General features: G+C 42.5%; 105 protein-coding genes, 1 tRNA gene, 1 pseudogene and 1 other annotated feature (2 of these 108 only partly in view). Of the genes and pseudogenes, 92 read left to right on the plus strand and 15 right to left on the minus strand.

The features are described from left to right. From INP51_RS04160 to INP51_RS04200, 9 genes are all read left to right on the plus strand, one after another. On the plus strand, nucleotides 1–911 hold the 3' portion of the coding sequence (locus INP51_RS04160) for a serine hydrolase domain-containing protein (RefSeq protein WP_193736471.1). 883 nt of this gene lie to the left of the window's left edge; only the last 911 of its 1,794 coding nucleotides appear in the window; its start codon lies off the left edge, out of view; it ends in the stop codon at nucleotides 909–911. Between the two features lie 52 nt (nucleotides 912–963). Beyond that, nucleotides 964–1,037: transfer RNA gene (locus tag INP51_RS04165), tRNA-Met, on the plus strand. 63 nt (nucleotides 1,038–1,100) lie between these two features. Next, on the plus strand, nucleotides 1,101–1,904 hold the full coding sequence (srtB, locus tag INP51_RS04170) for a class B sortase (RefSeq protein WP_193736472.1): 804 nt from the start codon (nucleotides 1,101–1,103) through the stop codon (nucleotides 1,902–1,904). A 24-nt stretch (nucleotides 1,905–1,928) separates the two neighbouring features. Next, entirely contained in the window at nucleotides 1,929–2,129 is a 201-nt protein-coding gene (locus tag INP51_RS04175; RefSeq protein WP_193736473.1) for a DUF951 domain-containing protein, read from the plus strand. A gap of 90 nt (nucleotides 2,130–2,219) precedes the next feature. After that, nucleotides 2,220–2,687 carry a single-stranded DNA-binding protein gene (locus tag INP51_RS04180; protein ID WP_193736474.1) on the plus strand — a complete coding sequence of 156 codons (468 nt, stop codon included), beginning with the start codon at nucleotides 2,220–2,222 and terminating at the stop codon, nucleotides 2,685–2,687. Between the two features lie 185 nt (nucleotides 2,688–2,872). Further along, the gene (locus tag INP51_RS04185) at nucleotides 2,873–4,924 is read left to right on the plus strand and encodes a DHH family phosphoesterase (protein ID WP_193736475.1); all 2,052 of its coding nucleotides are present in this window, start codon (nucleotides 2,873–2,875) and stop codon (nucleotides 4,922–4,924) included. A gap of 1 nt (nucleotide 4,925) precedes the next feature. After that, nucleotides 4,926–5,372 carry a 50S ribosomal protein L9 gene (gene rplI, locus INP51_RS04190; protein ID WP_193736476.1) on the plus strand — a complete coding sequence of 149 codons (447 nt, stop codon included), beginning with the start codon at nucleotides 4,926–4,928 and terminating at the stop codon, nucleotides 5,370–5,372. 15 nt (nucleotides 5,373–5,387) lie between these two features. Continuing rightward, nucleotides 5,388–6,716: a replicative DNA helicase gene (gene dnaB / locus INP51_RS04195; protein WP_193736477.1), complete on the plus strand. Its 1,329-nt coding sequence runs from the start codon at nucleotides 5,388–5,390 to the stop codon at nucleotides 6,714–6,716. 136 nt (nucleotides 6,717–6,852) lie between these two features. Then, the gene (locus INP51_RS04200; protein WP_193736478.1) at nucleotides 6,853–7,341 is read left to right on the plus strand and encodes a MerR family transcriptional regulator; all 489 of its coding nucleotides are present in this window, start codon (nucleotides 6,853–6,855) and stop codon (nucleotides 7,339–7,341) included. Nucleotides 7,342–7,389: 48 nt separating this feature from the next. Here the strand turns inward: INP51_RS04200 and INP51_RS04205 are convergent, their stop codons facing one another. Continuing rightward, nucleotides 7,390–7,563 carry a DUF362 domain-containing protein gene (locus INP51_RS04205; protein ID WP_193736479.1) on the minus strand — a complete coding sequence of 58 codons (174 nt, stop codon included), beginning with the start codon at nucleotides 7,561–7,563 and terminating at the stop codon, nucleotides 7,390–7,392. Nucleotides 7,564–7,794: 231 nt separating this feature from the next. Here INP51_RS04205 and INP51_RS04210 point away from each other — a divergent pair, with 231 nt between their 5' ends. Further along, complete coding sequence (locus tag INP51_RS04210; protein ID WP_193736480.1) at nucleotides 7,795–8,523, plus strand: adaptor protein MecA; 729 nt, start codon at nucleotides 7,795–7,797, stop codon at nucleotides 8,521–8,523. 60 nt (nucleotides 8,524–8,583) lie between these two features. On the opposite strand, the gene INP51_RS04215 is transcribed toward INP51_RS04210, so the two are convergent. Next, entirely contained in the window at nucleotides 8,584–8,796 is a 213-nt protein-coding gene (locus INP51_RS04215; protein WP_193736481.1) for a DUF1858 domain-containing protein, read from the minus strand. A 426-nt stretch (nucleotides 8,797–9,222) separates the two neighbouring features. Between INP51_RS04215 and INP51_RS04220 the strand changes: the two genes are divergently transcribed. The 9 genes from INP51_RS04220 to INP51_RS04260 all read left to right on the plus strand — a co-directional run bounded on the left by INP51_RS04220 (nucleotide 9,223) and on the right by INP51_RS04260 (nucleotide 16,194). After that, nucleotides 9,223–9,483, plus strand: a complete 261-nt coding sequence (locus tag INP51_RS04220) for a hypothetical protein (RefSeq protein ID WP_193736482.1) — start codon at nucleotides 9,223–9,225, stop codon at nucleotides 9,481–9,483. A 230-nt stretch (nucleotides 9,484–9,713) separates the two neighbouring features. Next, nucleotides 9,714–11,378 (plus strand): glycosyl hydrolase family 18 protein, encoded by a 1,665-nt coding sequence (locus INP51_RS04225; protein ID WP_193736483.1) that lies wholly within the window; start codon nucleotides 9,714–9,716, stop codon nucleotides 11,376–11,378. Nucleotides 11,379–11,420: 42 nt separating this feature from the next. Then, nucleotides 11,421–12,107 carry a hypothetical protein gene (locus INP51_RS04230; RefSeq protein WP_193736484.1) on the plus strand — a complete coding sequence of 229 codons (687 nt, stop codon included), beginning with the start codon at nucleotides 11,421–11,423 and terminating at the stop codon, nucleotides 12,105–12,107. Nucleotides 12,108–12,175: 68 nt separating this feature from the next. Beyond that, nucleotides 12,176–12,892: an N-acetylmuramoyl-L-alanine amidase gene (locus INP51_RS04235; protein ID WP_193736485.1), complete on the plus strand. Its 717-nt coding sequence runs from the start codon at nucleotides 12,176–12,178 to the stop codon at nucleotides 12,890–12,892. Between the two features lie 127 nt (nucleotides 12,893–13,019). Beyond that, the gene (locus INP51_RS04240; RefSeq protein ID WP_193736486.1) at nucleotides 13,020–14,069 is read left to right on the plus strand and encodes an L-threonylcarbamoyladenylate synthase; all 1,050 of its coding nucleotides are present in this window, start codon (nucleotides 13,020–13,022) and stop codon (nucleotides 14,067–14,069) included. A 15-nt stretch (nucleotides 14,070–14,084) separates the two neighbouring features. After that, nucleotides 14,085–14,546 (plus strand): arsenate reductase/protein-tyrosine-phosphatase family protein, encoded by a 462-nt coding sequence (locus INP51_RS04245; RefSeq protein ID WP_193736487.1) that lies wholly within the window; start codon nucleotides 14,085–14,087, stop codon nucleotides 14,544–14,546. After that, on the plus strand, nucleotides 14,543–14,974 hold the full coding sequence (rpiB, locus tag INP51_RS04250) for a ribose 5-phosphate isomerase B (RefSeq protein ID WP_193736488.1): 432 nt from the start codon (nucleotides 14,543–14,545) through the stop codon (nucleotides 14,972–14,974). Before INP51_RS04245 ends, rpiB begins: the two co-directional genes overlap by 4 nt. A 40-nt stretch (nucleotides 14,975–15,014) precedes the next feature. Beyond that, complete coding sequence (upp, locus tag INP51_RS04255) at nucleotides 15,015–15,644, plus strand: uracil phosphoribosyltransferase (RefSeq protein WP_193736489.1); 630 nt, start codon at nucleotides 15,015–15,017, stop codon at nucleotides 15,642–15,644. Nucleotides 15,645–15,705: 61 nt separating this feature from the next. Next, nucleotides 15,706–16,194: a deoxycytidylate deaminase gene (locus tag INP51_RS04260; RefSeq protein ID WP_193736490.1), complete on the plus strand. Its 489-nt coding sequence runs from the start codon at nucleotides 15,706–15,708 to the stop codon at nucleotides 16,192–16,194. Between the two features lie 69 nt (nucleotides 16,195–16,263). Here INP51_RS04260 and proS read toward each other — a convergent pair whose 3' ends face one another. After that, complete coding sequence (proS, locus tag INP51_RS04265; RefSeq protein WP_193736491.1) at nucleotides 16,264–17,703, minus strand: proline--tRNA ligase; 1,440 nt, start codon at nucleotides 17,701–17,703, stop codon at nucleotides 16,264–16,266. Nucleotides 17,704–17,765: 62 nt separating this feature from the next. Then, nucleotides 17,766–17,979, minus strand: a binding site (T-box leader). A gap of 145 nt (nucleotides 17,980–18,124) precedes the next feature. Between proS and INP51_RS04270 the strand changes: the two genes are divergently transcribed. From INP51_RS04270 to trpS, 17 genes are all read left to right on the plus strand, one after another. After that, a complete protein-coding gene (locus INP51_RS04270) occupies nucleotides 18,125–18,874 on the plus strand; it encodes a class I SAM-dependent methyltransferase (protein WP_193736492.1) in 750 nt (249 codons plus the stop codon). Between the two features lie 23 nt (nucleotides 18,875–18,897). After that, the gene (locus INP51_RS04275; protein ID WP_193736493.1) at nucleotides 18,898–19,116 is read left to right on the plus strand and encodes a hypothetical protein; all 219 of its coding nucleotides are present in this window, start codon (nucleotides 18,898–18,900) and stop codon (nucleotides 19,114–19,116) included. An 89-nt stretch (nucleotides 19,117–19,205) separates the two neighbouring features. Continuing rightward, nucleotides 19,206–20,093 carry a hypothetical protein gene (locus INP51_RS04280; protein WP_193736494.1) on the plus strand — a complete coding sequence of 296 codons (888 nt, stop codon included), beginning with the start codon at nucleotides 19,206–19,208 and terminating at the stop codon, nucleotides 20,091–20,093. Nucleotides 20,094–20,330: 237 nt separating this feature from the next. Further along, nucleotides 20,331–21,680 (plus strand): CCA tRNA nucleotidyltransferase, encoded by a 1,350-nt coding sequence (locus INP51_RS04285; RefSeq protein ID WP_193736495.1) that lies wholly within the window; start codon nucleotides 20,331–20,333, stop codon nucleotides 21,678–21,680. Nucleotides 21,681–21,763: 83 nt separating this feature from the next. Next, nucleotides 21,764–22,735 (plus strand): CotS family spore coat protein, encoded by a 972-nt coding sequence (locus INP51_RS04290; RefSeq protein WP_193736496.1) that lies wholly within the window; start codon nucleotides 21,764–21,766, stop codon nucleotides 22,733–22,735. A gap of 112 nt (nucleotides 22,736–22,847) precedes the next feature. Then, entirely contained in the window at nucleotides 22,848–24,581 is a 1,734-nt protein-coding gene (locus INP51_RS04295) for a phospho-sugar mutase (protein ID WP_193736497.1), read from the plus strand. A gap of 99 nt (nucleotides 24,582–24,680) precedes the next feature. After that, nucleotides 24,681–24,977, plus strand: a complete 297-nt coding sequence (locus tag INP51_RS04300) for an HU family DNA-binding protein (protein WP_193736498.1) — start codon at nucleotides 24,681–24,683, stop codon at nucleotides 24,975–24,977. Nucleotides 24,978–24,981: 4 nt separating this feature from the next. Beyond that, complete coding sequence (locus tag INP51_RS04305; RefSeq protein ID WP_193736499.1) at nucleotides 24,982–25,221, plus strand: RNA-binding S4 domain-containing protein; 240 nt, start codon at nucleotides 24,982–24,984, stop codon at nucleotides 25,219–25,221. A 64-nt stretch (nucleotides 25,222–25,285) separates the two neighbouring features. Continuing rightward, complete coding sequence (yabP, locus tag INP51_RS04310) at nucleotides 25,286–25,564, plus strand: sporulation protein YabP (protein ID WP_193736500.1); 279 nt, start codon at nucleotides 25,286–25,288, stop codon at nucleotides 25,562–25,564. Between the two features lie 5 nt (nucleotides 25,565–25,569). After that, entirely contained in the window at nucleotides 25,570–26,100 is a 531-nt protein-coding gene (yabQ, locus tag INP51_RS04315) for a spore cortex biosynthesis protein YabQ (protein WP_193736501.1), read from the plus strand. A 34-nt stretch (nucleotides 26,101–26,134) separates the two neighbouring features. Then, entirely contained in the window at nucleotides 26,135–26,365 is a 231-nt protein-coding gene (locus INP51_RS04320; RefSeq protein ID WP_268885825.1) for an FtsB family cell division protein, read from the plus strand. Between the two features lie 132 nt (nucleotides 26,366–26,497). Further along, nucleotides 26,498–27,982, plus strand: a complete 1,485-nt coding sequence (locus tag INP51_RS04325) for a SpoIIE family protein phosphatase (RefSeq protein WP_193736503.1) — start codon at nucleotides 26,498–26,500, stop codon at nucleotides 27,980–27,982. Between the two features lie 15 nt (nucleotides 27,983–27,997). Then, nucleotides 27,998–29,416, plus strand: a complete 1,419-nt coding sequence (gene tilS, locus INP51_RS04330; RefSeq protein WP_193736504.1) for a tRNA lysidine(34) synthetase TilS — start codon at nucleotides 27,998–28,000, stop codon at nucleotides 29,414–29,416. Continuing rightward, entirely contained in the window at nucleotides 29,409–29,936 is a 528-nt protein-coding gene (gene hpt, locus INP51_RS04335) for a hypoxanthine phosphoribosyltransferase (RefSeq protein WP_193736505.1), read from the plus strand. The genes tilS and hpt overlap by 8 nt, the downstream gene beginning before the upstream one ends. A gap of 18 nt (nucleotides 29,937–29,954) precedes the next feature. Beyond that, a complete protein-coding gene (gene ftsH, locus INP51_RS04340; protein ID WP_334298167.1) occupies nucleotides 29,955–31,805 on the plus strand; it encodes an ATP-dependent zinc metalloprotease FtsH in 1,851 nt (616 codons plus the stop codon). 276 nt (nucleotides 31,806–32,081) lie between these two features. Next, nucleotides 32,082–34,187, plus strand: coding sequence for an alpha-glycosidase (locus tag INP51_RS04345; protein ID WP_193736507.1), 2,106 nt, complete (start codon nucleotides 32,082–32,084; stop codon nucleotides 34,185–34,187). 17 nt (nucleotides 34,188–34,204) lie between these two features. Continuing rightward, on the plus strand, nucleotides 34,205–35,275 hold the full coding sequence (trpS, locus tag INP51_RS04350) for a tryptophan--tRNA ligase (protein ID WP_207736894.1): 1,071 nt from the start codon (nucleotides 34,205–34,207) through the stop codon (nucleotides 35,273–35,275). Nucleotides 35,276–35,284: 9 nt separating this feature from the next. Here trpS and INP51_RS04355 read toward each other — a convergent pair whose 3' ends face one another. Further along, nucleotides 35,285–35,665 (minus strand): DUF6483 family protein, encoded by a 381-nt coding sequence (locus tag INP51_RS04355; RefSeq protein ID WP_193736508.1) that lies wholly within the window; start codon nucleotides 35,663–35,665, stop codon nucleotides 35,285–35,287. Between the two features lie 129 nt (nucleotides 35,666–35,794). On the opposite strand from INP51_RS04355, the gene INP51_RS04360 reads away from it, so the two are divergent. The 6 genes from INP51_RS04360 (at nucleotide 35,795) to INP51_RS04385 (ending at nucleotide 42,436) form a co-directional block, all read left to right on the plus strand. Then, nucleotides 35,795–36,412 carry a DUF4867 family protein gene (locus INP51_RS04360; RefSeq protein WP_193737239.1) on the plus strand — a complete coding sequence of 206 codons (618 nt, stop codon included), beginning with the start codon at nucleotides 35,795–35,797 and terminating at the stop codon, nucleotides 36,410–36,412. 106 nt (nucleotides 36,413–36,518) lie between these two features. Next, a complete protein-coding gene (locus tag INP51_RS04365) occupies nucleotides 36,519–38,003 on the plus strand; it encodes an L-fucose/L-arabinose isomerase family protein (RefSeq protein ID WP_193736509.1) in 1,485 nt (494 codons plus the stop codon). Nucleotides 38,004–38,121: 118 nt separating this feature from the next. Then, nucleotides 38,122–39,591 carry a xylulokinase gene (gene xylB, locus INP51_RS04370; protein ID WP_193736510.1) on the plus strand — a complete coding sequence of 490 codons (1,470 nt, stop codon included), beginning with the start codon at nucleotides 38,122–38,124 and terminating at the stop codon, nucleotides 39,589–39,591. Nucleotides 39,592–39,670: 79 nt separating this feature from the next. Next, nucleotides 39,671–40,282 (plus strand): stage II sporulation protein M, encoded by a 612-nt coding sequence (locus INP51_RS04375; protein WP_193736511.1) that lies wholly within the window; start codon nucleotides 39,671–39,673, stop codon nucleotides 40,280–40,282. Between the two features lie 199 nt (nucleotides 40,283–40,481). Further along, nucleotides 40,482–41,366, plus strand: coding sequence for a site-specific tyrosine recombinase XerD (gene xerD / locus INP51_RS04380; protein ID WP_193736512.1), 885 nt, complete (start codon nucleotides 40,482–40,484; stop codon nucleotides 41,364–41,366). A gap of 35 nt (nucleotides 41,367–41,401) precedes the next feature. Then, nucleotides 41,402–42,436 (plus strand): 3-deoxy-7-phosphoheptulonate synthase, encoded by a 1,035-nt coding sequence (locus INP51_RS04385; protein WP_193736513.1) that lies wholly within the window; start codon nucleotides 41,402–41,404, stop codon nucleotides 42,434–42,436. A gap of 168 nt (nucleotides 42,437–42,604) precedes the next feature. On the opposite strand, the pseudogene INP51_RS04390 reads toward INP51_RS04385, so the two are convergent. Together INP51_RS04390 and INP51_RS04395 are read right to left on the minus strand one after the other, a co-directional pair. Further along, nucleotides 42,605–43,030 (minus strand): annotated as a pseudogene (locus tag INP51_RS04390) (glycosyl hydrolase family 18 protein); the annotation flags it as partial. A 4-nt stretch (nucleotides 43,031–43,034) separates the two neighbouring features. Continuing rightward, nucleotides 43,035–44,627 (minus strand): recombinase family protein, encoded by a 1,593-nt coding sequence (locus tag INP51_RS04395; RefSeq protein ID WP_207736895.1) that lies wholly within the window; start codon nucleotides 44,625–44,627, stop codon nucleotides 43,035–43,037. Between the two features lie 253 nt (nucleotides 44,628–44,880). On the opposite strand from INP51_RS04395, the gene INP51_RS04400 reads away from it, so the two are divergent. After that, a complete protein-coding gene (locus tag INP51_RS04400) occupies nucleotides 44,881–45,042 on the plus strand; it encodes a hypothetical protein (RefSeq protein ID WP_193736516.1) in 162 nt (53 codons plus the stop codon). A 112-nt stretch (nucleotides 45,043–45,154) separates the two neighbouring features. Here INP51_RS04400 and INP51_RS04405 read toward each other — a convergent pair whose 3' ends face one another. Together INP51_RS04405 and INP51_RS04410 are read right to left on the minus strand one after the other, a co-directional pair. After that, complete coding sequence (locus INP51_RS04405) at nucleotides 45,155–45,778, minus strand: response regulator (protein WP_193736517.1); 624 nt, start codon at nucleotides 45,776–45,778, stop codon at nucleotides 45,155–45,157. A 4-nt stretch (nucleotides 45,779–45,782) separates the two neighbouring features. Further along, a complete protein-coding gene (locus INP51_RS04410; RefSeq protein ID WP_193736518.1) occupies nucleotides 45,783–46,862 on the minus strand; it encodes a sensor histidine kinase in 1,080 nt (359 codons plus the stop codon). Between the two features lie 199 nt (nucleotides 46,863–47,061). On the opposite strand from INP51_RS04410, the gene INP51_RS04415 reads away from it, so the two are divergent. The 3 genes from INP51_RS04415 to INP51_RS04425 are packed head-to-tail and all read left to right on the plus strand — an operon-like array spanning nucleotide 47,062 to nucleotide 50,266. Then, nucleotides 47,062–47,991, plus strand: a complete 930-nt coding sequence (locus INP51_RS04415; RefSeq protein ID WP_193736519.1) for an ABC transporter ATP-binding protein — start codon at nucleotides 47,062–47,064, stop codon at nucleotides 47,989–47,991. A gap of 9 nt (nucleotides 47,992–48,000) precedes the next feature. Further along, nucleotides 48,001–49,131 carry an ABC transporter permease gene (locus INP51_RS04420; RefSeq protein ID WP_193736520.1) on the plus strand — a complete coding sequence of 377 codons (1,131 nt, stop codon included), beginning with the start codon at nucleotides 48,001–48,003 and terminating at the stop codon, nucleotides 49,129–49,131. Then, entirely contained in the window at nucleotides 49,118–50,266 is a 1,149-nt protein-coding gene (locus tag INP51_RS04425) for an ABC transporter permease (RefSeq protein WP_193736521.1), read from the plus strand. Before INP51_RS04420 ends, INP51_RS04425 begins: the two co-directional genes overlap by 14 nt. Nucleotides 50,267–50,368: 102 nt before the next feature. Here INP51_RS04425 and INP51_RS04430 read toward each other — a convergent pair whose 3' ends face one another. Then, nucleotides 50,369–50,779, minus strand: a complete 411-nt coding sequence (locus tag INP51_RS04430) for a helix-turn-helix domain-containing protein (RefSeq protein ID WP_193736522.1) — start codon at nucleotides 50,777–50,779, stop codon at nucleotides 50,369–50,371. 255 nt (nucleotides 50,780–51,034) lie between these two features. Between INP51_RS04430 and INP51_RS04435 the strand changes: the two genes are divergently transcribed. From INP51_RS04435 to INP51_RS04455, 5 genes are all read left to right on the plus strand, one after another. Continuing rightward, on the plus strand, nucleotides 51,035–52,180 hold the full coding sequence (locus tag INP51_RS04435) for a zinc metalloprotease (protein ID WP_193736523.1): 1,146 nt from the start codon (nucleotides 51,035–51,037) through the stop codon (nucleotides 52,178–52,180). A 113-nt stretch (nucleotides 52,181–52,293) separates the two neighbouring features. Then, nucleotides 52,294–52,983 carry a response regulator transcription factor gene (locus tag INP51_RS04440; protein ID WP_193736524.1) on the plus strand — a complete coding sequence of 230 codons (690 nt, stop codon included), beginning with the start codon at nucleotides 52,294–52,296 and terminating at the stop codon, nucleotides 52,981–52,983. 55 nt (nucleotides 52,984–53,038) lie between these two features. Beyond that, the gene (locus tag INP51_RS04445) at nucleotides 53,039–53,992 is read left to right on the plus strand and encodes an ABC transporter ATP-binding protein (RefSeq protein ID WP_193736525.1); all 954 of its coding nucleotides are present in this window, start codon (nucleotides 53,039–53,041) and stop codon (nucleotides 53,990–53,992) included. Continuing rightward, complete coding sequence (locus tag INP51_RS04450; RefSeq protein WP_193736526.1) at nucleotides 53,985–54,836, plus strand: ABC transporter permease; 852 nt, start codon at nucleotides 53,985–53,987, stop codon at nucleotides 54,834–54,836. Before INP51_RS04445 ends, INP51_RS04450 begins: the two co-directional genes overlap by 8 nt. 1 nt (nucleotide 54,837) lies before the next feature. Further along, nucleotides 54,838–55,743 carry a sensor histidine kinase gene (locus tag INP51_RS04455; RefSeq protein WP_193736527.1) on the plus strand — a complete coding sequence of 302 codons (906 nt, stop codon included), beginning with the start codon at nucleotides 54,838–54,840 and terminating at the stop codon, nucleotides 55,741–55,743. Nucleotides 55,744–55,792: 49 nt separating this feature from the next. Here the strand turns inward: INP51_RS04455 and INP51_RS04460 are convergent, their stop codons facing one another. Further along, complete coding sequence (locus INP51_RS04460; protein ID WP_193736528.1) at nucleotides 55,793–56,653, minus strand: LysM peptidoglycan-binding domain-containing protein; 861 nt, start codon at nucleotides 56,651–56,653, stop codon at nucleotides 55,793–55,795. A 184-nt stretch (nucleotides 56,654–56,837) separates the two neighbouring features. Here INP51_RS04460 and INP51_RS04465 point away from each other — a divergent pair, with 184 nt between their 5' ends. The 20 genes from INP51_RS04465 to murD all read left to right on the plus strand — a co-directional run bounded on the left by INP51_RS04465 (nucleotide 56,838) and on the right by murD (nucleotide 79,976). Beyond that, on the plus strand, nucleotides 56,838–58,304 hold the full coding sequence (locus INP51_RS04465; protein WP_193736529.1) for a UDP-N-acetylmuramoyl-L-alanyl-D-glutamate--2,6-diaminopimelate ligase: 1,467 nt from the start codon (nucleotides 56,838–56,840) through the stop codon (nucleotides 58,302–58,304). Nucleotides 58,305–58,312: 8 nt separating this feature from the next. Further along, nucleotides 58,313–60,532, plus strand: coding sequence for a replication restart helicase PriA (gene priA, locus INP51_RS04470; protein WP_193736530.1), 2,220 nt, complete (start codon nucleotides 58,313–58,315; stop codon nucleotides 60,530–60,532). A 132-nt stretch (nucleotides 60,533–60,664) separates the two neighbouring features. Then, nucleotides 60,665–61,138 (plus strand): peptide deformylase, encoded by a 474-nt coding sequence (def, locus tag INP51_RS04475; protein WP_193736531.1) that lies wholly within the window; start codon nucleotides 60,665–60,667, stop codon nucleotides 61,136–61,138. A gap of 13 nt (nucleotides 61,139–61,151) precedes the next feature. After that, nucleotides 61,152–62,111: a methionyl-tRNA formyltransferase gene (gene fmt / locus INP51_RS04480; protein WP_193736532.1), complete on the plus strand. Its 960-nt coding sequence runs from the start codon at nucleotides 61,152–61,154 to the stop codon at nucleotides 62,109–62,111. 7 nt (nucleotides 62,112–62,118) lie between these two features. Beyond that, a complete protein-coding gene (locus tag INP51_RS04485; protein ID WP_193736533.1) occupies nucleotides 62,119–62,823 on the plus strand; it encodes a zinc metallopeptidase in 705 nt (234 codons plus the stop codon). A gap of 37 nt (nucleotides 62,824–62,860) precedes the next feature. After that, nucleotides 62,861–64,216, plus strand: a complete 1,356-nt coding sequence (rsmB, locus tag INP51_RS04490; protein WP_193736534.1) for a 16S rRNA (cytosine(967)-C(5))-methyltransferase RsmB — start codon at nucleotides 62,861–62,863, stop codon at nucleotides 64,214–64,216. After that, entirely contained in the window at nucleotides 64,213–65,265 is a 1,053-nt protein-coding gene (gene rlmN, locus INP51_RS04495; RefSeq protein ID WP_193736535.1) for a 23S rRNA (adenine(2503)-C(2))-methyltransferase RlmN, read from the plus strand. The genes rsmB and rlmN overlap by 4 nt, the downstream gene beginning before the upstream one ends. Before the next feature lie 11 nt (nucleotides 65,266–65,276). Continuing rightward, nucleotides 65,277–66,014, plus strand: a complete 738-nt coding sequence (locus tag INP51_RS04500) for a Stp1/IreP family PP2C-type Ser/Thr phosphatase (RefSeq protein ID WP_193736536.1) — start codon at nucleotides 65,277–65,279, stop codon at nucleotides 66,012–66,014. Further along, a complete protein-coding gene (gene pknB / locus INP51_RS04505) occupies nucleotides 66,008–68,005 on the plus strand; it encodes a Stk1 family PASTA domain-containing Ser/Thr kinase (protein WP_193736537.1) in 1,998 nt (665 codons plus the stop codon). The genes INP51_RS04500 and pknB overlap by 7 nt, the downstream gene beginning before the upstream one ends. Before the next feature lie 15 nt (nucleotides 68,006–68,020). Next, a complete protein-coding gene (rsgA, locus tag INP51_RS04510; protein ID WP_193736538.1) occupies nucleotides 68,021–68,902 on the plus strand; it encodes a ribosome small subunit-dependent GTPase A in 882 nt (293 codons plus the stop codon). Nucleotides 68,903–68,904: 2 nt separating this feature from the next. Beyond that, nucleotides 68,905–69,585 (plus strand): ribulose-phosphate 3-epimerase, encoded by a 681-nt coding sequence (rpe, locus tag INP51_RS04515; protein ID WP_193736539.1) that lies wholly within the window; start codon nucleotides 68,905–68,907, stop codon nucleotides 69,583–69,585. Between the two features lie 2 nt (nucleotides 69,586–69,587). Beyond that, on the plus strand, nucleotides 69,588–70,232 hold the full coding sequence (locus tag INP51_RS04520) for a thiamine diphosphokinase (RefSeq protein ID WP_193736540.1): 645 nt from the start codon (nucleotides 69,588–69,590) through the stop codon (nucleotides 70,230–70,232). 123 nt (nucleotides 70,233–70,355) lie between these two features. Then, nucleotides 70,356–71,453: a redox-regulated ATPase YchF gene (gene ychF / locus INP51_RS04525; RefSeq protein ID WP_193736541.1), complete on the plus strand. Its 1,098-nt coding sequence runs from the start codon at nucleotides 70,356–70,358 to the stop codon at nucleotides 71,451–71,453. Between the two features lie 320 nt (nucleotides 71,454–71,773). Then, the gene (gene mraZ, locus INP51_RS04530; RefSeq protein WP_193736542.1) at nucleotides 71,774–72,205 is read left to right on the plus strand and encodes a division/cell wall cluster transcriptional repressor MraZ; all 432 of its coding nucleotides are present in this window, start codon (nucleotides 71,774–71,776) and stop codon (nucleotides 72,203–72,205) included. A gap of 15 nt (nucleotides 72,206–72,220) precedes the next feature. Beyond that, nucleotides 72,221–73,159: a 16S rRNA (cytosine(1402)-N(4))-methyltransferase RsmH gene (gene rsmH, locus INP51_RS04535; protein ID WP_193736543.1), complete on the plus strand. Its 939-nt coding sequence runs from the start codon at nucleotides 72,221–72,223 to the stop codon at nucleotides 73,157–73,159. Between the two features lie 24 nt (nucleotides 73,160–73,183). Beyond that, a complete protein-coding gene (locus tag INP51_RS04540) occupies nucleotides 73,184–73,684 on the plus strand; it encodes a hypothetical protein (RefSeq protein ID WP_193736544.1) in 501 nt (166 codons plus the stop codon). Nucleotides 73,685–73,697: 13 nt separating this feature from the next. Continuing rightward, complete coding sequence (locus tag INP51_RS04545) at nucleotides 73,698–75,779, plus strand: peptidoglycan D,D-transpeptidase FtsI family protein (protein WP_230406878.1); 2,082 nt, start codon at nucleotides 73,698–73,700, stop codon at nucleotides 75,777–75,779. A gap of 62 nt (nucleotides 75,780–75,841) precedes the next feature. Then, nucleotides 75,842–77,599, plus strand: a complete 1,758-nt coding sequence (locus tag INP51_RS04550) for a peptidoglycan D,D-transpeptidase FtsI family protein (protein WP_193736545.1) — start codon at nucleotides 75,842–75,844, stop codon at nucleotides 77,597–77,599. Between the two features lie 64 nt (nucleotides 77,600–77,663). Then, nucleotides 77,664–78,623, plus strand: a complete 960-nt coding sequence (gene mraY / locus INP51_RS04555; RefSeq protein WP_193736546.1) for a phospho-N-acetylmuramoyl-pentapeptide-transferase — start codon at nucleotides 77,664–77,666, stop codon at nucleotides 78,621–78,623. A gap of 21 nt (nucleotides 78,624–78,644) precedes the next feature. Then, nucleotides 78,645–79,976, plus strand: coding sequence for a UDP-N-acetylmuramoyl-L-alanine--D-glutamate ligase (murD, locus tag INP51_RS04560; protein WP_193736547.1), 1,332 nt, complete (start codon nucleotides 78,645–78,647; stop codon nucleotides 79,974–79,976). Here the strand turns inward: murD and INP51_RS04565 are convergent. Beyond that, a complete protein-coding gene (locus INP51_RS04565; protein ID WP_193736548.1) occupies nucleotides 79,971–81,047 on the minus strand; it encodes an FtsW/RodA/SpoVE family cell cycle protein in 1,077 nt (358 codons plus the stop codon). The genes murD and INP51_RS04565 overlap by 6 nt on opposite strands. A 156-nt stretch (nucleotides 81,048–81,203) precedes the next feature. Here INP51_RS04565 and murA point away from each other — a divergent pair, with 156 nt between their 5' ends. The 9 genes from murA (at nucleotide 81,204) to feoB (ending at nucleotide 91,781) form a co-directional block, all read left to right on the plus strand. Next, nucleotides 81,204–82,457 carry a UDP-N-acetylglucosamine 1-carboxyvinyltransferase gene (murA, locus tag INP51_RS04570; RefSeq protein WP_193736549.1) on the plus strand — a complete coding sequence of 418 codons (1,254 nt, stop codon included), beginning with the start codon at nucleotides 81,204–81,206 and terminating at the stop codon, nucleotides 82,455–82,457. A gap of 23 nt (nucleotides 82,458–82,480) precedes the next feature. Beyond that, a complete protein-coding gene (locus INP51_RS04575; RefSeq protein ID WP_193736550.1) occupies nucleotides 82,481–83,254 on the plus strand; it encodes a cell division protein FtsQ/DivIB in 774 nt (257 codons plus the stop codon). A gap of 311 nt (nucleotides 83,255–83,565) precedes the next feature. After that, complete coding sequence (gene ftsZ / locus INP51_RS04580; protein WP_193737241.1) at nucleotides 83,566–84,714, plus strand: cell division protein FtsZ; 1,149 nt, start codon at nucleotides 83,566–83,568, stop codon at nucleotides 84,712–84,714. 74 nt (nucleotides 84,715–84,788) lie between these two features. Continuing rightward, nucleotides 84,789–85,655, plus strand: a complete 867-nt coding sequence (locus INP51_RS04585; RefSeq protein ID WP_193736551.1) for a shikimate dehydrogenase — start codon at nucleotides 84,789–84,791, stop codon at nucleotides 85,653–85,655. A gap of 1 nt (nucleotide 85,656) precedes the next feature. Continuing rightward, the gene (gene aroD / locus INP51_RS04590; RefSeq protein ID WP_193736552.1) at nucleotides 85,657–86,421 is read left to right on the plus strand and encodes a type I 3-dehydroquinate dehydratase; all 765 of its coding nucleotides are present in this window, start codon (nucleotides 85,657–85,659) and stop codon (nucleotides 86,419–86,421) included. A 265-nt stretch (nucleotides 86,422–86,686) separates the two neighbouring features. Next, nucleotides 86,687–87,541 (plus strand): sigma-E processing peptidase SpoIIGA, encoded by an 855-nt coding sequence (locus INP51_RS04595; protein WP_193736553.1) that lies wholly within the window; start codon nucleotides 86,687–86,689, stop codon nucleotides 87,539–87,541. 13 nt (nucleotides 87,542–87,554) lie between these two features. After that, complete coding sequence (sigE, locus tag INP51_RS04600) at nucleotides 87,555–88,301, plus strand: RNA polymerase sporulation sigma factor SigE (RefSeq protein WP_193736554.1); 747 nt, start codon at nucleotides 87,555–87,557, stop codon at nucleotides 88,299–88,301. Nucleotides 88,302–88,523: 222 nt separating this feature from the next. Next, nucleotides 88,524–89,300 carry an RNA polymerase sporulation sigma factor SigG gene (gene sigG / locus INP51_RS04605; protein ID WP_193736555.1) on the plus strand — a complete coding sequence of 259 codons (777 nt, stop codon included), beginning with the start codon at nucleotides 88,524–88,526 and terminating at the stop codon, nucleotides 89,298–89,300. 114 nt (nucleotides 89,301–89,414) lie between these two features. Next, a complete protein-coding gene (feoB, locus tag INP51_RS04610) occupies nucleotides 89,415–91,781 on the plus strand; it encodes a ferrous iron transport protein B (protein ID WP_193736556.1) in 2,367 nt (788 codons plus the stop codon). A gap of 129 nt (nucleotides 91,782–91,910) precedes the next feature. Here the strand turns inward: feoB and uxaC are convergent, their stop codons facing one another. Further along, nucleotides 91,911–93,326 (minus strand): glucuronate isomerase, encoded by a 1,416-nt coding sequence (uxaC, locus tag INP51_RS04615; RefSeq protein WP_193736557.1) that lies wholly within the window; start codon nucleotides 93,324–93,326, stop codon nucleotides 91,911–91,913. 3 nt (nucleotides 93,327–93,329) lie between these two features. Beyond that, a complete protein-coding gene (locus tag INP51_RS04620) occupies nucleotides 93,330–94,346 on the minus strand; it encodes a LacI family DNA-binding transcriptional regulator (protein WP_193736558.1) in 1,017 nt (338 codons plus the stop codon). 299 nt (nucleotides 94,347–94,645) lie between these two features. Between INP51_RS04620 and INP51_RS04625 the strand changes: the two genes are divergently transcribed. From INP51_RS04625 to INP51_RS04645, 5 genes are all read left to right on the plus strand, one after another. Then, nucleotides 94,646–96,139, plus strand: coding sequence for a UxaA family hydrolase (locus INP51_RS04625; protein ID WP_230406879.1), 1,494 nt, complete (start codon nucleotides 94,646–94,648; stop codon nucleotides 96,137–96,139). A gap of 134 nt (nucleotides 96,140–96,273) precedes the next feature. Next, on the plus strand, nucleotides 96,274–97,758 hold the full coding sequence (locus INP51_RS04630) for a tagaturonate reductase (protein WP_193736559.1): 1,485 nt from the start codon (nucleotides 96,274–96,276) through the stop codon (nucleotides 97,756–97,758). A 142-nt stretch (nucleotides 97,759–97,900) separates the two neighbouring features. Further along, complete coding sequence (locus tag INP51_RS04635; RefSeq protein ID WP_193736560.1) at nucleotides 97,901–98,824, plus strand: nucleoside hydrolase; 924 nt, start codon at nucleotides 97,901–97,903, stop codon at nucleotides 98,822–98,824. Continuing rightward, complete coding sequence (locus INP51_RS04640; protein ID WP_193736561.1) at nucleotides 98,814–99,662, plus strand: AraC family transcriptional regulator; 849 nt, start codon at nucleotides 98,814–98,816, stop codon at nucleotides 99,660–99,662. The genes INP51_RS04635 and INP51_RS04640 overlap by 11 nt, the downstream gene beginning before the upstream one ends. Nucleotides 99,663–99,760: 98 nt before the next feature. Then, the gene (locus tag INP51_RS04645; RefSeq protein WP_193736562.1) at nucleotides 99,761–100,873 is read left to right on the plus strand and encodes a trimethylamine corrinoid protein 2; all 1,113 of its coding nucleotides are present in this window, start codon (nucleotides 99,761–99,763) and stop codon (nucleotides 100,871–100,873) included. Between the two features lie 75 nt (nucleotides 100,874–100,948). On the opposite strand, the gene INP51_RS04650 is transcribed toward INP51_RS04645, so the two are convergent. Next, nucleotides 100,949–102,466, minus strand: coding sequence for a response regulator (locus INP51_RS04650; protein WP_193736563.1), 1,518 nt, complete (start codon nucleotides 102,464–102,466; stop codon nucleotides 100,949–100,951). Nucleotides 102,467–102,873: 407 nt separating this feature from the next. Between INP51_RS04650 and INP51_RS04655 the strand changes: the two genes are divergently transcribed. From INP51_RS04655 to INP51_RS04665, 3 genes are all read left to right on the plus strand, one after another. Then, on the plus strand, nucleotides 102,874–103,815 hold the full coding sequence (locus tag INP51_RS04655) for an ABC transporter permease (protein WP_193736564.1): 942 nt from the start codon (nucleotides 102,874–102,876) through the stop codon (nucleotides 103,813–103,815). A 28-nt stretch (nucleotides 103,816–103,843) separates the two neighbouring features. Then, nucleotides 103,844–104,767, plus strand: a complete 924-nt coding sequence (locus tag INP51_RS04660; protein ID WP_193736565.1) for a carbohydrate ABC transporter permease — start codon at nucleotides 103,844–103,846, stop codon at nucleotides 104,765–104,767. Between the two features lie 84 nt (nucleotides 104,768–104,851). Then, nucleotides 104,852–106,522 (plus strand): extracellular solute-binding protein, encoded by a 1,671-nt coding sequence (locus INP51_RS04665; RefSeq protein WP_193736566.1) that lies wholly within the window; start codon nucleotides 104,852–104,854, stop codon nucleotides 106,520–106,522. Here the strand turns inward: INP51_RS04665 and INP51_RS04670 are convergent, their stop codons facing one another. Beyond that, nucleotides 106,523–108,298, minus strand: a complete 1,776-nt coding sequence (locus INP51_RS04670; RefSeq protein WP_193736567.1) for a sensor histidine kinase — start codon at nucleotides 108,296–108,298, stop codon at nucleotides 106,523–106,525. Nucleotides 108,299–108,402: 104 nt separating this feature from the next. On the opposite strand from INP51_RS04670, the gene INP51_RS04675 reads away from it, so the two are divergent. The 4 genes in view from INP51_RS04675 to INP51_RS04690 are tightly spaced (at most 60 nt apart) and all read left to right on the plus strand, a layout consistent with a single transcriptional unit that may run on beyond the window. Then, complete coding sequence (locus INP51_RS04675) at nucleotides 108,403–110,136, plus strand: ABC transporter substrate-binding protein (protein ID WP_193736568.1); 1,734 nt, start codon at nucleotides 108,403–108,405, stop codon at nucleotides 110,134–110,136. Between the two features lie 60 nt (nucleotides 110,137–110,196). Then, complete coding sequence (locus INP51_RS04680; protein ID WP_207736896.1) at nucleotides 110,197–112,908, plus strand: hypothetical protein; 2,712 nt, start codon at nucleotides 110,197–110,199, stop codon at nucleotides 112,906–112,908. Between the two features lie 25 nt (nucleotides 112,909–112,933). After that, complete coding sequence (locus INP51_RS04685) at nucleotides 112,934–114,280, plus strand: alpha-L-fucosidase (RefSeq protein WP_193736569.1); 1,347 nt, start codon at nucleotides 112,934–112,936, stop codon at nucleotides 114,278–114,280. A gap of 13 nt (nucleotides 114,281–114,293) precedes the next feature. Then, nucleotides 114,294–115,343 carry the 5' portion of a beta-galactosidase gene (locus tag INP51_RS04690; RefSeq protein WP_193736570.1) on the plus strand. 972 nt of this gene lie beyond the right edge of the window, so the window shows 1,050 of its 2,022 coding nt (coding positions 1–1,050); it begins with the start codon at nucleotides 114,294–114,296; its stop codon lies off the right edge, out of view.

Raw genomic sequence — 115,343 nt, forward strand, 5'->3', positions numbered from 1 at the left:
GTTATCAGATCTGGCTGGAAAGCAGACCGGGAAGTTTTGAATTCAATGGAATGCTGGGACAGAATGTGATTGTCTACCCGGATATGGATATGGTTTTGGTTACCTGTGCAGGGAGCAATGAATTATTTCAGAACTGTATTCTGCTCGACATCATAAGAAAATATTTTCCAAATGACTATCATCCGGATGAACGCTTTCTGGATGCGCGTATGCCTGGAGATGGCAGCGGATGGTACTTTTTAAACCGCGAGGTTCGAAGATTAAATGCCCGGGAAAGTGAGGGTGCCGGTATGCGACTCAGACGGGGAGGATGGCGGCAAAGCTATCGGTACAGACATAAATATTTGGACACATCTGAATTTCTAAACAGGATCGATGGACACTGTTACTCGATGGATCCGCAGTCGATCGGCATTCTCCCTCTTATTATGCAGGTAATGCATAATAATCTGACAGAAGGAATGAGAAAGGTTGCATTTCGATATGATTTGGGTGTGTTCTGGTTTTTGTTTTTAGAAGGGGATAACTGGTATCAGATAAAGGCAGGATTTCAAAAGGCAGAGGAAACATGGATTCGGATACATGAGGAGAGTTATCTTGTTGGGACAAAGGCTGAACTCACATATAACGAAGATCAAACGCTGGTTTTAAAGCTGGATATTGCTTTTTTAGAAGAAGCAGTCCGGCGGAGGATTAAGATTTTTTTTCGGAAAGAGGAGATAGAGATGAGATTCTTTGAAACTCCCGGAAAGGATCTGATCATGGAAGGACTTTCTTCGGTCATGAATGAGATGAATAACAATCTGATGTTTGGAAGACTAAAGGGAAAGAAGAGCGAAGAACTGATCCGTGTACTTCTGGAGAGGACGATTGAGCCTCAGGCAAAAGGAATATTCGAACGAATTATGTAAATCGCCGAGGGGTTGACATGATTCCTTTTGTGGTGTATGATGATACTGTTGCCGCGGGGTGGAGCAGTCTGGAGGCTCGTCGGGCTCATAACCCGGAGGTCGCAGGTTCAAATCCTGCCCCCGCAACTACCATAGCGTCCTCGGAAGAATTGAGGACGCTATATTTCTATCATTTAGAGGAACGACAATATGAGAAAAGATAAAAAGAAAGGCGGCCTGCTGAATACACTTCTCACACTTGGAATTCTTGTGTGTATTGGAGTGTTTGTATTTTCCGGATACAAGCTTTTTATGATTTATCAGGATTATAAGGCCGGGGAGGATGAATATAAGGCAGTCGAGGCAGTTGCTTACGGGCGGTCAGATCAGAAGCAATCAAATGTGGGAACAGTGTCCGTAAAAGCTGCACCCGGACAACCCGATGATATGCCGCCGGATGTGGATTTCGCGTCTCTTCAGAGTATGAATCCAGACATTGTCGGATGGCTGGTTGTGGAGGCTCTTGATATTAATTATCCGATTGTTCAGGGGAAGGATAATGATCAGTACCTGCACACAACATTTGAGAAAAAGAAGAATTTTGCCGGCTCTATCTTTATGGATTATATGAATAAACCGGATTTCAGTGATCCTCATACCATTATCTATGGGCATAATATGAAAAACAAGTCTATGTTTGGAAAACTGAAATTTATAAAAGAACAAGAAAAATATAAGGACAGCCGTTATTTCTGGATTTTAACACCACAGCATAAATACCGCTATGAGATCTTTAGTGCCCACGTGACACCGGTAAGCGGAGATACCTATACGTTATTTGATATCCCCGATCAGCAGTTCGTCGAATACCTGAATAAGATGGTGCAGGAAACCCAGATTCCAGGAATAGATCATGCATTTACCACGGAGGATCAGGCTGTGACACTTACAACCTGTACAGGGAGTGATACGAGTCGCTTTGTAGTTCAGGGATTTCTGGAGTCCACATGGTAGTGAAAGGAAAGGCAGGTGTGTTTGATGGAACGATTAGATTATCAGGTTGGGGATATTGTGACCCTGAAAAAACCACATCCTTGTGGAAGCAGAGACTGGGAAATCTTAAGAGTCGGTGCTGATTTCCGGCTCAGGTGTACTGGATGCGGCCATCAGATTATGATTTCCAGAAAACTGGTCGAAAAGAACACCAGAAAACTGCAGTCGAAATCCATGGATGATTGACGATAAGTATGATTTATGCTATGATGAAGTTCCATGATATATAAAGAACGTAACTGATTAAGACATATGAAAAAGTAGAGGTAAGTGCAGATGAACAAAGTTATATTAATGGGAAGATTGACGAGAGATCCTGATATTCGCTATTCAGCCGGAGAGAATTCCACCGCAGTGGCGAGATATACATTAGCTGTCGACAGAAGATTCAAAAGAGACGGGGATCAGACTGCGGATTTTATCAATTGTGTTGCTTTCGGAAGAAGTGCTGAGTTTGCTGAAAAGTATCTTCGTCAGGGTATCCGTATGGTGGTTTCCGGAAGAATCCAAACTGGAAGTTATACGAACCGCGATGGTGTGAAAGTCTATACGACAGATGTAGTTGTCGAAGAACAGGAATTTGCCGAGAGCAAGAAAGCAAGCGAAGAACATAGAAGCCAGTCATCCGGGCTTGATGGATTTGACAATGAAAATTCCGGGCAGTCACAATCACAGGCACCTGCGTCAGCGGATGGATTTATGAACATTCCGGATGGAATCGATGAGGAATTGCCATTTAATTAAAATTCAATCTTATACAACAAGAGCTGTCCTGTCTGGATGAATCTTAGGATTTTATAACGGACAGAACAGCTTTTTATTTGGTTCTTTCCTTATTCGCAAAATGATGTTATACTATTCAAAAGTATTCGAATGAGCGCAAAACGACAGCGTATATAGGCTGCCGGATAAATATAACGGGAGAGATTATGAGAAATAAAAACAAGTTTAAGATAGACGGAAGATTAAGTTTTTATTTAAAATGGCCTTTTCTTCTTTCAGTTTTGCTGATAGCCATGAATATCACAATCTATATGATAAATAAGCGCGCAGGGGTAGTGATGACTCTTTTTGTGGCTGTCTATATTCTGATTGCAATCGAACTGTTTTATCGCAGCAGGCCGGTTATTCTGGGTGATCTCATCACGTTTGCGGCACAGTATGGTCAGGTTCAGAATAAACTGATCAAGAATCTGGCTGTTCCTTATGCCATTTTGGATGCACAGGGCCGCCTTTTGTGGGGAAATTACAAATTTCTTGAACTCACCGGAAAAGAAAAAAAATATCGTAAATCTATCACCAGCATATTTCCCCAGATCACACAAGATAAGCTTCCTGATAATGGAGGGGAAAGTGGTGTTCTGATTGTCTATAATCAGCGCAATTACAGGGTAAATCTAAAAAGTGTTGTGATTGATGATCTGATCGACAAGACGGATGTACTTAAGGTCAGCGGACGGGATAATCATCTGGTGGCGCTGTTTTTGTTCGATGAGACCGAACTCAACAGATATATTAAAAAATATAAAGAAGAGACGATGGTGCCGGGTTATCTCTATCTGGATAATTATGATGAGGCACTGGAAAGTGTTGAAGAAGTTAGGCGTTCTCTGCTGACTGCTCTGGTCGACAGAAAGATTAATAAGTATTTTCATGATATAGACGGAATTGTCAAGAAGACAGAGAAAGACAAGTATTTTTTTGTAATTCGGCAGAAATCCCTTGATAAAATGAAAGAGGATCGTTTTTCCATCCTGGAGGAAGTCAAAAAGGTAAACATCGGCAACAAGATGGCGGTTACTTTAAGCATCGGAATCGGTGCAAATACCGGAACATATGCCAAAGATGCCGAATATGCTCATATTGGAATTGACCTTGCTCTTGGAAGAGGCGGTGATCAGGCCGTGGTGAAGGAAGGAGACAAGACTTCCTATTTCGGTGGAAAAACGCAGGCTGTTGAGAAGAATACGAGAGTTAAGGCAAGAGTGAAAGCTCATGCTTTAAAAGAATTGATGAGCAGCAAGGAAAATGTTGTGATTATGGGGCACAAGATGATCGATGTCGATGCATTCGGCTCAGCGATCGGAATTTATCGGGCGGCCAGAACTCTGGATAAAAAAGCCTACATCGTGATTGATACGCCGACATCTTCGATTAGACCGCTGATGAAAGGATATCTGGATGATAATGAATACGAAGATGATATGTTTATTTCTACTCATGATGCAGAAGAAATCACGAATGAAGATACCATGGTTGTCGTAGTTGATGTCAATAAACCCAGTTATACAGAATGTGAGGCACTGCTCAGTCTGACGAAGACAATTGTCGTTCTGGATCATCACCGCCAGGGAAATGAAGTGATTCAGAATTCCTCGCTGTCTTATATTGAGCCTTACGCTTCTTCAGCCTGCGAGATGGTAGCAGAGATTTTGCAGTATTTTGCCGATGGCGTACGGATACGCAATATAGAGGCCGACAGCATCTATGCAGGAATTATGGTGGATACTGATAACTTTATGCAGAAGACGGGGGTGCGCACCTTTGAGGCAGCTGCTTTCTTAAGACGCTGTGGGGCGGATGTCTCCCGGGTTCGAAAGCTTTTCCGTGAAGACATGGAAGACTACAGGGCAAAAGGTGAGACAATTATGAATGCCGAACTGTATCTGGATTCATTCGCAATCTCTGTCTGCCCGTCAGGTTATGTGGAAAGTCCCACGATTGTGGGTGCTCAGGCGGCAAATGAATTGTTGAATATTGTCGATGTTAAAGCATCTTTTGTTCTCACAGAGTATGATAATCAAATCTACGTGAGTGCACGTGCGATCGATGAGGTCAACGTCCAGATTATCATGGAGCGACTTGGTGGCGGCGGGCATCTCAATATAGCCGGATGTCAGTTTGAGGGAATCGATTTACAGGAAGCAATTAAAATATTGAAAGATATGCTAAAAGAAATGCTGGATGGAGGAGAAATATAAGATGAAAGTTATATTACTTGAAGATGTAAAATCACTGGGAAAGAAAGGCGATATGGTAAAGGTAAGTGACGGATACGCCAGAAATATGCTCTTGCCTAAGAAACTGGCAGTAGAGGCCAACTCAAAGAATAAAAATGAATTCAAGCTAAAAAAAGAGAATGAAGATAGAATTGCACAGCAAAATTATGAGGATGCTCTTGCCTTCAAAAAAAAGATAGAGGCACTACAGGTGACTTTACAGATCAAAATCGGAGAGGGAGGCCGTGCGTTCGGAAGTGTCTCTACAAAGGAAATTGCAGATGCAGTAAAAAAGCAGTTGGGGTTCGATCTCGATAAAAAGAAAATGCAGCTTTCCAGTCCGATTAAGGAACTTGGAACGACGATGGTTCCGGTGAAATTACACAAGGATGTCACGGCTGAACTTAAAGTTGTCATAAATGAAGCTTAAGGGGGAAGCGCATCAATGGAAGAAGCGCTCATAAAGAGAATACTGCCACATTCTGTAGAGGCAGAGCAATCTGTAATTGGTTCAATGCTGATGGGGCGGGAGGCCATCAGCATTGCCTGTGAAATACTGACCGGTGATGATTTCTATCAGCATCAGTATGGAATTGTCTTTGAGTCGATCGTGGAGTTATTTAACGAGGGAAAGCCTGCCGATCTGATTACTTTACAGAATCGCTTAAAGGAAAAAGATGTGCCGCCGGAGATTAGCAGTATGGAATTCGTGAGGGATCTGCTCTCGGCGGTCCCTACTTCTGCTAATATCAGGTATTATGCGTCGATTGTCAGTGAAAAATCTGTTCTTCGCAGACTGATTAAGCTCACCGATGAGATTTCTAATGAATGTTATCTGAATAGGGAGCCGGTTGAGACGATTCTTGAGGATACAGAAAAGAAGATGTTTCAGCTGCTTGGCGAGCGAAATTCCGAAGATTTTGTGCCCATCCGTCAGGTGGTTATGAATAGTCTGGAGAATATCGAGAAAGCTTCCAAGGTGAAGGGAAATGTCACAGGGCTTGCTACTGGTTTTACGGATCTTGACTATAAAACCTCGGGATTTCAGCCGTCAGATCTGATTCTGGTAGCAGCTCGCCCCTCTATGGGGAAGACAGCACTGGTCCTTAACATGGCCCAATATATAGCCTTCAAACAGAATAAATCTGTGGCGGTATTCTCACTTGAGATGTCCAAAGAACAGTTGATGAATCGTCTGCTCTCCATGGAATCAAAAGTTGATTCACAAAGCATGAGAAACGGAAACTTGAAGGATGAAGACTGGGCAAAGCTAATCGAAAGTGCAGGGGTGATTGGAGATTCGAATCTGATTATCGATGATACGCCCGGCATTACCGTTCGTGAACTCAGATCGAAGTGCAGAAAATATAAGCTGGAGCATGGCCTAGATATCGTTATGATCGATTATCTGCAGCTTATGAACGGGAGCGGGCATGGGGAATCCAGACAGCAGGAAATTTCCGAGATTTCACGTTCATTGAAAGCACTTGCCAGAGAATTAGATGTACCGGTTATAGCATTGTCTCAGTTATCACGAGCTGTGGAGTCACGTCCGGATCATCGTCCGATGCTTTCGGATCTGCGAGAATCCGGTGCAATTGAACAGGATGCGGATGTTGTTATGTTTATCTACCGGGATGACTACTATAATAAGGATTCTGAAAATAAAGGAATTGCCGAGATTATTATTGCAAAACAAAGAAATGGTCCGATCGGGACTGTGAACCTTGTCTGGCTTCCGGACTACACAAAATTCGCAAATCTGCAGAAGTAAGCAAAAGTTGTCGAACGGTTTTTGTTGTATTTCCTTTCTGTAATGTTATAATGTGATACAAGGGTCAAAAGATTATGCATCTCATGCAATCGACGCTATCATCGGGATTAAAATTATGGAAAAGGGGTTTTAGGTTATGTCGAGGGACATCTATACGATGACGGAGACCTCTAATCTGGTAGAAGAACGTGCCTCGGTACTTAGGTACTGGGAGGACGAGCTTTGCTTACATATTGCCAGGAATGAGAGAGGCCATCGTTTGTTTACTTCAAAAGATATCCGGATATTATTTGGCATCAAAGAACTCAAGAAAAAAGGGCTGCAGCTCAAAGAAATTAAAGAAGTTGTGCCTATGATGTACGGTGATGTTTTTTCAGAGGAAGACGAAGAGAGAAAAACAGAATTTTATCGCATATTAGAAAAACTGATGCGAGAAATTAAGAAGACGAAACGACAAGAAGAAAGGTATAAGCGTGTGGATGAGGCTATCCGACAGCATCAGATTGCCCGCAGACAAGTGGCCGCAACACAAGAAAATGAGAAAAATGAAAAAACAAACAGATTAGGCAGACTGAAATCAACGAAAGCGAAAGCAGTGCACAAAAAAGAAAAAAAAGAACAATAATAAAAGCCGGTTCAAGTGGATATATTTCCAGATGAACCGGCTCTTTTATTATTCAGCTTCTTTAATTGCGCCTGTCGGACATACTTCTTCACATGCACCACAGTCTATACAAGTATCAGCATCAATTTCGTACTTGTCATCTCCAGCGGAAATTGCCTCAACCGGACATTCGCTTTCACATGTACCACAAGCAACACATTCATCCGTAATCATACGTGCCATTGTTTCTTCCTCCTTATATGTAAGATGAGTCTGTTTCAAACTCTATGAAACATTCTAATATATTAGGTCGGAGATTTCAAGTGTAAACTGTAAAAGAAATATTAAAAAAGTCATAAGCTCTTTACATATTTGAGCCACTTGGTATATACTATATGTAACGATAGGATAAATATCGTTGCAGCAAAGCAGCCATGTAAAGTTCGCTGTCGCGATCAAAAAGGATGTGATTATATGAAGATTGAGAAGATTAATGACAATCAGATTCGTTGTACGCTTACCAGCGATGATTTGGCAAATCGAGAGATTAAACTAAGTGAATTGGCTTATGGGACAGATAAAGCTAAGAATCTGTTTCAGGATATGATGCAGCAGGCACAAAGTGAGCTGGGATTCGATTCCGATAATTCACCGCTTATGGTGGAGGCAATACCGGTATCACCAGACAGCATCATGCTGATCATCACCAAAGTCGAAGATCCGGAGGAATTAGATACTCGTTTTTCCAAATTTGCACCGGATGCGGATGATAGTTTCAGCGCGAGTCTTCCGCAAATGACCGGAGCCGATGATATCATTGATATTTTTCATAAGCTGACTGAGGCAAAAAAGAATATTCAGGAGAAACAGGATGAGGAAGGTAAACAATCCGGGAAGGATACAAATGTTGACCTGATTCGTGCATTCCGTTTTCTGAGCTTGGATGAAGTGATAGATGCAGCACATGGGATTAACGGATATTTTGCCGGGGAGAACTCTTTGTATAGAGATACAAATCAGGATACTTTCCAGCTGATACTTCATCAAGGTGACAGCACACCGGAAGATTTTAACCGTGTGTGCAATATATTGTCAGAATATGGAACAGTTACAAAAGTTTCTGCTATATCGGAGGCATACTTAAGAGAACATGACAACCAGATTATCAGAAGAAATGCACTTCAACAGCTGATGAAATTATAATGGCAAAGCAAAAAGCAAAAAACAGCCGCATCATATGCGGCTGTTTTTTGCTGAAAATATTTAATTTGCGGCTGTTTCGGCCAGATAATCGTTGATCTGATCTTGAAGGTCATTCGCATCGATTCCGTGAACCATAGCTGCTTCTTCCAGTGTTTCTCCAAGAGAAGCAGGACAGCCTATACAATGCATCCCTGATCTCATCAGGATTGCAGGGATATTCTCATCTAATGTGATTAATTCACCAATGGTCATATCTTTAGAGACTTTAGCCATAATAAGATTCCTCCTTGTAATTGTTTGGGTGGACAAGTGCATTCGCATGTCCGAATGCATCTATCGTTATTATAATCCATCTGATATGATTACGCAAGTGATATTCACAAAAACTATACTGAAAAAGACCAGAATAAAATTTATAAAAAACACTTGAAAAAAACAAATATATGATTATAATAGACTATAAGAACAGAAAATAATGGGTACATGGTAAGAGAGGAAGTGAAGCCCCTTAACCAGTAGTCCAATTTTTTTATACATATCAAATTTATTAGGCGATTCGCCATTTCAGTTTTTCTGACAGGATATCGAAAATAACATCTATTTTTTCCAGAAAAGATTAGGTTTTTAAACAGACCATGTATCCATTACCTTCGTTCTTAAAATCTACCGCAGGAATGGCGCATGTGTGTAATTCTTTATATGTCATGGGACATGTGCCAGACTAGAGAGAAGGTGTTGGAAAGGGTGAACTATAAGTCTGAAGCAGTTGATTTGAAGACAGAACTTAGAAAACTGCAGCACGATGAGATATCACTTCGCCTTATGGGGAGCGAAAGCAGTCCGGAAGAGATTGCATGTGCATGTGTGGCCGAAGAGAAAGGTACGTATATGCGAGATTACATAATAGAAGAAGGAGGACAGATCAGACAAATTGATTTTATCTTTGTAAAAGAATCCTAATGGAAACCGACAGTGGAGTTGAACGTGTGGATCCCTTCAGCACAACACCACTGTCGGTTTTTGTCGTCTTGTACAAATTGCCACTTGCTCAAAATCAGTGGTTCTTGTATACTGGATATGATACCAGCAGCGAAAGCACGAGATGCAAGGCAATCCCTGGTGTCATAAGAATACCAGATTTACGAAAGCGGTTTATCCAAATAACTGCAGCGTGAGAGAGGAAGTAGTTCATGAAAAAAAGAGTAATGCCGGTCTTGATCGTAATCGGTTTGATTCTGGCAGTGTTAATTGTGGGCGTGGCAAGTCTTATTATCAGGCGCTATACTCCCACCAGCAAATCAGCAGATCTTGCCGCCTATTACGGCCTTGAAGACGAGACACAGGCAGCTTTGATTATTAATGATGAAGTCAAAAAATCTGCCGGTCTTTTCCGAAACGGAGAAGTATATATGAGCTACAGTGATGTTGAAAGTTTTCTGGATACAAATTTTTATCTGGATGAGATAAACCAACAGATGCTGCTTTCAGATCCCTCCGGTATCCGGGCACTTTCGGATTCGGATGTAACTGAAAAAGGTGCACCGGCACTTATTAGAGAAAACGATACATATTATCTGGCTGTCAATTACATCAAAAGTTATACAGATATGGTTGTCAATGTATATGAGAAACCTGCAAGAGCTGTGATCCGTACCAGATGGTCGGGCCTGAACCAGGTGACGGTCACAAAAGATGCTGCCGTAAGAGTAAGAGGCGGGATTAGAAGTGATATTCTTGAGAATGTGAAAAAAGGTGAAAAACTGGTTTTCCTGGAGAAACTTGATCACTGGACGAAGGTGAGCACACAAAAAGGGTCAATCGGATATGTTGAGAATAAGTCGATTTCTGAGCAAAAAAAGGCTGAGGATCATATTGCAGACACAGGCTTGGAATTTCCCTCCATTACGAAAGATTATAAACTAAACCTGGGCTTCCATCAGGTGACATCTCAGGAGGCCAATCAGGCACTGCAGGAAGTTATTTCCCGTACATCAGGACTCAATACGGTTTCTCCGACCTGGTTTTCGATTCTGGACAATGGGGGAACGATTTCCTCCCTCGCAAGCAGAGACTATGTAGATCAGGCACATCAGATGGGACTGGAGGTCTGGGGTCTGATTGATAACTTCAATGAGAACGTGTCTGTAACCGAAGCACTAAAAAACTCACAGACGAGAGGCAGAATCATTGCCCAGCTGATGGACCAGGCCAGTGCATGTGGTATGGACGGGATCAATGTTGATTTTGAGCAGCTTCCAAAAGACAGCATTCCACATTTCCTACAGTTTTTAAGAGAGCTTACGATTCAGGCACATCAAAGAAATCTTGTGGTTTCGGTTGATAATCCGGTTCCACAGAATTATAATAGGTATTATAAGCGTGGGGCGCAGGGGAAAATTGTGGACTACGTGATTATCATGGGGTATGATGAACATTTTTCAGGAGGTGATAAAGCCGGATCTGTATCATCACTTCTGTTTGTCGAAAACGGAATCAAACAGACACTTTCTGAGGTTCCGAAAGAAAAAGTGGTTAATGCGATACCATTTTATACCCGGGTCTGGACAGAAGCTTTCGGACAGGAACTTCCGACTAGTGAAGTGCTTGGCATGGACGGCACAGACCGATATATGCAGGAACATCAGATGACTAAGAAATGGGATGAAAAGATAGGACAGAATATCGCAATTTCAGAAGATGATTCGGCAAGATATACCATCTGGGTAGAAGATGAGCAGTCCATAGAAGAGAAAATGAAGGTAATTCAAAAGTATGGACTTGCCGGTGTCGCTGAATGGAGACTTGGCATGGAGCGAAATACTGTATGGGATATCATTAATCGATATAACACATGAATCAGTGCTGGAACACAAAAGACGTTAGGAGGAGTATAACATATGGATACAAACGGAGATTTGTTTAAAACCACATTAATGGGGGGATATGATAAAGAAGACGTTGCAGAAGGAATCACGAAGATAAAGGATGAGGCTTACACTGAGAAAACACGGCTTATGGCTACCATCAAAGAGAAAGAGAAAACAATAAAGGAACTGACTTCTAAACTGAACGAGTCGAAACAGGAGAATGAAGTTTTACAGCGTGACATTAAAGAAAAATATCAGTCCTATATCGATAATTATGATACCATAGGAAAGCTCGTCTACGATGCACAGATCAGAGCTCAGGACATCATAAAAGATGCCGAAGAAAAGAGCAGTCAGATGCTCGAGCAATCTCACGAAAAGGCAAACCAATATCTGGAAGGTTTTCAGAAAGAAGTGGATGAAAAAGTTGCAGAAGGTGAGAAACGTTATCAGGCTGTGCAGGAAGAACTGGGAGAGATGGTTGGACTTGTGAACCAGGTGCAAAGGCGATTTATGGAGGCATGTAAGGCTGTCAATCGTATTGTCAGTACACAGTCTGAGCCTGCCGCGGATTTAAAGAGCAAGGCTTTCGAATTAGAATCCGATGATATTGATGATATCTTTGATGATGATGACGGTGAGCTGAGCGAATCTGATCATGACATTGACACATCGGATAAAAACATAGATAATACAAGGAAAGAAAATAAAGTTTGATCAATTCTACTTAAAAGAACTCTCCTGGCATAGATTATTAGAAAGATGTCAGGGGAGATTTTTATGTCATGAAGAAAGCATGGATGGAACTTGTCATGGCGATTCTGCTGTTAGCAGGTGTCTGGCAGATTTCAAAAGAAGGTGCCCGCTTTGTCAGCCAGCGAAGAGCCGGTCAGGCTGTAGTGATTCTGGATGCAGGGCATGGCGGTTCCGATCCGGGAAAAATCGGAGTGCATGGCGAAAAAGAAAAGGAACTTAATTTGCAGATCACCCTGCTCCTCAAGAAAAAGCTCGAAAAAAAGGACGTTTTTGTCATTCTTACCAGAGACTCTGATGAAGGGCTGTATGAATCCGGGAGTAAAAATAAAAAAGTACAGGACCTGCAAAACCGCGTCGAACTGATTCATGAGAAAAAGCCAGACTGCGTGGTGAGCATTCACCAGAACAGCTATACATCGCCAGAAGTGAAAGGAGCACAGGTTTTTTATTTCACACACTCCGCGGAAGGGAAAAAACTGGCGGAGGATCTTCAAACCTCTCTTGTAGAAGGGGTGGATCCGGCGAATCACCGGATGGCAAAGGGAAATACCAGTTATTACTTGCTGAAAAAGACGGATGCTCCTGCTGCAATCGTGGAATGTGGTTTCTTAAGTAATCCACAGGAGGCAGAACTTCTGAAGTCAAAAGATTATCAGCAAAAGCTTGCAGATTCAATCTGTAAAGGAATTCTTGAATATATAAAGCCAGACAAAAAATCGGAGAAAACAGGAAAAACGATCACCTGAATGGGTTAATTGTTGCATTTGCCGAAACTCTGTGTAAGAGCACACTAGGTCTTTTCATTTACATATGAACATGGTATAATGTCTAAAGAAAAAATTGACTCAAAGCCAGAAAGAAGAAAAAGTACTGATGAAAGCCCAAATAGCTAAGATGACTGAAGATCAGCTGGATATACCGGCACTTGATAAAGCAGGATCGATTCTTAAAGCGGGCGGCCTGGTTGCATTTCCTACGGAGACCGTATATGGTCTGGGTGGGAATGCACTGGATCCGGCTGCTTCTAAAAAGATTTATGCGGCAAAAGGAAGACCTTCAGATAATCCTTTGATCGTCCATATTGCGGATATGGAACATCTGGATAAAATTGTCAGGAAAGTTCCTCAAAAGGCAAGACTTTTGGCCAAACAGTATTGGCCCGGTCCTCTTACGATGATATTCAGCAAGGCGGACTGCGTACCTTTTGAGACTACGGGAGGGTTAGATAGTGTTGCGGTCAGAATGCCTGTTAATAAGATTGCAGGAGAGCTGATCAGACGCTCCGGCGGGTATATCGCTGCGCCCAGTGCAAACACTTCCGGACGGCCAAGCCCGACCCTGGCAAGCCATGTGATTGACGATCTGTCAGATACGATTGATATGATCATAGACGGCGGAATGACAGATATTGGTCTGGAATCCACGATTGTAGATTTTACAGTTGGGGTTCCGACAATTCTGCGCCCCGGTTACATTAATCGAAAGATGCTTGTGGATGTATTAGGTGAGGTTTTGGTGGATCCGGGAATTCTGTCACCCAACAGCAGAGTAAGACCAAAAGCTCCGGGGATGAGATACAAACACTATGCTCCGAAAGGGGATCTTACCATTATTAAAGGATCGGAAGGTAAAGTTGCAGACAAGATTAATATGCTTGCTGCAAGATGTCTTGAAGACGGAAAAAAAGTCGGTGTGATCTGTACAGAGGAGACAAAGAAGAGATATCAGGTCGGTGACATCAAGTGTATCGGAACCCTCGCAAGTGAAGATACGATTGCCATGCATCTGTATCAGATTCTAAGAGAGTTTGACGATGACTGTGTGGAATATATTTATTCCGAGGCTTTTGATACGCCCAGAATGGGACAGGCCATTATGAATCGTCTTCTTAAGGCAGCCGGCCACAAAATGATTGAGGTGTAGTTGAGGTGACGTTGATTGAAACAATATGACAAATTAATATTTGTGGATTCCGACGATACCACACGCGCTCCCATGGCCAAGGCTATTATGAAGAGCAAGGTTATGATGGGAAAGCTTGAGATTCTGTCTAGAGGGCTTGTGGTCCTCTTTCCGGAACCCATAAACCAAAAAGCAGAGGCCGTGCTTATCAGCAATGGCTATAATACGAAAGATCACTCGGCAATTCCGTTTACGCAGGAAGATATCGATGACAGAACACTGATACTCACGATGGAAGATGATCAAAAAGATAAGATCTGGGCAAGTTTCGAGCATGCCATGAATGTCTGGACGATTGCGGAGTTCGCTGGGCAGAGCGGGGATGTCAGAACTCTCTATGGAGAACCGCTGGCTGCCTATGGAAAATGTTATGAAAATCTCGAAAATCTGATTTCCGAGATAGTGATACAACTGAACGAGGAGGAATTACGAAAATGATAGCACTTGGATGTGATCACGGTGGTTATGACCTGATGCAGGAAGTGAAGAATTATCTTGATGAGGGGAAGCTGGAATATAAAGATTTCGGCTGTTATGGTACCGAATCTGTTGATTATCCGGATTATGCGAAAAAAGTGTCGCAGGCGATTGTCAGCGGCGAATGTGACAAGGGAATATTGATCTGTGGAACCGGTATTGGAGTATCCATTACGGCCAACAGGATTCCGGGGATCCGTGCGGCACTCTGCACGGATTGTTACTGCGCGGAAATGACAAGGTTACACAACGATGCCAATGTACTCGCCATGGGCGGCCGTGTGGTCGGTCCGGGCCTTGCGGTCAAGATTGTAGAAACATTCCTGAATACGGCGTTTTCAGATGAAGACCGCCATAAGAGAAGAATACAGAAGATAGAGAACTGCTAAGAACGAGCAATAAAAACATACGTTAAAAGGAGAAAAGAAAATGGCAAAAATCGTAGTAATGGATCACCCTTTAATTCAGCACAAGATCGGAATCATCCGGAGAACGGAGACCAGCTCGAAAGAGTTCCGGGAGATGATCAGTGAGATAGCAATGCTGATGTCGTTTGAGGCGACCAGAGAATTACCATTAGTCGATATTGATATTGAAACTCCTATTGGAAAAACCACAGCAAAAGAGCTGGCAGGAAAGAAAATGGCAGTTGTTCCGATCCTGCGGGCTGGTCTTGGCATGGTAGAAGGCATGTTGGCTATGATACCGGCAGCGAAAGTAGGACATATTGGTTTATATCGTGATCCCGAAACTCTAGAGCCGGTTGAATACTACTGTAAGCTTCCTTCTGATATTGCCAGCCGTGAAGTATTCGTAATTGATCCGATGCTTGCGACAGGTGGTTCAGCCTCAGCGGCAATTACGATGCTGAAGGAGAAAGGTGCAAAGAAGATTCACTTTATGTGCATCATCGCGGCACCGGAAGGTGTCAAAAGAATGCAAAAAGAGCATTCGGATGTGGATATCTACATCGGTGCCCTTGATGAGAAATTGAATGACCATGGATATATTGTACCTGGTCTTGGAGACGCAGGCGATCGTATCTTCGGGACCAAATAAAAATACGTGCATGTGTGAGCACGAAGTGTAACAAAGTGGCAGTATGCCATGGGAGATTTTTATGAGCGAAAAAAGAAATGATTATATATCATGGGATGAATATTTTATGGCAGTCGCAAAGCTTGCGGGTATGCGTTCGAAGGATCCACACTCGCAGGTAGGAGCCTGTATAGTAAGTCCTGATAACAAGATCCTCTCCATGGGTTATAATGGACTGCCGACCGGCTGTTCGGATGACGAATTCCCGTGGGGAAGGGATGGTGAAGATCCGCTTAGAAGTAAGTATTACTATGTAACTCACAGTGAATTGAACGCAATCTTGAATTACCGTGGAGGAAGCCTGGAAGGGGCGAAGATGTATGTATCCCTTTTTCCCTGCAATGAATGCGCCAAGGCAATTATTCAGTCTGGGATTAAGACTGTGATCTATGACTGCGACAAGTACGACAAGACTCCCGAAGTCATCGCTTCCAAGATGATGTTCCAGGCTGCGAGAGTGAGTTTCCAAAAATATGAGCCTACACACAGAGAGATTACAATTACGGTGTAGACGAATCTGTTATAAGAAAGCACCATCAGAGAAATAAATCTTCTGATGGTGCTTTTAGAATTCTCTGCTTTAATAAGCACGTCCCCAGTATACCATTTTCTTCGCCGGTTTTCCACAGCAGATACAAGTTTTGCCGATAGGTTCTTGGTCAAAGGGGATGCAGCGGCTGGTAGCTCCGGTATCTTCTCTGATCTTGTCTTCACACGCCGCATCTCCGCACCACATTGCACGGACAAAGCCCGGTTTGCGTTCAATGGTGGCCTGGAATTCCGGATAGCTCTTTGCCTCATAGGTGTGAGAGTTGAGATGCTCTAATGCACGGGTATACATATCACTTTGAATCGTATCCAAAAGTTCCCCTGTCTTTTCGGGAAGTTCATCGAGGGAAACAATCATTTTTTCTCTGGTGTCACGGCGCACCAGGACAGCCTGATTTTTTTCGATATCCTTCGGTCCGAGTTCGATGCGAAGTGGAACACCTCTCATTTCCTGTTCGGAAAACTTCCATCCCGGGCTCTTGTCGGAATCATCAACTTTTACACGAATCGCTGCTTCTTTGAGGGATTTTTCCACTTCATGGGATTTCTCCATCACACCGTGGGCATCCTGGCGGATCGGAACAACCATAACCTGGGTTGGAGCGATTTTCGGCGGAAGTTTTAAGCCGCTGTTATCACCGTGCACCATAATGATGGCACCAATGATACGGGTGGACAGTCCGAATGATGTCTGATATACATATTGCAGCTTGTTGTCTTTGTCGGTATATTGAATATCATAGGCACGTGCGAAACCATCTCCGAAGTAATGACTGGTTCCGGACTGAAGGGCTTTTCCATCGTGCATCAGGGCTTCGATTGTATAGGTAGACTCAGCACCTGAGAATTTTTCCTTCTCAGTCTTTTGACCCTTAATTACAGGAATTGCAAGTACTTCTTCGCAGAAATCAGCGTAGACATTTAACATTTGAATGGTTCTTTCTTTGGCTTCTTCTGCAGTGGCATGGGCTGTATGCCCTTCCTGCCATAAAAACTCTCTGGAGCGTAGGAATGGTCTCGTTGTCTTTTCCCAGCGGACAACCGAGCACCACTGATTGTATACCTTCGGAAGATCTCTGTGAGAGTGTATTTCCTTTGAATAGAAGTCACAGAATAATGTTTCCGAAGTAGGCCTTACGCATAGACGTTCCTGAAGCGGCTCAAGCCCCCCTTGAGTTACCCAGGCAACTTCCGGTGCGAATCCCTCCACATGATCCTTTTCTTTTTCCAGAAGGCTTTCCGGAATGAAGATAGGAAGATACACATTTTCCACACCGGTTTCTTTAAAACGGCGGTCAACTTCGTTTTGGATGTTTTCCCAGATTGCATAGCCTGCAGGTTTGATGACCATACAGCCCTTTACACTGGTATAATCCGTAAGTTCGGCCTTCAGCACAACATCTGTGTACCACTTTGCAAAATCATCTTCCATGGAAGTGATTGCTTCTACAAGTTTCTTTTCCTTTGCCATAAAAATCTCCCTTTCAGTAAGATAAAAGCAGCATTGACATAAAAAAACCATCGCATCCCTGCAAAAGGGACCGATAGTTATTCTTCGGCGGTACCACCCTGATTAGCTGTTAATTTATCTCACAACTCTCTTTTCTACGCTTTAACGCAGCAGCTACGTTCTGTTTTCACAGACAACTCCAAGGTGGGTTCCATGCATTCCAAACAGGATCTTTCACCGGACGAATCCCTCTCTGCAGATGATCGTGCATGTACTGTTCCTTTTCAACGTCAATTACATGTGATAAGTGTAAGATATGAAGGGAAGTTTGTCAAGAGGGCACTTGAAAAAACCTGTGAATTGTATGTGTGTTTGTTTGCAGTTGTGAACTGCGTGTAGTATGTTATACTATAATGGAAGCTTTGATAAAGGAGGCGCGCTTATGAACTACCAGGAAATAAATTCAAAAGTAATTGACAGCTGGGTCAAAGAAGGCTGGGAATGGGGAAAACCGATTTCCCACGATATTTATGAGGATGCGAAAAAAGGTATCTGGGATGTTCTGCTGACGCCGACCAGGTATGTACCTCATGAGTGGTTTGGAGAACTTCAAGGGAAGAAAGTCCTTGGACTCGCCAGTGGAGGCGGACAGCAGATACCAATATTTACAGCTCTCGGATCGGAATGCACCGTTCTGGATTATTCTGAAAAGCAGTTGGAGAGTGAGCGGTTGGTGGCAGGCAGGGAAGGGTATTCTGTTCGTATCATCAAGGCAGATATGACAAAAAGACTGCCATTTTCTGATGCCGAATTCGACGTGATTTTTCATCCGGTGTCAAACTGCTATGTTGAAGAAGTACAACCAATTTTTAAAGAATGTTATCGGGTATTAAAGTCTGGTGGGATTTTTCTGGCAGGGCTTGATAATGGGATAAATTATATCTTTGATGATGATGAGAAAATTCTTGTCAATACATTGCCTTTTAACCCACTGAAAGATGAAAACCAGATGAATCAACTTAATGAGTCAGATTGCGGGGTACAGTTTTCTCACACCCTGGAGGAACAGATTGGCGGACAGCTAGAGGCTGGTTTTATTCTCACAGACCTATATGAGGATACCAATGGTACCGGAAATCTGCATGAGCATAACATACCAACCTTTTTTTCAACAAGGGCAATAAAACTATAAGAAATATAAAGGAGCGGCAGTCTATGCTGGATGCATATCCATCCCTGCAGAATATGTATCAAAGAGAAAGCAGGGTTACACCTCCGAGGATGGCACTATACAAGTCAACCCCAAACGCATCGGCTTTGGAATTAGGGGTTAAAAAAATATTCCTCTCATATAGTATATGGGAGGTTTTATTATGGTTTTTAAGATTAACAAAAAGAAGGTTCTATTATGTATTAGCATTTTCCTTTGCATGATAATCGTACTGATTGTGTTCATAATTTCAACCAGTTCTAATGATAATATAATGTCAGGAGGCAGATTACACCCTTCTTTACACACAATTATGGCAGAAGCATTACCCATTTCAAATCAGCAGGATACAAAGATTAGTGAGCGATTTCAAAGACCATCAAAACAATTGCCGTTACCTGATCACTATTCATTTCATGACTTTGAAAAAGAAAATGACGAGCCGCCGCTTATAAATAAAAAATTTGAAACTCCCGAAGATTTATTGCTTGCATATTACGGGATACTTAGAGCTGCCTCAAATATGTTAGGATATTCCGGTGGGTGTGGTTCTATTGGCGAATCAGGGCTGCCATATCCTTATGCATATGAGCTTCTTACAAAGGAAAAGCAAAAGGAAATATCTTTAGATCAATTTATCGATTCATTTAAGGGCATTGGTTATACAACACTTTTAAAAATAGTTCCCGCCTATGCCCCTCCGGATACTCCGGAAAACATAAAATATTATTTGATTGAAATTGAATTAATAACGGGGCCAAAGGCAAATAATGATAAAGAATATAATAAAGGTTCTTATTTTGCATATTATTATGGATTGGTTACAGTAGAAAAAACGCCAAAGGATGGCTGGAAAATAAAAGATATTGACTACATACCCGAGGATTTTTTGTGCGCTCCTGTACATAGTTGGTTTTATTTGTCTGATGCAGTGGTTCAAATTGTTTATGAGGATAATATGAAAATCGTTGAAAAAATAGACAGGACAAAACAAAAAGGTGATATGATATATATCTATGCTTCGGGGAATGGCAGGCAATATAGGTTTGATTTTATCAGGCTTACCAATGGTTATGACATTTTGCTCCATGAAAATGTGTTTGAAAATGGAGTGTGGAAAGAAGTACAATTATTAACGGATGACTGGAAAGATTTCAAACTTACAATTAATAACAGTCAAATAATGTCTTCCATTCTGTGAGTGGGTGTGGAATATGTTAAGCGGCGGACTGGTTCAGGATATTTGAAGTAAATAGACAGCAGAGTTAATCACGATATATGGGACGTACAGCAGGACGGGATTTGAATCCGTCCTGTTTTACTTTTGACCCTTACAATAAGATATATAAGAAATCAAGATTGTGTTTGATATTATTTGTGATATAAGGTAAAATAAAGAAAATTGACAAGCGGTTTTACTATTATGGAGGAAATTGGATTGAAATTAAAATTACCGGCAAGTGTGGATGCGATTATTAGCAGTCTTCAGGCAAAAGGGTATGAAGCTTATGCCGTAGGCGGCTGTGTCCGTGACTATATTTTGAACCGAAAACCAGACGACTGGGATATTACCACTTCTGCGACACCCTGGCAGGTAAAGGAGATTTTTAACCGGACCATTGATACTGGTCTGCAGCATGGAACCGTGACGGTGCTTTTTGGCGGGAATGCACATGAAGTGACGACTTATCGTATCGATGGTGATTATGAAGATGGAAGGCATCCAAAGGAGGTTACATTTACTGCTTCTCTTGAGGAAGATTTAAAACGCAGAGATTTTACGATCAATGCGATGGCATATAATGACAAAGAAGGACTTGTCGACCTCTATGGAGGGCTTTCGGATCTGCAGAGAAGCTGTATTCGCTGCGTGGGTGATCCTGTAGAACGTTTTGGAGAGGATGCACTGAGAATTCTAAGGGCACTGAGATTCGCTGCTCAGTTAGATTTCAGTATAGAGCAGAACACCTATAACGCAATCCGTGGGATGGCTCATACGTTAAAAAAAATCAGTGCGGAGCGGATTGCTGCGGAACTGATCAAGCTTTTAACATCCGGACACCCGGAATATATGGAACATGCATATGATCTTGGAATTACAAGGGTGATTCTTCCAGAGTTTGACGCAATGATGCACACACCTCAGAATAATCCGCATCACTGTTATCCAGTGGGACGTCACACCATTGAAAGCCTGAAATACGTGCCCGCTGACAAAATTCTTCGGTTTACGATGCTCTTTCACGACATGGGAAAACCATCCTGCCGTGTCACAGACGCAGATGGAATTGATCATTTTAAAGGTCATGCTCAGGCTGGTATGGAGATTTCGCGTAAAGTGATGCAGAGGCTGAAAATGGACAATGATACGATCTATCAAGTGACGAATCTGATCAAGTGGCATGATTACCGGATGGAAGCGACACAGGAGAACGTCAGGGTCATGCTCAACAGGATTGGACCGGATCTTTTTTTGAAATGGCTGGATGTCCAGTATGCAGACACCATGGCTCAAAGTGGGTATTATCGGAAGGAAAAATTGCAGAGAATTACAGATGTAAAGAAGTGCTATGAAGAAGTGACAGATGCCGGACAGTGTTATTCTCTGAAAAACTTAAAACTAACAGGACAGGATCTGATTTCTATGGGAGTGAAACCCGGTCCCAGAATTGGACAGATGCTCAACCTGGCACTGGAACAAGTATTGAAATGTCCTGAGAAAAATCAGCGGGATTATCTTCTGTTTTATGCAGATACACTCATCGCTGAAGATAAAACAGACAAGTAATACAGCTGTTAGCATGATACCAATTCCCTTTGCATACGATAGAAAGACAAGGAATCTTCTATTGATGAAAAGGGGGAGCATGCGTGTACGATCGTGGTTTATGGATATTAGAACAGTATGGATTGACAGCAAAGACATCCTGCAAAGGCAGAGGCGTCATGCTTTACGAAACAGAAGAAGGGTGGGTCAGCATTAAGGATTGCAGCAGTACCGAGGGCAAACTTGCTTTACAGTACACGCTGATGGAGCAGGTAAAAGCTGCGGGATTCCCTTATCTGGACCGCCTTTTGAGAAATCTTGACGGGAACTTATTGTCTTATGACAGGGAGGACCATGCATACGTAGTCCGGGCCTGGTATTCCGGCAAAGAGTGTGACACTCGTTCTATCTCAGATATTGAGAAGGCGGTGGAAACTCTTGCATCTATACATAAAGCGATGCGCCTTGAAGTAAAAGAAGAGTATACAAGGGAAACTTTGATTCACGAATGCACACGGCATAATGCAGAGATAAGAAAAACCAGAAAATATATTCTCAAACGGAGAAAAAAGAACTCATTTGAAATGAACTTACTCTTTAGCGTTGAACCTTTTTTGGAGTGTGGCGAACAGATGGTGGAGGAACTAGAACATTCGGGCTATGAAACCTTAAGGGAACAGAATCTGAAGGCCGGCAGCATCTGCCACGGGGACTATAACCAACATAATGTATTATTTTCTGGAAACAGAACTATTGTGACGAACTTTGATAAGTGGAACTACGACATTCAGACGGCAGACCTCTATCATTTTATGAGAAAGATATTGGAAAAACACAACTGGGATATTGCGCTTGGTGTGGGGATGCTTGAGACCTATCAGAAAGTGAGACCCTTATCTGACGCTGAGCTTTACGATTTGAGACTTCGACTTTCCTATCCCTGGAAATTTTGGAAACTGGTCAATCATTATTCGAATAACAATAAGGTCTGGATTTCGGGGAAAAACATGGAAAAACTCGATCAACTTCAGGCACAATACGACAGTTGGCAGTATTTTTTGAAAAATGCTTTCTAGACATTCCCTTTTATTATGTTTTGGTATATAATCATCTGTATGAATGTCGATGATACCACGGACCTTGATTCTGGTATCATGTTATATACTATTACTATAAATGGAGGTATGTATGGACTATAAGGAGATTTATGAGTCGTGGTTAAACAACCCATATTTTGATGAGAAAACTAAGGATGAACTGCGTTCCATTGCCGATGATGATAAGGAGATCAAAGAACGCTTCTACAGAGATCTGGAATTTGGAACCGCAGGTCTGCGCGGCATCATCGGAGCAGGGACAAACCGCATGAATATCTATGTCATCCGCAAGACAACTCAGGGTCTGGCGAACTATATCCACTCTGTGGATGAAAAGTCAGGGGGTGTTGCAATCGCATACGATTCCCGGCATATGTCGCCGGAATTTGCCCGGGAGGCAGCTCTGTGTCTTGCTGCAAATGGAATCAAAGCATATATCTTTGAGTCGCTTCGCCCGACACCGGAGCTTTCCTTTGCTGTCCGGAAACTGGGATGTATTGCGGGAATCAATATCACCGCCAGTCATAACCCGCCGAAATATAACGGCTACAAGGTATATTGGCAGGATGGAGCACAGATTACACCTCCGCATGATACCGGGATCATGGCAGAGGTAAAAAAAGTGACCGACTTTAAAACCGTCAAGACCATGAGCAAAGAGGAGGCAAAAAAAGCCGGATTATATCAGGTCATCGGCTCTGAGATTGATGACACCTACATTACAGAGCTAAAAAAACAGGTTCTGCATATGGATGCCATCAAAGAGGCAGCAAAGGATCTCAAGATTGTTTATTCACCGCTTCACGGAACTGGAAATATACCCGCGAGACGTGTTCTTAAGGAACTTGGCTTTGAAAATGTCTATGTTGTAAAAGAGCAGGAGCTGCCAAATGGTGATTTTCCGACTGTGAGTTATCCGAATCCCGAAACGGACGAGGCATTCGACCTGGGTCTGCAGCTTGCAGAGGAAGTGGGAGCGGATTTGGTTCTGGCTACAGATCCGGATGCAGATCGTCTGGGTGTTCGAGTTCGCGATAAAAACGGTGAATATCATACTCTTACCGGCAATATGTCAGGATGCCTGCTTGCCGATTACGAAATTGGACAGAGGAAAGTGATAACCGGACTTCCGGATGACGGTGCATTAATCAAGACGATCGTGACGACGAATATGGCAGATGCGATTGCAGAATATTACCATGTCAGGCTGATTGAAGTTCTTACAGGATTTAAGTATATCGGGCAGCAGATCCTCGGATTCGAGAAAAGCGGAAAAGGAAGTTATTTATTTGGCTTTGAAGAGTCCTATGGATGTCTGATCGGTACGTATGCCCGTGATAAAGATGCGATTGTTGCAACTATGGCTCTGTGTGAAGCAGCGGCATACTATAAGACGAAGAATATGACGCTGTGGGATGCCATGATCTCGCTTTATGAGAGATATGGTTATTATAAAGATGAGATTTCCTCTATCACACTTGAGGGGATTGAGGGACTGGAAAAGATCGAGAAGATTATGTCAGCACTTCGAAAGAATCCTCCAAAAAAGCTGGGAAATTATAAAGTACACACATTTCGTGATTACGAAGAGGACAAGATAGTAAATGTGGGTACAGGAGTCATAAAACCCACCAACCTGCCCGCATCTAATGTTCTATATTTTGATTTAAGCGACGATGCCTGGCTTTGCGTGAGACCATCCGGGACCGAGCCAAAAGTTAAGATATATTATGGGGTGAAGGGGACCTCGCTTTGCGATGCCGATGAAAAATCCAAGGTTCTGGGCAAAGATGCCAAGGAGTTGATCGCACAGATGATGGAGTGACCTAAAAATAGGAAAAAACCTCTAAAAAGCTAAGAAATGCGGGAAATTCCTTGACAAATGAAGATACAGAGTATATAAATAATTGTAGAGTTAAATTAGATGAAAGTACAGGAGGAATCACTCATGAACAAAACAGAATTAGTTGCAGCTATCGCTGAGCAGACACAGTTATCAAAAAAAGACGCAGAGGCTGCTTTGAAAGCTTTTACAGATGTGGTAGCAGATGAATTGAAAAAAGGCGGTAAGGTACAACTGGTTGGCTTTGGAACGTTTGAAGTATCCGAACGTGGAGAGAGAGAGGGAAGAAATCCTCAGACTGGTGAGACTATGATTATCAAAGCTTCCAAATCCCCGAAATTTAAAGCCGGAAAAGCTTTAAAAGATATGATGAATTAATCATATGCGATTAGACAAGTTTTTGAAAGTATCCCGATTGATCAAACGCAGAACCGTTGCAAACGAAGCATGTGATGCAGGACGTGTTCTTGTCAATGACCGTCCGGCCAAAGCATCTGTGAAGGTTAAGCCGGGAGACATTCTGGAGATCCGCTTCGGAAGCAAAGCGGCAAAAGTCGAGATTCTTAATGTGCAGGAAACTGTTCGCAAAGAAGATGCCGACAAGATGTATCGCTATTTATAAAGTGTAATAGTTAAGTGAAAGCCCCCATATAATAAGAAAGAAGTTATATGGAGGCTTTTTTTATATGGATGAACATTCCGGCGGACTGCATCAGATAAAGCTCACGAACAAAAGCAGCGGAACCATAAGCGGTGTGGTGGACGTGCTGTCTTTTGATGAAAATGAAATCCTGCTGGATACCACCGAGGGGAGGCTGATCATAAAAGGAAAAAATTTACATGTCGGGCGGCTGCAGCTGTCGGAGGGTGAAGTTGATCTGGACGGAGAGGTGGAAAGCCTTGTATATAGTTCTAAGGGACCGAAAGAAAAGAACGGTTCCCTGATTAAGCATTTATTCGGGTAAAATATATGAGCGCATATATGGGCAGAGAGCTTCTGCTGTTTACAAAATCTATCTGGTACGGTGCCCTCCTGGTACTCACCTATGACATCCTTAAGATCTGCCGCAATGTAATCAGACACAGTAATGCTTTTACAACATTCGAAGATCTGGTCTACTGGATATTCTGCGCTCTTTTTCTGTTTGCAAGGTTCTTTAAGGAGAACAGTGGTATCTTAAGAGGGTATCTGGCGGCGGGGATTGTGGTCGGAAGTCTGGCGTGCTATTTCAGCATCAGCCCTGTTTTTGTAAGATTCTTTACATTTTTGTCTAAAAAGGTTTGGAAAGTACTTTTAATACCGCTGAAAATTGTAAAAAAAGTGATAAAAAGGTTGAAATCTAGTCTGTTTCAAGGTAAAATGTTTGTGAAACGCAAGATCGGTTCCGGAGTAAAAGGCCTGGGGAGGCATTTCCGGAATAATAATAAGGGTGAGGAAGCAGATGAAGAAAAAAAAGGCAGGCAAAAAAAGACGCGAAAGCGCAAAAAGCAGAAAAAATAAAGCTGCTATGTGCTGTATTTCTTTTGTTGTGACAATGTTGTTGGCAGTTTTACTATTTGAAGGCCATTCGATGAAGATGAAAATTCATGCGAATGAGGAGAGAACTGCAAAGCTTGAAAAGCAGATAGAAAAAGAAAACAAAAGAACGGATGATATCAACAGTCTTTCTGATTATATGCAAAGCGATGAGTATCTTGAAAAGTCTGCGAAAGAAAAACTTGGTCTTGTTAAGGAGAATGAGATTATCTTTAAAGAGTCGAAGTAGCAGGTAAAGAGTCGAAACAGAAAGCATTTTTTGGCGAAAAGTTTTTTTGATTTCTATGTTCTTTTGACATTTTTTTTACAATTGAACGGTTATAATATTCCATTAGTACAGGGTGAAGAGGAGGAGTATTATATGCCGGGTTGGATCATTGCCATGTTCGCAATCGGCGGTCTGCTGGTTGTACGGGACATGGCATTCACTGTTTTAAGGACAAGAAAAGGCAGGGTGGAATCGGAGATCTATGACAAACACCCGCAGAAAGAACAGATGGAACAATATGCACATTCTTTCCAGAAACTGGCGAATACATTCTACAGCATGCCATATCGGAAAGACCATTTATCGAATCAGGAAAAAGATGAGATCTTAAAGCAGCTTCAGGAAGAGCTCTGTGATGGGTGCGCTAAATTTGACTCTTGCTGGAGACTTTGCTACCATCTCAATTACCAACAGGCTTGTGATCTGATCGGGACGCTGGAAGAGGGAGATCCGGATCAGATTACACGTGCACAAGGGGACTGGATGATACATTGTATTGATGGGGCTCATTACCTTGATCGCATGAAACAGCTTTTTTTTCATTCGAGACAGGCATTGGTCTGGAATAATAAGCTGATTGAGAACCGCCTTGCAGTTGCAGAGCAGCTGGGTGAGGTGGCGAACATTATGCAGAAGACAGCAGAAGATATCTACAGCATCAGTACTGTCCCAGACAATCTGGAGGATCAGGTGACAAAAGTTCTCCGAAAACAGCATGTGATCGTCAAGAAGATGTGGATGCTGGAAAAACCAGAGGATAAGATTCAGATATACGTCACAATGCGCGCTCGTGCAGGCCAGTGTGTGACATTACACGAAATTGCTAATATCTTATCGAAGATCTGTGGGACAACCCTTCGGGCTGTAAAAGAAGGCCATACGATCATCAATGGAGAGTATAATACCGTGCTTTTCATTGAAGATGTAAATTTTCGTGTCTTATATGGAGTTGCAAAGGTGACCAAAGCAAACGAAAGTATCTCCGGAGATAATTATATCTGTACCGATGACGGCGGACGATTCGTCATGTGTCTCTCTGATGGAATGGGGTCAGGGCTTGATGCCAACAAGGAGAGCGAAGCGGTTGTGGATCTGATGGAGCAGTTTATCAGCTCGGGTTTTTCAAAAGAAGCTGCGGCAAAGATGATTAATTCCGCACTGGTGCTTCAAAGAAGTGACGGAATGTTCTCGACAGTCGATCTTTGCTCTTTAGATCTGTACAGTGGGGTCTGTGAATTCTTAAAAGCAGGTGCTGCCACCACATTTATCAAAAGAGATCAGTGGGTGGAGACAATCACCTCCACAAGTATAGCAGCCGGCCTGGTGCAGCAGCTGGATTTTGACACGGCTTCAAAAAAACTGTATAATGGTGATTACCTGATTATGGTAACGGATGGAGTTTTAGATGCACTGCCTCTTTCGGAAGAAGAGGAGACTATGAAGGAAATTATTATGCAGATACATAGTACAACTCCTAAGGAGGTCGGTCGTGCAATACTGGAACGTGTGATGGCATACTGCGGCTATAAAGCCAAAGATGACATGACTGTGCTCGTTGCCGGTGTCTGGGAAAAATAGGAAACAGGTAATAATATGATTGAGGCTCGTGTTTATAAATTTATAAGAGAACATACTATGCTCTTTCCCGGCGATGTCTGTCTGGTCGGTTTGTCGGGGGGCGCTGATTCCGTATGTCTGTTGGTGTTGCTAAATCGTCTGAAGACAAAACTGGGGATTCAAATTCAGGCTGTGCATGTCAACCACAACATAAGAGGAGAGGAAGCCATAAGAGATGCCAGATATGCAAAAGATGTATGCCGTTCCCTCGACATTCCCTTCTATGAATATTCTTATCCGGTACAGGAGCTGGCAAGGGAGAAACATATGGGAACAGAAGAGATGGGAAGGCTAGTGCGTAAAAAAGCTTATACGGACTGTATGAACCGTCATGGAGCTACAAAACTTGCACTTGCACATCATCAAAATGATCTGACTGAGACTTTTTTGTTCCATTTGGCTCGGGGGACGTCGCTTAACGGGCTTGCAGCGATCCGGCCGGTGCGTGATAACGTAATCCGGCCACTTTTATGTGTCAGCCGGAAGGAAATTGAAGATTATTTAAATAAAAATAAGATTAGATATTGTGAGGACAGTACGAATGCGGAGGATGATTATACAAGAAATCGGATCCGTCATCATGTGCTGTCCTATTTGACGGAACATGTGAATAAGGAAACCGTTTCACATATATCGGCTGTATCCTTTGACATTCTGGAAGTGTTAGATTATATTGAAAGACAGGCGAAGAGGGTATCTGATCAAAGTATTGAATTCGTCTGTAGTCCAGATGCTTTCGATTCTCATAAAATCATAAAAGTAAAAATTAAGGAAAGTTTTTTTCAATATGATCATGTTCTGCAGAGAACGGCAGTGATGCGTGCTATTCAAACGCTCTGTGGGGAAAGCAGAAATATTACGAGAGAACATGTGGAAGGTGTGCTAAAGTTGTGGCAGGAACCGGTGGGAAAGCAGATTGATCTGCCTCATAAGATAACGGCTGTTCGAAATTATCATGATATAGAGCTCACGATGAAATGGATCAAGAATGATATCCGTGCTGGAGAAATTTACAGACTGCCGCTGGATCAGGAGATACAGTGGGGAAGTTTTCGTATGAAAGCAAAGGTTTTTCCTTATAACGGGCAATTAATTCCGGAAAAAACATGTACGAAATGGTTTGATTATGGTAAAATAAACCCAGATGTCGTGTTTCGTACCAGAAAAAGCGGTGATTATATTATGATAAATGCCTCGGGTGGTCATAAGAAGCTGAAAGATTATCTGATTGACTGCAAGATTCCAAGACATGAGCGTGATCAGCTGCTGTTGCTGACATCCGGGAGCGAAGTGCTCTGGGTTGTCGGATATCGGATTGGTGAATCCGCAAAGGTTGATGAAAACACAAAGCAGATATTAGAAATACAAGTAACAGGAGGAAATACGAATGAGTGAAAAGATTCGGGAATTGATTAGCGAGGAAAAGATAGATGCCCGGATTCGCGAAGTTGCAGAACGGATAAGCCGGGATTATGCCGGCAAGAAGCTGCATATGATCTGTGTATTGAAGGGCGGAGTGTTTTTTATGTGTGAACTGTCTAAGCGTATTACGGTTCCCGTGAGCCTAGATTTTATGTCGGTATCCAGCTATGGCAATGAGATGAATTCCAGCGGGGTTGTCAAGATTATAAAGGATCTGGATGAACCGTTGGAGGGAAAGGATGTATTGATTGTTGAGGATATCATTGATTCTGGAAGAACCCTGGGATATCTTATGGACATTCTGGAAAAAAGACATCCGGCGAGCTTAAAGCTCTGCACTCTGCTTGATAAGCCCGAAAGGCGTGTCGTAGACATACAGACGCAGTATTGCTGTTTCGAGATTCCGGATCAGTTTGTCGTCGGTTACGGACTGGACTATGCACAAAAATACAGAAACCTCCCCTACATCGGTGTGGTTGATTTTGAAGACTAAAGGAAAGGCTTGGTAGATATTTTGAAAAAACAAACCAGAGGAGTTGGCGGATACCTCATATTGGCATTGCTATTAATTGTCATACTGGGGTATCTTCCGGGACTGATCAAGAGGGGTCAGACAGTTTCAGAGAATACTTTTACAGAGGATTTAAAAAAGGGGAACATTCAGCAGATCGAGATTTCCCAGAACAGAGAAGTTCCGACGGGAAGTCTGTATTATACAACAGATGATGACAAAACCTCGACCTATGTGTTCAGTGATATCAGTAAATTGGAGAAACAACTTAAAGATGCAGGATTTACAAACTACAATCTGAAAGATGTTCCACATGACAGTAGTTTTCTAAATATTGTGTTTCCAATTCTGATCAGTGCGGTGATGGTAATCTTAGTTATGACGATGATGGGCCGTATGATGCAGGGAGCCAGCGGCGGAAGCAGCGGGAAGATGATGGATTTTGGAAAGAGTAATGCAAAAGTTGCATCGAAGAATGATCCGAAAACAACCTTTCGTGACGTTGCAGGTCTAAAAGAGGAGAAAGAAGATCTGGAAGAGATTGTGGATTTTCTGAAAAAACCTGAGAAATTTACAAAGGTAGGTGCCAGAATTCCCAAAGGGGTATTACTTGTCGGACCTCCGGGAACCGGTAAGACCTTACTTGCAAAAGCTGTAGCCGGAGAGGCTGGTGTTCCATTTTTCAGCATATCCGGTTCCGATTTTGTCGAAATGTTTGTAGGTGTCGGGGCATCTCGTGTGAGAGATTTGTTCGAAGAGGGAAAGAAACATGCTCCATGCATTATCTTTATCGACGAGATCGATGCAGTTGCAAGACGCCGTGGTACCGGAATGGGCGGCGGACATGATGAGCGTGAACAGACTCTGAATCAGCTGCTTGTCGAGATGGATGGATTTGGTATCAACGAGGGAATTATTGTCATAGCGGCGACAAACCGTGTAGATATTCTGGATCCGGCAATCTTAAGGCCCGGACGTTTTGACCGAAGAGTCGTTGTCGGTGCACCTGATGTCGACGGAAGAGAGGAAATTTTAAAAGTTCATGCCAAGGGCAAGCCATTTGCTGAGGATGTGGATTTAAGACAGATTGCCCAGACGACTGCAGGATTCACGGGTGCGGAGCTTGAGAACCTCCTGAATGAGGCTGCAATCATGGCTGCTAAAGATGGCAGGGCTTATCTGAAGCAGGACGATATCAAATCAGCCTTTGTGAAAGTTGGAATCGGAACTGAGAAGAAGAGCCGTGTGATTTCAGAAAAAGAAAAAAGAATCACTGCTTATCATGAGACGGGTCATGCGATTTTATTCCATGTACTTCCCGATATGGATCCGGTCTATACGATATCTATTATTCCTACCGGGCAGGGGGCAGCAGGTTATACAATGCCTCAGCCTGAAAATGATGAAATGTTCAATACCAGGGGAAAGATGCTTCAGTACATCATGGTTTCACTTGGCGGACGTGTGGCGGAGGAGCTGATTTTTGATGATATTACCACCGGGGCTTCGCAGGATATCAGACAGGCGACTAGGACGGCAAAAGCCATGGTTACAAAGTATGGTATGTCAGGCAAATTAGGGCTGGTGGATTACAGTGAAGAGGACTCAGATGAGGTGTTTATCGGAAGAGACTGGGGGCATACGAAGAATTTCAGCGAGGATGTACAGTCCACAATCGATGCAGAAGTTCATGCCATCATTGAAGAGTGTCATGAGAAGGCAAGAAAGATTATCTCTGAACACTCTTACGTACTCCATGAGGCTGCAAAACAGCTGATGACGAAAGAAAAGCTGAATCGTCAGGAGTTTGAGGCAATATTTGCAGAGGAGCCAAAAACTGTAGAGGGATGATAAAATAAAAATAGACAAAAATCGACACCGAATTTTGTGAAATTTGTTGAGACTTTTTGCCTGAGTTATGGTACTATAATAACTGTAAAATCCCCCAATACATTATATAGTTTTTGCTACACCCCATAAGAAGAAATACCTTCTCCAAAAGGACAGTGCCAGGCGGCACTGTCCTTTTTCGACATATCAAAAACTTGTTGTCTGATTCCTGAAATTAGGGTATGATAATATAAGGATCACAAGTATCATTGAGGGGAACGGAAATGAGGCTAAGGTATGGAGATTGATAAGAAACAGCAATATATCTCTCAGATGAGAGGGATGTTTAATAAGCACGGTTTGTACAGCGATGAAACCAGACAGTTTCGGATCCCATACGAACCTGAAGCAGGTGATGCAGTGACAATTCGCTTTCGGACGGTCAGAAACAATGTGGATTCGGTCTATCTGATCAGCGGAAAGTTAAGGGAACCGATGAAGGTTTCTGTGACGAAGAATGGGTTTGATTTCTATGAATATAAACTGACTGTCACAGATGAACCGCTCTATTACTACTTTGAGATTAACTGTGGGAAGATCCATTGTTATTATAATAAACTTGGCGTATCCAGAGAACTGCAGGAAGAATATTCTTTTGGCATCATTCCGGGCTATAAAACTCCGGATTGGGCCAGGGGAGCTGTGACCTACCAGATCTTTGTGGACCGTTTCTGCAACGGGGATCCGTCGAATGATGTCCAAAGTGATGAATATTTTTATATTGACCGGAGAGTCCGAAAAGTTGACGAATGGTCAAAGAGACCTGAAACGATGGATGTCGGAAACTTTTATGGCGGAGATCTGCAGGGGGTAATCGACAAGTTGGATTATCTGAAAGATCTGGGTGTTCAGGTTGTATACCTGAATCCGATCTTTGTTTCACCATCCAATCATAAGTATGATATACAGGATTATGACTTTGTGGATCCGCATTTTGGAAAAATCGTGGATGATGGGGGAGAATGTTTAAAGGGTGATGATACTGACAATACGCATGCGCTGCGTTATATCAACCGGGTGACGAACCAAAAAAATCTTGAGGCATCTAACCGGTTGTTTATTAGGCTGACAGAAGAAATCCATAAGCGAGGGATGAAAGTGATCCTGGATGGTGTGTTTAATCATTGCGGATCTTATAATAAGTGGATGGACCGGGAACAGATCTACGAGAACCAGGAAACCTATGAAAAAGGGGCATTCGTCTCGAAGGATAGTCCCTATCATAGCTTTTTTAAGTTTTATAATGAGCACGAATGGCCATACAATGAATATTATGACGGATGGTGGGGACACCCTACACTTCCAAAGCTGAACTACGAAGACTCATCAAAACTTATGGAGGATATTATGCGAATCGCTGCCAAATGGGTCTCTCCGCCTTATTTAGCTGATGGATGGAGACTTGATGTGGCCTCGGATCTGGGACATTCTTTAGAGTTTAACCATAAGTTTTGGAGAGAGTTTCGTAGGGTAGTTAAAGAGGCTAATCCGGATGCAATCGTCTTAGCTGAACACTATGGAGATGCCAGGTCCTGGCTTGCCGGTGACCAGTGGGATACAGTTATGAATTATGATGCGTTCATGGAGCCGGTGTCCTGGTTTTTAACCGGTATGGAAAAACACAGTGACGAATTCCGACAGGATCTGCTGGGCAATGCGGATGCATTTATCAGTGCCATGAACCATCACTGTGCACAATTTCACAGACAGTCATTAGAGTGTGCGATGAATGAACTGGATAACCACGACCACTCCAGATTTCTCACGAGAACGAGTCATCTGGTCGGGAGGCTCGCTGATAAAGGAAGTGATGCCGCACAGTTAAATGTCAACAAGGCTGTTCTGCGCGAGGCTGTCGTGATGCAGATGACCTGGCCTGGCGCACCCACAATCTACTATGGGGATGAAGCAGGCCTGGTCGGATTCACTGATCCTGACAACAGAAGGACGTATCCATGGGGCAGCGAAGACCATGAGCTAATTCGGTTTTATAAGAATATCACTTATATTCATAAGAAATATCCGGTGTTGACCGGGGGCAGTCTGAAGTTTATCTATAAAGATTACAATATCATCGCCTATGCGAGGTTTAATCTCTCAGAACAGATTGTGGTGGTTGTGAATAACCGGGCAGAGCAGGCGAATGTGACGATACCGGTGTGGGAGGCTGGAATCTACCGAACACGCGACACTTCCATGGATGAGATATTTGAGACTAACGCCATTGGTTTTTTTGCTAAGCTTTCACCCAGAAAGATTCAGGCAGGCAATCTGACGATGGAACTAAATCCTTTCTCGGCGGTCATTCTTTACCGGAAAGAAGAAAAAACGATTTATAATTAATGGAGGAACTAATTATCATGAGTGAAAAAATTATATTGACAGCAGACAGACCTACAGGAAGACTTCACATCGGACATTATGTAGGTTCATTAAAGCGGAGAGTACAACTGCAGAACTCCGGAGAATTCGACAAAGTTTTTATCATGATTGCAGATGCGCAGGCACTGACAGATAACGCCGACAATCCTGAAAAGGTGAGACAGAATATTCTTGAGGTGGCTCTCGATTATCTGGCAATAGGACTGGATCCGGAAAAATCTGTTATATTTATACAGTCACAGATTCCGGAACTTTGTGAACTGTCATTCTATTATATGAATCTTGTTACGGTATCGCGTCTTCAGAGAAATCCTACTGTAAAGGCAGAGATCAAGGCAAGAGATTTCGAGACGAGTATTCCTGTAGGATTTTTCACTTATCCGATCAGTCAGGCGGCCGATATCACAGCTTTTCGCGCGACTACAGTTCCAGTTGGAGAGGATCAGGAACCGATGCTTGAGCAGGCAAAAGAAATCGTGCACAAATTTAACACCATCTACGGTGAGACCCTTGTGGAACCGGAGATTTTGCTTCCGGATAATAAGGCATGTTTAAGGCTTCCCGGGATCGATGGAAATGCTAAGATGAGTAAATCTCTGGGTAATTGCATCTATCTTGCAGATGAGCCGGGGGATGTCAAAAAGAAGATTATGAGTATGTTCACAGACCCCAATCATATCCGCGTGGAAGACCCTGGAAGGATTGAGGGAAATACTGTGTTCACCTATCTGGATGCATTTGCTTTGGACGATCACTTTGCCCGTTATCTTCCGGAATATAAGAACTTAGATGAACTGAAAGAACATTATAAAAGAGGTGGCCTCGGGGATGTGAAAGTGAAAAAATTCCTGAATCATATACTTCAGGAGGAACTTGAACCAATCAGGAATCGCAGAAAAGAATATGAAAAAGACCCCGCCGCCATATACCAGATGCTGCATGACGGCAGTATCAAAGCAAAACGGGCAGCGGAGGAGACCTTATCAGAGGTAAAGAAATCAATGGGAATCAACTACTTTGATGATGGCGGAATTGCCTCAGATAAATAAGAATGCCTCTTACAGGAGAGCATCTACGAGACCGGAGATTCCGAACTCAGATGAGATATTTTTAATTCCGTCAAGAACCTCTTCTCTGGAGTAATTGTGCTCCTCGAGGAAATCATTTTGATATTCATTGATATGTTCATAGAAAGCAAAAGCCTTACGAAGCTGGGACATATCAGTGGTATCAAGGCTATCATATAATAGATTTTCCGCTTCGTTGATGTTTCCTCTGTCTGCAAGGGCAAGCAGATCAACTTCGCGCTCCCCCTCGGTGGTGTCTATGTGGATCGACTTGGTTTCTATATCGGTATCTGTCTTTTTAAATACAATTTTAGAAACCGCCTGCATCATTTGTTTAATCAGGCGCATCACGTAATCTTGTTGATAATCCATAACTACTCCTTTCTGTCATTGCGGGTATTGTGAATATTATATCCCAGTTGATGAAATCAGGCAAGAATTATTGATTTTTTTTCATTCATGGCGTATGATGGAATCAGAGAAAAGCGAAAGGAGCAAATCATGCAGATTAAGAAACTGACAGATCCGGCATTTCGTAAATACGGGAGGATTCTTCCGATTGATACGCCGGATCTATTAAAGCGTCTGGCCAAAACTGTGCTGACCGAAGATGTCGAATATGTGGCGAGTGTTGATACGCTCGAAGCAAGTGCGGAATTTTCAACTATTTGCAATAGTATCTACGGCGGGATGCCGATTCAGATTGGATACTGCAATGGAAACAATCATAAATTAAATGCGGTGGAATATCACAGAGACAGTGAGGTGGATATTCCGGTTCAGGGCTGTATCCTGATTCTTGGAAGCGAACAGGACATTGAAGAGGATTTCACCTATGACACTGCGAAGATGGAGGCGTTTGAAGTTCCGGCCGGTACTGCTGTTGAGATTTACGGCACGACACTTCACTATGCCCCGTGCAATCTGACGGAGGAAGGATTCCAAACTGCAATCATTCTTCCCAGAGGGACAAACACCGAGAAACCTGAGCTTGACACAGAGATGCCCGAAGACCGTCTGATGACAGCGAAGAATAAATGGCTGATTGCGCATGAAGAGAGCGGACTCAAAAAAGACGGAGCATTTGTCGGACTCAAAGGGGCAAATCTTGAAGTTTGATGACGGATTCCAAGGTGACAGGAAATACACAGGTAACCAGTAAAGGTATTCAATAGTTAACGAAAAAACAGCCCAAATTGGGCTGAATGTATGGAGGTACATAGTTATGATCAACATGCCTGAGGTAAAAATTGGTATTGTAGCAGTCAGCAGAGACTGCTTTCCGGAGAGCCTTTCTGTAAACAGAAGAAAAGCACTGGTAGATGCTTATAAGAATAAATATGATGCAGCGGACATCTATGAGTGCCCTGTATGCATCGTAGAGAGTGAGATTCATATGGTTCAGGCACTCGAAGACGTCAAAGCCAATGGCTGTAACGCATTGGTTGTCTATCTTGGGAACTTTGGACCGGAGATTTCCGAGACTTTGCTTGCAAAGCATTTTGACGGACCGTCGATGTTCGTAGCTGCAGCAGAAGAGAGCGGTGATGACCTGATTCAGGGACGAGGTGACGCATATTGCGGGATGCTGAATGCAAGTTATAATCTGAAACTTCGCAATATTAAAGCATATATTCCGGAGTATCCGGTGGGAACAGCTGATGAGTGTGCAGATATGATCCACGAATTCGTGCCCATTGCGCGTGCGATTGTCGGACTGAAAGATCTTAAGATTATCAGTTTTGGACCGCGGCCGCTCAATTTTATGGCATGTAATGCTCCGATCAAGCAACTTTTAAATCTCGGGGTTGAGATTGAAGAAAACTCAGAGCTTGACCTGTTCGAGGCGTTTAATAAGCATGCGGGAGATCCTCGTATTCCTGACGTTATAAAAGACATGGAAAAAGAGCTGGGGACTGGCAATAATAAACCGGAGATCCTTCCAAAACTTGCCCAGTATGAGATTACACTTCTGGACTGGATTGAAGAACATAAGGGGTATCGCAAATATGTGACGCTTGCCGGGAAATGTTGGCCGGCCTTCCAGACACAGTTTGGATTCGTCCCGTGTTATGTCAACAGCCGCCTGACCGGAAGAGGAATCCCGGTAGCGTGCGAGACAGATATTTACGGAGCACTTAGTGAGTTTGTTGGAACCTGTGTATCTGATGATGCGGTTACACTCCTCGATATCAACAACACGGTACCCGCGGATATCTATAAAGAAAGCATCAAGGGGAACTTTCCGTATACCCAGAAAGACACTTTTATGGGATTCCACTGCGGAAATACATGTTCAGGTAAGCTGACTTCATGTAACATGAAATATCAGCTGATTATGGCTAGAAGTCTGCCGGAAGAAGTGACACAGGGAACTCTTGAAGGAGATATCATTCCGGGGGATATTACATTCTATCGTCTGCAGAGTACCGCGGACAACATACTTCGGGCTTACGTTGCACAAGGTGAGGTGCTGCCAGTTGCCACAAAATCATTCGGAGGCATCGGCATCTTTGCAATTCCGGAGATGGGCAGGTTCTATCGTCATGTATTGATTGAGAAAAACTTCCCGCATCATGGAGCTGTGGCATTCGGACATTTTGGGAAAGCACTGTTCGAAGTCTTCAAATATATTGGTGTCGATGTAAATGAGATCGGATATAATCAGCCGGCCGGCATGAGATATCCGACTGAGAATCCTTTTGCTTAAATATCATGATGTTGGGGTCAAAAGTAATTTGACCCCTATGATACACGGATTGCAGGCGCGTAACAGCACGGAGCAATCTCTGGTACCCATACACTTTATCAAAATCAGGAGATTACATATGTATTATATAGGCGTTGATTTGGGAACATCTGCGGTAAAGCTCCTTCTGATGGAAGGCGGCGGTGCGATCAAAAATATCATTTCCAAAGAATATCCACTGTTCTTCCCGCATACTGGGTGGTCCGAGCAGAATCCGGACGACTGGTGGAAAGCGGTTATAGAAGGGCTGAGGGAACTGACCAGGGACTTTGATACGTCCCAAATTGGGGGAATCAGTTTCGGCGGACAGATGCATGGCCTGGTGACTCTGGATAGTGATGACAAGGTGATCCGTCCTGCAATCCTCTGGAACGACGGACGTAGTCAGAAACAGACTGACTATCTGAATCAGGTAATTGGGAAAGATAAACTTTCCCAATATACCGCGAATATCGCATTTGCCGGATTTACAGCCCCGAAGATTCTTTGGATGCGTGAAGAAGAGCCTGAGAATTTTAGAAAGATATCAAAGATCATGCTTCCGAAGGACTATATCGCCTATCGGCTGTCCGGAGTGCATTGTACGGATTATTCAGACGCATCCGGTATGCTGCTTTTGGATGTCGAAAACAAATGTTGGTCGAAGGAAATGATTGATATCTGTCATATCAGGGAAGAGATGCTTCCAAAGTTATATGAGAGCTATGACATTGTGGGCGAAATCAAGCCGGAGATTGCGAATGAATTAGGTTTTCCAAAGACAGTAAAAATCGTTGCCGGGGCAGGGGATAATGCCGCCGCTGCCGTGGGCACCGGGACAGTCGGTGAAGGAAAATGCAATATTTCCCTTGGAACAAGCGGAACGATTTTTATTCCGAGTAAGAAGTTTTGCGTAGATCGGTACAATGGTCTTCATTCGTTTGATCATGCTGACGGATACTTTCATCTGATGGGCTGCATGCTCAGTGCTGCATCCTGTAACAAATGGTGGATGGAGGAAATTGTCAAAACGAAGGATTATGGCAAAGAGCAGGAAAAGATTAAAAATCTGGGTGAAAATCATGTGTTTTTCCTTCCTTATCTGATGGGGGAGCGTTCTCCGCACAATAACCCGAATGCCCGGGGCACCTTTATCGGGATGACGATGGATACGACCAGAGAAGATATGACACAGGCTGTACTGGAGGGTGTTGCATATGCCATTCGGGACTCGTTTGAGATTGCAAAATCTCTTGGAATTGTAATTGGACGGACCAAGATCTGCGGCGGCGGGGCAAAAAGCGCGTTGTGGAAGAAGATCATCGCAAATGTACTTGGAATCAAAGTGGATGTTCCGGAATCAGAGGAAGGCCCAGGCTACGGCGGAGCGATACTGGCAGCAGTGGCATGCGGTGAATATGACAGTGTATCTGATGCCTGTGATCAGCTCATAAGAGTTGTGGATACCATAGAACCGGAAGAAGAACTGGTCCAAAAATATAATCAGAGATATACACAGTTCAAAAAAATCTATCCGACACTAAAAGAGCTATACGACGAGATCATCTGATTCTTGAGAATTCAAAAAAGTCCCCCCTGTTCATAAGTTATGGGCCAGACTCATACAATGAATAGAAGGGGGCATTTCTATGCAAAAAGGATATTTGAAACGATATTTTTATAAATTCACAAGGATGCCCTATGGAAGCATCTTCTTATTTATGTTTCTTGGAGGATTTCTTGGAGGAATAATATTTGGAAATGTGGCATGGAGTATTCGCCCGGGTGCGATTACCGGACTGAATATCTTAAATGCCGGAAGTTGGATGAAGATCAACGGAAGCGTGAAGAACTATCTCCATTATCTGACAAGGGAGAGACTTCGGGGGCCGGTTCTGCTTATGGTTCTTGGGTTCACGACATGTGGTATGGCGGCGGTTTATCTCGCACTGATCTGGCTTGGATTCCTCGGCGGTCTAATCTGCTCAGCAGCACTTCTTCAGCTGGGGGTCATGGGAATGCTTAATCTGCTGGGATCTCTTTTCCTTCCAATCATCTGTTATCTTCCCGGTATAGCGATTCTTTTTAACCAGGTATTCCTCATGTCTGAAAAAAGCAGCAAAAAAAGTATAGACGGGATGAAAGAATATGGTAAATATCTTCTCATCTGCGTTTTGATATTACTATTACTTGTCGTGGGTATACTGGTCGAATGCTATGTAAATCCGGTGATAGTCAATTTATTCAGGAAAATTTTTTAAAATCATGTTTTAACAAGATGTAGTAGACATAAGATATAAGATCTCGATATCTTGTTTAATTTATGAGTCATACAAGGATGAGAGCTAACAGTGCGAAAAATTGGCATTTGCATTTTGAAAAATATGTGTATATAATGGCATTAAATGTTTTGAAGGGTGAATTGCTTTTATCTTAATAATGATATTTGAGGTGAATGTAATGATAAATGCAATTCAGGAGTTTATACAATATTTACATAACGTGAAAAAGGTTTCTCATAATACAGAAGTTTCCTACGAACGAGATTTGAGAAAAATGTTTGCCTGGCTGGATCAGCAGGGGATTGATTCAGCAGAAATGGTGACGAATACGAATCTGAACTCATATATGCTTTATCTGGAGAGGCAAAATCTGGCCGCTTCAACGGTTTCAAGGAGTGTGGCCACGATGCGGGCCTTTTTTCAATATCAGTTGAAGGAGAATCATATAAAGACTGATCCAACGGAAGGCCTTAAGCCTCCGAAAGTGGAAAAAAAAGCTCCGGAAATTTTGACTGTAGAGGAAGTGGACTTGCTCCTTTCCCAGCCGGATACCAACACCCCTAAAGGAGTTCGCGATAAGGCGATGCTGGAACTGTTATATGCAACCGGAATAAGGGTCAGTGAGTTGATTCATCTGAAGATGTCGGATGTCAATATGCGTCTGTGCTATATAACCTGCCAGGAGCACGACAGAGACAGAATTGTACCGTTTGGAAATACTGCAAAGCATGCAGTGGAAAATTACGTAAAAGAGGCAAGGGGAGTGCTCCTGGGTGCTCACAGTGAGGAATATCTCTTCGTGAACTGTTCAGGAAAACCGATCAGCCGTCAGGGCTTTTGGAAGGTATTAAAGGGTTATGTAGATAAAGCTGGGATTGTAGCAGACATTACACCGCATACTCTGAGGCATTCATTTGCCATTCATTTATTGCAGAATGGAGCGGATTTAAAAAGTGTTCAGGAAATGCTGGGTCATTCGGACATTTCCACCACACATATGTATCTGAATATGGGGATTTACAAGATGCGTGATGTATATACAAAAGCACATCCACGCAAGTAGAGTATTACAAGTACATGATAAAAGGAGATACGCTCATGAGTTTTACATTTCTGGAAGAGCTTCCTTCACCGGAACAGATACGTGAGGAACACCCTCTGACAAGCAGATCAGTCAAGATTAAGGAAGAAAGAGACAGAGAAATTGCCAGCGTAATTACCGGTGAGTCGGACAAGTTTCTAGTGATTATCGGACCATGTTCAGCAGATAATGAGGATTCAGTCTGTGATTATATCAGCCGTCTTGTTCCGGTACAGGAAAAAGTGAAGGATAAGCTGATTATCATACCACGTATATATACGAATAAACCGCGAACTACAGGTCAGGGATACAAGGGGATTGTACACCAGCCGGATCCGGAAAAGGCACCAAACCTGCTTCAGGGACTTGTCGCTATGAGGAAGATTCTGATTCGGGCAATCGAGGAGAGCGGCCTTACGCCGGCGGACGAGATGCTCTACCCGTCAAACTGGAGTTATGTGTCCGATTTGCTCTCTTATGTGGCAGTAGGGGCACGTTCAGTGGAGAATCAGGAACACCGTCTCACAGTATCCGGGTTTGATGTACCGGCCGGTATGAAGAATCCGACCAGCGGTGATCTCTCTGTGATGCTGAATTCAGTGATTGCAGCACAAGGACACCATACATTCATATATCGTAACTGGGAAGTAAAAACAGATGGCAATCAGCTGGCACACACAATCCTCCGGGGTGCGGTGAATAAACATGGTAATGCAATTCCGAATTACCACTATGAGGATCTTCAGCTTCTTCTGCAGAAATATCAGCAGACTAATCTGAAAAATCCGGCTGTGATTGTAGATACGAACCATTCGAATTCTGACAAACATTATGAGGAACAGATCCGGATCGCCAAAGAAGTTCTGCACAGCAGAGGACATTCCGCTGACATCAAAAAGCTTGTGAAAGGTCTCATGATTGAGAGCTATATAGAACCTGGGAATCAGAAGATAGGAAACGGGAATCATATCTATGGCAAGTCCATCACAGATCCCTGCCTTTCCTGGGAAGATTCCGAGCGGCTGATATACGAAATTGCCGAAAATTGCTGAAATTTATAATACTTTAATAAAGTGGACATAATTTGATCACATATTGTCGATATAATGTTTCTTGGATAGTTGATTAACCACTCACTATCTCCCCCCTCATTTTTAAGAGCGGACCAATGCAGAGATGTTTTGGTACCGCTCTTTTGCTATATCAGAATTCGTATATGCTTAAGTCTGGTTCACCAAATGATTGAGAAGCAGCCAGTTAGCACGGAACGGTCTCATGAGATTCCAGTATCCAATTCCAAAAAACAGATATTCGCCTGCAGTTTCATACTTTACTTTCATGCTTCTTACATCCTCGAACCATACCTCATGCTGCACTTGATCTATAACATACGTAAAGTGAGGCGATTGTGCCGTTTCATCAAAGAGAATATCGGCTCTGTTTCGAATTGCAAGTTCAATCGCTTCGACATTACCGAGCACCCTTGCTCTGGATACGCCCCTTTCAAAGGGGAGTGTCCAGTCATATCCATAGTTTGGAATTCCCATATAGATCTTATATCTGGGGATTTCTTTCACTGCATAGTCAAGCACCTGTCTGACTTTGTCGATCGGAGCGACAGCCATAGGTGGTCCGTACGTATATCCTCACCTAAGACATAAGTGATTCTGCCTTAGGTATTTTGGGATAGATGTCAAGAGTAAAGGCAGGGTTATTACGCTGCCCCTTTTTATTTGGAGTATTCTTATGGTATACGACTTTTATTAGTATGCTTCTTAGCATATCATTCTTAATCTTTATGTCTTTGACAGACCAATAGGTACTTACGATATTTTTTACAGATGGTAAAAAGATTTCTTTCGATTCTTGCGCAGTCTGTGTAGATTTGTAGTCATCATTTAAAAATTGAATATCTTTTTCCATCAGACAAATCTGTTCTTTTAGTACACGGCTTCTCTCATTGAAGACATCAATGGTATAGATACCCTTTTCCAGCAATGTATAGACATTGTTCTTTTGATCTCTCAGGTCTTTGAGTTTTTGGCTCGCCGTGGTCAAAGCTTTCTTCTTTAATTGAATTTCCTCATCAACAGGAAAAATATCCTGCTCACAGAGATCCCAATTTAGCGTATAGGCCTTTATCCATTCATTCAGAAATAGAATCAGTTTTTCTTCTACAAGATATAAGGGGCTGGAAATATTATCGCAGTATTTGTTCGGGCAGATGAGCGCATCGTACGGGGTATGTGAATTGGATCCAAGACGCGTCATAAGATGCCCGCACTTTCCGCAATAAACGAAACCAGATAATGGATTCTTCAAGGATGCATTTATCTGCAGGGGTGTTTTTCTGTTCTTAGATCTTTGTTTTTGTACAGCTTCAAAAAGTGGTTCCGTAATTAGTGGCTCATGAAGTCCGTCCACGTAAATAGGATTATCGTTCTTTATCTCCACTTTTTTTATAGTTCCGTTTTTTATCACACGGACTGTTTTTTTATTTGACCATCGTATCTTACCCATATATACTGGATTGCGTAAAATATCGGCGATCGTTTCCCTAGACCAGTAATCCCCCTTAGGGGGCGCTATATGCATGGAGTCTAGCTTTCTGGCGATGGAAGAAGACCCTGAATGCCTGTAGGTACCATTGCCTTGTAAAACCCCATTTTTGGACCATTGAAAGATCATACGCACAACATCCGCAGTATTCGGATCCGGTTCTAAGGTATAACCCTTGTCATTCTTAATTTTAACTTTGCGGTATCCGTAAGGGGCGACACTTCCCAGAAATTTTCCCTCTTTGGCAGATGCAATCCGTCCATTTTGAATGCGGCGATTAATTGTTTTATATTCACGGCGGGACATAAACAGTCCAAATTCAAAATATTCCTCGTCAAACTCATTATTTGGATCGTAAGTTTTTGTCGGGGTTATGATTTTTGTGTTTGAATACTTGAATGTTTCCGCTATGATACCTTGATCCTTTGTATCACCACGAGCCAGACGTTCCACCTCTATGACAATTACACCTGTACAATAACCCTTCTCGATTTCTGCGAGCATGTTTTGTATTTCTGGACGTTCCGATATAGTTTCTCCGGAGACAACTTCTTTATATATCTGTGTTACATGTAAGTTGTTCTTTTGGGCAAAGGCCAGTAAAATCTTTTTATGGCGGGATAGGGTTTCACCTTCACCATGCAATTCTGCTTCTCGATCTGCACGGCTTTTGCGTAAATACATAAAATATTCATTTTCGCTTTTCATGTATTTCCTTTCTTGGATCGAAACAAATGAAAAAACATTTCATTAATTTATATATTCTTTGACATGGAATTTGATGATTTTTGGAAAACAAATTGTTTGACATCAAGAATAATTTTGTTTGAGATAGACAAAGTGTAGTTTAGCATTTTCAGAATTACCGCCTCGTCTTATAAATTCGTACAATCTGTACGGACATAGAATAAAGTAATAGCTGAAAGGTGGTTTTGTAATGCTGACAGAAACCGTAAAGAATGGAGCCGCTGTTGCAAAGTTCTATGATGACTATTGCAGGGACACCACGAAAGAAGAGATTTATGCAATCTTAAAGTACATGGCTCAAATTACATATCCGGAGATGCTGCGCTGTTATATGGGCGAAAAAATTGATTGACAAATGCTATGAGGAACGATTATCTGTTGTGGCCGGACTGTCTGTTACGAGACAGTTCGGTTTCTGACGTTTTATGTATGTTTCTTATATCCCATAGCTAAAGCAAGGGGGGTTACGACACATGCTGATAATAAAATACCGCTAATTGCGTGCGGTCTCTCAACTGAAGCTTATCGAGTATGGAACTTAAGTAATTCCGCACAGTACCCTGGCTCAGATAAAGTGTATCCGCAATTTCTTTGTTGCTATACCCCTCTGCAATTAAAGTAATAATATCCAACTCTCGTCCATGAATGTCATATCTGGTATAATCAAAACTTGCATGATTATGAAGAAGGTTTGGTATCTTCTCTGTAATCTCACTTCCAAAGACGGTCTGACCGTTGCAGACAGCTTCAAGGGCAGGGAGCAGACTCGGATAATCTTGCTTTAACAGATAACCTTTCGCTCCGAGTTTTAGTGCTTTTACTATGTATTCATCGTCGGAAAATGTAGTGAGCAGCAGGATTTTTGCTCCAGGAAATTCGGAAAGAATTTTAGCTGATGCCTCCAGCCCATCCATCCCCTTCATGCGGATGTCCATAAGCAGGATGTCCGGACGATGTTTTCTAAAAAGCGTGATCGCTTCCTGCCCGGTGGTTCCGATTGCCAGTATGTGAAAATCTTCATTTGTTTCCAATATAATTTTTAAAGCCTGTGTAACCAGACAATCATCATCGATTAGTATAAGCCTCATATGGTTATCGTCTCCTGTCTTTATACGTTTTCGGAATTGTTATAAAAAGTTTAAATCCATGTTCCCGGAGGATTTGCATATGTCCCTGTAGTGCTTCAACTCGATCTCTCATATTTAAAATGCCGATACCCGTCGATGCAGCCGTACTTTCTTTTGTTCCATTGTCATGGATGGAGATCTGGTAGAGGCCCGGGTGTTCTCTCATAGTGATGTGTACCCGGGTGGCGTTGCTGTGCCGGGCGACATTCGTCAAAGCCTCTTTTGTAATGCTGATAAAACTATATTTGATTTCTTTTGGAACATCAAGTCCCATATCATATTCAAGTTCTACCGGGGCAAATGTAAACTCACTGATCAGACTTTTTATTACCTCACTTAAGTCTATGGATTCATCATGCAAATCATGTACGCTGCTTCGGATACTGTCCATAGCGGTATTCAACGACTGCTCGAAAGTATCCAGAAGAGGAGAAAGCCCTTCTTGTTTGTTTACAGTCTTTACTGCGCCGAGTGTGAGGATGGATCTGGTCAGCATATGCCCCACATTATCATGGATTTCCCTTGCTATGCGGTTACGCTCCCGCAGGGTGGCAGTATAAACCTCGTAATCCTGCTTCTCCAGAAGCGTTTTATTTCTATGATCGAGCAATAGATTAAGCTCTGTGGAATCGTCGCGGGTTTGTCTGAATTTTGCCTTTAATGCCTGATATTCGGTGGTCTTCTTCTGAAGTACAAAGGAAAGAAGCAGTCCGAATAAAATGAGAAAGAAAACTTCGTTCGACTTTCCGTACAAATGCCAGCAAAGCCCAAGGAGACTAACTACGATTGGAACATAAAGTTCATACTGCAGCATGTGGTACAGAAAAACAGGAATAAAGATGTAAAGAGAAGGAAAAAACAGTGCCAGAAAAGTATAAAGAGCAGCGGCAGCGAAACTGTATTGCTTTTTGCCGATACAATATATGGAAGAAGTAAAAATAACGGTGAGCAAAAAAGCTGCAATAAAAGAAGTATCCACCGGAATGAACAATACCAAGAGAAAACAGTAGATGATTAAAACAGCATAATCTATGGCGCGATGCATAAAGAATCCCCCTGCTTTTATAAACATAAAACGCATATCCTTTGAACCCTGGTATCATTATAAGGGGTGTCCGGGAATTAGTAAAGTAATATACAGATGACATTTGTCACAATATATTCTGACACCGCTCACTTAACTTCTGATGCAGGTTCGATTATAATTAAGAAAAATCTGAAACATGATATTCAAGGAGAAAAATATGATAAAAATAGAAAATCTGGTAAAAAGATATGGAGATTTACTGGCTTTGGATCATCTGAACCTGGAAATTGACGAAGGAGAGATTTTCGGGCTTCTGGGGCCGAATGGTTCCGGAAAATCCACGGCCATCGGCTGTCTTCTTTCTCTGCTGAAATACGATAAAGGAAATATCGAAATCTTTGGCAGGAAGATGACGCCGGATAACTATGAGGTAAAACGGCAGATCGGAGTAATTCTTCAGAATGTGGCAGTATTTGACGAACTGACGGTATATGAAAACATAGATTATTTCTGCGGCTTATATGTTAAGGAGCGTGATAAGAAAAAGCAATATGTGCAGGAAGCGATTGCATTCGTGGGTTTGGAAAATTATGAGAAGATGCGTCCCAAAAAACTATCGGGAGGGCTTTTGCGTAGATTAAATATTGCGTGTGGAATCGCACATAAACCCAGGCTGATTATCATGGATGAGCCAACAGTTGCTGTAGATCCCCAAAGCCGCAATAAAATTCTCGAGGGTATTCAGGAATTGAATAAACAGGGTTCTACGATTATCTATACTACACATTATATGGAGGAGGCAGAACAAATCTGCAGCAGAATCGCGATTATGGACCATGGAAGAAGTATTGCCATAGGAACGAAAGAGGAGCTGAAGAAGATGATTAAGACCGGAGAAGCCATCACCATAGAGAATATTCAACTGGAGCAATCTCAGGTGTCGGATATAAGAGCAATCCGACATGTATTTCAGGTTGAATATAAAGAGGATGTTTTGACTGTCCGCTGCAGTGAGGCAAGACACAACCTGGTACGGATTCTGAATTATATGCAGGAGCAAGAAATCCCCTTTGGGCAGGTTTCTTCTCAGTTACCGACACTGAATGATGTTTTTCTGGAAATCACGGGAAAGCAGTTAAGAGATTAGGGGGGAGATATGCTGCATTTATTAAAATATAGATTTAAATCCAGCTTAAGAAATGGATCCAGTATGTTCTGGGCTCTTTTATTCCCGATTATTCTGGGAACTCTGTTTTACTTTACAATCGGAAAGATGGATGAAGCGGATTTCTCTACGATCCCGGTGGCAGTGGTTGTGGGAGAAGTGAGTCAGGAAGCAGACAACTTTCAACACTTTCTGCAGGAAATAGAAGAAAGTGATTCTGATATCATACAGGTTCAATACATGACAGAGGATGTGGCGGCGAAAGCACTGGAAGAAAAAGAGGTAAAGGGGATCTTTTATACAGAGGATCAGATAAGTCTGACCGTTGCCGCAAAAGGGATAGAAGAGAGCATCCTGGAATCGCTTCTAAACAGTTATGTAGATTCTGCCAAAATGATGACGCAGATAGGGCAGATACATCCGGAGGGTATGAATGCTGCAATTTCCAGCATGAGCAATTATCAGAATCTGGTGCAAAGCGTATCCCTGAAAGGAAAGACCATTGATGGAAATGTTCAGTATTTTTATGCGCTTATTGCGATGGCATGTATGTACGGCTGTTTTCTTGGGTTTGATGCGGCTCTCGGTCTGCAGGCCAACTTAACCCCACTGGCGGCAAGGCGGTGCATTACGCCTACACACAAATTAAAAATCATTGCTTCCGATATGTTTGGAATATTTATCATTCATTTTGTGAATGTGAGTATCCTGGTTCTTTACCTGAGATTTATTCTGGGAATCGGATTTGACGGAGAGATGGGTAAGATGCTGCTTGTATCCGGTATAGGCAGTATGATTGGTGTGTCTTTGGGAATCCTGGTCGGAAGTGCAGGAAGAATTACGGAAAATCTCAAAGTCGGTATTATGCTGGGAGTTTCCATGACATGCGGCTTCTTGTCAGGTCTGATGGTTGGAGGGATGAAGGATATTGTGGAAAAACATGCCCCCCTTTTGAATCGGGTGAATCCGGCGGCATTGATTACAGACGCATTCTATTGTATCAATGTATATGATAATCCTAGGCGGTTTTACAGAGATCTTGGTACACTGGCAGTCCTTGGCATATTGATGCTTGCAGGAGCCTACCTGATTGTCAGAAAGGAGTGCTATGAGAGTGTTTAAAGGCTATATGAAGATAACCAGCCGAAATATCGGAACGATGCTGATGTACTTTATCATCTTTTTTACCATGGCTGTTTTTATGCAAAAGACATATACCAGTGAAGAACTGGATAATTTTGCAGCGGTAAAGAACAAGGTAGCGATTGTAGATGAAGATAAAGGGAATCTGGCACGTCTGTTAAAGGAATATCTAAAAGACGTGCATCATATAAAAGAATATTCACATGATGAAGAACTGCTTCAAGAGGAGATGTATTATGGAAACATTGAATATATTGTGTGGATTCCAAAAGATTTTGAGCAGAAGCTCATATCCGGTGAAGCGGCTGTAAAGGAAACGGCAAGGCCAGGGACTTATTCCGGTGCATATGTAGAACAACAGATAAGTGGTTTCCTGAATCATTTAAGAACGTATAAAGCTGCGGGATTCTCTGACGAAGAGATAGAAAAAGCAATTCAGGAGCGGGAAAAGAGCATAGTTAAGCTTGCAGATCCGAATGGAAATGGTGGAGCAGCATCCATGCATTCCTATCTGTTCCAATTCCTGCCCTATATCATGATTGCCGCCTTAAGCTACGTATTGAGCTTTATTCTTGCTGCATTTAATAATAAGGATGTGAAAAACAGAATGCGTGCATCAGCTATATCGGGGAGAAGAGAGGCACTGGAATCCTTTCTGGCATTTGCTGTCATTGGTCTGGGCTTCTGGTGCATGTGTATGCTGTTTACTGCAATCTTGTATGGAAAAGAATTTACAGGAGATGTCTTGCTTCCTTACTATCTGATGAACAGTCTGGCCTTGCTGGTGGTAGCACTTTCCATATCATTTTTAGTGGGGAATACAGTGAAAGATAAAGTAGCGATTAATGGAGTCGTCAATGTGCTTTCTCTGGGAATGTCATTTCTATGTGGTGCATTCATACCACTTAGCATGTTAAGTGTTGAGGTAAAGAAAGTGGCAGTTTTTCTGCCCGTGTATTGGTATGAGAAGATTAATGATTTACTGTCTGTTTCAGGACGGCTGTCAGATAGCATGAAAATTACGATTTGGAAAGGCCTTGGGATTCAGCTCTTATTTGCGGCCGCCTGCCTGGGTGTGGGTCTTGCGGTTACAAAACTGAAAAGACAGGAGTAGAAGTGATTTTATGGAATGCCTTTATATCTGTAGATACAGAGGCATTCCATCATTATACAGTGCCATAGGAATCACCGCAAATCATGGATTGTTGTTGGACCCTCATGATTCGCCTTCCTCCCTTTTCACTTCTTTATTTTTCGATTGCTTTGCCCTGGAGTTATCCTCGACGGATTTTAATAACTCTTCAGCAGAAACTCCATAAAGATTGGCAAGGGCGATCAGGTTCGAGGTGCTTGGATCGGAAGTTCCATTTTCCCATTTTGAAACGGCCTGTCGGCTGACGCCCAGAGTCTCAGAAACAAATTCCTGTGTCATTTTACAGCGCACACGATTTTCACGAAGCGCCTCGGCCAGAGATTTTCTGACAATCTGTTTTTCCTCTCTGACTTCTTTTGAATTGATATATTTTCTCAGTGCTTTGATAACCAGCACAAGAAGATAGATAGCTGCAGCAGCAATTGCAAGATAGATTATTAAAACTGCAATTGCTGCCAATTGATAACCCAACATTTTCTGTTCTCCTTTCTTTTTTCTGTCTCTATTCTACTAAAAAACGAAGGTTGCCACAACCAACTATTGCGCAACTTTCGGTTGATCTATGCTTTTTTCGTATTTTGGCATTCGAACAGTTGTTTGCCAATTATACCACAGGAGATTTAGCTTTACCATTATTTTTTCTTCAGCCCCTTTTTCCCCCAAATATGGATATTGCCTTTAGCGGTCTTGTATGGTATAAATAATGTATAAAAAAAGGTGCATGAGCTTATGAAAAAGGATAAAATCAAATCAAAAAAATTTGCGAAAATACGAACGCTATTGATTCCAATGGGATTTGCAGTCATATGTGGGATCATTATAGCACTATTTTTGGAATCCCTCATAGGGGAGTTATCTCCCGAGAAATATATAGGGACATTTTTCGTGCTTCTCGCCCTGCTATATTTTTCTTATTTTCTTCAGATCATTATTCATGAGGCAGGCCATCTGTTTTTTGGTCTAATGACCGGATACCGTTTTTCCTCTTTTCGGATTGGAAATTTTATGTGGATAAAAGATGATAATGGAAAATTAATACTTCGGCGTTATTCGCTCCAGGGAACAGGCGGACAGTGCCTCATGGTCCCTCCGGATATGGCGGACGGTAAAATACCATTTGTACTCTATAATCTTGGTGGTTCTATGTTTAATGTGATTTCTGCCCCGGTTTTTTGGGGATTATATTATGTTTTGAAAAATGTATATTTTGTTTCCATGTTCTTTTTATTCATGAGTATATTTGGAATTGTCAGTGCTTTAATAAATGCGATTCCTTTGCGAATTGGTGCTGTTGATAATGATGGGCGCAACGCATATATGCTTAGGAACAATCCCGTTGCGCTACATGACTTTTGGGTACAGTTAAAAGTGAACGAGGCTACATCAAAAAATATACGGATTAAGGATATGCCTGGGGAATGGTTTACGGTACCGGACAAAGAATCTATAAGCAACAGTCTAACAGCAACCACAGCGGTCTTTTCAGTAAACCGTTTTATGGATATGCATCAATTTTCTGAAGCATCTGCTTTGATAGACGATTTGCTTGGTACAGATAAAGCTATGATCCCACTGCTTCGAAATCTATTAATCTGTGACCGTATTTTTTGCGAACTCATCGAGGAAAAAGACAACGATTTCATTGAGGAGCTTAGGACCGAAGAATATATAAACTTTATAAAACAGATGCGAAACAACCCATCTGTAATCCGCACAGAATATGCGTATGCTCTTCTTTTTGAGAAGAATGCCGATCAGGCACAAAAGATAGAGGCTCAATTCGAGAAACGTATGCGTACATATCCGTACCTATGCGAGGTCGAAAGTGAAAGAGAGTTGATGGATATTGCAGCAGGAAAAGCAATGGCGGTTTAAACCATTGCTTCTTTAAAGGAGTCTCAGATCTACACTGTATGGGCGATGAATACCTTTCGAATGAACTAGAAATGGAAATACGACAAAAAATAACAGCATAAGGATAAATTAATATGGAGCAAAAGACCACAGTTCTGATTGTGGAGGATGATACGGATATCAATAATCTTTTAAAAACAGCATTAAGACAGGCGGGGTATCATACCGTCCAGGCTTTTTCGGGTACCGAGGCAAGGATGTTATTGCAGATGAATCAGACAGCCTGTTCTCTGGTTCTTCTGGATCTGATGCTGCCGGGTATATCGGGGGAGGAAGTACTGCGTGAAATTCGGAAAGCCGGGAATATTCCGGTCATTGTGTTGACGGCAAAAGACAGCCTGGATGAAAAAATAGGACTTCTTACAAGTGGGGCAGACGATTATATCACAAAACCATTTGAGATACAGGAGGTTTTGGCACGCATTCAGGTACAACTTCGTCATATACAGCAGGAACCGGAATCGTGTAACCTATCTTATAAAGAACTGATGCTGGACAGGGAGAGTTTTGAGGTGCGGATTTCGGACACTTCCCTTCCGAAAATCACAAAGCAGGAATTTGCAATCTTGGAATTGCTCATAAAGCACCCGAAGCAGGTATTCAGTAAAGAAGATATCTTCGAATACGCCTGGGAAGAACATTATATGGGAGAGACAAAGACCCTGGACGTACATATCAGTAATATCCGAAAAAAAATCAAGACGGTTACCGAAGAGGAATACATTGAGACGGTGTGGGGAATCGGATACCGCCTGCATGCGTGAGAAATCTTTACTCTTTTTTTACTTTTTATTTGCGTTTGATTAAGATTTTTCCGGTATGATAACAGCAGATAAGAAAAAGGAGACAGAAAAATTGAATGAGTTACTATTGAGTACAAAGGGTCTGACGAAGAAATACGGCCATCATAATGCAGTCGATCAGGTGGATATCCACATAAAAAAAGGTGCCATTTATGGATTTATTGGCAGAAATGGTGCCGGGAAGACAACTTGCCTGAAGATGATCAGTGGTCTGTCAAAGCCTACCAGCGGCACAATTGAAATGTTTGGCTACAGCGGGAAAGAGCTAAAGCAAATCCGTTCACGTGTAGGATGTCTGATTGAAGCCCCCGGATTATACGGTGGCATGAATGCGTATGAAAACCTGAATATTAAATGTAAACTGTTCGGAATCAAAAAGAAAGGATATATCGAAGATATTTTGCGGACAGTTGGTCTTGAAGATGTAGGTAAGAAGAAAACCAAACAGTTTTCCTTGGGAATGAAGCAGCGTCTGGGAATTGGGCTGGCGTTGGTAGGGGAACCAGATCTCCTGGTACTTGATGAGCCTATAAATGGTTTAGACCCACAGGGAATTGCGGAGGTGAGAGATACCATACAAAAACTCCGGGATGAGCGCAATATGACGATTTTGATATCCAGTCATCTTTTAGAGGAGTTGTCCAGAATCGCTACGGATTATGGAATCATCCATAATGGCAGTCTTTTGCAGGAGCTGACAAGAGAGGAGCTGATGAAGCACTGCAGTGAGCGGATTGAAATCACGCTGGAACATCCAAAGCAAGCGCTTCCGGTCTTAGACAGAATGGGATTTAACAACTATCAGGTGACAGATAAAAGCCATATTCATATTTTTGAACGTTTGAATGAGAGTGCCAGCATCAATATGGAGCTGGCAAAAGAGGGAATTCCGGTGAGGGGAATTTCCATCACCAGCGAAGAACTGGAAACATATTTTCTAAATCTGACGGGGGGAAACCAAAATGCTTAATATGATAAAAATGGATTTGTATCGGATGTTTCGGACGAAAAGTACCTATGTTATCTGGATTCTTATTGCAGCAGCGGTCATTTTTACTACATGGATGTCCAAATTAGATACACAGGATTTAAATAAGGAAGCTTTGAACCAACAGACCGAAAGCAGTGTTCAATCCGAAGAATCGGAAGAGATAAATCTGGGAATGTCTGTATCGCTTCCCACGCAGCCAGGTGAGAAGGTAACGGTCTTTGATCAGGTATATGCAAATCTGCAATCAAAGTTCATCGCGTTATTTATACTGATTTTTGCGGTTCTTTTTTCGAGCGCGGATATTAACAGCGGTTATATCAAAAATATTGGGGGACAGGTCAAAAGCCGGGGAAATTTGATTTTTTCAAGAGCTATCGCACTTTTTATTTATACAGGATTAAGCTTGTGTTTATATCTGATTCTACAGATTGTAATGCAGCAGGTATGCTTCGGTTATTTGGTGTGGGGAGACAAGAGCAATCTACTGAAATACTTTTTCACACAGATGTTACTGCATTACGCCTTGGTTCTGATTTGCATGGCAATTGCAGTCATACTGAACAGTAGTGTACTTAGTATGGCAATCTCTATTTGCCTGAGTATGAATCTGATGGGACTTATCTATAGTGTTGTAGATGTTTTTATCCACAAGCTGGGAGCAAAGAATTTTCAATTGTTCGATTATACGGTAACAGGAAAGATTGCATTATTACCTATGGCACCGGGGAGTAAATCCATTCTTGCGGCTGTCTGTGTCGCAGCGGTGTTCGGAATTGGGGCGACGGCGGTCACGGGACGGGTATTTGGAAAGAGAGATATCTAACATGAAGCTATGGCTTGGGATATTGATAGCAATCATTTTGATACAGGGGGCATTATTTTGGAAATATCAGCGGCAGGTGAAGGACATCTGCCGCCAATTGGCATTTCTGATGAAATATGACAGCAATATGTTGATTACCAGGGAGACAGATTTTGGCGGGATTGGTGAACTGGCGGATCTCTTAAATGAATGGATGGGAGTGCGCAGAAGAGAGAAAAGGGAATATCTGCAAAAGGAAAAGATGATTTCGGACACCTATACGAACCTTTCCCATGATATCCGCACCCCTCTGACTTCACTGGATGGATATGTTCAACTGATGGAAAACTGTGAAAGCCCCATGGAACAGAAGCAGTATATGAAAATCATACAGGAACGCATCACCAGTTTAAAGGCTATGCTGGAAGAGCTATTTACCTTTACGAAACTGAAAAATGATACATTTCACTTAGAATTGACCACCTGCTGTATCAACAAAATCGTAAAAAGCACCATCTTTTCTTACTACAATGAATGGACTGCACGGGGAATCAAACCAGAAATACACATATCAGAAAAGCTTCTTTTTATAAAGGGAAATGAACCGGGGATTCGGCGTGTGCTGCAGAATCTTATAAAAAATGGACTGGACCATGGGCAAAAGAAAATCAGCATTGCCCTGTTTTCCATGCAGGAACAAATTTTCCTGCAAGTAAAAAATCAGGTGGAAGATGCAAAAGAAATCGATGTCTCACAGGTATTTGAGCGGTTTTATAAGGCGGATGAAGCACGCAGCAAGACTTCGAGCGGCCTTGGGCTATCGATTGCCAGGGAATTGGTGCTCCGTATGGACGGAGAAATCCAGGCCAGAATCGAAGGGCAGGAGTTTTGCGTGGAGATTGTGTTTCCAAAAAACGAATTCAGTTAAAAATCCTCCATCTAAATATGCCCTGCAATTGTATATATCTTACATGCTTCTATGTATATCCCCACTCATAAGTCATAAGAAATACACTGTCTGCAGCTTCTCCGAGAAGCTGGTAGTCTACACCTTCGTACAGCACTCCAGGCTGATCAGCAGAGATTTTCGGTGCAAGACTTACAGACACCCGGAAACCCTCCACAGACAGTTTCTCACTCAGATATGAGATGAATTCAGCATATCCCTCACGGTTTTCAGCAAGTATATATTCAAAGTCGACATCGACACCTTCATAACCTTTTGATCTCATGACCTCCAGTAATTCATTGGCAAGCTGTTCCTGGGCGTCTTTGTTCTCCACAAGGACTTTCACCAGCTGATTATTGAAAGTTCCTTCGGCTGATAGAGGGGTCAGTACCAGGACAGGACTCACTCCAAAGTCCTTTGTTTCGGTTAGAATCGGATCTTCATTAACTGGAGGAATCAGATTGCCGTTTTCATTGAATCCATAGGAGAAGATCCGCAGCTCATCCAGATAGAGCAGGGCTTCTCTTAGGATATCTTTACGAATATAGGGATAAGCATATCCGGTGGATTTTAAATTAAGGGACGGTTCACCTGTATAGCTGATAACAATAAAATCACCTTCTGTAATATACTTCTGATTCAGTAAATACGGATTGTTCTGGTAGATTTGTTTGACTGGTACATCATATGACGCGGCGATAGAAGTAACCGACTGACCATGCTTTACCCTGTGAATCAGTTTCGGAATCAGGATCAGAAGCGCCTGGCCCTCTGCAAGGATACCATCTGTATTTAACTGATTGTCATAGATCAGCCGATCTACGGAAATACCATAGTGGCTGGCAATTGAATAGAGGGTGTCACCCTCTTTCACCGTATAAATTTCCATAAATAGCCTTTTTATTTAACTTATGCGGCAAAAGATGATCCGGAACCTGACTTTATAAATAACCCGTCTCTTTCAGCTGAATATTGAAATAACCCGTTAGTTATGGTAAGATACAAGCATGAAATACATAACCTTTTGACCATTGTATCATTATTACGATTATTATCGGGAGAATTATTAATATATGAAACTAACAGATCTATTAGTAAAGTTAGATTATGAGTGCCTGCAGGGTAGTTTAAAAAGAGAGGTGAAAGGAGTAGTCTTTGATTCAAGGAAGGTTGTCAAAGACTCTCTTTTTGTATGCATGCCGGGAGCTGTGGTGGACGGTCACAAGTTTGCCAAAGGTGCAGCAGAAAAGGGTGCATCGGTTCTGGTGGTTGAAAAAGCCGTTGATGTACCCGCAGATATCACTGTGATCAAAGTGAAAAACAGCAGATATGCTCTGGCTCTCATATCGGCCGCATGGTTTGGCAATCCGTCTGGGAGCCTTACTACGATTGGGATTACAGGCACAAAGGGAAAGACTACAACTACTTACATGGTGCGTTCAATCCTTGAGAATGCCGGTTATAAAGTCGGTCTGATCGGAACGATCGAGACGATTATAGCAGACGAGGTGATTCCGTCTGAGAACACAACGCCCGAATCCTATCTGGTACAGGAGTATTTTAAAAGGATGGCCGATGCCGGATGTGACTGTGTCGTGATGGAGGTGTCTTCACAAGCATTGAAGATGGACCGTGTGGCAGGAGTTATCTTCGATTATGGAATCTTTACGAACATTGAGCCAGATCATATAGGACCGGGTGAGCATGAGAATTTTGCGGAATATCTGGCATGTAAGAGGAAACTTTTAAGTCAGTGCAAAGTGGGAATTGTAAACCGCGATGATGAACATTATGATCTGATGATCCAGGGGCATACCTGTAAGTTAGAGACTTACGGTTTTCATAAGGATGCCAATCTTCGGGCAATCAGTCCCAGACTGGTCAAAACCCCGGGCTATCTTGGCATCGCATATACAGTAGAAGGTCTGATGCATTTTTCTGTGGAAATCGATGTTCCCGGAAAATTCAGCATTTATAATTCGCTTACAGCGATTGCCATATGCCGACATTTTCAGGTGTCCGAGCAGAACATCATAGATGCACTGAAAAAGGCAAAGGTAAAAGGCCGTATGGAGATGGTGAGGGTTTCGGATGATTTTACGCTGATGATAGACTATGCACACAACTCCATGAGTCTTGAAAGCCTGTTATCATCTCTTCGGGAATATCAGCCCCATAGAATTGTGTGTCTGTTTGGATGTGGCGGAAACAGAGACCGGGACAGACGTTTTGAGATGGGAGAGATCTCCGGGAATATGGCTGATCTTACAATCATTACCTCGGATAATCCAAGAAAGGAAGATCCGCAGGCGATTATTGAGGATATCAAAACAGGTATCCATAAGACGAAAGGAAGATACGTGGAGATCTCTGACAGAAAAAAGGCAATCGCCTATGCGATTCATCATGGAGAACCAGGCGACATCATTGTACTTGCGGGGAAGGGACATGAGGATTATCAGATTATCGGAACTACAAAGCACCATATGGATGAGAGGGAACTGATCGCTGACATATTGCAGGAAGATAAGAATAATTAGGAGGCATTATGGGCAGTAATTATGCCGATATAATCGTGGATATCACCCATGAAAAGCTGGACCGTACGTTTCAGTATAAGATTCCAGAGAATCTGGAGGGCCATGTTTCTGTGGGAAGTCAGGTATTTATTCCCTTTGGAAATGGAAATCGGAGGATACTGGGCTATGTGATTGGTATCAGTCAGACACCGAAATATCCCAAAGAGAAGATGAAAGAAGTGGAATCGCTTAATTCAGAAGAAGACGCAGCTTTATCCAGGATGATCGCTCTGGCCGGATGGATGAAGAAAACTTATGGATCCACGATGATTCAGTCCTTGAAAACAGTGATTCCTGTAAGAAAAAAAGGCAGTGAAAAGGAAGAACGTTATGTTGTTATAAACCTGAGTCAAAATCAGGCGTCAGAACGGCTCGAATATTATGAAAAGAAGAATCAGAAGGCGAGAGCAAGAGTTCTTGCCGGACTGATGGAAAAGCAAAAGATGGCCTATAAGGATGCCCTGAAGGATTTTCGTGTTTCAGCTGGTGTTATGCGAACGCTGGAAGAACAGGGAGTGCTGAGCATCAAAAGCAGAACTGTGTACCGCAATCCGGTAGACAGCAGGATGCAGGGCACCCCGGTCCTTCAGATGTCGAAAGAACAGAATGCGGTGTTTGATCAGATTCTGGAAGAATGGAAACATGAGAATAGAACTTGCCTGATTAAAGGGGTCACGGGAAGCGGGAAGACTCTGATTTATATGAAGTTAATGGAGGAAATGCTGTCAAAAGGGAAGCAGGTAATTCTGCTGATTCCGGAAATTGCGCTGACTTATCAGAATATCAGACGGTTTTATGGCTATTTTCACGATCAGGTAACCGTTCAGAATTCTAAGATGACCCGGGCTGAGCGTTTCGATCAGATGGAACGAGCCAGAAAGGGTCAGGTACAGATCGTGATCGGCCCCAGGTCTGCCCTGTTTACTCCATTTCCTAATCTGGGGCTTATTATCATAGATGAGGAGCATGAAACAACCTATAAGGGCGAATCGACTCCGAGGTATCATGCGAGAGAGACTGCCATTGAGCGGGCAAGGCTTGAAGGAGCCCATGTGGTGCTCGGTTCAGCAACGCCTTCGCTGGAGTCTTACTATCGGTGTGAGAAAGGTGAGTATGCCCTATTTGAACTGAACAGCAGATATCAGGAAGCATGTATGCCGAAAGTATATTCGGTGGATATGCGGGAAGAATTGAAACAGGGAAACCGCTCTATTCTGAGCCGAAGACTTCAAAGTGCAATACAAAAGCGTTTGGAGACAGGGGAGCAGACGATGCTCTTTCTGAATCGAAGGGGTTACGCAGGGTTTGTATCTTGCCGCTCGTGCGGACATGTGATGAAGTGTCCGCATTGCGATGTTTCGCTTACCATCCATGCGAATGGAAAGCTGGTATGCCACTACTGCGGTTATGAAACAACGATGGTCAGTCACTGCCCTAAGTGCGGATCACCTTATATCGGGGGATTCCGAGCCGGAACGCAGCAGATTGAACAGGTGGTTGCAAAGCGATTTCCAGGCGCACGCATTGCGAGGATGGATCTGGATACAACGAGAGGAAAGGAAGGATACCAGAAGATTCTTAAGGCATTCTCCGAGAAGGAATATGATATTCTGATTGGAACTCAGATGATCGTGAAGGGACATGATTTCCCGAATGTGACGTTGATGGGTGTGCTGTCTGCGGATCTGTCTTTATATGCCAGCAATTATCGTGCAGCGGAGAGGACTTATCAGCTGCTTGTTCAGGCAGAGGGACGGTCCGGAAGGGGAAATCTTCCGGGTGAAGCTGTGATTCAGACTTACCATCCCGAACACTACAGCATACAGGCGGCGATCAATCAGGATTATGAGGAGTTTTATCAGGAAGAGATCTCATACCGCCGGGTCATGGGATATCCGCCCGCTTCTAATTTACTGGCAGTCCATGGCTCGTGTGACAGAGAAGATACATTGAAAGAAGCGATGGACTACATTCGCAGATACCTGGATCGGATCTGTGATAAGGATGGATTCCAGATTATAGGTCCGGCTGCGGAAAATGTTTCTAAAATAAATGATATGTACAGAAATGTGCTTTATATCAGACAGGAGTCGATAGAAAAACTTGTTGCAATTCGGGAATACCTGGAAAGATACATTGAGATCAATAAGGGTTTCGACCCCATATATATACAGTACGACATAAATTGATATGATACCAGGGTCAAAAGGTCCTGCGTTTCATGCTCGCATGAAAAAGCATGACCTTGTATCATATGGGGTCAAATTACTTTTGACCCCAACCTCAGTGATATTTAAGGATAAGAAAGGACAAGAAAGATAATGGCAATTAGAAAGATAAGAGAATTTGGAGATCCGGTACTGAACAAGGTGTGCCGTCCGGTAAAGGAAGCTACACCCAGAATCAGGCAGTTGGTTGATGATATGTTTGAGACGATGTACGATGCAATGGGGGTTGGACTTGCAGCGCCTCAGGTTGGAATCTTAAAGAGAATCGTTGTCATTGATACGGATGGGACTCCCCATGCACTGATCAATCCCCAGATATTGGAGACATCCGGAGAGCAGACAGGAGAAGAAGGATGCCTGAGTCTCCCGGGAAAGTGCGGAATTGTGACACGGCCGGATTATGTAAAAGTAAAAGCATACGATGTGGATATGAAACCATTTGAGCTGGAGGGAAGAGATCTTCTGGCTCGTGCAATCTGCCACGAGTGTGAACACCTGGATGGTATCTTGTATACTTCACATGTTCAGGGGGAGCTAAAAGACAATACAGTAATTGAAGAGGATTAAAATGGTGATATGAATGAGAATAGTTTTTATGGGAACGCCCGATTTTGCTGTGGGAACTTTGGAAGCGATTCAAAAAGCCGGTCATGAAGTGATCGGTGTTGTAACCCAGCCTGACCGGCCGAGAGGAAGAGGTAAAAAGCTGCATCCTACACCGGTGAAAAGTGTGGCTGTGTCACATAATCTTCCGATTTATCAGCCAGTGAAGGTGAGAGCCCCGGAATTTGTAGAAACATTAAAACATCTGAAACCGGATGTTGTGGTAGTCGCTGCATTTGGACAGATTATTCCCCAGAGTATTCTGGATATACCGACATTTGGATGTCTCAATGTCCATGCCTCCCTTCTGCCGAAATACCGTGGGGCGGCACCGATCCAGTGGGCAGTCATCGATGGTGAAAGGGAGAGCGGAGTCACAATTATGCAAATGAATGCAGGCCTTGATACCGGAGATATTCTTTCGAAAGCAATTGTGCCGCTTGATGCCGGCGAGACGGGAGGCAGCTTGTTTGACAAGTTGTCAAAAGCGGGAGCCAGGCTGCTTGTCGACACACTCATAAAGCTGGAGAACGGACAGATTACGCCGCTTAAACAGCCTAAAGAAAGTCCGACCAAGTATGCAAGAATGATAAAAAAATCCGACGGACTAATTGACTGGAGCAAAGATGCTGTGGAAATCGAGCGACTGATCCGTGGAATGAATCCTTGGCCGAGTGCATATACGCATCTGTCAGGCAAAACACTTAAGATTTGGAAAGCTTCGACTTCTGATGAGATGACTAAAGCTGAGGGGACAAAGAAGCCGGATATTGATCCCGGGACTGTGACCGGGACGGATGAAGTAAGCATCCGTGTTCAGACAGGAGATGGTGAGATAAGGCTTTTGGAAATACAGATGGAAGGGAAAAAGCGCATGACCTGTGATGCGTTCTTACGAGGTTATGAGGTAATCCCAGGCACAAGATTAGGAATATAAGGAGTGAATGAATATGCTTTTTTGGGGACTTGATCCAACTTATGTACTTATCATACTAGCATTTGCTGTCTCTGCATTTTTTTCTGCGAGAATGAATGCAACATTTTCGAAGTATAGTCAGGTAAACGCCGCAAGCGGACTTACCGGAGCACAGGCCGCACAGCGAATTCTACAGTCAGCCGGTATCTATGATGTGACAATTGAACATGTGTCGGGGAAATTGACGGATCATTACGATCCGTCACATAAGGTGCTGCGTTTATCCCAGTCTGTTTACGGGAGTACATCCATTGCAGCGATTGGAGTGGCGGCCCATGAGTGCGGCCATGCAGTGCAGGATGCAAGAAATTATGTCCCGCTCAAGGTCAGAAGTGCAATCGTTCCGGTGGCAAATTTCGGTTCTCAGTTATCCTGGCCGCTTTTTCTGGTGGGATTGATTTTTTCATGGAAACCACTCGTGACGGCCGGAATTGTACTATTTTGTGGCGCTCTGATTTTTCAGATCGTCACTCTTCCGGTAGAGCTCAATGCTTCCGGGAGGGCATTAAAAATGCTCAATACAACAGGAATATTAGGTGATGCGGAGATTAAGGGCACAAGGAGAGTTTTAACGGCTGCGGCAATGACTTATGTGGCTGCAGTTATTGGCTCTTTACTACAGCTTCTGCGTCTGCTGATCCTTTCTGGCGGTGTTCGAAACAGGGATGACTGACGAATGACGAAGATAGATATTAGATGGGACAATATAGATGGAAATTAACACAAGAGAATTAATACTTGAGATATTACTTGAGACTGACAGAGAAGGCAGGCAGTGTCAGACTGTAATTGGGAATGTACTTGATAAATATCAGTTTCTCTCGAAATGCGACCGCGCGTTTATCACCCGTATCAGTGAGGGTACGATTGAGTACCGTATTCAGCTGGATTATATCATTGACTGTGTATCAGATATTAAGGTAAAGAAGATGAAGCCGGTGATTCGCGAGATATTAAGAATGTCGGTATATCAGATGAGATATATGGACAGCGTGCCTGATAGGGCAGCTGTAAACGAAGCTGTAAAGCTGGCCCAGAGGAAAGGTTTCCGTAATCTAAAAAGTTTTGTGAACGGCGTTCTTCGAAATATAAGCCGCCGGGTAGATGATATCGTCTGGCCGGACCGAAGTGCCAGCCCTGCAAGATACTTATCTGTCCGTTATTCCATGCCGGAAATGCTGGTAAAACAATGGTGCGGGGAATATGGAGAGGAGACTTGTGAAAAGATCTTAGGCTCTTTTTTAGAGCATCGTCCCCTGACGGTTCGGTTTAGCCGGACTGGTCATGATACAGAGCAGACAATACAAAAATTGGAAAAGCAAGGTGTCAGGGTGACGAAAGCCAATTATGCCAAAGATGCTTATATCCTGGAGAATTATGATTATCTCGCTAGTCTGGATGCATTTGCAGATGGGGATATTCAGGTGCAGGACCCGAGTTCCATGCTTGTGGCACAGGCGGCAGGTATCTCTGCCGGAGATTTCGTCCTTGATCTGTGTGCTGCTCCTGGTGGCAAGAGTCTGCATGCTGCGGATCTTTTGAACGGAACAGGAATGGTGGAATCCAGGGATATATCGGATTATAAAGTAGGGTTGATTCAAGATAATATTGAACGGCTGGGTCTACAGAATATTCGAACACAAGTTAAGGATGCTTCCAGATATTATCAAGAGGATGAAGGCTGTGCAGATATTGTCCTTTGTGATGTCCCCTGTTCAGGATATGGTGTGATTGGGAAAAAGCCGGATATCAAATATAAGGCATCCCATGAGAAACAAGAATCACTATTAAAACTCCAAAGAGAGATTCTAAAAAATGCTGCACGTTATACGAAAGATGGCGGTGTCTTGATCTACAGCACCTGTACGATTGGAAAATCTGAAAATATTGATCAGGTGATGTGGTTTACCAAACATTTTCCGTTTCAACTGGAGTCACTGGATCCTTATTTTGATGAGAACCTACATCTTATGACAACGAAAGAGGGTTATCTGCAGCTGCTGCCGGGATGTTTTGACTGTGATGGATTCTTTCTTGCAAGATTAAAGAAACAGGAGAGTTTATGATAGAAGATGTTAATGATTTAGATATAGGATCTATATATATGGACGAGCTGTATCAGGTGACTGAGCGTCTGGGTGCGAAACCCTACGTGGCAAGACAGCTCTTCGACTGGATTCATAAGAAACAGTCACGCTCTTATGGCGAGATGACAAATCTTTCAAAAAGCTTAAGAGAACAGCTGATAAACGGATACCCCCTTGTTATTCCAGAACTTTTAGAGGTTCAGGAGTCGAAGATTGACGGAACCAAAAAGTTCTTGTTTCGTCTGGAGGATGGAAATGTGATAGAAAGCGTGTGGATGAAGTATCATCACGGGAATTCTGTTTGTATTTCCTCACAGGTGGGATGCCGAATGGGATGTAGATTCTGTGCATCCACGATTGGAGGACTGATCCGAAACTTAAGTGCATCCGAGATGCTGGAACAGATCTATGAGATCACCCGGATCACTGGTGAAAAAGTGTCAAACGTTGTTGTGATGGGCACTGGAGAACCACTGGAGAATCTCGATCATCTTATTCGATTTATCCGGCTGATCAGCGATGAAAACGGTATGAACTTAAGTCAGAGAAATATCACGGTTTCGACCTGTGGAATCGTTCCGAAGATTTATGAACTGGCAGATGAAAATTTTCAGATCACACTGGCCTTGTCTTTACATGCTCCAAATGACGAGAAACGAAGAGAATTAATGCCGGTTGCAAATAAATATACAATCAAAGAAGAACTCGACGCATGCCGGTATTATTTTCATAAAACCGGTCGAAGAATCACTTTCGAATATGCCTTAGTCGGCGGGAAGAATGACAGTGAGACGGATGCGGCGCAGCTTGCGGCACTCGTAAAAGGCATAAATTGCCACGTAAATCTGATTCCCGTGAACCCCGTCAGAGAGCGAAGTTATGTAAAGTCAGAAAAAAAAGTAATGGAAAATTTCAAAAATAAACTTGAAAAATACCGAATTAATGTTACTATTAGAAGAGAAATGGGCAGCGATATAGACGGTGCCTGTGGACAGTTACGTCGAAAATACATAGATAAATCCGAATAGGAGAGGGAGACATGAAGGTATATGCTGAAACAGACATCGGCCAAAAGAGGCAGATGAATCAGGATTTTGTATATGTTTCCGAACAGCCGGTAGGTAATCTTCCGAACCTGTTTGTTGTTGCTGACGGTATGGGCGGACACAATGCAGGCGATTTTGCCTCAAGATTTGGCGTATCGGTGCTGGTGGAGACAGTGCAAAAAGACACTAATTTTAATCCAGTGAAGATACTTCGCCATGGAATGGAAGCAGCCAATCAGCTGGTGCTTACGCAGGCAAAAAAGGATGCCTCTATGGCGGGAATGGGAACTACTATGGTTGTCGCTACAATCGTTGGCAGCTATGCCTACATAGCGAATGTCGGCGACAGCAGGCTGTATATTGGAGCTGACAGCCTCAAACAGATAACGAGAGATCATTCTTTGATCGCAGAAATGGTAAGAATTGGGGAGCTTACTCCGGAAGAGGCAAGAAATCATCCGGATAAGAATATTATTACTAGAGCAATAGGAACAAGTGAAGAAGTCGATATTGACTTTTTTGATGTGAAATTGGAGCCGAAAGATCAGATTGTGATGTGCTCGGATGGACTTACAAATATGGTTACAGATGAAGAAATTTATGGGACCATCCAGATTCAGGAGGGGAATAAGGCACAGAAGCTGATTGAAATGGCAAATGCAAATGGCGGAAAAGATAACATAACAGTTATCATCGTCGAACCATTTACTAACGAGGTGAGAGAATGTTAAAAGAGGGAACAATAATAGGAAAAAGATACGAGGTCGTCAATCGTATCGGCGGCGGCGGCATGGCCGATGTATACAAAGCGAACGACAATAAACTAAATCGTATGGTGGCTGTCAAAGTCATGAAATCGGAATTCCAGGAGGATCCGACATTTATATCTAAATTTCGCAAAGAGGCCCAGTCCGCAGCAGGGCTTTCACACCCGAACATTGTAAATGTCTATGATTTCGGAGATGAAAATGGTCTCTATTATATCGTAATGGAACTGGTTGAGGGCATCACGCTGAAAGATTATATTGTCAGAAAAGGTAAACTGAGCGTGAAAGAAGCGACTAGCATTGCAATTCAGGTATCACTGGGACTGCAGGCAGCCCATAACCGTGGAATTATCCACAGGGATGTCAAACCACAGAATATCATTATCTCTGTGGATGGAAAGGTAAAGCTTTCAGATTTTGGTATTGCAAAGGCGACAAATTCCAATACCATAACTTCAAATGTGATGGGATCGGTTCACTATAGTTCGCCGGAACAGGTAAGAGGTGGATTCAGCAACGAGAAGAGTGATATCTATTCACTGGGAATCACACTTTATGAGATGGTAACGGGAAGGGTACCTTTTGACGGAGAGACAACGGTGGCCATCGCCATCAAGCACCTTCAGGAGGAAATCGTTCCACCGTCAAAATATGCACCGGGTCTTCCCTATGCACTGGAACAGATCATATTAAAGTGTACGCAGAAAAGTCCGGACCGCCGATACAGCAACATGACGGAACTAATTGACGATCTGAAACATTCACTTATGGACCCGCAGGGGAATTTTGTGGGTATTGCACCGCTAAGTTCACATGCAAAGACAGTTATGCTCTCCCCGGAAGAGATGGAGGATATTCGAAATACGCAGGTAAGGGACAGCGGTGATACCACCGAGAATATGTATGCGGATCTGGATTCCACTGATGATGAGGACTATGATGGAAATGATGACGACGATGACGATTACGATGATTATGACGACGATGACGATGAAAAATCGGGACTTGAAAAAGGAATAACGATTGCGAGCTTTATTATCGGAGCTTTAATTGTTGTCATACTGATCTTTTTCATAGCAAAAGCAGCAGGAATCATGGGGGCCGGAAAAAAGAACAAGCCAACAGTTACACCGGAACCAACTCAGATAGAAGAGGACAAGGACAAGGATTCTTCCAATAACGATGCAGCCGATAAAGACAAAACTGAAAACACAGAACCTGTAAAACCTGCAAATGAAGACAATCAGGTTACAGTGCCGGATATTACGAATAAAACTCAGCAGGAAGCCATGGATCTTTTGAACAGCCTCAATCTCGGCGGAAGATACACCGGCGAAGAAAATTCGGACACGGTAGAAGAGGGTAAAGTATCTTCACAGGAGATTGCTGCCGGACAGAAGATAGAAAAGAATACTACGGTTAACTTCAAGATTAGTACAGGAAAAGCTCAGATAGAGGTCCCAAGTGAGATTACCGGTGTCAGTCAGGCTGATGCGACAGCGAAACTTGCGGCTCTGGGACTGATTGTTTCCGATCATGTTGAAAAGCAGAACAGTGATTCCGTTGCAGCAGGCAATGTTATCACAACGAGTCCGGCACCGGGAAGCAAGGTAGCTCCGGGTTCAGAGATTTCAATGATTGTAAGCAATGGGCCCAAATCGACACCTGTACCTGAGAAACCGAATGATAACGACGATTCGAATAAGGGCAATACAAACGGTGAGGGTGACAGCACAAACGCATCAGATGTACCGATTGGTAACTATAGTGGGTCTCCTGTTTCGACTGTGAAAGCAAAACTTGAAGCTTCCGGACTAACAGTCAAAGTTGTATATACTTCTGAGGGGAAAGTCGGAAAAGGTGAAATCGTAGGACAGGATGTTCCAGACGGGAGCAAACTTGCATCTGGCAAAACAATTACACTTACGGTCTACGATCCCGATAAGGCGGGCTGATGACAAATATCATATATGACAGGTAAAATAATAAAAGGAATTGCCGGATTCTACTATGTAGTAGCAGAATCCGGCATCTATGAATGTAAAGCAAAGGGCATATTCAGAAAAGAGAAGAAAAAACCTCTTGTGGGAGACAATGTTGAGATAGAAGTTCTGGATTCTGGCGAAATGACCGGAAATATATATCAGATTCTGCCGAGAAAGAATGAACTGATACGACCGGCTGTAGCAAATGCCGATCAGGCGATGGTGATTTTTGCGCTGGAAAGCCCAAAACCCAATATTGGCCTTTTAGATCGGTTTCTTCTCATGATGGAGCTGCAGCATGTTCCGGCCGTGATTTGTTTTAACAAGGAGGATCTGGTTTGCAAGGACCAGGCTGCGGAGCTTGAAAAGATCTACCTGGGGTGCGGTTATGACGTACTTTTTTGCAGTGCAAAGCAAAATGAGGGCATAGACGAGATAAGAAAGAAACTTCAGGGAAAAACTACAGTTGTATCAGGTCCTTCTGGCGTTGGAAAATCATCGATTACGAACCTTCTTCAAAAGAATGTTCTGATGGAAACAGGGGAGATCAGTAAGAAACTGAAACGTGGGAAGAACACGACGAGGCACTCACAGCTCATCCTGGTGGATAATGATACATTTATCATGGACACACCAGGGTTTAGTTCTCTGGACCTTATTGATGTTTCAGACGAAAAACTCCGGTTTTATTTTCCGGAATTTGAACCGTATGAAGGCCGATGTCGTTTTAACGGCTGTGTCCATGTGCATGAACCAGGCTGTCAAGTCAAAAAGGATGTATCTGCCGGCGTGCTATCTGCATCCAGATATGATAATTATGTGTCTTTTTACAATGAACAAAAAGAAAGAGAAAAAAGGAGATATTAAGAATGTATCAGTTGTCACCCTCTATCCTGGGAGCGGATTTTTACAATCTGGAAAAACAGATTATGCAGGTTGAAAAGGCCGGATGTAAGTGGCTTCATGTCGATGTTATGGATGGGATGTTTGTACCAAGCATATCTATGGGAATGCCCGTGATCAGTTCTGTCAGAGAACATACCTCCCTTTTTCTTGACGTTCATCTGATGATTGAGAAACCGGAGAGATATATCAAGGAGTTTGCAAAAAGCGGAGCGGACATGATCACTGTGCATACCGAAGCCTGTACACATCTCGACCGCACACTTACTTTGATTCATGAATGTGGTGCAAAGGCAGGTGTAGCGTTAAATCCTGCAACTTCTCTTGATACCTTAGAATATGTTCTCGATAAAGTGGACATGGTTCTTTTGATGACGGTAAATCCCGGATTTGGTGGCCAAAGGTACATTCCTTCTTGTACTTCCAAGATCCGAAGATTGAGAGAGAAGATAAATTCTTTGGGATATCAGGCAGACATCGAGGTAGATGGAGGAATTAATTTTGATACCATCAATACGGTTCTGGATGCCGGGGCAAATGTGATTGTTGCCGGCTCTGCAGTGTTCCATGGCGATATCACAGATCATATTCATAAGTTTCAGGAACAGTTTGCCCAATACAACAGGAAAGCAGGAAAGAAAAGTTGAACATGATATTAATCAGCGGGGGCAGAATCGATCCAGATTTTGTCCTCGATTTTATAAAAAGGCATGAAGGGGATCAGATAGCCGCCATAGACAGGGGACTAAAGTTTTGCAGTGAGCAGGGAATCCGTCCGAATTATATTGTGGGTGATTTTGACAGTCTTCCCGGGGGAATCTTAGAAAGATATGAATCAGACGCCGATATTTCTATTCGTCGACTCAAACCGGAAAAGGATGATTCCGATACAGAGGCAGCATTTCATCTTTCTCTTGATCTGGGTGTGGACACTATATACCTTCTGGGTGCAACCGGAACTCGCATAGATCATATGATTGCGAATATACAGCTGCTGGTTTTGGCGGTGTTAAAAGGAATTCGAATGTATCTGATTGATCCGAATAATCTGATCACGGCGCTGATTCGTCCGGCCATTTTGAAAAGGGAAGAACAGTACGGAAATTACGTGTCTTTTTTTCCCTGGGGTGATGAGGTGACAGATCTCACCTTGACAGGATTCAAATATCCTTTGACACGTTATCATCTGACGCATGTAAGCTGCGGTCTTTCACTCAGCAACGAAATTGCAGAAGATAATGCCAGTGTAGAGTTTCAAAGCGGAATTCTGCTTATGATACAGTCTAAGGACTAAACTGTGAGATTACAAAGGCTGCCTCTTTTAAACTTTACCGTAATGTGGTATCATCAGGATTGCGAACAGACAAAGTGTCTTACAATTATGTAGATAAAGAAAGCTGATAGAGAAAGGATTATTATGGAATTAGGAATTATTGGATTGCCAAATGTTGGGAAAAGTACGCTGTTTAATTCACTGACAAAAGCCGGAGCAGAATCGGCGAATTATCCCTTTTGTACGATAGACCCTAATGTAGGGATTGTACCGGTACCGGATGAAAGAATCAAATTACTGGGTGATTTTTATCATTCCAAAAAAGTCACACCGGCAACGGTAGAGTTTGTTGACATTGCCGGTTTAGTAAAGGGCGCCTCGAAAGGCGAGGGCCTTGGTAATCAGTTCTTGGCTAATATCCGCGAAGTGGATGCAATCGTGCATGTTGTCCGCTGCTTTGAGGATGAGAATGTCGTACATGTGGATGGTTCTATTGATCCGGGACGGGACATCGAGACGATAGATTTGGAACTTATCTTTGCAGATATCGAGGTTCTGGACAGAAGAATTTCCAAAACTGCAAAATCGGCCCGTATGGATAAAGCGGCTGCGAAAGAACTGGACATGCAAAAACGCCTGAAGGCACATCTGGAGGACGGTAAAGATGCTATCTCCTTCAAAACAGATGATGAGGATGAACTGGTCTGGATTAAGGAATATAATCTGCTGACTGATAAGCCGGTGATCTATGCAGCAAATGTCGGCGAAGACGATCTTGCGGATGACGGAGCGTCGAATCCATGCGTTCAAAGCGTGAGAGAGTATGCGTCTGTCCACAACAGTGAGGTATTCGTGATCTGTGCTGAAATCGAAGCAGAAATTTCGGAACTGGATGAAGATGAGAAACAGGAATTTCTGGAAGATTTGGGGCTTAAGGAATCCGGTCTTGACAAACTAATCGAGACCAGTTACCGCACTTTAGGACTTATGAGCTTTCTGACAGCCGGAGAAGATGAGACCAGAGCATGGACAATTCCAGTGAATACAAAAGCACCACAGGCAGCGGGAAAGATACACACCGATTTCGAACGTGGATTTATCAAAGCCGAGGTGATTAATTATCGGGAACTGTTAGACTGTGGATCTTACAGCAGCGCAAGAGACAAGGGACTTGTGCGGATGGAGGGAAAAGATTATATTGTAAAAGACGGCGATGTGATCTTGTTTCGGTTTAATGTGTGATGATAGTTCGGGATTCATACCATATCTGGTAGGAACATATGGTTGCTATACAACCACTACACAAGAGGATAAACTTGCATAAAGTTTATCCTCTTTTTTTGTCGAAAGCCCACGAACTTCGGGTATTTTGAGAATGTTTTGTATCATAAAATCTTCAAAAATACCTTGATTTTTCCTGTGCTTTAAGTTAGAATAGACCCATAAGTGGTACAAAGTGGTGAAAAGTGGTGCGTAATGGAGGGAATGTGGCAGTGAACGACAAAACGCATCCGAAGAATGAAAGTGGGGAGACTTTCATTTTCAAAGAGAGGTAATTGCTTATGTTCATGGGAGAGTATAATCATACGATTGACCCAAAGGGGAGGCTGATTATCCCGTCTAAATTTCGTGAACAGCTCGGTGATGAGTTCGTTCTGACAAAAGGATTGGACGGGTGTCTCTCCATCTATCCCATGAATGAATGGGAAACATTCGAAAAGCAATTACGCAGCTTACCACTTACGAACAAGAATGCCAGAACTTTTACTCGTTTCTTCGTTGCCGGGGCAGCATCTTGCGAACTGGACAAGCAGGGGAGAATTCTCGTACCGCAGACGTTGCGGGAATTTGCTGGTCTGACAAAGGAAGTAGTCCTTACAGGCAATATAAATCGAATTGAAATCTGGAGTAAGAACAAGTGGAGCGCGAATAGTGATTATGATGATATGGATTCGATCGCTGAAGGACTTTCAGATCTGGGAATCACACTCTGATCAGGAGATAATTTAATGGAATTTAAACACAAATCGGTGTTACTAAAAGAGACGATTGACAGTCTTAACATTAAATCGGATGGGATTTATATTGATGGGACCATAGGAGGGGCAGGACATGCTCTCGAGATCTGTAAAAGATTGTCAGACAAGGGACAGCTGATTGGTTTTGATCAGGATGCAGATGCAATATATGCCGCTGGGGAACGGCTTCGCGACTATGAAGACCAGATCACGATTATTCGAAACAATTACTGCCATATGAAAGAGGAGCTTGAAATAAGGGGTATTACTCAGGTAGATGGAATCCTGCTTGATTTGGGAGTCTCTTCCTTTCAGTTGGATTCTCCCGACAGGGGGTTTACGTACAGAGTAGATGCGCCGCTGGACATGCGTATGGACCGAAGGCAAGAGCGTACCGCAGCCGATATCGTAAATCAATATTCTGAGAAAGATCTTTATCGGATTATCAGGGATTACGGCGAAGAGAGATTTGCACAGAACATAGCAAAGCATATCTGTATCGCCAGACAAGAGGCAGCGATCGAGACGACTGGGGAGTTAATCGAGATCATCAAACATGCCATACCTGCCAAGGTCCGTGCCACTGGCGGACATCCGGCCAAGAGAACTTTTCAGGCCATACGAATTGAACTGAATCAGGAACTGGATGTACTGAAAGATTCTTTGGATGGAATGATCGAATTATTAAGTGATGGAGGAAGACTATGTGTGATTACCTTTCATTCTCTGGAAGACCGCATTGTAAAGACATCATTTAAGAAGAATGAAGATCCCTGTATCTGTCCGCCGGAGTTTCCGGTATGTGTATGCGGCAGAAAATCCAAGGGGAAAGTGCTTACCCGTAAACCGATTATACCGACAAGAGAAGAAATTGAGGCAAATAAGCGGTCGAAAAGTTCAAAACTGCGGGTTTTTGAACGAAGAAAGTGAGTTTGCCGGTGTCAGGAGTGCGTTATGGCAAGAAGATCAAATAGAAGGGTAGATTCAAGAGCGGATCGTTATGTCAGAGATACTTATGAAGATGGAAGTGCTGTTCGTAGACTTTCCGATCTTCCATTGGAAGAAGAAAGTGTAGAGCTTCCGAAGAGAAAAGTCAGCAAAAGGACAAGCAGGAATCGCAAGCGTGCTATGCAGATGAGCAGGGGATATGTTCTTTTTCTGACCGCGATATGTACAGTTATGGTAGCACTCTGTGTTAATTTTCTGCAGCTTAAGGCTCAGATGACGACACAGAATGAAACAGTAATGTCCCTGGAGAGTAAATTAAGCAAATTGAAAGCAGATAATGATGCTTATTATAATACAGTGATGGCATCTGTCAATATGGATAAAGTCAAAGAGGCAGCCCTTAACCGTCTCGGTCTTCAATATGCAGATGAATCACAGGTTCGGTATTACAACATAGACCAGGAGGGTTATGTCAGACAATACTCGGACGTTCCGGATACGAAGTAAGTGAGGACGCAAATTGAGCAAAAGAACGACAAAGAAGCGTCAAAACATCATAAAGGAAAGAAAAAAAGACGGCAGGATAAGTAAAAAGCTGGTAGGACTATTCATCTTAGTCGTGCTGGCTTTAGTCGGTTTAGCACTTCGAATTACGTATATCAATGCCAGCGATCATCAGGATTATAAACGTCAGGTTCTGAATCAGACACAGCAGCAGTATAGCAGCCGTGTAATTCCTTTTAAGAGAGGTGAAATTCAGGATCGAAATGGCACCATCCTTGCTGCCAGCGAAAAAGTTTATAACGTGATTTTGGACTGCAAGATCGTAAACAGCAAGGTAAAAGTGAAGGACAAGTCTGCTAAGATTTATCTGGAACCAACCGTAAAGGCACTGGTTGAGGTTCTGGGCCTTGATGAGGACGATATCCGTTCCCGTCTGGAGGATGATAAAACAAAAAACAGCCAGTATCAGATTCTAAAAAAACAATTGTCCATCACAGACAAGAAAAAGTTTGAAGACTATCTGGATCTGGACAATGAGGAAAATAAGAGCCTAAGTGACAAAGAAAAACTGATGCGCCAGAGAGTGAAGGGAGTATGGTTTGAAGAGACTTATGTCAGAAGATACCCCATGAATTCTATGGCCAGTGATCTGATTGGATTCACCTATGACGGGATAACGGCTGACTGGGGAATCGAAGGTTATTATTCCAGCCTGCTAAATGGAGTGAATGGACGCCAGTTCGGATACTTTAATTCTGATGCTGATGTGGAACAGACGATCCAGGATCCCATAAACGGGAAAAATGTTATCTCCACCATCGATGCGAACATCCAGCAGATTATCAGAGATGCGTTGGAATCATATGAAAATGAGATGGCCAACGGACCAAATGGAACTGCCGCTGCAAAAAATGTCGGTGTAATTGCAATGAACCCTAATACCGGAGAGATTCTGGGAATGGATTCTTCCGACTGGTATGATCTGAATAATCCAAGGGATCTGAAGCCCTTTTATTCGGCGGAAGAGATTGCGGCCATGGATGATAAGGCACAGCTGGATGCATTGAATAAGATCTGGAGAAATTTCTGTATCTCTGATACTTTTGAACCGGGTTCCACGGTAAAGCCTATGACGGTTGCGGCTGCACTCGAGAGCGGCAGTATATCGGCAGATGATACTTATCACTGCAATGGATTTAAAACTGTATCGGGTCTGAAAATCAAATGTGCAATCTATCCCAATGGGCATGGGACATTATCCCTTGGTGACAGTCTGAAACATTCCTGTAATGTTGCGATGATGGACATCGCAGAAAAGATGGGAGCAGAAAACTTTCTCAGGTATCAGAAAATATTTAATTTCGGGGATTATACCGGAATCGATCTGCCTGGGGAGGGGAGCGGAATTCTCCATACGCAACAGGCTTTAGGTTCGACAGAGCTTGCCACGGCAGCGTTTGGACAAGGTTTTACCGGCACGATGATTCAGGAAATTGCTGCATTTTCATCTGTGATCAATGGAGGAACCTATTATAAACCCCATGTGGTGAGTTCAGTAACAGACAGTTTGGGAGCCGTCGTAGAGAACATAGATCCGGTTATGGTCAGAAAGACGATATCTCCGGAAGTCAGTAATGAAGTCCGGCAGTATCTGGGCACTGTGATGGACTCTGATGGATCGGGTGCGAAAGCAAAAGTGGCGGGATATAGCATGGGCGGAAAGACTGGTACAGCTCAGAAGATTCCGAGAACTGACAAAAAATATCTGGTATCCTTCATCGGATTCGCACCACTTGATCATCCGCAGGTTGCTTTGTATGTTGTGGTAGATGAGCCGAATGCAGCCATTCAGGCCAATAGTATCTATCCCCAGCAAATCTATAAAAAGATCATGAAGGAACTTCTGCCTTACCTGAACATCTTTCCAGCAGATCCATCGGCTGTTGAACTACCAGATAAAGATTCGACTACGAACAAAGCCGACGGCGTTGTGGATGAGAATGTTCCAAAGCCACCAGAAGGTGAAACCTCTGCAGGCAATAATAATATGTTAAGCGGTGGTGTGACGAATTCTGACGCGGAAATTACGAATGAATGAAAAAGTACTAACCCCATGGAAAAAACCATATAGTTTATTAATGGTTTCTATGGGGTGAATCTATGCGCAAAAACAAGACCTATAATAAGAAGAAAGTAGTTGTCATCTTCTTTTTGTGTGCCGCTATGCTGATCGGACTAGTGGGCAGACTTGTATATCTGATGGTATTCAGATCTGATTACTACTCAAAAAAGGCAGATCAGCTTCACGAGCGAGAGAGGGATATAAAAGCCGCACGTGGGAAGATATTAGACAGCAATGGAGTAATTCTCGCGGCAAACAAGACGGTCTGCACAATTTCCGTAATCCACTCCCAGATTGAGGATCAAAGTGCAGTGATCCGAATGCTTGTGAAGGAATTGGAGATTCCGGAAGAGACAGCGAGGAAACGAGTGGAGAAACGTTCATCAATAGAGCGTGTGAAGACAAATGTGGACAAGGAGGTCGGTGATCGCATCCGGGAATACGGATACAGCGGGGTAAAAGTGGATGAGGATTTTAAAAGGTACTACCCGTATGATACCTTAGCTTCACACGTCCTCGGATTTACCGGATCTGATAATCAGGGAATCATCGGACTTGAGGTAAAATATGATGATGTACTCGAAGGGATTAACGGGAAAATATTGACTACTACAGATGCCAGAGGGATTGAGCTTGACACAATAGGAGAAAGCCGTGTGGAGCCAGTTGCCGGTTATAATCTGCGCACAAGCATTGACTCTAATATTCAACTTTACTGTGAACAGGCTGCAAAAAAGGTCATGCAGGAACATCAGGCGGATTCTGTCTCAATTCTACTTATGAATCCACAAAACGGAGAGATTTACTCGTGTGTGAGTGTGCCGGAATTTAATCTGAATGATCCCTTTACCTTAAATTATGATGTGGATACTTCTGGGATGACGGAAGAAAAGATTCAGGATTTGTGTAATCAGATGTGGAGAAACCCCTGTATCAATGATACATATGAGCCAGGATCCTGCTTTAAAGTCTTTACGATGTCAGCAGCTCTCGAGGAGGGCGTTGTAAAACCGGATGATACATTCACCTGTGGCGGTTATCGAGTTGTAGAAGACAGGAGAATCCACTGTCACAAGAGAACCGGCCATGGCACGGAAACTTTCGTGCAGGGAGCTCAGAATTCTTGCAATCCGGTCTTTATTGATGTAGGTTTGCGACTGGGAGTCGATAATTTTTACAAGTATTTAAATAGATTCGGGCTGATGGATAAAACCGGTGTTGATCTTCCGGGCGAGGCGAATACGATCATGCATAAAAAATCAAATGTCGGTCCCGTAGAACTTGCCACGATGTCTTTCGGGCAGAGCTTTCAAGTGACACCCATGCAGCTTGCCGCGACAGCCAGCTCTTTAGTCAATGGCGGAACAAGGATCACACCACACTTTGGCGTGGAGGTGGTTGATGATGATGATAATTTGGTAGAAAAATTAAAATTCAAGACAAAAGAAGGCATTCTTTCGGAGAAAATATCCGATGAGGTGTGTGATATCCTGGAAAGTGTAGTATCGGAAGGGTCCGGTAAAAATGCAAAAATCGAGGGATATAAAATTGGCGGCAAGACGGCGACGTCTCAGACTCTTCCGAGAAGTGCGAATCGCTACATCTCTTCTTTTCTGGGGTTTGCACCTACAGACAATCCAAAAGTGCTGGGTCTCTTACTCATCAATAATCCGAAAGGGATCTATTGGGGAGGCACGATAGCCGCACCTGCCATGAGAGAGATATTCGAGAATATATTCCCTTATCTTGGAATTGAGAAGGCGGAAGTGCCGGTGAAGAGCGAGGATGGCGAATAAATATGCCTTGCAATCGAACTTTCGAGGATATATACTAAAGCAGTGTTCACGAATGGAGGAGAGTATGGATTATAAAAACATAGTAATCCCGGTGCTCCTGGCATTTGTCATAAGCATCGTACTGGGACCGGTCATCATACCGTTTCTTAGAAAACTTGGAATAGATCAGACGGAGCGGATAGAGGGCGTAAAGTCTCATCTTAAGAAGGCCGGGACACCCACGATGGGCGGACTGATCTTTTTGATATCTACCACAGTTACAACCTTATTCTATGTAAAAGAATATCCAAAGATTATCCCGGTTTTGTTTTTGACATTGGGATTTGGTTTGATTGGTTTTTTGGATGATTACTTAAAGGTTGTGATGAGAAGATCGGACGGCCTCCTTGCGGGGCAGAAGCTAGTCTGTCAGATTGTTGTGACTGCGATATTTGCGTACTATATGATTCATTATACCGATGTTCCACTTTCCATGAAGATTCCATTTTATCCGGGTAAATTGCTTGATATTGGTTGGATGGCAATTCCGCTGTTGTTCTTTGTAGTTCTCGGAACAGTCAATGGGGTAAATTTTACAGATGGTCTTGACGGACTTGCATCAAGCGTGACGGTTATTGTAGCCACTTTTTTCATGGTGATTGCAATTGGAGAGAGAAGTGGAATTGAACCGATGATCTGCGCTGTAATCGGAGCGTTGGCGGGTTTTCTTATGTTTAATGTGTTTCCGGCCAAGGTATTTATGGGAGATACCGGATCACTTGCGCTGGGAGGATTTGTGGCCGGAACAGCCTACATGCTTCAGATGCCGCTTTTTATTCCGATTGTAGGATTTATATATTTGTTTGAGATTGTATCTGTAATGCTGCAGGTCACTTATTTTAAGATAACACATGGAAAGAGAATATTTAAGATGACGCCGATTCATCACCATTTCGAACTGGTGGGGTGGTCGGAGACACGCATAGTTGCAGTGTTTTCCACAGTTACGGCGATGCTTGCGCTGGTCGCGATACTGGGGGTATAGCTGATTTTAGGAGGAAAAGTTATGAATTTACAAGGGAAAAAGGTCTGCGTGTTTGGAGCGAAAAAAAGCGGTATGAGTGCCGCTGCGCTTTTGCTGAAAGTCAGAGCATGTCCTTTTATTTACGATGAGAATGATAAATTAAAACCGGAAAAATTCCAGGTGATAACCGGAGAGTTTCCGAAAAAACTTCTAAGTGAAATAGAACTGGTAGTGTTAAGCCCCGGAGTCCCTACAGATCTGCCCGTTGTAGAAAAGCTCAGAGATGCCGGCATCCCGATCTGGGGTGAAGTGGAACTGGCTTACCGATTTGGATCGGGTATATTGATGGCTGTTACGGGTACAAATGGAAAGACAACGACGACGACACTATTGGGAGAGATTATGAAGAATTATCATCCGGAGACATTCGTAGTCGGCAATATCGGGATTCCCTATACGAAAGTAGCGGCAGAAGAAACCAGGAATTCTGTAACGGTAGCTGAGATTTCCAGTTTTCAGCTGGAGACGATCAGCACATTCCATCCAAAAGTCAGTGCAATTACCAATATCACAGAGGATCATATGAATCGTCATCATACGATGGAAGAATATATCCGTGTGAAAGAACTGATTGCAAGTAACCAGACATCTGATGACTATTGCATCTTGAACTATGAAGATGAGGTTTTGAGAAAATTTGGTGAGACGATCAAGCCAAGAGTAATATATTTCTCATCTGAACGTGTTCTTAAGAGCGGTATATACCTGGACCAAGGACATATCATGTACCGGGATGGACAAGCTGAACAAGAAGTGGTGGATACTGCCAAGCTTAAGATTCTGGGGCTTCACAATTATGAAAATGTGATGACAGCTGCCGCCATGGCTCTGTGCATCGGAGTTCCGCTTTCCTGTATTAAAGAGACCGTCAAAAAGTTTAAAGGTGTAGAACACCGGATTGAATATGTAACAGAGAAAAACCACGTTACATATTATAATGATTCGAAAGGCACAAATCCAGACGCTGCAATCAAAGGGATTCAGGCGATGAACAGACCGACACTTCTGATTGGGGGCGGATTTGACAAGGAGTCATCCTATGACAGCTGGATTCGCGCATTCAACGGCAAGGTAAAGTATCTGGTGCTCATCGGACAGACAAAGGAGAAGATTGCACAGGCGGCACGGGCAGGTTCATTCCCTGCGGATAACATTATTTTGTGTGAGAATCTGGAGGAGGCTGTGTCAAGATGTGCTGCACTTGCACTGCCAGGAGATGCAGTGCTTTTGTCCCCCGCCTGTGCCAGCTGGGGACAATTCGACAGCTATGAGCAGCGCGGGGACAAGTTTAAAGAGTATGTAAGAAACCTATAACATCTGACGGCTGACAGACAACGCCAGCCCCATCTCACTTAAGAGAAACAAGACAGAGGTGCCGCCGTAACTTATGAAGGGCAGCGTAATTCCCGTGTTTGGTATTGTGTTTGTGACAACTGCGATATTTAATATTACCTGAATTGCCATATGTCCCATGATGCCTGCGGCAATCAGTGCTCCGGGCAGATCAGGGGCGTGAGTGGATATCACCATCAGCCTCCAGACCAGCAGCACAAAGATGAGGATCACAAGACTTGCTCCGACGAGACCGGTTTCTTCACATATGATGGAGAAGATCATATCGTTTTGCGCCTCAGGAACAAAACCAAGTTTTTGAAGAGAACTTCCCAATCCTTTTCCAAAGACTCCCCCACTTCCGATGGCGTATAGCCCCTGGATTGTCTGAAAGCCTTTTTCATAAGCTTCCGGATTCCGCCATATGGCAAGCCGTTCCATGCGATAACTTTCCATCCCGAGAAAGACTGTCACTAATCCTACACCCGCACAGCCGATTCCTATAAAAGGAAGATAGTGTGGGTTGGAGACGAAGATCGTGATAACGGCAATACCAAGGATGATGATAGCAGTACTCAGGTTATTGGATCCCACGAGAGCAACGATCGGGAGCACACTCACCAGAATCATGATCATGAACCAGATGCCTGTGGTTTTTCTCTTTGAGCGGTCGATGACATAGGCCAGAAAGAGTATGACGGCAAGCTTTGCATATTCTGAAGGCTGAAAAGACAGAGGGCCTATGGAGAGCCACCGCCTGGAACCGTTGTACTCATCACCGAAGAAAAGTACAGCCAGAGACAGTAAAAGTGAGAGAACATAAAGAGCAGGAGCCAGTGCCAGAAGTTTGTGGTAATCCATTCGGGAGACGATGATCATGGCGAAAAATCCCAGGGCAGTTGCAAATAACTGCTTTTTGAAATAATATGCACTGTCATGGAATTTGACCCGGCCGTTATAGGCACTGGTTGAAAAAAGAAGGACAAGACCGCAGATGATCAAAATCATGACAAGAACAAGCAGAGTATAGTCAATACTGTATTTTTTCTTCATAGCGGACCCTTCAGCATTATACATGCGTCTTTTTCATTAGTTTATGAGATCAGATCCCTTGTTATGCAGGCACACACTCACACCTGTATAATGCCGTGTCAAAGAATGTGACAGCTGCATACTATATTGAGAGAAGACTGACGGGAGTTAAAAGCATTGGGCCTATATGAAATTGAAGGGGGAATTCCTCTGGATGGAGAAGTTCGTATTCAGGGGTCAAAAAATGCTGTCCTTCCCATGATGGCAGCCGCACTGCTGCAAAGAGGAACACTTTGCCTGAAAGGTTGTCCTGACATTCTGGATGTGCGATGCATGGAACGGATTTTAAAGAGTATCGGCGCCGGGATTAAAAGGGATGCCGATGATATATATATAGACTGCAGTCAAATAGATTCAGAAGCTGTACCGGGAGCGTATGCCGATAAGATGCGCTCCTCTGTTATTTTAATGGGGGCGTTGCTTGGCAGAACGAAAAAAGTCCGAATCGGGCTGCCCGGTGGGTGTACAATTGGAAAAAGACCTGTCGACTTACATCTGATGGTTCTGGAGGCATTGGGAGCACACCTTAAAGTGGAAGATGGTATGATTACAGGATATGCTGATGAAATGAAAGGAGGATTCTACAGATTCGAACGGCGCAGTGTGGGGGCTACAGAGAATGCTGTTCTGGCAGCCGTCTGTGCCGATGGAGTGACGATTCTTGAAAACTGCGCGAAAGAGCCGGAGATTGTTCATCTGTGCCGTCTGTTACGAGCCATGGGGGCGGAGATAGAAGGCGAAAAGAGTGGGAGAATCTGTATCAAAGGGGTTTCCGTATTGACCCAAACCACTTTCCAGGTGCCTGCGGACCGAATTGTCGCGGGAACTTATCTTCTGGCCGGGGCGGCGACCCGAGGACAAATTATACTGGATCAGGCGCCAGATGAAGAGATGAGTGCTCTTCTTTCAGTATATCATAAAATGGGTGGACAATATGAAGTAAAAGGTGGTAAACTAATATCGGACAGTCGGAACCTTAAGTATCCGGCTGCGTATCTTGAAACCGAAGAATATCCGGGATTTCCCACGGATCTTCAATCCCCTCTTTTGGCTGTATGCGCCGGAGTGACAGGGGTGAGTCAGGTGAATGAGACAATATTTGAAAACCGTTTTAAAGCAGCCCTGCAGATGAGAAAAATGGGTGCAGATATCCGGATAGAGAAAAGCACGGCGATTGTTCATGGATGCTCTCTCTATGGCGCAGATGTCGAAGCCTTTGATTTAAGAGGCGGTGCGGCCCTGGTTCTGGCCGGGCTTTGTGCGAAAGGAACCACTCGAATTTCTGGAATTCGCCATATAGAGCGCGGATATCAGGACATCTGCGGCGATATTCGAAGCCTAGGTGGGAGAATCAAAAAAAAGGTTGAATGAATGAATGACTTGTGGAGGATTTCATGGGACACAAAAGGAAAAGAGGACTGCCCAAGAGAAAGAAACGCTTGATCAGAGCTATGGCTGGCGGGATTTTTTTAATGGGAGTTTTGCTGTTTATCATTATCTTTTATACGATGAATGTTCAGGTTGAGGGAAATAAACGCTGCACAGATGATGAGATCAAGGGTATGGTTATGAAGGAACCATTCTCCTGGAATACTTTCCTGATGTCAAGATTAAAGAGCCACATCACATATGGCAGGCGGACAGTGATAGAGTCTGTAGATGTTGAGTATTTGAATCATAATTCAATTATCCTTCATGTCAGTGAGAGATATCCCATTGGATATGTGGAGTATGAGGGCTTTTATTATTATTTTGATAAAAAAGGAACAGTGTTGCAGACGATGCCAAAAGAGGAGACGGAACAGAAAACCTCCGACAAGTATAAAGAATATGAAGATGTCCCGCTGATCACGGGACTTGAGTTTAACAGCGAGAAAGAGGGAACAAAAATAAAGGTAAAAGACGTTCGGGTTCTCGACAGCATTCTGGAACTTATGAGAATGTTTGACAAGTACAGCATGAAACCCGACAGCGTTGAACTGTCCGGACAAGATGATTTTACACTACATTACGGAAATATTAGAGTGAATCTTGGAAAAGACGAAAGATTAGAAGATAAGATGACCAGAGCTGTGGCGATCATCCCCGAGCTGTCGAATGAATCAGGCACCCTTCATCTGGAAGACTATAAGTCTGATACTCAGAACATTATTTTCGATAAAGAATGAATCGCCAGTCTGTCAGGGGTTGTGAAACATTACGAAAAAGTAAAAAAAGAGTGAAAAAGTAAAAAAAGAGTTGATTAATCCTTGAAGAAAAGATATTATAATACTATATGCAACATGACTTTGGAACCCGAACAACATGACAAGGGAGCCCAATCAGGGCGGACTTCGAATGTTGCAGGATTGTGGGAGTGTGAAACACGGAGCAATCCGTGTATGTGTAAAGAAAAACAAATGATCAGGACAAAAGCTTACCCGGCCGGGTAGTAGAAATAGGCATATGCCGTGAAGGAGGAAGTACCTTGTTAGAAATTATGACAAATGAAGCGGAATCGTCCGCAAAGATTATCGTCATCGGTGTCGGTGGCGCTGGGAACAATGCAGTTAACCGCATGGTCGATGAAACAATAGGAGGGGTGGAGTTTGTCGGTGTCAATACCGATAAACAGGCATTAGCTTTATGCAAAGCTCCTACCGTTCTTCAGATTGGGGAGAAACTGACAAAAGGTCTTGGTGCCGGGGCAAAACCGGAAATTGGTGAGAAAGCTGCGGAAGAGAGCGTTGAAGAGATAAAGCAAATATTGGAAGGTGCAGATATGGTATTCGTCACCTGTGGTATGGGCGGAGGAACTGGTACCGGTGGGGCTCCGATTGTGGCCGGGATCGCAAAAGAGATGGGTATCTTGACGGTCGGCGTTGTCACAAAACCGTTCAGATTCGAGGCAAAGACCCGTATGAGTAATGCCCTTATGGGAATTGATAAATTAAAGCAGAACGTGGATACATTGATTGTGATCCCGAATGACAAACTTCTTGAGATTGTTGACCGCAGAACTACCATGCCGGAAGCTCTGAAAAAGGCCGATGAAGTTCTTCAGCAGGCAGTACAGGGCATTACAGACCTGATCAATCTGCCGGCACTGATTAATCTGGATTTTGCAGATGTTCAGACCGTTATGACGGACAAGGGTATCGCCCATATTGGTATCGGAGAGTCAAAGGGAGACGACAAAGCTCTCGAAGCTGTACAGCAGGCCGTTTCCAGTCCGCTTCTTGAGACTACAATCGAAGGTGCAACCCATGTTATCATCAACATTTCCGGTGATATCTCTCTTATGGATGCCAACGATGCCGCAAGCTATGTACAGAATCTGGCCGGAGAAGATGCGAATATCATCTTTGGTGCGATGTATGACGATTCTTTGACAGATACCTGTAAGATCACTGTGATCGCAACAGGTCTGGATGATTCAACAGCAAAACAGGCAAGTGTATCTGCATCCAGAAAAGCTTCGGAAAATAAACAAAAGACGAATAGTAATCCTGGATTCAAGATGCCTTCTCTGAATATGCCTAATTCTGGCACGTCTTCTCAGCCAAGACCGGCATCCGGTCAGGTGACAAGCAATGTACCGAAGAAGGATATCCAAATTCCGGACTTTTTGAAGAATCGCAGTCGATAAACATAATCTTAACATGAACATATCAGAGCAGGGGCTTTTGAAAGGCACCCTGCTTCAGCTATTTGAGGTGTGAAATGAAGATCAGCGGAAATACAAAATTAACGGGGCTTCTTGGAAGCCCGGTGGCGCACAGTATCTCTCCGCTTATGCACAATGAATCCTTTCGTGTACTTGGACTCGACTACGTCTATCTTTGTTTTGACGTGAAAGAGAACTGCCTGAAAACTGCAGTGGAAGGACTGAAAGCATGCGGCATCAGAGGGTTTAATGTTACGATGCCGAATAAGAACAGAATAGTCTCTCTGATGGATCATCTGTCGCCTGCTGCCAGCCTGATCGGAGCGGTGAACACGGTGATCAATGATGGAGGTGTTCTCACAGGATGCAATACAGACGGTGTGGGATTTATGCGTTCTGCACATGCTGCAGGGTATGATATTATTGGTCAGGAGATGACTGTGCTTGGAAACGGTGGTGCTGCGACTGCGGTATGTGCGCAGGCGGCACTTGATGGAGTAAAAAGAATTCATATATTTTTGCGAAGAGAAAGCACTTATTACGACAGAACCGAGAAACTGGCAAAAAGGCTAAATGAAGAGACATCCTGCGAAGTACTTCTGTATGAACAGGGGGATGTTGAAAGTCTTCAAAGCTGCATCCTGCAAAGTGCGATTTTGGTAAACGGCACCCCTGTGGGGATGTCGCCGGATGTGGATCATTCGCTGATCGAGGATTCCTCTTTATTACGGCCCGGTTTGATTGTAAGTGATCTGATCTACGAGCCAAAAGAGACGAAACTCTTAAAATTGGCACGATCTGTAGGCTGCCATACATTCAATGGAATGTATATGCTGCTTTATCAGGGTGCAGAATCCTTTCGGTTATGGACAGGTCATATGATGCCAGTTGATCGGATCAGAAAGATGTACTTTGAGGTTTGAGATGAGTTTAAGAATAAAAAGCATAACTCTTGGAGATGGGATTCCCAGGATATGCGTTCCTATTACGGGTAAGAGCAGGGAAGAGATCTTATCACAAAGTGAGATTATTGCCAGAAGCCAACCGGATCTTGTAGAATGGCGAAGTGATTACTATGAAGATGTTCTGAAGGGAGAGAGTGCACTTCAAATCCTTGAGAGTCTCTCTGGAATTTTTGGGGGGATTCCCGTTATATTTACATTCCGTTCAGTTGAAGAGGGCGGAAATAAAGAAATCAGCGTTTGGGAGTATCAGACGTTAAATATCGCTGTTGCACAGCAGGCAAAGGCGGATCTGATTGATGTAGAGGTTTACCGAAAAGACTTTAATGCCTGCTCAATGATCAGACAGATCCATCACCTGAATGGCAAGGTTGTCGGGTCAAATCATAATTTCCAAATCACATATGAGAGTGAGAAAATGGCTGAGATTTTATACGGTATGGATGAGTGTGGGGCAGATATCCTTAAGCTTGCCATGATGCCGAAAACGCCAGAGGATATCCTGCGCTTATTTGAAGTGACACGTCAGGTATCCGATAATACCCAAAAGCCTGTAGTGACTATGTCTATGGGGAACTTGGGGAAAATCAGCAGAATCGGCGGCGGAGTCTTTGGTTCTGCCATAACATTCGCATCGGCAGTTGATGTGTCTGCACCTGGTCAGATTCCGCTCAGTGAGATGAGACATATTCTGGCGACGATTTATAACAGCACAGCAAAACAGTGATGAAGAACTTGGCAGGTCAAAAAAGGTTATACCACAAAGCAGTAATACAGGCTTTGTGGTATAACCTTTTTTGATGAAAGAAAATATTGCTTTTGACTTTCGCTTTTTTGCTCTTATTGTTTTGTTGTGTGCTGCGTTAAAAGTGGATTTGTGTCGAACTTTTCTTTGGAATAGCTGCCCTGTTTTGACAAAATTAACAAAGGGTAATGTCTATAATAGTATTTGTTGCTCCAGTAAGTACTCATAAGTCTGCAGGGGGGTGCTTTTGTATTACGAATTCTATCTGGATGTTTATTTCTTAGAGAATCTCGTGATGAACTATGCATTATTACGCATTACAAACAAACTTCTTGGATGTTCTGCCACGCACCTTCGAAGTTTGCTGTCTGCTGCGGTTTCATCAGCAGCATCTGTATGCATAATACTGCTGTACCGATACAGCATGATAAGTACGATACTGGTTTCTGTGGCTGCAAATACTTTAATGGTAAGATTTGGCTGCAAAATCAAAGATGGAAAACTCCTGGTACGAGGTATCTGCCTGTTCTATACAGGGAGTGCGGGTATGGGGATGTTGTTCTCAAACTTAAGAAGAATGACAGGTGCGACAGGTGTGAGGGCATTCGTTGTTACGACGGCTGCAGCATATTGCTGTATCAGTCTTGTTTCCTGGATTTGTAACAGACTGAAAAGAAAACAGCAGCGTATCTGCGATGTCACTCTTTTCCAGGGCGGAAGAGAAATACATCTGAGGGGACTTTACGATACAGGCAATATGCTTTGGGATACCACTTTGCAAAGCTATGTGTCAGTCATTGACATTGTGCCTGTAAAGGAACTGCTTTCAGAGGAAGCCGCAGAGGAGCTTGCTAAATTCTGTCAAAAAGATATCTGTGATAAACCAGAACTTCTTTTGACATTAAAGCCTCACTATATTCCATACAAATGTGTAGGCTGTGAGATGGGACTGCTCCCTGCTGTTGTTCTGGATACGATGTATCTGAAACAAAATGGTGTACAAAAAGTGATTACTCACCCGGTAATTGCTGTCGATAAAACCTATAGTTCTTCTCTCCGGAGCTATCAGATGATTTTGAACCCGAATCTAATAGACAGTTAGGAGGAATTCATATATGTTGATGCAAGCTACGCTGCCAAGCCATTTTCGGCTTCGCATGCTGCCCAGATTTCAAACGGTGATGTATAAGAAACCGGGTGAACTTTTTTATATAGGTGGAAATGATGTTCTGCCGGAACCGCTTGGTGCCACAGATGAGGCGCGGGCAATCTCCCAGCTTTCAGGGGAGACAAGTGAAGCCGAAGCCGCCAGAAGTAAGCTAATTGAACATAATCTAAGACTGGTCGTGTACATTGCGCAGAAATTCGATAATACCGGAGTTGGTATTGAAGATCTGATATCTATTGGAACCATTGGACTGATCAAAGCGATCAATACATTCAACGCAGAAAAGAAAATAAAACTGGCGACCTATGCGTCTAGATGCATCGAGAATGAGATTCTTATGTATCTGCGCAGAAATAATAAGACAAAGATGGAAGTCTCTATCGATGAACCACTGAATGTAGACTGGGACGGCAATGAACTCTTGTTGTCTGACATATTGGGAACCGATGAAGACATTATATACAAGGGAATTGAAGACGAAGTTGAAAAGAAACTTCTTGGAAAAGCGATTGGAAAGCTAAATGACAGAGAACAGACAATCGTTAAACTCAGATTTGGAATAAACATGCCTGAGGGAAAAGAAAAGACACAAAAGGAAGTCGCTGACTTGCTGGGAATATCTCAGTCATATATCTCCAGACTGGAAAAACGAATCATGAAACAGCTAAGACGCGAAATCGTTAAGTACGAATGACCGCGGAATGCATAAACACCCTTTTTTCGCACTGTATTTTTATTGATGCAGTGGCGCAAAAGAGGGTGTTTTTGTCTTGTCAAGGGCTAAAACTTTATTAAATTTCGTCCCAAAACGCATACTTAGACACCAGAATGAGAATCATTTTATTAAAGACAAAAACACGATACCACATCTTTTGACTCTGGTATCATAGAAAATAGAAATAGGAGGATTCTTGTTATGGCACTTAATAAAGTTGAAATATGTGGTGTGAATACGGCAAAGCTTCCGATTCTGACGAACGAAGAAAAAGAGACTCTTCTTTTCAAAGTGAAAGAGGGAGATGAGGAAGCCAGACAGCGTTACATCAAAGGTAATCTGAGACTTGTCTTAAGCGTGATCAAGCGTTTTTCGAGCAGCAACGAGAACGCGGATGATCTGTTTCAGATCGGATGTATCGGACTTATTAAAGCGATTGACAATTTTGACACTACAATGAACGTGAAGTTCTCAACCTATGCAGTTCCAATGATTATCGGTGAGATACGCCGTTATCTGCGAGATAATAATGCCATTCGTGTTTCGCGGTCACTTCGGGATACCGCTTACAAAGCGATCAATGCTCGCGATATGTATATGAAACGAAATATGAAAGAACCTACCATTATGGAAATAGCGGATGAAATTGGAATTGATAAAGAGGATATTGTCTATGCGCTGGATGCGATTCAGAGTCCTATGAGCCTTTATGATCCGGTTTATACAGAGGGCGGTGATACTCTATACGTCATGGATCAAGTCAGCGATAAAAAGAATAAGGAAGAAAACTGGGTTCAGAATCTTGCTTTATCCGATGCGCTTGATAGACTTGCCAAGAGAGAAAGACATATTATAAACCTTCGTTTTTATGAAGGAAAAACACAGATGGAGGTGGCGGATGAGATAGGAATCTCACAGGCACAGGTCAGCCGTTTAGAGAAAAGTGCACTTCGCAGCATGAAAGCATATTTGAATTAAAACTTGACAATTTAAAAACGTAAGCTTACACTAACTATTAGAGAGATGTCTCTGAAAAGGATTATCTTCTGAAAGGAAATTTTCCTAAAAGAAATAGGGAAGGAAAGATCAGTCATGACATTAAAAGAATTGGAAATTGGCCAGTCAGCAGTGATTGAAACTGTTGGCGGTGAAGGTCCGCTTCGGCAGCATTTTCTCGATATGGGCGTGATCCCGGGTGTGGAGGTCACACTTGAAAAATATGCACCGATGGGTGATCCCATGGAATTGCGTATTCACGGTTATGAGCTTACACTGCGCTTAACGGATGCAGAAAAGATCAAGATTCAGCTGTCACATAAAAAAACCAGAGAAAAAGCAGAACAGACAAAAGAAAAAGCAAAAGAAGTTTTGGATATGCATATCGAGCACCCCGGTCTCGGGGAGGGAGGAAGATTCCATGTAAAAGCGGATGAGCACCCTCTTCCAGACGGCACGGTGCTCACATTTGCGCTTGCAGGTAATCAGAACAGCGGAAAGACAACACTGTTTAATCAATTAACCGGATCTAACCAACATGTTGGCAACTTCCCCGGTGTTACGGTGGATAAAAAAAGCGGAACAATCAAGCGACATCCGGATACTTTGGTGACGGACCTGCCCGGGATCTATTCCCTGTCCCCTTACAGCAGCGAGGAAGTTGTCTCTTTGCAGTTCATCCTGAACGAAAAGCCAAAGGGTATCATCAATATTGTGGATGCGACGAATATGGAGAGAAATCTCTATCTGACAATGCAGCTGATGGATCTGGATGTGCCTGTTGTGCTTGCACTTAATATGATGGATGAGGTGACGGGTAACGGCGGTTCTGTGAAGATCAATGAGATGGAGGAGATGCTTGGGATTCCGGTGGTTCCGATCTCCGCGGCGAAAAACGACGGGATTGATGAACTTATTCAACATGCCGTTCACATAGCAAAATATCAGGAGCGCCCAGGCAGAAAAGATTTCTGTGATGAAAATGATCACGGCGGTGCTGTACACAGATGTCTGCACGGAATTATGCATTTGATCGAAGACCATGCAAAAGCGGCAGATATTCCCGTTCGGTTTGCTGCGACCAAGATTATCGAAGGAGACAAGCGAATTACCGGTGCACTTGCTCTTGATCAAAATGAAGAAGAGGCGATTGAACATATTATCACTCAGATGGAGACGGAACGGGGTCTGGATCGTACGGCGGCGATCGCCGATATGCGTTTCTCCTTTATTCAGAAACTGGTTGACAGCTGTGTGATCAAACCGAAAGAGAGCAAAGAGCGGGAGAGAAGCCGCAGGCTTGACCGGATACTTACTGGAAGATATACGGCGATTCCATCTTTCATAGTGATTATGGGAATGGTTTTCTATCTGACCTTCAACGTAATTGGATCATTTCTTCAGGATAAACTGGAAACCTTCATCGAATGGCTGACAAAGCTTGTGGACATAGGGCTTACATCGTGGAATGTCAATGAAGCGTTACATTCACTGGTCGTAGACGGTATCTTTAACGGTGTTGGCAGTGTCTTAAGTTTTCTGCCCATTATCGTGACATTGTTCTTCTTCCTGTCATTACTTGAAGACACAGGATATATGGCAAGGGTTGCATTTGTAATGGATAAACTTCTGCGAAAGATCGGGTTATCCGGAAGAAGCATTGTGCCGATGCTTATCGGTTTCGGATGTTCTGTGCCGGCGGTTATGTCCAGCCGAACCCTGCCATCAGAGAGAGATCGGAAGATGACGATCACGCTGATACCTTTTATGAGTTGTACCGCGAAACTTCCAATCTATGGATTCTTCACAGCAGCATTTTTTCCGAAGCATGCAGGCCTTATTATGGTTTGTCTGTATTTTCTGGGTATTGTAGTTGGAATTCTCACGGCCCTGATCTCGAAAAGCAGCATATTCAAAGGCGAAGCAGTTCCATTCGTCATGGAACTTCCAAACTACCGTCTGCCAGGTGCAAAGAATGTATTAAGACTCCTCTGGGAGAAAGCAAAAGACTTCCTTCAGAGGGCATTTACAGTGATCTTTATCGCCACAATTGTGATATGGTTCCTGCAGACTTTTGATCTGCATCTGAACATGGTATCTGATTCCAAGGACAGTATTCTGGCATTGGTTGCAGGATTTATCGCACCGATCTTTAAACCCCTGGGACTGGGAGACTGGAGAATTAGTACCTCGCTGATTGTCGGATTCCTTGCAAAAGAGAGCGTGGTTTCTACACTTTCTGTTTTATTTGGAAGTACTGCAGCACTGCTGAAAGCGATGGAGCCACTGGCAGCGGCATCTATGCTGGTGTTCTGTCTGCTGTATACACCATGTGTTGCAGCGGTTGCATCAATCAAGAGAGAACTTGGCGGCAAATGGGCGGCAGGAATTGTAGTTCTTCAGTGTACGGTTGCCTGGATCGTCGCTTTTATAGTAAGAATGGTTGGAATGCTGTTCGTATAAGCTGGAAGCGGTAAAGGGCAGTCTGCTGTATTATAAAAATAAAAGGGCCTTTCACACGAAAATCCAAACGTGAGAAAGACCCTTTTACTTACTTGATTTTTAATTGTTATATCACAATCACCGGAAGAGTTATGCCTCGTCTACCGGGAATGCGAAATAGCGTACAGCGTTATTGTAGGAGATTCCCTTAACGATTGTTTCAAGGGCTTTGTAGTCAGCCGGATATTCTCCGTTTTCTACCCATCCTCCGATCAGCTCACAAAGTACCCTGCGGAAATATTCATGTCTTGTGTAAGACAGGAAGCTTCTGGAATCTGTGAGCATGCCTATGAAGTTTCCAAGCAGACCTAAGTTGGCAAGAGATGTCATTTGCTCAGTCATTCCATGTTTATGATCATTGAACCACCATGCAGAACCCTGCTGAATCTTTCCAACAGCGGAGGAATCCTGGAAGCATCCGATCAGTGAACCAATGTAAGCATTGTCGTTCGGGTTCAACGAGTAGAGAATAGTTTTTGGAAGTTCATCTGTTGCAACGAGAGAATTCAGGAAGTCTGCGGCTGTGGCAGACGGTGCATAGTTGTCGATGCAGTCATATCCGGTATCCGGACCTAATTTTTTGAACATCAGGTCATTATTGTCTCTCTTGCATCCAAAGTGAATCTGCATTACCCAGTTTCTCTTGTGATATTCCTTTGCCACAAACTGCATAAAGGCAGTCTTGAACTTCAGCTGTTCTTCGGAAGTGATACTGTCTCCGGACAGACGTTTTGTGAAGATGATATTAACTTCTTCTTCCGTGGCAGGAGCGAAGTAGATATATGTCAAAGCATGATCCGATACACAACACCCATTTTCTGCAAAGTAATCCATACGTTTGATCAGTGCTTCTTTCATAGAAGCCATGTCTTTAATTTTTATACCTGCAGCATCGGAAAGTTGTTTGATGTAATCGAGATAAGTATCTTTCTCGAGATTCATCGCTTTGTCCGGACGCCATGCCGGCAGAACTTTAACATCAAAAGAGTTATCTGCTTTTAAAACCTGATGCCAGTGTAAATCATCTGCAGGATCATCTGTCGTGCAGAGCAGTCTGACATTAGACATTTTAATCAGGCCTCTCACGGACATCTCGGGGGTATGGAGTTTTTCATTGCACAAGTTCCACACTTCCTCTGCGGTATCTCCGTTTAATACGCCTTCATATCCGAAGTATCTGCGAAGCTCCAGATGACTCCACTGGTAGAGAGGATTTCCAATGGCTTTTTCCAATGTCTCTGCCCATTTCTGAAATTTTTCTCTCGGGCTCGCATCACCGGTGATGTATTTTTCATCAATTCCGTTAGATCGCATCTGACGCCATTTATAATGGTCTCCGCCAAGCCATACCTCGGTGATATTGTCGAACTGTTTATTTTCTGCGATTTCTGCCGGATCAATATGACAGTGATAATCCACGATCGGCATATGTTTGGCATAGTCGTGGTATAGTTTCTGTGCTGTTTCGGTTGACAGCAGGAAATCTTCGTCTAAAAATGATTTCATAATTTAAAAATCCTCCTTAAAAGATGTTTTTGTAGTGTCCCGGACTACGATATCAGCAGATATTACGGTTTTATCCGGAGCGTTTTTTCCATTCAGCAGGTTCATAAGCAGGGATACAGATGTGCTGCAAAGATATTCCAGACGGTTGTCAATGCTGGTGAGCTCAGGGTCACAGCATTCGGCGAGCATAGAATTATTATAGCCAACGACAGATAAATCATCCGGAATTCTTAAACGAGCCTTTTTTGCAAATTTGATTGCGCCGATGGCAAGTTCATCGTCAGCTGCGAGTACGGCATCAAAAGGCAGGCTCTTATGAAGATTTAAGAGACAGTCTCTTGCCTCAGTCACAGTTCCGGAGGACATCACAATCTGATCCTCTAAGACAGGCCGTCCTGTCAGTTCAAGAGCTTTGATAAAACCTTCTTTTTTCTTAAGTCCACTTAATGTATCTGCCCGATAGAGAAAAACAGGAAGTTCGCAGCCACTTCTGATCAGGCGGATGGCGGCATTACTGACAGCCTCTGTGTCATCACAGAGAGAACTATAGATGTTCTCTCCCTTTAAGGAACCATTTAAGATCACGACGGGCATCTGTGAGGCCGCTCGATGAAGATATTCGTTCTTCCCTGTGGTTTGCTCGATAAAGCTGGATCCGATCAGCACGAGGGCATCCACATGTCTTGCGAGAAGCATCTCGAGACATTTCTTTTTCTGTGCCTGCTCATATCCTGTGCAGCAAAGCAGTGACTCGTAGTTGTGAGCACGCAGTTTCTGCTCCAGATAAGAGATTGCACTTCCAAGATAGGGATCTGAGGTGTCTGCGCATAATAAGCCTACGGTCTGCATTGTGTTGAGTGTGAGTCCACGTGCGAAAGCGTTCGGCTGATAGCCTTCTTCTCTCATGACAGATAATACCCGCTGTCGTGTCTTGTCACTGACGTTTTTGCTGTTATTTAATACCCTGGATACCGTTGCGATAGACACACCGGCCTTCTGGGAAATATCGTAAATGTTCATATGAATTCCCCTTAGCTTGTTAAAACTTAGTATTCTTGTTGCACTGCTGAAAGTTCATGAGAAAGGATACTGGGAATGTAAGCACTTACATCCTTGCATTCTTACTTCTTCCATCATTATAAGCGTGATAATTGGAAAAATCAACTTAATTTTAAAAACTTTACAAAATAATATTGACATTTTGCCAAAAATGGTGTACTTATTATTGTAAGCCCTTACATAACAGGGTTTGGCAGAAGAAGAGAAGACAGCCAAAAAGTGGGCGGCTTCGAATATAGAGTAGCTAAGGAGTGTATAAAATGGAGGAAAGACGATTGGAATATCTGAAGATTAATCCTGACGATATGACTGCCGTGGCACTAGTTCCCCTAAGTGCCGGCAAAAAGTGTGTCATCGATGGCAGAGAGATCACTTTGAGGGAAGATATTATGCAGGGACACAAGTTTGCCCTTACAGATATCAAAGCCGGAGAAAAAGTGATCAAATATGGCAGTCCGATTGGAATTGCAAAAGAAGATATCAAAGAAGGGCAGTGGATCCACACACATAATCTGAAGACGGGACTCGGAGATCTTTTGGAATATACCTACCACAAAGTGCCGACGGATATTGAGCCCACCAAAGATGTCAAATTTATGGGGTATCAAAGAGCGAATGGCAAAGTAGGTGTCCGCAATGAGATCTGGATCATTCCGACCGTCGGATGTGTGAACAATGTAGCACAGGCGATTGAACGCCAGGCTCAGCAGTATGTCTCAGGTTCTGTCGAGGCAATCTGTGCATTTCCACATCCATACGGATGCTCACAGATGGGAGATGATCAGGAGTATACTCGTACCATTCTGGGCGATCTGATTCTTCATCCGAATGCCGGAGGGGTTCTGGTACTCGGTCTTGGATGTGAAAACAGCAATATCGGCGTGATGAAGGATTATATCGGCGATTATGATGATAAGCGAATTCGTTTCCTTTCCGCTCAGGATACAGAGGATGAGATCGCGTCCGCGCTTGAGATAATAAAAGAATTGGCGGATATTGCAAAAGAAGACAAACGTGAGCCGATCAGTGCGAGCGAACTGATTATCGGATTAAAGTGCGGCGGCTCCGACGGATTGTCCGGAATCACAGCGAATCCTACGGTAGGGAAATTCTCGGATATTATAGTTTCAAAAGGTGGTACAACTATGCTGACAGAGGTTCCGGAGATGTTTGGCGCAGAGACACTTTTGATGAACCGTTGTGCAAATGAAGAAATCTTTCACGAAACCGTTGATCTGATCAACGATTTTAAGAACTATTTCAAGAGTCACAATCAGACTATATATGAAAATCCGTCACCGGGAAATAAAAAAGGTGGTATTTCCACTTTGGAAGATAAATCTTTAGGCTGTGTGCAAAAGAGTGGAAGCGCCGCTGTCCAGGGAGTTCTCTCTTATGGAGAGGTTGTCCGAAAAAAAGGTCTCAATCTCCTAAGTGCACCTGGCAATGACCTGGTAGCAGCCACAGCACTGGCGGCAAGTGGGGCTCAGATTGTATTATTCACAACCGGACGCGGTACTCCCTTTGCATCACCGGTTCCTACAATCAAGATCGCCACGAACACACCGATGGCTGAGAAAAAAAAGAACTGGATCGACTTCAGCTGCGGAAGAATCGTGCAGGATGAGACGATTGATGAGACTGCTGATAAGTTGTTTGACTATGTGATCAAAGTAGCATCCGGCGAACCGGTGAAATCCGAGCAGAATGGTTTCCATGACATGGCAATATTTAAACGGGGCGTAACCCTGTAAAAACCTAATCGGGTTGCCTTCTCATGTTTGTTCGGGTCCCAAGGTCATGTTTTTTCATGCAAGCATGAAACGCAGGACCTTTTGACCCTACAATTATTAACACTAATTAACGTTAAATAAGTGAGGTAAAAATAATGAAGAAATTGTGTTACAAAACATTAAAAGAGCAGGGGTATGATGGATATTTATTAGAGGATGCACCAGAGAGAGTCCTCCAGTTTGGAGAGGGAAACTTCCTCCGTGCATTTGTCGACTACTGGTTTGATCTTCTCAACGAACGTGTCGGCTTTAACGGAAAAGTAGTACTCTGTCAGCCAATCGGATCCGGAATGGCTGACATGATCAACGAACAGGAAGGCCTTTATACACTGTTTTTGCGCGGGTTCGAGGATGGGAAAAAGGTAAATGACAAGCGTGTAATTTCCAGTGTCAGCCGATGCCTGAATCCATATGAAAATTATCAGGCAGTTTTGGACTGTGCAAAGAATCCAGACCTGAGATATATCACCTGCAACACAACAGAGGCGGGAATCGTATACGATCCCTCCTGTAAATTCGAAGATGTACCGGCATCCAGCTATCCGGGAAAGCTGACACAGTTCTTATACGAACGTTTCAAAAACTTCGGAACAGAAAAAGGAAAGGGATTTGTCATTCTTTCCTGTGAGCTGATTGATGATAACGGAAAAGAACTGGAAAAATGCGTGCTTTCGTATATCGACCAGTGGGATCTGGGAGACGAATTCAAAACATGGGTGAAGGAAGAAAATATTTTCTGCTCTACACTTGTTGACCGTATTGTTACAGGTTATCCGAGGAATGAAGCAAAACAGATTTGTGAAGAATTAGGATATGAAGATAATTTAATTGATACCGGTGAAGTATTCGGATTCTGGGTAATTGAAGGACCAGATAGTCTCAAAGAAGAGCTTCCATTTGAAAAGGCAGGCCTTCCAGTCATCATCTGTAAGGATCACAAACCATACAAACAGAGAAAGGTACGTATTTTAAACGGTGCCCATACTTCCTTCGTTCTGGGTGCGTATCTTGCAGGACAGGATATTGTCAGGGACTGCATGAATGATGATGTGATCAGCGGGTTTATGAATAAGACCATCTACGATGAGATTATCCCGACACTGACTCTGCCGGAAGAGGAACTCAAAGAATTCGCCGCCGCAGTCAAAGAACGCTTTAACAATCCATTTGTAGATCATGCGCTTTTGGCAATCTCTTTGAATTCTACTTCAAAGTGGAAAGCAAGAGTTATGCCATCCTTAAAGGGATATGTCGACAAATTCGGAAAGATTCCAACATGCATCTCTGCCTCACTTGCATTTTACATTCAGTTCTACACAGGGAAACGTCTGGAGGAAAATGCGCTGATCGGTGTGCGCAAAGACAACGAATATGAAATCAAAGATGACCGTTATGTACTGGAATTCTTCGACGCACATAAAGATGACAGTGCAGCCGATATCGCAAAGGCAGTTCTGTCGAACACAGATTTCTGGGGCGAGGATCTGACACAGATCACAGGGCTTCTCGATGATGTGACGAAAGACCTCATAACAGCAAGAGAAAAGGGCACCTATGAGGTTATGAAAGAATGTTTGTAAGATTGTGAGAGCTCATAGAGCGTAACAATCTGTGTATAGCAAAACTACTAATCACACCTGTAATATAGAAAGCAAATGCCATCGATATATGACATTTGCTTTCTAACTATATGGATGATTTCGTGTATGAAAGGGGATTTACATGAGATATCAGAGTTATAAATTTCAAGTACCGGAAGAAAAAATTGTCCGATTGATTACGGATACTGACGCAAAGAATGAAGCAGATGATGACTTTGCTATAGTTCAGGCTCTGCTAAGCCCTAAAATTGAAAATGTAGGATTAATTGGAGCTCATTATGGGACTCGCGATCCAAATGGAATGGAAAAAAGTGTAGCTGAATTAGAAACAGTCGTTGATAAGATGGGTTTTACAGGGAGTATACCGATTTTACATGGAGCATCTCATGCCATGGACAACAGGACTGCGTCTGTGGAAAGTGAAGGCGCCCATTTCATTATACAAGAGGCTATGAGAGATGATGAGAGACCTTTGTACGCAATCTTCTTGGGCCCACTCACGGATCTTGCAAGTGCCTACTTAATGGAACCTAGAATTGCAAAGCGAATGACGGTTATCTGGATTGGCGGCGGAGCATATCCGAACGGAGGGGACGAATTCAATCTTGGCAATGATATTAGTGCCGCTAATATTGTTTTGTCTTCTGAGATCGAACTTTGGCAGGTGCCTAAGAATGTTTATGAGATGATGCCGGTATCTTTTGCAGAATTAGAATATAGAGTCCGTCCCTGTGGAAAAATCGGAAGGTACCTATGTGAACAACTGATGGAACACGCAATGACGGAACAACCAAAAAAGAGTTCATTCAGAAGTGGAGAAAGTTGGGTTTTAGGAGATTCTCCGGCTGTAGGGCTAATTATATATGAGGATCGTTTTTCTTTTCAATGGGTGCAGGCTCCGACGATTGGAACAGATATGAACTATATTCATACCAATCGGTATCGTCCGATTCGTGTATATGAAAAAATTGATTCCAGATTGATATTAGAAGATTTATACTCGAAGCTTGCTTTATTTTCAAGGTTGAAAGAGCATGATTTATAAAAAAGACGAACTGAGACTGGAAACTGATTTTCCCTATGCTATGTTTACCACTGACTCTCGTCAGATGTATTTACACTCCCATGATTTTCTGGAAATCAATTCTGTACAAAAGGGTGCAGGATATTATTTGATCGAAGAAAAGGAGTATGAGATTCAAACGGGAGATATTTATGTTATAAACAACAGAGAACGGCACATGGCAGTACATGATGGGACGCTTCTGCTTGATGTCTTCGTTTTCGATCCTTCTTTATTGTGGGACAGACATCAGGGATACCAATTTGTCGAACCCTTCTTTTCCGGAAATTTCGGAAATGGAAATTGTATCAGAAATTCTGATGAGGGGTATTGTGATTTGCATGGTATTCTGAATCAGATGAAGGACGAATATATGCAAAAAAAGGACGGATGGCAGCTTTTTATTAGTTCGTGGATACGGTTGTTCATGGCAGATTTATACCGCTTGAATCTACACAATTATTCTCGCGGCGCGGATAAATCTTTTCGAAATAAAACCTATACGAGGCTTCAACCGGTTATTGACTATCTACATGAAAACTATCTTGAGCAATTGAACCTTGATGAACTGGCAGAAGTGGCAATGATGAATAAAAGTTACCTCTGTACGTGCTTTAAGGACTTTTTCCATCTCAGAATTTTTGAATATATTGATCAATTACGAACAGATTATGCATGCCTGCTGCTGACAACAACACAGATGTCTGTCACAGAGGTGGCAATGGAGACTGGCTTTAACAGTGTTTCGTATTTTAATCGCGTGTTTAAAAAAACTATGGGTTGTGCACCGGGAGAGTATCGAAAGAAATATAGTAAGTAGTACCCAAATATCGTGCAAAAATACAAAGATATATTACAAGTATATTTTTTCCTGTCTTGGTATAGTAAAGGTAAATAATGTACAGGAGGAATATTTTGATGGAGTATAAGAAAGACTGGGAAGCTACGAAACAAAGATTTGAAGATTACTGGAAAGGTGAAAATACCGGAAGACCTATTATGAGGGTTACGGGTGTTAAAGAAGGGAATTATCCTTTCCATTTACCGGCTGATATCAAATCAAAGAGTTTAGAAGAGAAATATTATGATCCGGATAGTATTGTGAGAAGATACCGATATTATTGTGAAACGCATGAATTTCTTGGCGAGAGTTTTCCTAATCTAAATGCTGATTTTGGCCCTGGTTCTCTGGCAGCATATTTAGGCAGTGAAATTGAACTAAGAGATAATACTGTCTGGTTTCAGGATTGTGTGGATGACTGGTCAGCCTTACCTGAGTTGAAGTTTGATCCGGAAAACAAGTGGTTTAAAAAGCATATTTCGCTTTTTGATCAGTGTAAAAAGTTAATCAAGGATGATTTTCCGATAGCTATTCCGGATCTTATGGAGAATGTAGATGTACTTGCATCCCTGAGGGGGGCCATGAATCTTCTCTACGATATGATTGAAGATGAGGATGAAATAGTAAAAAGAGTACAGGAAGTAACGAATTGTTACCAACAGTATTACGATGCCTTTTATCAGTATGCGCAATATGATGAAGGAAGCGCTTATACAGTATTTCAAATTTTTGGAAGCGGAAAAACTCAAAAATTACAATGCGATTTTTCCGCACTGCTGTCACCTGATTATTTTGATACCTTTGTTTTAGATTCACTAAAACAAGCAACAATTCCGCTGGATCATGTATTATATCATCTTGATGGTCCTGATGCAATTAAACATATGGATTCGATCATGCAGGTGGATGGAATTGACGCCTTACAGTGGACTAGTGGGGATCATGGGCCGGATGGAACACTAAAAGACTGGGATGTGATCTATGATAAAGCCAGGGCCGCCGGAAAGCAGCTGTGGATCAAAGTCTATTCAGGGGATATTGATGACTGGATTCGCAATACAGAGCGAATTGTAAAAAAATATGGTTCGAAAGGATTATTTCTTTATTTTGATGATATGCCTATCGATCAGGCTCATGTGCTGATGGACTACGCGGAAAAAAATTGGAGCGATGTACAAGGTACCTTCTAGTTAAACCCTTAGTTTTCACAGGAGACTTCAATCGAAGAAAGAATGTGTCTGGGCACATTCTTTCTTCGATTTATTTTATTTTAAGTTTTCTATTTTATACTCTCTTCGATATGTATTAGGTGACAGACCAAATTTTGCTTTGAATTTTCTGTTAAAGTAAGTTTGGCTCGAAAAACCTGATTTGTTGACAATGTCTTTTAATTTCTCATCAGAGTTTTTTATGAGATCTGCAGCATATTTCAGTCGTTCTTCATTGAGATAATCATTAAAATAATATCCTGTTTGTTGGTGAAAGATACTTCCTAAATAGGAAGAGTTCATGTTCATGCGGGCTGCCAGAGATTTCAACGAAATATCCTTGTCGGAAAAATCGTGGACAGCTGTAATCACAGCATCTACACATGGGAATGACAGATTCTGGTGATTCTCTCTTGTGCGAATAATCTTATAACAGATATCTATAAATGATGCAATGATTTCAAGATAATCCTCGACACTGCCGAAATTAAATTTCATACTTCTAAGTAAATTTACTATCTCAGGTTCAGTCTGTTTCGGTGAGTTTGTTTTGGCAGTACCCCAATAGAGAATCTCCAACAGCATAGAATAATAATGGCCGGTGTTGTTTTCCCAGAAAAGTCGGGATATTTGTTCCAGATAATCCTCTTTCGAAATTGACGTAAATTCCTGTTCGATGACGTTAATCGTTGAAGGTGCAAGCTTATGTGCATAACAGATGATACTGGTTAAGGCTGTGTCCTTCAAATATAGGAACTTACTGGCGTTTCTGAAGCTGAGAGTCACATCTTCATAATTATCAACTGTATTACCCACAGAAGTAAAGAACGGAAAATCAAAGATAATTCTTGCCTTATTTATCTTTTCTACGAATTTATTAATGGTATCAGAATCCTTATTGCTGCTGATAACACAGACTAGGCAGGAAGGAGTCTCAAAATAAAAATGTGCAACATAAGTCTTGATAATCAGTTTGAGCATAAAATCGAAAAGCATGGACATCTTTTCATTGCCGCTCGACAAGTTAGTCGGAACAGTAAAAATAATAACTGTATAGTTATCCAGGTAGAGATTGACTCCCAACATTTGAGCTCGTGTTATAAAATCATCTTCATCAAGAGTACCCTTAACCCATTCCTCTATAAAGTTACTTCGAAATGTAAGCATACTAGAACCATAGGTATCTGATAATGCTGTCCTCTCTTTCATATGCGATACTATCTGACTTAGTGATTCTGCAAGTTCATTTTGATCAAGAGGTTTTAATAAATAGTTTTCAGCGCCATTACGCATAGCCGAACGTACATATTCAAAATTATCATATGCAGACAATACCAAAATAGACAGTACAGGATTACTTTCATGCGCCTTTTTAATTAATTCTATGCCATCCATCTGCGGCATCGAAATATCAGTTATTAGTATATCAACGGAATGTTTTTCTATATAATCCAGAGCATCAAATGGATCAGTGGCAGACTTGACGAGTTCACAGTTAAAACCAGACCAGTCTATAACTGCTCTAAATCCCTCAATAACAAATGCTTCATCATCGACAACAACAACTCGATACATAAATTATTCCCCAATCTTAGTTTTCATGGACAAATACCCTAATCGGGCACTTACATAACTTTTTGACCTGACATTACTTATATGATGTTGGGGTCAAAAGTAATTTGACCCCTATGATACACGGATTACTCCGCACTTTGTGCTCACGTAATCCTACCAACATTCGAAATACACCCTAATCGGGTTGCTTTCTCATGTTTGTTCGGGTCCCAAGGTCATGCTTTTTCATGCAAGCATGAAACGCAGGACCTTTTGACCCTGGTATCACTTATATTATAGGATAGATTTACTAAAGTCAAGTTTAAGAATATGGAATTTGTTCAAAAATATTGAATGTTTACTATATTACAAAAGCATTATCACCGTTATACTAGTTATATGGAATATGAAGGTTGGAGGAATTGATAATGAAAGCTAAGCAATATCACGCAGAAAAACCGCGGACATCAATTAAGAAACAGCTTCATGAATATCGTGGAGTTTATCTTTTGGGGTTACCTGGAATCGTTATTTTGTTTTTATTTTCGTACATGCCTATGAGAGGACTGCTGATGGCATTTCAGGATTACAATCCTCATATCGGGATACTTGGAAGCCAATGGGTGGGATTAACACATTTCAAAAACTTATTTCAAGATCCAAAGTTCTATAAAATGTTAAGGAACACTCTGGTGATCAGCGGGCTAAACTTATTGACCTTTCCTGTGCCCATTTTTTTGGCCATGATTATTAACGAGGTTCGCAATGCAAAATTCAAGAAATTTGTACAGACCTCAATTTATTTACCACATTTTCTGTCTTGGGCAATTGTGGCAAGTCTGACATTCTTTCTGCTGTCGACCGAGCAGGGAGTTGTAAACAAAATATCCATGATGATGGGAAATGAACCAACGGCCTATCTTTTCAGCGACAAATGGATTTATTTAATCATTGTAATTCAGTCATTGTGGAAGAGCGTAGGGTGGAATTCAATTGTGTATCTTGCCGCTATTTCCGGAATAGATCAAAGTTTATATGAAGCAGCAAGGATGGACGGAGCCGGCCGCTTTCAGTGTATGATGAAAATCACGTTACCGAGTATTATGCCTACGGTGATGGTTATGTTGATTTTGCGAATGGGCTCTATTATATCCGTAGATTTCGAACAGGTCTTCCTCATGAACAATGCTATGGTGAAATCACGTCTGGAAGTATTCGAGACTTATATTTTTAACAATAGTATAGCGACTGGAAGCACACAGTATTCTTACACTACTGCAATTGGAATGTTTAAATCGGTGGTTAACACCATTTTGGTAGTTTTTACAAACTGGATTACAAACCGAAAAGGATATGAGGGGATTGTATGAGGGCCAAAGTAAGAGGAGGAATAATATAATGACATATGAAATGAGTGTCAGTCAAAAAAAGAATCAAAAAAGCAGAAACAAACTAGGTATGAGGATCAGAGAAAACATATATCAGGCAATCTTATGGATTTTACTATTGATATTAGCAGGCTGTATGATTCTTCCGTTTTTGTACGTTTTGGTCCTCTCATTTACAGATCCCAGTGTTTATGTTGCAGGAAAATTTACGCTGTGGCCTAAAAAATGGTCTTTAGAGGCTTATAAATTGATTTTGAGCGGAACAGGATTTATTAATTCTTTGAAGTCGACGGTTATCATTACAGCTAGCGGAACTCCACTCAATGTTTTAGTAAATGCTGGTCTGGCATACCTGCTTTCAAAACCGATACCTGGGAAAAAGTTCTTAAATAGATATGTAATGTTGACTATGCTCTTTACAGCTGGTATGGTACCTAATTTTATGAATATAAAGTTGTTAGGTTTAATTGATAACTATCTGGCCTGTATCTTGCCATCTGTATGTGGCGCGTGGACCATCATGGTTATGCGATCCTTTTTTCAGTCACTGCCGATTGAGTTGGAAGAAGCGGCAAAAATTGATGGATGTGGACAGGTGGGTATTTTTGGGAAAATTATTTTACCCCTTTCAAAGGCCATGATGGCGACTATGACGCTCTTTGCTTTTGTCAGTTACTGGAATACATACTTTAATTCGATCATGTACATGACATCCACGAGCAAGTCGACTCTTCAGGTATATGTGCAAAAAGTGGTGTTGTCTTCGAATATTTCGGATGTCGTTGATGTCGAAGTCGCAGTCGCAAATGCGATTCCGCAGGAAATCATGCGTATGGCTGCAGTCGTGATAGTTGTTCTTCCTGTCCTGATCATCTATCCTTTTTTACAGAAATATTTTCAGGCAGGGATGATGGTTGGTGCGGTAAAAGGATAACCGCGTCCAGAATTTAACATTAGAAGTAAAATTGTATCAGCTTCTGATTGTTGAATATATAAATTTTTAGGAGGAGTATGTTTTATGGATGCAAGTATGAAAAAACATGTTGCAATGGGTGTGATCTCACTTATGATTGCCGGGTCAGTTATGGGATGTGGGAAAAAGGATGATAAATCATCTGCCGCAGCCAGCTCAAAAACGGAAACAGAGAAATCCGAGAACAAAGGTTCAAAGGAAAAAGGAAGCGATTCATCTACAATCTCAGTCATGGGCATAGATTGGGGATATGGTCCGGTACAGAACAGCGAAATGGAAAAATACTGGGAGGATCTCCTTGGCGTGAATCTTGATATTGAATGGATTAACTATGAAGATTATGACCAAAAGGTTAATACCTTGATTTCTTCGGGGAGCATACCAGACGTGATTCAGGTCAGTAAGATGGGGAATGGCTCCTATTATTATCCGATCTTTACTCAGGCAATCGAGGCAGGTGACTTTGTGGATTTAACACCCTATTTGTTTGATGATGGAAAAGGGATTGCCGAGACAAATGCAGTCATGAAAAACTGGGATGATAAAATGTGGGATCAAACAAAGTATAAGGATGGTATTTACATTCTTCCCAGATCGAAAGCTGAGAGCGGACAGAATTCAGGTATTGAAGTACGCAAAGATCTGATGGAAAAATACGGTTTTGAAAAAGAGCCTGCTACAATGGATGAATTGAAAGACTGGCTGATACAGTTATCCAAAGCAGCTTCAGATGGAGAAGGAAAAAAGATATATGCCCTGGAATATTTTGGGGACAAATTCATGGATGACAGAGTCAAGGCATTTGCCACTGCTTTTACCGGACAAAGTGACTGGGCAGTAGATAAGAACGGAGAATTTCAGTATATGCAGTTTAAGGATGAATATATTGACTTCTTAAACTGGATGAAGGCATTATATGATGCCGGTGCAATAGATCCGGAATTCGCTTTGAATAATTCGGATACTTCAAAATGGAAGGCTGGAAATTCCGTAGCGTTATTATCAACATGGTATAATTGGAATCAGTCATCTGACCGTACGAGTAGTAAAATTTTTGATGATAGTACACCAGACGATTACAAAGCGTGGTGCCTGATGCCTGTGAAAGGGCCCAAAGCATATACGGTAAGTCCGAATTATACAGATGTAGACTCTTGTATTGCAATCAGTTCAAAATGCTCGAAAGAAAAGATAGAGAAGATTCTGACGGCTTTTGATGGAACGGAAGAACAGTATCCCGGATATGACAAGGTTATGGCTTTTGGTGTTGAAGGCATTCATTACGTCTTGAAAGATGATGGGACAATTGATACTTCTGAAAACCTGATTAAGGAATCCGGACAGGACGGATACGTTGGAGCGTGGAATCAGATCTTTCTAAAGAAAGATGCAGATATGATTGCAGACAAATTTATGAGAGATGGGGCGAAGAGAGCATCGGATGAGAATATTACCAGAGCAAAAGAAATAAAGGATTTTGTGTATAAAGATCTCGCAGATACTAAAATGAAAAATGAAACACAAAACCTGCAGTCAGATACATATAACAAACAGTGGAGTGTTCTCACCGACGATGTAAATACGATGTGCACTCAGTATGTTATGGGACAGATTGATGAGAAAGAATGGAAATCCTTTGTAAAAGGAATTGTAGATTCTTCGGATTATAAAGCAATACAAAAAGAGTTTAAGGAATCAGCTGAAGAAACAAAGTGATTATTCTCCAAGATCTTCAGGAAGGATTGGAGGTATCATAAAAGATACCCTGAATCCTTCCTTGCTATCACGGGTACCGATATGGAGTCTTGAATCGTTTCCAAATACAAGCTTGAGACGGGTATTGACATTAGACAGTGCAAACCCGTTATCTTCATTCCTGCTTAGGACAGGCTGAGCAAGTTTTTCCTCCAGGAGACGCTGTTCTTCGGCAGAAATAGTGATACCGTTATCTTCGATTTGGAACTCCAGATATTCTTTTCCTTCTATGACAATTGTCTGTATCATGATGGTTAACAGATTGTCATCTCGTTCATGTATGAGACCATGAGAGAAAAAGTTTTCGATTAAAGGCTGAAGGGTATTCTTTGGAATACCATAGATTTTCAGCGAGTTGGATATTATAAATTCGTATTCAAAATTATCATATCGGCACAGGTAGAGATTGATCAGATTTTCACACAGACTCAACTCTTCACCGATTGAAACGTAAAACTTGCGCCGAGTCTGATTTCGATAAAGTTTAGAGAGGAGCAATAGCATTTGTGAAGCAGCTGAATATTTTCCCTGCATAATCTGAACTCGGATCTGTTCAAGTGTGTTGTAAAGAAAATGTGGATTGATGCTTGTCTGCATAGCATATAATTCTGCTTTCTTTTCGGAGATTTCATAAATATATGCCTTCTCAACATTTTGCTGCAGTTCATCACACATTCGATTAAAACTGATGGCAATCTTTGTGAATTCATCGTTACTTTTGGGAACATTTAGTCTATAGTCAAGATTGTTCTTCCCGACTAAAGTCATAGCATTTTGAATAACTCTGGTTTTTTTCTCAGTGTTGCGAATGAAAAACAAATAAATCAGAATGATAGAAAGACAGATGATAACTGCCAGCAATGCCAGTGTTATCTGAATGTAGCTTCTTTTGATTAAATTCGAAGGGACCTTGTATGTGGTATGATATGCATATTTGGGGTTGTAAATTGATGCGTGATAGTATTTGCTGTTCTCCTTTTCCGTTGACGGCATATCCATGGGTTTACGGGAAGTATCTGCAGGATAGCTGCCGTCAGAGGAATAGATGATATGATTCTTATCATCCACGATCGAAAATATGCTTCTCTCATCCATATGTGTAATAGTGACAGAGTTTGTAAACTCGGAAGATGAATATAAAATAATCAACTGACCAAAGGAGGTAAGCTGTTCACTGTCATAGTCAAAAATTGTAGCGGATAATCCATAAATATGATCGTCAGGTTTTTCAAAATTATCACTTAATGAAGTTAACTGAGAGTCTGTCAATATCTGTAACTGGTATGGGGCAAAATCAAAAGAATTATGGCTGGAGGATAAGGGAACAATTGTGTCATAATTTATATTATACTGGAACAAATTTCCGTGGTTTGTGCGAAACAGGATTCCCCGGCAGTACTGGTTGTAGCGACAAATTTCCTGAGACATCTGGACAATAGAGTAGTATAAGGCAGAGTTAATCTGCCCATCTTTCTTATAGAAAGAACAAAGGTCATGGTATCTTGTATTGCTCGAAAATACGGGCGCAAGATTATTGGCCAGAGAGTCTATCTTTGATGCAAGAATTGAGGAGAGATTGCTGAGCTCTATCTCATAATCCCTCAGGTAATCGGACTTTTCCTTGTTTTTGATCAGTGAACTACTAAGCGAAAACAGCGATATCGTAATTGTACATACCATGATGATACAAGTCAGAAGCATCTTTGAGTAATAGCTTGAAGTCAGTTTTTTTAGCATGAATATCCCCCTGTTATCAAAAGTATTTGACATGTTCTAAAATGGTACATACAATTGAATTATATCAGCTGAAAAAGATGAATGCAAGATTAACAGGAGAAGGTATGAAAAATATTAGATCGGGTAAGTTGGTGAAGTTAAAAAGCAGTTTTGCTATCCTGACGAGTTTCGCTTTGCTGCTGTCGGGCTGCACTTCAAACGCTAAAAACAAGGATGAGAAAGATCAGGATGTTGTTTTGAGTGCATTTGTTCAACAGTCACTTTCCACAGATTCAGGAATCTGGAAGGGATGGGCAGCACAAAAACTATACAATGATATGAATATTAAAATCGACTTTTATGCCACTGGGGGAAATCAGGTAGAACAGAAGTTGAAACAATATATATCTTCGGGTACCTTGCCGGATATTGTCGGCTTTAAGGCACTGGATCAGGCTCAGTTGGCAATGGATGCGGGACTCTTGCTTCCGTTAGACGATTACAGGGAAAAACTTCCCTCTATCTTTGAGTCCTCTTACTATGAGAAAGCGATTGCCTATTCTAAAGAACATAACAGTGATAAAAGTAAAAAACTGTTTATTATGCCGACCTCAATAGGACCGGTATCGGACAACGCATATAATTGGATGCCTCTGCTTCAATGGGATGCTTATAAAAAAGCGGGCACACCAGATATAGATACGTTGGAAGATTATCTAAGTGTGGTGGAAAAGATGGTAAAAGAGAAACCCAGTAATGAAAGCGGCGAATCGACGTATGGATTTTCATTGTTCTCAGATTGGGATAAATATTCGGCGCTTGAGGTTGCCGCACTTTCTTATTTTTATGGGATTGATACAGAGTACGTGTGTCCGCTGATGGAGACAAACGTTATAACCAGGGAGACACATTCGATATTGAATCAGGACAGCTTTTATAAACGAGCACTCCATTTCTATTTTTCTGCAAATCAAAAGGGACTACTGGATCCTGACTCCAGAACTCAGAGTTTTAGCAATCTTGAAAAGAAATATAGCGATGGAAGAATCATGTTTTCCTGGTTTTCATGGCTGACAGGTAATTATAATGACGCCTCATCAGGTCATGTAAACAACAAAAAAAGCCCGGATGGTTATGCAAACATTCTTGCCAATGATATGAAAATATATGAGGCTCCCGATCAGACAATAGGAAGAAACTGGTATTTTTCTATCAGTAAGAATTGTAAAAACATAGACAAGGCATGCGAATTTTTGAATTGGCTTTACGATCCGCAAGTGGAGCACTTTCTCTATAATGGTCCCAAAGACAGCATATGGGAATATTCGAAAGATGGGGAGCCTTATGTCACCAAAGAGGGGTGGGATGTGATAGAACATAAAACAGAGAAAACAATGCCTGTAGAGGGGGGCGGAGTTTATCAGGACGGAATTTACCCATTTAATGCTATAGCTCTTCAGGCTTCAACTGTGATGGAAGATAATTACACAATCAGTTATCGATATTGGCCTTCCAGCCGCAAACATAATATGACGAATCTTCAAAAGGAGGTAAATGAAAAACTGAACAGTGATACAATCGGCGAGTATCTGTATGATCATGATATGGTTGCAAAATCTACGATGGCAGTGAATATGATTCCAGTTGCCTCGAATGAGATGAAATTAAAGATTGAATCAATCGGGGAAGTTGTACGGAATCTCTCGTGGGAAATGATCTATGCAGAGAATGAAGAAACATTTGAGCAATTGTGGGAAGAGATGGTGGTCAATGGAAAAGAACTTGGAATGGATCAGGTAGAACAATATTATCAAAAGGAGTGGAAAGATTCTTTGAACAAAGTGGAAAAATATGAATGACAGTAGTTTCTTGACAAGTGGATGAGAGTCATTTCGGTATGCATAAGAATGGAGGATAGCGTGAAAAAAGCGACGATATTATTGAACAAGAAAGAAAACAAGAGAATTTCTTTTGGAATTACTCAACTGGAAAATGCATTAGTGAATGCAGGATATTGTGTGGAATTCAAACCGGTGCCTGAAAATCCGGAAAAATATAGAAAGATAGTAGGAGAAAAAATATACATTGGAGTAAACAAAAAGGATCCATTTATTTCCTGGATGGAAGAAAGAGAGATACTTATTTATCATTCCAGAAAGCCCAAAGAAGAAGGTTTATATCTCGAAAGTTGTCCGGGAAAATTAACCCTGGTAGTTGGCGGCAGTGATGTTGGAGCATTATATGGATGCCTGGAATTAAAAGAGAGAATATTACAAGAAGGCATGATCCCAATGGAGTTGGCTTTTTACGATGCGCCGACCTTTAAGCTGCGTGGGCCATGCATTGGTCTGCAAAAAACTAAAATCGAGCCGCCCAGATTAACCTATGAATATCCGGTAACGCCTGAGCGGTTTCCCTGGTTTTATGATCTTGAAATGTGGGAAGAGTTTCTGGATATGATGTTAAAAGAACGTTGTAATGTTTTATATATCTGGAGCGGACATCCTTTTTCTTCCTTTGTAAAAGTTCCTGATTATCCGGAAGCGTTAGAAGTAACAGAGGAGGAGTTTCAGTTAAATAAAAAGATATTTGGATGGCTGACCAAGGAGTGCGATAAAAGAGGTATATGGGTCGTATTAAAGTTTTACAATATTCATATTCCTTATCCGTTTGCACAAAAACACAATTTGGATTTGCTGCAAAGTAATATTAATCCTTTGGTTGCTGATTATACATCCAAATCGATTACTGAATTTATCAAGAGTTATCCGAATATTGGCCTGATGGTCTGCTTAGGTGAAGCATTACGTGGGACTCAAAATAAAACTGATTGGTTTGTAAAAACAATTATTCCGGCCGTGAAGCAGGGAATAAAAGAGGCTGGAATAAAAGAAGAGCCGCCAATTATCTTAAGAGGGCATGACTGTGATCCTATTGGGGCTATGAATGGAGCTAAGGAATTATATTCCAATCTCTATACAATGTGGAAATACAATGGAGAAAGTCTTACTACCTATTTTCCTAAAGGAAATTGGCAAAAGATCCATGAGAGCTTAAGTAGTCTTGGGACAACCCATATTATGAATGTACATATTCTGGCTGATTTGGAACCCTTTCAGTTTAATGCACCATCCTATATTCAGAAATGTGTACAAGCCGGAATGAATCGGCTTGGTGCGAATGGATTGCATCTTTATCCATTGTTCTATTGGGACTGGCCATATTCTCCTGATAAAGTTGAGCCTCGTTTGAAACAAGTGAAACGTGACTGGATGTGGTTTTCCTCCTGGTTTCGTTATGCGTGGAACCCAGACCGTTCAGAAGAGACAGAGAAATTGTATTGGATAGAACAAGTATCAAAGCATTATCATTGTGATCGCAGTGGAGCAAGGCTGCTGTTAGATATCATGGATACCGCAGCAAATTGTGCACCAAAAATTCTTGGCCGCGTAGGTATCACAGAAGGAAACAGGCAAACCTTGAGCTTGGGAATGCTGATGAGTCAGCTTACCAATGTGGTGAAATACCGTCCCAATAAAGAACTTTGGACATCGGTAGCAAGGGTAGGAGAGCAGCCGGATGATTATGTCAAAAACGAGCTTAAAAATGCTGTACATATCGGAGAAACGCCATACGATTTAATCGATGAATTGAATGACCTTCTGGAAAAGGTGGAGAATTCCTGCTTGTTGGCAAGGGAAATCCTTCCGATGGACAATGAAGAAATAAAAAGAATTTTTAATGATATTGAGAGCATTCGTCTTATGACAAGGAACTACATCGCTAAAATAAAAGCAGCCATGTTGATATTGGAATACAAATATACGATGGATGAAAATTGTGCCGGCGATCTTGCACTGTTAGAAGAAGCATCTAAATATCTGGATAAAAGCGTCGAGGAATATAGAAAGCTTGCTGATTTAACAAAAGACACTTACCTATATGCCAATAGTATGCAGACACGTCAAAGGAAAATACCGTTTCCCGACGGTGAAAAATATGGACATTGGGTGCAGTGCCTTCCTTTATATGAGGAAGAAGCAGCGAACTTTCATAAGAACCTAGATAAGTTGAAAAGAGGGATTTATCCAACAGCCAAGTTAAATCTTGTAGATGCAAAACTTCTTCCAAAGGCAAAATTTAATCTGAGGTCATCAAATAGTGAATGCTACATAGTGAGAAAAGGTGAAAGCTTATTTACAGACAGTGAAAGTAAGATTCAGGATATCGCGCCAGAGTTAGACGGACTAACCGGGATTCGTTTTCGTATGGGTGAATCTATAACAAGTGGTGTAACTGTTACAGTGGATCTACAAGAAGACTGCTATGTTCTGATTGGATATTTTAACTCTAAAGGGATTGAGTGGCTTCAGGTTCCGGATTTGGAAACGAATACGCATGCAGATGATCGTGGCGGTCTTGCAGCAGTTTATCAAAATGCGATTAAGGCAGAAGGTTGTGCTTCCGTTAATGTACATGCATTTTTATACGAAAAAGGGATTCATGATATCTATTTGGGCACTGGAGCTTATATCATCGCCGGTATTGTTCCGAAAGAGGCGAAACTAGTTCCAAGAAATGTTGGCTTTGAAAAAGAAAGTTTTCGAACCTTAGATTGGCTGTATAAATAGAGGATATGATTAAGGAGATTTTTGTATGGGAAATAATATGCCTAGGGAAATGACAGGTGCAGAATTAAAATCTATGTTAAAAAGCTCGATTAACTTAAAGAGTTTAGGTGGGGTCAAGAGCCCGGGATTAAAGCTTTCAAAGGAAGATATTCAGTGGTGGAGAGATGCGAAAATTGGAATGTTTGTTCACTGGGGGTTGTATTCAATTCTGGGCAGAGGAGAGTGGGCCTACTTCAATGAACAAATTCCAAAAGAAGAGTATGAGTCGTTAGCTGATGAATTCAATCCGAAAGATTTTAAAATGACAGAGCTGACAGGTCTCGCAAAAGATCTTGGTGCTAAATATATGATAATGGTTACAAAACATCATGATGGGTTTTCCCTTTGGGACAGCCCTTCATGTTATGAAGGATTTACGAGTTATAATACCGCGTCAAAGCGAGATTTTGTAAAAGAATATGTGGATGCATGCAGAGAAGCGGGTCTAAGAGTGGGATTATACTATTCTCCGATGGATTGGCGTTTTCCCGGATATTTTGATCCGGAAGGAAAATCAGAAAATGCCAGGCTTATGAAACAGCAATGCTACGGTCAAGTGGAGGAATTATGCAGCAGATATGGTCCTATTGATATCATGTGGTATGACGGCGCGTGGTTAGCGCATAAGGGAAGTGATACTTCCAGTGCATGGTTTTGGGAACCTGTAAAATTAAATAAAATTGTACGTAAGTATAATCCAAAAACGATGATTAATCCACGTTCCGGATGGGAAGGAGACTTTTATTGTGATGAGGGTTCTCATGAGATGAAAGGAAATATTATTCCTGTTCCCTGGGAAAAAAACATGTGCATATGCAGCGGTTCTTCCTGGGGATGGATGGAGAATGATCCAGTTTCCAGCTTTGAATGGTTAATTAAAATGCTGGTGGATGTAGTATGCAGAGATGGTAATCTCCTTCTCAATGTGGGCCCTGATAAAAACGGAAAGCTATCGAAGGAAGTGACGGATCGAGTCAGAGAGATTGGTGACTGGCTAAGAAAGTATGGAGAAAGCATCTATGGAACAAGGGGCGGACCAATCCAGCCATCAGACAATGTCTATGGGACAACCTATAAAAACGATACAATATATTTACATGTTTTAGATACTCAAAAGTTTATGGATGTAACACTTCCAAGCATTTCGGAAAACATTATAGCATGTACTACTTTTAATGGTGAAAAATGTGAATATAGGCAAAATAAAGAGGGTATTAAGATAAGACTTCCAAAAGAGAGAGAAAATGAGGTAGATACAATCCTTAAGTTAAAGTTAGACAAGGAACATCAACAACCAAAGGAACAGGAGATCTATTTTACTGGAAAGGAATAGGAAGGTATTAACTATGTATTACGGCGTTTCATACTATCCAGAGCATAAAACAAAAGCTGAGCTGGAACATGACATTCGATTAATAAAAGAATCTGGCATTAATACTGTCAGAATGGGAGAATTTGCATGGAACAGATTTGAACCAAATGAAGGAGAGTTTCATTTTGAATGGTTGGATTTGGTGATTGAGAATTTGGGGATGGATGGTATAAAGACAATTATATGTACACCGACCGCCTGCCCCCCGGCTTGGTTAGTTGAAAAACATCCGGATATTTTATATATGGATAACCGGGGAGTACGAAGACCTTTTGGCGGCAGGAGGCACTATTGTTATAATAATAAATCGTTCCGGAAATATTCTGCTCTTATTACGGAAAAAATTGGAGAACATTACGGTGGGAATCCTTATGTTGCCGGATTTCAAATTGACAATGAATTAGCACAAGAAGGAACTGGCAGATGTGTTTGTCCGACATGTAGTGAGAAATTTCGTAACTGGTTAAAAAATAAATATAAAAATATTGAAAACTTCAATCGGAGAAGTGGCGCTGTCTTTTGGTCTCAGGAATGTAATGATTTTTCGCAGATTAATCCACCTGTAAACACGATTGAAGTAGGTGCACAGCAACAGATTCATGCATTCTATGAAAATCCCACGGTTCGCCTTGATTTCGAGAGATTTTCCAGTGATTCTCTTATTGAATTCCAGAATCTGCAAACTAAAATTCTAAAAAAATATACGAAGTATCCTGTCACTACCAATGCAACAGGGATTGCGACTAACAGCATTGATTATTATAAAAGTACAAAAGAATTAGACTGCTATGGTTTTGATTACTACCCGGGATTACGGGATACTGCTGTGGATTCATTTCCTTATGCATTTGCAAGAGGGATAAAGGCGGGAAAGCCTTTTTGGGTCATGGAGTTTATGTCAGGAGGCGGACATAGACTTGGCGGTTCAGGCCGCCTGCAGCCTAATCCCGGAGCTCTGAAACAGGCCGTAATCCAATCTTTTGCTCATGGAGCTCAGATGATGCTGCATTTTCAATTCAGAACT

Origin of the sequence: Blautia liquoris, assembly GCF_015159595.1 — a bacterium.
Lineage (GTDB): Bacteria > Bacillota > Clostridia > Lachnospirales > Lachnospiraceae > Novisyntrophococcus > Novisyntrophococcus liquoris.

What these genes read in the sequence shown, in the direction of transcription:
- srtB (WP_193736472.1), top strand. Translation starts at nt 1,101, where the DNA reads ATGAGAAAAGATAAAAAGAAAGGCGGCCTGCTGAATACACTTCTCACA.
- INP51_RS04175 (WP_193736473.1), top strand. Translation starts at nt 1,929, where the DNA reads ATGGAACGATTAGATTATCAGGTTGGGGATATTGTGACCCTGAAAAAA.
- INP51_RS04180 (WP_193736474.1), top strand. Translation starts at nt 2,220, where the DNA reads ATGAACAAAGTTATATTAATGGGAAGATTGACGAGAGATCCTGATATT.
- INP51_RS04185 (WP_193736475.1), top strand. Translation starts at nt 2,873, where the DNA reads ATGAGAAATAAAAACAAGTTTAAGATAGACGGAAGATTAAGTTTTTAT.
- rplI (WP_193736476.1), top strand. Translation starts at nt 4,926, where the DNA reads ATGAAAGTTATATTACTTGAAGATGTAAAATCACTGGGAAAGAAAGGC.
- dnaB (WP_193736477.1), top strand. Translation starts at nt 5,388, where the DNA reads ATGGAAGAAGCGCTCATAAAGAGAATACTGCCACATTCTGTAGAGGCA.
- INP51_RS04200 (WP_193736478.1), top strand. Translation starts at nt 6,853, where the DNA reads ATGTCGAGGGACATCTATACGATGACGGAGACCTCTAATCTGGTAGAA.
- INP51_RS04205 (WP_193736479.1), bottom strand. Translation starts at nt 7,563, where the DNA reads ATGGCACGTATGATTACGGATGAATGTGTTGCTTGTGGTACATGTGAA.
- INP51_RS04210 (WP_193736480.1), top strand. Translation starts at nt 7,795, where the DNA reads ATGAAGATTGAGAAGATTAATGACAATCAGATTCGTTGTACGCTTACC.
- INP51_RS04215 (WP_193736481.1), bottom strand. Translation starts at nt 8,796, where the DNA reads ATGGCTAAAGTCTCTAAAGATATGACCATTGGTGAATTAATCACATTA.
- INP51_RS04220 (WP_193736482.1), top strand. Translation starts at nt 9,223, where the DNA reads ATGTCATGGGACATGTGCCAGACTAGAGAGAAGGTGTTGGAAAGGGTG.
- INP51_RS04225 (WP_193736483.1), top strand. Translation starts at nt 9,714, where the DNA reads ATGAAAAAAAGAGTAATGCCGGTCTTGATCGTAATCGGTTTGATTCTG.
- INP51_RS04230 (WP_193736484.1), top strand. Translation starts at nt 11,421, where the DNA reads ATGGATACAAACGGAGATTTGTTTAAAACCACATTAATGGGGGGATAT.
- INP51_RS04235 (WP_193736485.1), top strand. Translation starts at nt 12,176, where the DNA reads ATGAAGAAAGCATGGATGGAACTTGTCATGGCGATTCTGCTGTTAGCA.
- INP51_RS04240 (WP_193736486.1), top strand. Translation starts at nt 13,020, where the DNA reads ATGAAAGCCCAAATAGCTAAGATGACTGAAGATCAGCTGGATATACCG.
- rpiB (WP_193736488.1), top strand. Translation starts at nt 14,543, where the DNA reads ATGATAGCACTTGGATGTGATCACGGTGGTTATGACCTGATGCAGGAA.
- upp (WP_193736489.1), top strand. Translation starts at nt 15,015, where the DNA reads ATGGCAAAAATCGTAGTAATGGATCACCCTTTAATTCAGCACAAGATC.
- INP51_RS04260 (WP_193736490.1), top strand. Translation starts at nt 15,706, where the DNA reads ATGAGCGAAAAAAGAAATGATTATATATCATGGGATGAATATTTTATG.
- proS (WP_193736491.1), bottom strand. Translation starts at nt 17,703, where the DNA reads ATGGCAAAGGAAAAGAAACTTGTAGAAGCAATCACTTCCATGGAAGAT.
- INP51_RS04270 (WP_193736492.1), top strand. Translation starts at nt 18,125, where the DNA reads ATGAACTACCAGGAAATAAATTCAAAAGTAATTGACAGCTGGGTCAAA.
- INP51_RS04275 (WP_193736493.1), top strand. Translation starts at nt 18,898, where the DNA reads ATGCTGGATGCATATCCATCCCTGCAGAATATGTATCAAAGAGAAAGC.
- INP51_RS04280 (WP_193736494.1), top strand. Translation starts at nt 19,206, where the DNA reads ATGGCAGAAGCATTACCCATTTCAAATCAGCAGGATACAAAGATTAGT.
- INP51_RS04295 (WP_193736497.1), top strand. Translation starts at nt 22,848, where the DNA reads ATGGACTATAAGGAGATTTATGAGTCGTGGTTAAACAACCCATATTTT.
- INP51_RS04300 (WP_193736498.1), top strand. Translation starts at nt 24,681, where the DNA reads ATGAAAGTACAGGAGGAATCACTCATGAACAAAACAGAATTAGTTGCA.
- INP51_RS04305 (WP_193736499.1), top strand. Translation starts at nt 24,982, where the DNA reads ATGCGATTAGACAAGTTTTTGAAAGTATCCCGATTGATCAAACGCAGA.
- yabP (WP_193736500.1), top strand. Translation starts at nt 25,286, where the DNA reads ATGGATGAACATTCCGGCGGACTGCATCAGATAAAGCTCACGAACAAA.
- yabQ (WP_193736501.1), top strand. Translation starts at nt 25,570, where the DNA reads ATGAGCGCATATATGGGCAGAGAGCTTCTGCTGTTTACAAAATCTATC.
- INP51_RS04320 (WP_268885825.1), top strand. Translation starts at nt 26,135, where the DNA reads ATGTTGTTGGCAGTTTTACTATTTGAAGGCCATTCGATGAAGATGAAA.
- INP51_RS04325 (WP_193736503.1), top strand. Translation starts at nt 26,498, where the DNA reads ATGCCGGGTTGGATCATTGCCATGTTCGCAATCGGCGGTCTGCTGGTT.
- tilS (WP_193736504.1), top strand. Translation starts at nt 27,998, where the DNA reads ATGATTGAGGCTCGTGTTTATAAATTTATAAGAGAACATACTATGCTC.
- hpt (WP_193736505.1), top strand. Translation starts at nt 29,409, where the DNA reads ATGAGTGAAAAGATTCGGGAATTGATTAGCGAGGAAAAGATAGATGCC.
- INP51_RS04345 (WP_193736507.1), top strand. Translation starts at nt 32,082, where the DNA reads ATGGAGATTGATAAGAAACAGCAATATATCTCTCAGATGAGAGGGATG.
- trpS (WP_207736894.1), top strand. Translation starts at nt 34,205, where the DNA reads ATGAGTGAAAAAATTATATTGACAGCAGACAGACCTACAGGAAGACTT.
- INP51_RS04355 (WP_193736508.1), bottom strand. Translation starts at nt 35,665, where the DNA reads ATGGATTATCAACAAGATTACGTGATGCGCCTGATTAAACAAATGATG.
- INP51_RS04360 (WP_193737239.1), top strand. Translation starts at nt 35,795, where the DNA reads ATGCAGATTAAGAAACTGACAGATCCGGCATTTCGTAAATACGGGAGG.
- INP51_RS04365 (WP_193736509.1), top strand. Translation starts at nt 36,519, where the DNA reads ATGATCAACATGCCTGAGGTAAAAATTGGTATTGTAGCAGTCAGCAGA.
- xylB (WP_193736510.1), top strand. Translation starts at nt 38,122, where the DNA reads ATGTATTATATAGGCGTTGATTTGGGAACATCTGCGGTAAAGCTCCTT.
- INP51_RS04375 (WP_193736511.1), top strand. Translation starts at nt 39,671, where the DNA reads ATGCAAAAAGGATATTTGAAACGATATTTTTATAAATTCACAAGGATG.
- xerD (WP_193736512.1), top strand. Translation starts at nt 40,482, where the DNA reads ATGATAAATGCAATTCAGGAGTTTATACAATATTTACATAACGTGAAA.
- INP51_RS04385 (WP_193736513.1), top strand. Translation starts at nt 41,402, where the DNA reads ATGAGTTTTACATTTCTGGAAGAGCTTCCTTCACCGGAACAGATACGT.
- INP51_RS04395 (WP_207736895.1), bottom strand. Translation starts at nt 44,627, where the DNA reads ATGTATTTACGCAAAAGCCGTGCAGATCGAGAAGCAGAATTGCATGGT.
- INP51_RS04400 (WP_193736516.1), top strand. Translation starts at nt 44,881, where the DNA reads ATGCTGACAGAAACCGTAAAGAATGGAGCCGCTGTTGCAAAGTTCTAT.
- INP51_RS04405 (WP_193736517.1), bottom strand. Translation starts at nt 45,778, where the DNA reads ATGAGGCTTATACTAATCGATGATGATTGTCTGGTTACACAGGCTTTA.
- INP51_RS04410 (WP_193736518.1), bottom strand. Translation starts at nt 46,862, where the DNA reads ATGCATCGCGCCATAGATTATGCTGTTTTAATCATCTACTGTTTTCTC.
- INP51_RS04415 (WP_193736519.1), top strand. Translation starts at nt 47,062, where the DNA reads ATGATAAAAATAGAAAATCTGGTAAAAAGATATGGAGATTTACTGGCT.
- INP51_RS04420 (WP_193736520.1), top strand. Translation starts at nt 48,001, where the DNA reads ATGCTGCATTTATTAAAATATAGATTTAAATCCAGCTTAAGAAATGGA.
- INP51_RS04425 (WP_193736521.1), top strand. Translation starts at nt 49,118, where the DNA reads ATGAGAGTGTTTAAAGGCTATATGAAGATAACCAGCCGAAATATCGGA.
- INP51_RS04430 (WP_193736522.1), bottom strand. Translation starts at nt 50,779, where the DNA reads ATGTTGGGTTATCAATTGGCAGCAATTGCAGTTTTAATAATCTATCTT.
- INP51_RS04435 (WP_193736523.1), top strand. Translation starts at nt 51,035, where the DNA reads ATGAAAAAGGATAAAATCAAATCAAAAAAATTTGCGAAAATACGAACG.
- INP51_RS04440 (WP_193736524.1), top strand. Translation starts at nt 52,294, where the DNA reads ATGGAGCAAAAGACCACAGTTCTGATTGTGGAGGATGATACGGATATC.
- INP51_RS04445 (WP_193736525.1), top strand. Translation starts at nt 53,039, where the DNA reads ATGATAACAGCAGATAAGAAAAAGGAGACAGAAAAATTGAATGAGTTA.
- INP51_RS04450 (WP_193736526.1), top strand. Translation starts at nt 53,985, where the DNA reads ATGCTTAATATGATAAAAATGGATTTGTATCGGATGTTTCGGACGAAA.
- INP51_RS04455 (WP_193736527.1), top strand. Translation starts at nt 54,838, where the DNA reads ATGAAGCTATGGCTTGGGATATTGATAGCAATCATTTTGATACAGGGG.
- INP51_RS04460 (WP_193736528.1), bottom strand. Translation starts at nt 56,653, where the DNA reads ATGGAAATTTATACGGTGAAAGAGGGTGACACCCTCTATTCAATTGCC.
- INP51_RS04465 (WP_193736529.1), top strand. Translation starts at nt 56,838, where the DNA reads ATGAAACTAACAGATCTATTAGTAAAGTTAGATTATGAGTGCCTGCAG.
- priA (WP_193736530.1), top strand. Translation starts at nt 58,313, where the DNA reads ATGGGCAGTAATTATGCCGATATAATCGTGGATATCACCCATGAAAAG.
- def (WP_193736531.1), top strand. Translation starts at nt 60,665, where the DNA reads ATGGCAATTAGAAAGATAAGAGAATTTGGAGATCCGGTACTGAACAAG.
- fmt (WP_193736532.1), top strand. Translation starts at nt 61,152, where the DNA reads ATGAGAATAGTTTTTATGGGAACGCCCGATTTTGCTGTGGGAACTTTG.
- INP51_RS04485 (WP_193736533.1), top strand. Translation starts at nt 62,119, where the DNA reads ATGAATATGCTTTTTTGGGGACTTGATCCAACTTATGTACTTATCATA.
- rsmB (WP_193736534.1), top strand. Translation starts at nt 62,861, where the DNA reads ATGGAAATTAACACAAGAGAATTAATACTTGAGATATTACTTGAGACT.
- rlmN (WP_193736535.1), top strand. Translation starts at nt 64,213, where the DNA reads ATGATAGAAGATGTTAATGATTTAGATATAGGATCTATATATATGGAC.
- INP51_RS04500 (WP_193736536.1), top strand. Translation starts at nt 65,277, where the DNA reads ATGAAGGTATATGCTGAAACAGACATCGGCCAAAAGAGGCAGATGAAT.
- pknB (WP_193736537.1), top strand. Translation starts at nt 66,008, where the DNA reads ATGTTAAAAGAGGGAACAATAATAGGAAAAAGATACGAGGTCGTCAAT.
- rsgA (WP_193736538.1), top strand. Translation starts at nt 68,021, where the DNA reads ATGACAGGTAAAATAATAAAAGGAATTGCCGGATTCTACTATGTAGTA.
- rpe (WP_193736539.1), top strand. Translation starts at nt 68,905, where the DNA reads ATGTATCAGTTGTCACCCTCTATCCTGGGAGCGGATTTTTACAATCTG.
- INP51_RS04520 (WP_193736540.1), top strand. Translation starts at nt 69,588, where the DNA reads ATGATATTAATCAGCGGGGGCAGAATCGATCCAGATTTTGTCCTCGAT.
- ychF (WP_193736541.1), top strand. Translation starts at nt 70,356, where the DNA reads ATGGAATTAGGAATTATTGGATTGCCAAATGTTGGGAAAAGTACGCTG.
- mraZ (WP_193736542.1), top strand. Translation starts at nt 71,774, where the DNA reads ATGTTCATGGGAGAGTATAATCATACGATTGACCCAAAGGGGAGGCTG.
- rsmH (WP_193736543.1), top strand. Translation starts at nt 72,221, where the DNA reads ATGGAATTTAAACACAAATCGGTGTTACTAAAAGAGACGATTGACAGT.
- INP51_RS04540 (WP_193736544.1), top strand. Translation starts at nt 73,184, where the DNA reads ATGGCAAGAAGATCAAATAGAAGGGTAGATTCAAGAGCGGATCGTTAT.
- INP51_RS04550 (WP_193736545.1), top strand. Translation starts at nt 75,842, where the DNA reads ATGCGCAAAAACAAGACCTATAATAAGAAGAAAGTAGTTGTCATCTTC.
- mraY (WP_193736546.1), top strand. Translation starts at nt 77,664, where the DNA reads ATGGATTATAAAAACATAGTAATCCCGGTGCTCCTGGCATTTGTCATA.
- murD (WP_193736547.1), top strand. Translation starts at nt 78,645, where the DNA reads ATGAATTTACAAGGGAAAAAGGTCTGCGTGTTTGGAGCGAAAAAAAGC.
- INP51_RS04565 (WP_193736548.1), bottom strand. Translation starts at nt 81,047, where the DNA reads ATGAAGAAAAAATACAGTATTGACTATACTCTGCTTGTTCTTGTCATG.
- INP51_RS04575 (WP_193736550.1), top strand. Translation starts at nt 82,481, where the DNA reads ATGGGACACAAAAGGAAAAGAGGACTGCCCAAGAGAAAGAAACGCTTG.
- ftsZ (WP_193737241.1), top strand. Translation starts at nt 83,566, where the DNA reads ATGACAAATGAAGCGGAATCGTCCGCAAAGATTATCGTCATCGGTGTC.
- INP51_RS04585 (WP_193736551.1), top strand. Translation starts at nt 84,789, where the DNA reads ATGAAGATCAGCGGAAATACAAAATTAACGGGGCTTCTTGGAAGCCCG.
- aroD (WP_193736552.1), top strand. Translation starts at nt 85,657, where the DNA reads ATGAGTTTAAGAATAAAAAGCATAACTCTTGGAGATGGGATTCCCAGG.
- sigE (WP_193736554.1), top strand. Translation starts at nt 87,555, where the DNA reads ATGTTGATGCAAGCTACGCTGCCAAGCCATTTTCGGCTTCGCATGCTG.
- sigG (WP_193736555.1), top strand. Translation starts at nt 88,524, where the DNA reads ATGGCACTTAATAAAGTTGAAATATGTGGTGTGAATACGGCAAAGCTT.
- feoB (WP_193736556.1), top strand. Translation starts at nt 89,415, where the DNA reads ATGACATTAAAAGAATTGGAAATTGGCCAGTCAGCAGTGATTGAAACT.
- uxaC (WP_193736557.1), bottom strand. Translation starts at nt 93,326, where the DNA reads ATGAAATCATTTTTAGACGAAGATTTCCTGCTGTCAACCGAAACAGCA.
- INP51_RS04620 (WP_193736558.1), bottom strand. Translation starts at nt 94,346, where the DNA reads ATGAACATTTACGATATTTCCCAGAAGGCCGGTGTGTCTATCGCAACG.
- INP51_RS04625 (WP_230406879.1), top strand. Translation starts at nt 94,646, where the DNA reads ATGGAGGAAAGACGATTGGAATATCTGAAGATTAATCCTGACGATATG.
- INP51_RS04630 (WP_193736559.1), top strand. Translation starts at nt 96,274, where the DNA reads ATGAAGAAATTGTGTTACAAAACATTAAAAGAGCAGGGGTATGATGGA.
- INP51_RS04635 (WP_193736560.1), top strand. Translation starts at nt 97,901, where the DNA reads ATGAGATATCAGAGTTATAAATTTCAAGTACCGGAAGAAAAAATTGTC.
- INP51_RS04640 (WP_193736561.1), top strand. Translation starts at nt 98,814, where the DNA reads ATGATTTATAAAAAAGACGAACTGAGACTGGAAACTGATTTTCCCTAT.
- INP51_RS04645 (WP_193736562.1), top strand. Translation starts at nt 99,761, where the DNA reads ATGGAGTATAAGAAAGACTGGGAAGCTACGAAACAAAGATTTGAAGAT.
- INP51_RS04650 (WP_193736563.1), bottom strand. Translation starts at nt 102,466, where the DNA reads ATGTATCGAGTTGTTGTTGTCGATGATGAAGCATTTGTTATTGAGGGA.
- INP51_RS04655 (WP_193736564.1), top strand. Translation starts at nt 102,874, where the DNA reads ATGAAAGCTAAGCAATATCACGCAGAAAAACCGCGGACATCAATTAAG.
- INP51_RS04660 (WP_193736565.1), top strand. Translation starts at nt 103,844, where the DNA reads ATGACATATGAAATGAGTGTCAGTCAAAAAAAGAATCAAAAAAGCAGA.
- INP51_RS04665 (WP_193736566.1), top strand. Translation starts at nt 104,852, where the DNA reads ATGGATGCAAGTATGAAAAAACATGTTGCAATGGGTGTGATCTCACTT.
- INP51_RS04670 (WP_193736567.1), bottom strand. Translation starts at nt 108,298, where the DNA reads ATGCTAAAAAAACTGACTTCAAGCTATTACTCAAAGATGCTTCTGACT.
- INP51_RS04675 (WP_193736568.1), top strand. Translation starts at nt 108,403, where the DNA reads ATGAAAAATATTAGATCGGGTAAGTTGGTGAAGTTAAAAAGCAGTTTT.
- INP51_RS04685 (WP_193736569.1), top strand. Translation starts at nt 112,934, where the DNA reads ATGGGAAATAATATGCCTAGGGAAATGACAGGTGCAGAATTAAAATCT.